Origin of the sequence: Maribacter sp. R86514, from assembly GCF_044597005.1 — a bacterium.
Lineage (GTDB): Bacteria > Bacteroidota > Bacteroidia > Flavobacteriales > Flavobacteriaceae > Maribacter.
Genome location: NZ_CP138999.1, coordinates 3,525,456 through 3,640,798, shown reverse-complemented (window position 1 = coordinate 3,640,798; position 115,343 = coordinate 3,525,456). Strand labels below are relative to the sequence as shown.

The window sequence follows — 115,343 nt, the reverse complement described above, 5'->3', positions numbered from 1 at the left end:
GTACGGAACATATTACGCCTGAGCTCATAAAAGCAACTACCAATGAATTTATTGGTGATATAGAGCAAGCGCCACCTGTATTTTCTGCACTTAAAAAAGATGGCAAGCGTTTATATGAATTGGCAAGAGAAGGAAAAACAGTAGATATACCAAAGCGTAAAGTAAATGTAAGCGCTTTTGAAATTACCGATATTGACGGATTGAATGTACACTTTAGAATTGCATGTAGCAAAGGAACTTACATAAGGTCTATGGCTCATGATTTTGGAAAAGCATTGAATTCTGGAGCGCATTTAACAGCATTGAGAAGAACCAAAATAGGTGATTTTAACGTAGATAATGCTCAAGACCCTTTGGTTTATGCCGATATCTTGTTAGGTACAGAAGAAAACAGGTAACAAACAATTGATTACCATTTGTCGATCTTCTAAAATATTTTGGTATTATTAAGGTTATATATCCATGAATCTGAACAGAAAACAATTATCATTACTTGCCACTGTCTTTAGCATGTCTATTGTAGTGCTGGTATTGTATAATATTCAGTTTGGGGGGCAAGAAGAATCTAAAGAAGATTATGTTGTTGAAATGGTTATGGATCCAGAGGTTCTAGAAGAAATTCTAAAAGAGGAAGAACCATTAGAAGAACAAGAAGAAATAGACCCTATTAAAAGTCACTTAGCCTTTAACGAAACCGCTAAACCTAGTTACGGTAATCCAGAACCACTACAAACTTTAGAGGAGTTAATGGCAGAACGTAATGAAATGAGTGATGGCGACCCAACAGAAAATATGATTTCTGACGACGGTTATTCTGCACGAGTAAAAGCCCTGGCGAAAAAACGAGAAGAAAAAAAACAACTTCTAGGAGAAAAGGAAGCTCAAAAGAAAGAATTTACAAACAACCTGGCCGCAAGAAGAACATCTGTTTCTTATTCTTTAGTAGACAGAAACAATTATAAATTACCACCACCAATATACACTTGTATAGAAGGAGGTAAAGTGGTCATCAACATTGAGGTAAATGCTTTAGGCTATGTTACCGAAGCCGATTATAATGCTAAAAGTTCAGGTACCTCTAACGGATGTCTTGTTGATAACGCCATCAAATACGCTTTAAAAGCAAGATTTAATTCTTCTACAAAAGACGCTCAGAAGGGAACTATTACTTACCTATTTCAAGGGAAGTAACTTTAGCACATCTTCTAAAATACTTTGACCCTTATCCTTATTATAAAACATTTGTAGCTCTTGTTTAAACTCTGGAGTTAACTTACCATGTTCTGTTTTATAATCAACTACCATCTTTGTAGCTTTTGCCGATCGTGGTCCCCAAGTTGCAACTACAGCACCATTACCATCTTCAACAGCTATTAATTTAGGAATGGATCTTCCACCGTTGGTTAAAAACTGATCCATGATCTCTAAATTCTCATCACGTAGGATAATGGATAAGGATATATTCGGATTGATTTCCGTAATCTTATTCATTACCGGTAATGCAGGTGAAGCATCGCCACACCAACTTTCAGATAATACCAACCATGAAATTTTCTTGTCTACAGATTTAATTCTAGCCACAGCCTCGTCACTAAATTTTAAGGTTTTGTCCCATCTACGCATACGGCTATTATTCAATTGCGTGTATTGCGTTAATGCTTCTGACTGTTCTGGACCGGTAGATATGCCTTTTTCAGCTAAATCTGCTACCAGAGCTCGGTATTCTGCATAGCTAAAACCGGTTTCCATTCCCTTTTTTATCAAATCTTCTATGAGTAATTCCATGCGTTTGCTATTTTAATTTCTGTAATGGAACCCTTTAGTAGTATTAAAAGTTCAATGCTTACAAATTCTCAGGATTTACCGCTAAACTGTTGAACAACTTGGCTTTGGCGGTAAAATATTTATTCTCGACCTTATTTTGTTTTAACACTGCATCAATCAATTTACTTTCCCTTGAATTAATCAAGAAAAGGGAGCTTTCCCCGAAACTGAATTTTCGTTCTTCGGCAGATAGCAGCGCTTCATAACTAGTAACTATATCATTTATAAGTACATTTTGATTTTGAAAAGAATCGAGCTCATTGTAAATCGCAATTATCTTATTTTGAATTTGTACTTCTGCATTATCTCTCTCAAACTCGGCGTCTTTTAATTTCAATTTTGCCAATTTTAAATCTCCTCGTTCTTTTCTAAGAAACAAAGGAAGTTCGAAATTTAAGCCTGCTTTAAAATTTTGTCTTTCAAATGAATTCAAATACTCCGGTTCATCTGTAATGAACTTATATTCCACATCTATTCTTGGCAACAACTTATTTGTCTTTAAGCGTTTATCCACTATTAGCCCATCGATTTTGTAGTTCAATGATTTTAATTTTGGATGGTTCTCTAGCACAAAACTATCGAGCGGTTTGCCTAAAATCTCTAGAGCCTGATCAATTTCGGTATCTAATGAGGTATCTGGAACCACACCGTCCTGTAACTCCATTGGTATGTTTTCGCCCATCCATAGGTAATTAGATAATTCTAATCTGGCATTACGCAAAACCACATTGGCCTGTTCTTTTTCCAATGCCCTATTCTGTACTGCAATCTTTGCTTCTACCGTATCTATGGCTGCAATTTCACCTGCTTGTGCGCTACGGTTAACACCTTTCAACCTGACTTTAGCATTCAACAAAAAATCGTTGAACAACAGACTATTTCTGTATGCTTGTAACCAATTGAAATATGCCAATGAAGCATCGAACAAAATCTGATTCACCAATAAATCTCTATCTGCCTTAGATTGCTCCCTAAAAAATTTGGCTTTCTTTACGGTAGCCATACGTTCGTTTATCCAAGAACCGCGACCTAATGAAAGTGCAACACCGGCACTATACAAGCCATCATCGGGCACATTTCTTTCGGCATTTACATATTCACCGGTATACTGCTCAAATTCACCCTTTAATTCAATACCGTACCAAGTTGGTATTTTAAAGGTAGAGTTCAATAAATCATAATACTCAGAACCTTTAAATTCTTTCGTAGAATAATCTACAGCTATCTTTGGGTCAAAACCACCACGCGCCTTCATTAAATTTGCCTGACCAACACTCATTACCATTTCTGCTTGTTTGGCCACAGGGTGGTATTTTTTTACATACCCTAAATACTCCCTAAAATTAAGCTGCACAGAATCTACGGTCTGAGCGTTCGCAAACAGCCCAAATGACAGATAGAAAAAGATAATAATTCTGTTCATTCTTATTTTTTTACAGGTTTATCTTGAGCGCCTTCCGGCTGATAATAATTAGGCGGGAAACCGTTTAGCTGACGCCAAAGTTCGTACCAGATCGGTACATCTTCTAACAAGGCTATGGTATTTGCTCCAGTACCTACACGTAAAGCGTCTGGCCATGGTTGATCTTCTTTGTCTGGCGACAAGAGTATTCTATATTTACCATTAGGGTTTATAAAAGTTTCTATGGCCACTACCTTACCGCCATATGTACCGTAAGATGCATTTGGCCAACCACTGAAAACGATTGCCGGCCAACCATCAAATTGAATTCTGACCGTTTCACCCAAATGAACCAGCGGCAAGTCTATAGGATTTATAAACGTTTCTACCGCCATATCATAGTCAGCCGGCATAATGCCTACCAAGGGCGTACCTTCTTTAAAAGTTTCACCAATACCTGCCGTAAGCACTTTATTGATATAGCCATTTTGCGGTGCCCTTACGTAACGTAATTGGTTTCGCATTTGATAATTGGTATAATCATTCTCTAATTTACTCACCTGAGCCTCAGAATCGAATTGATTAGACATCGCCGTAAACTTATCGCTTTGCGCTTTTGAAATCTTATCTGTATAAGAAGCCTGCACCCTATTGATTTCAACTTCTGCATTGATAATCTCGTTCTTGGCAGCCAATAACTTGTTCTCTTGCGAAATTAATTTTGCCTGTGTTTCTTGTAATTTCAAGCGCTTTTCTTCGACATCTGTTACCGCCTTTAAACCTTCGCTTTGTAACTGAGCCGTACGTTCATATTGGCGTTCTGCAATTTGTATGTTCGTCTTTGCCGCTTCAAAATCAATACTATCACTTTGTGCCTTTAATTTCGCTTGCATCAATTTATTCTTGGCCTGCTCTAACTTTAATCTTCTTTCATTGAACAACGCCGCTACCTGATTATCTAAGGATTTCACCTTATCCTCATAAGACGTAACAGAAGATGATTTTGATTTTAATTGCTGCCCAGTTCTTTCTACTAAATCTGGATCAAAATACTCAGACTTTACTTCAGATATAAAGAGTATTGTATCTCCCTTTTTTACATAATCACCTTCTTGTACGTACCACTCTTCAATTCTACCCGGTATTTGAGATTGAATGGTTTGCGGTCTTTGACCTGGTGTTAGTGTTGTTAAATACCCTCTTGCATTAATTGTCTGGGTCCAAGGCAAAAACAATACGATAACGCCAACTATCGCGAAAGCCAACAAAAAGCGATTAAAGTGTTTATAGTGCCTTTTATGATTTACTTTTTGAGCGGATTTAAAACGCGCTATAGATACATTTCCGTTCAATTTTTTATGAGAAATATTAAGCATCTTTTCCTGAGATTTCGTTAATAATCTGACCTTGGTCCATAGTGATAATACGAGAACATTTTTTGATCCATTTATCATTTTCACTCACCACAAGTAGTGCCCACCCATTAGATGAATCACTTAAAAAGCTTAAAATTCTATCAGCCTCTTCACTATTGAACTGATCTAAAGGATCTTTCAATATCAATAACTTTGGTTTACGAACAATACTTCTTGCCAGTACGATCTTTTTTGATATGGTATATGGAATTTGTTTTCCTTCGGGATATAGAACGGTATTTAACCCTTCTGGCTGTTTCTTTACAAATTCCGTAAGTCCTACTTTATCCAATGCCCAATAAACTTGCTCATTTGTAGTTTCCTTATCTCCAAAAGTAATGTTGTGCAGTATAGTGCCTTCAAAAGGAGATTCTTCTGGCAATGACTGACCTAGATGAGAACGGTAATAGTTTAGGTTCATACCCCTTAAAGAGACTCCGTTGATATACACCCCACCACTGTCTGGCTCAATAATACCTGCGATAATACGTAATAGTGTATTTTTACCAGACCCGCTATTACCCCTTAAAAGAATAGTACAATTCGGAGTTATGGTCAAGCTCAAATCTGAAATTACCTGTCTTTTTTGTTGTGGTACACGATAAGAAATATCATTTAATTCAACAGTAAAAGCTTGGTTTTCCATAAATGGCTTTTCGCCTTCTTGTATTTCAAGTTCTTTATCTACTACCTGACCCATTTTCTCTAGAGAAGTCAATAGATCGTAAAAAGTCTCAAGACCCAATATTAGTTTTTCTACGGAACTTATGACCAAAAGAATAATAATTTCAGCAGCGACAAATTGACCAATATTCATTTCTTGGTTCAATACCAATAAACCACCTATTAGAAGAAGACCGGCCGTTACCAACACCTTAAAACCTATCATTTGGATAAATTGTAACACAAGAACCCTAAAATGACTTTCTCTAGCATTCAAATATTCTACCACCAAAGTGTCGTTCTTATCTAAAGCGTGAGAAGTTTTACCTGACAACTTGAAACTAACTATAGACCGCGCTATCTCTTGTAACCAGTGCGCCACTTTATATTTACTCTTAGATTCGTCTAAACTAGTATCTAAACCACGCTGTGCGGTAAACTTAAAAACTACATAAATCAATAACAGCAATAGTAGGCCGTAGACTATAAAAAACGGATGATAAAAAGAAAGTAATATCAAACCAAAAACAATCTGTAACAATGCTGCAGGAAAGTCTATCAATACTTTTGATAGTGATTTTTGAATGGTCAAGGTATCAAAAAACCGATTCGCCAATTCTGGCGGATAATAATTATGAAGCTCGCTCATTTTAATCTTAGGAAATCTATAGGCGAATTCGAAAGATGCCCGCGTAAAAATCTTTTGTTGAACGTTTTCTATAATCCTTATCTGCATTAATTGTAAAATACCTACAAACGCTACACCTATGGTTACCCCAATAACCAATACGATCCATGATGTACTAATCTGTGCACCTTGCATTAAGTTTATGATCGCCTGTATACCCAAAGGCAATGAAAGGTTGACCACACCGGCAAAAATGGCATAATAAAATATCTGAAAAACGTCTTTCTTATCTAATCTTAAAAGACCTAAGAAACGTTGCCAGGCGGTTAATATGTTTTTATTCATCGATAGTATTATTTAAGGTATTAAACACTAAGTGTGTTAAATACTGAGTTGGTGTAACCTTACTATTACAATCTGTTAGTGAAGGAAAATGTTCTTTTAAGAAATGCTGATGCAAACCGTTTTCAAGAATAGTACTTGCTAAACTTGTAGGATATTTATAGTTGGGATCCACTTCTGAAATCATTTCCCCAAGTCTACTTACGAGTCTTTTGTATATAATATAATAGCCCTCTTTGTTCTCAACATCCACTTCTTTTGTCAAATAAGACTTAGAATATTCATTGATTACAATATTATTCAACAGAACCTCATTGATATGCGAAAAAGCAGAATCTTCTTTTATTGTTTTGGTCATAATAAAGATCGCCTTCATTAGTTTTTCTTGGGGGTTTCTAATACTGTTGGTAGCAAAAACCAGTTGATACTCCATCCAACCCCAATACCATGAGGTCAAATACAATAAAAGTTTGTGCTTATTTTCAAAATAACGGTATATACTACTTTCGTTAGAACCAATTTCCTTTCCTAGTTTTTTAAAAGTAAAACTTTCAAAGCCTATTTCATCTATCAATTGAATACTAAACTCAATTATTCTTTTGCCCAGACTAGAAGACTCTGGATCTTTTAGAAAGAGTTTCTCATTGATTCTTATTTGTACCCCTTGTAAGAGCCTATCCATAATATTTAAATTAAGTCGATTGCAAATATAATAGTAATACTATCATACACTAATAGTTTAACATTAATTTATAATAGTAACACCTTTTTGATAGCCCTTACATTCGTATTTTCCGAACTAAAAAATCTGATTATCCTCGTACTATTGACCTTGCAACATGAAAAAAAAATTGGGTTTTATTTTAAATAATCGAAATCAATAAAATTTATACATATGATTTTAGCACGTATAATTGTCAAAACAAAAAAACAGGCAGAAGAAATTGCGAGACTACTTTTAACTCAAAAGTTAATATATAGCGCCAACATCATAAGCAATAAAGCTTTCAATAAAAATGAAGAGAACGGAGAGATCACTTTCGAGAAGAAAACAATCATAGAAGGAAAAACAAAAGCGCTATTATTTACTACAATCAACAAGGTATTAAGGCAAAAGTACCCTGAAAACATGCCATTGATCTATGCCGTTCCCATTATTTATATGGATGATGAACAAATTCAATTACTACGAGATCAAACAGCAAAAATTTAAAAACTCAGTAAGCATCTATCCAACTAAAATTATCTTCAATTACTTGATTTTTTTCTTCCTCCAAATAGTCTAAAAATGCCAAAGCGGTAGGTGATAACTTTTTTGATTTAAGCCAAATTAAATTCCATTTGGTTTCTATAGGCAGACCCTTGATCGGTATAATTTGCACGTCTTTATTTTTGAGTTCATTCTTTAGCCCAATTATAGGCATAATCGAAAAACCCAAACCTGCTATTACCGCCTGCTTTACGGCCTCATTAGAGGTAAGTTCAATTTTTTTACGAACCTCGAATTTATTCTTAGTTATAAAATTTTCCATTGCGGCCCTTGTTGCAGAGCCAGCCTCTCTATAAATTAATGGTGATTGCTCAAATATTTTCTTTCTAGAAAGGGTTTTGCTCCCCAATCCATTTTTTCCGGCAATTAGATATAATTTATTTTGCATAAGCTCTACACGTTCCACCTTCAGTTTTTTAGGTAAAACGGACACCATGGCGAAATCTACCGTATTCAATTCTAAACTTTCTATTACTTGAGATTTATTGGTAACATCGATTACTAAATCAACACCCTTGTTCTGGTGTGAAAAATTTGAAATCATATACGGCATTACATACTTGCCGGTAGACACTACAGAAAATTTCAATTTACCCACCAACTCTCCTTTATAGGATAGAATCTTATAATTAATAGCATCTACTTCTTGGAGTATTCTTTTGGCGGCCACTGCAATTTCCTTACCAAAATCAGTTACATAAAGCTTTCGCCCTACAACTTCTGTTAAAGGAATAGAAAACTGATCTTGAAAATTTTTTAACTGAATAGACACTGCTGGCTGTGTTAGATACAACTCTTCAGAAGCCTTTGTAATACTTTCACTTTCAGCTATTTGCAAGAATATCTTTAACTGATGTAATGTATAATTCATAAAATATTTTTATGTATGACATAATAAATATAAATAAAATTAAATGAATAAAAAATATAAGATTTGCATCCGAATCTAATTCTATAAACTAAATATTATGAACGCAGAAGTTAAAGACGAAGTCAAAAAAACTATCAAAAAACAGAACATTCAACTCGTAGATGGTGAGTTTACAGTTTCTGAGGCTAATGATATCGTAAAGAACCTCATCAATGAAAAAATAAACTTTCACAAATTACAACGCCTATCTCTTTGCGAAGGTTTTTCAAAATCAAACACAGAATTTCCTGACAGTAGAATAGGTCAACTTCAAAATGACAAGAAAATCTCAAATGAGTTTTTTAGAGATCAATTTGGTAAAAACGTAACGGTTACAATTAACGGTGTACTAGAAATAACCATAAACGAATAGTCTAAATTTCTTTCTTAAAAAAAAACATTATGTTTAAAAAAGTAAGTCTACCCTTGTTAGCCACCATTCTATTTATGGGAACCCTTATCCTACTTTCCTACAAAAACAATGGGTTGTTTTTAACCCAAATCTTAGTTTCTTGTAGTATAATCACTTTAATATTATTCATTAAGACCAGGGTGAACGAAAACTGAACGCCCTGTAATAATATTCAATCTTTCTTTTATAAAGGGGAGTTATGTTATGACATTTAGATCAAGTAACTCCCTCCAACCTTTTTACAAATAAACTTTTATGGATTTACATTTACTGTTAGATAATCTGACCAACCCGGCCCTGCTCTTTTTCTTCTTAGGGGTAATTGCCGTTCAATTAAAAAGTGATTTAGAAATTCCGCCGAATTCATCAAAGTTCATTTCCCTTTATTTAATGTTTTCTATTGGCTTTAAAGGTGGTCTAGAACTTTCGCATAGCAATCTCGACATAGAAATTCTATGGTCATTGTTATTCGGTGTTTTCTTGGCTTTGTTCGTACCATTCTACACTTATTTTATTTTAAGAAGAAAATTCAGTGTTGCAAACTCTGGTGCTATAGCCGCATCATATGGTTCGGTAAGTGCTGTAACTTTTGTCACCGCTGTATCATTTTTAGAAATGGAACAGATAGATTTTGGCGGTCATATGGTCGCGGTAATGGCACTTATGGAGGCACCTTCTATTATTATCGGCGTACTGTTGATGTCTTATTTTCAAAAAAACAAAGAAAACAAAATTTGTCTACCAAACGTAGTAAGGCATTCTTTAACAAACGGTAGTGTACTTTTAATAATCGGTAGTTTAATTATCGGTTTTTTGGCCAGTGATCAACATGCCAGAGGCATAGAACCGTTTACTACAGATATTTTCAAAGGCTTTTTAGCAGTTTTCCTTTTAGATATGGGTATTACCAGCGGTAAAAAACTGGCTGATTTTATTAAAAAAGGATGGTTTGCTTTTATTTTCGCTATAGTAATACCTCTTATAAACGGTAGTATCGTCGCTATGGTCAGCGCCATTTTTACCGAAAGTGTAGGAAATAGATTCTTATTTGCCATCTTAGCGGCAAGTGCTTCTTATATAGCCGTGCCTGCAGCTATGCGTTTAGCAGCACCTAAAGCAAACCCTAGCTTATATTTACCTATGGCCTTGGCAATTACATTTCCGTTCAACATTACTTTGGGTATGCCCTTGTATCTATGTATAGTTACTTGGTTTTAGTTTGAACAGAACTCAATTAATAGTACTTTTATTTTATGGAGAAAAACAGGTGTGGCTGGTGTAAAGGCGATACACTTTACGAAGCTTATCATGATCAAGAATGGGGTGTACCTGTTAAAGACGATGCTTTATTGTTCGAGTTCTTAGTATTGGAAACCTTTCAGGCAGGTTTAAGCTGGATCACCATTTTAAAAAGGAGAGAGAACTTTAGGGTAGCTTTTGATCATTTTGATTATAAAAAAATAGCAACATACACTGAAACAAAAATCTTATCCTTATTACAAGATGAGGGTATTATTAGAAATAAATTAAAAGTTCGCGCCACAGTCACCAACGCACAAGCTTATATAAAGATTCAACAAGAGTTTGGTTCTTTTACTGCATACATTTGGGCATTTGTAAATAACACACCCGTTAAAAATGAAGTCATAAACTATAAAGATGCCCCTGCAAATACACCAACTTCAGATGCCATAAGCAAAGACCTAAAAAAAAGAGGCTTTAAATTTGTAGGCAGCACCATCATTAATGCTTTTATGCAGGCAACCGGTATGGTAAACGACCATCAAGTAGATTGCTTTAGATACAATCAAGTATAGGTAAACCAATTACGTGCAACATGAAAAATTTTCCTTTAAAATTAACTATCGCTAGTATATTATTATGTTTTCAAGTAGGGCTCTCTCAATATAAATATGAAAGAGAACATCGTATTCTTAAATCTCAATTTCCCGCTTTGGCCATTGCGAACATAACGGAAAATGTTACAGATTTTAAACGTATTAAATACTACAAAGAAACCGATAGCACCAAAATAAGTTATGAAGCTAAACTTAAAAAAGACAAGCTTTGGTACAGTATAGAATTTAATGAAGAAGGCACTTTAGAAGATATAGAAATACTCATTAAACCTACTGATATCCCAAATGACACCTATGCCAAAATTTTAGATTATTTGAACAATACTTTCACAAAATATAAAATAAAAAGGCTTCAACAACAATATCTTTCAAATAATGAAATGGTAGAAGATATTTTCAAAAACGCATTTCAAAACCTTATGCTACCCTCTAATAACTATGAAATAGTTGTGGTAGGTAAAAAAGACAAAGGGTATTTAGACTATGAAATTCTGTTTGATGCCGATGGTAATTTTAAAAACACGAGAACCTCGCTTCCTCCTAATTATGATCATGTACTGTATTAGAGTTGGGTACGGCATAGTCCTATTTTTATTTTTAGGCACTTACCTTGTACAATCACAAAATACCACAACTGCATATTGGGAACCTGAAGTTGCATTTAACTACAAGGTTACCCCATTACTTAAACAGAACATTTCTTTATCCAATAGAAATTATACATATCAAGACAACCAAACCCAACTAACCATAAGACAAATAGAAATCGCACATTTTTCATCTTTAACAATAGAGCCAGATAAAAGCATAGGTCTAGGTGTTCAATATCGATTTAGAGAAGCATTTGAAAGTGACAAGGAAAATGAACTTAGGCTTACCCAACAATTTAACATCACTAAAAAAACGAATAGTGCTCGTTTTGGTAATAGATTTAGAATAGAGCAACGTATTCAGCCCTCTAAACTAGTTCATCGTTTTAGGTATCGCTTTGCCATAGATATACCTTTAAAAGGTTTAAAGATGGATATTGGTGAACCTTATTTAGTCGCTACTACAGAATCTTTGTTGAGTATAGGCAAAGGTTTAAGCCCCATGTACGACCAACGACTGACATCACAAGTAGGTTGGTCTATTTCACAAAAACTAAAAGCACAGTTTGGAGTTCAATTTAGAATGGAAAATTATACAGAAAGTACTGCACATGTTTTCCTTTTTCTAAACAGTCTGGTCATCTCAATTTAAAAACTTCATAAACTCTTTTCTTGGTATTTCTTGCGCACCCATGCTTTCTAAATGATCTGTATGCAATTGGCAATCAATAACCTTATAATCTTTAGCTTTTAATTCTTCGGCAAGTTTTATGAATGCAAATTTTGATGCATTAGAAGTTAAGCTAAACATACTTTCACCACAGAATACATCACCTAAATCAACCCCATACAAACCACCGACCAAAGAATCGTCTTCCCAAACCTCATATGATTTTGCAATACCTTTTTCATGTAATGCTATGTACGCATTTTTCATATCATCCGTAATCCAAGTACCATCTTGACCTTCACGCGGTACAGATGAACAATACTCTAACACTTCTTTAAAGCACGTATTTTTTGTTAATCGAAACTGTTCATTACGAATAACCTTACGCATACTTTTAGAGATTTTTATTTGATTGGGATATAGGATCATTCTGGGATCGGGACTCCACCATAAAATGATAGAATCATTATCGAACCACGGGAATATGCCGCTTTGGTATGCCAATAGCAACCGTTCTGGAGAAAGATCACCGCCTACTGCCAATAGACCTTCTATATTGGCACTATCTACCGGTGGAAAAATAAGTTCATCTGTCAAAAAATACATGACTAGCCGTGACTTTTAAGTTTATTCATAAAATAAGTAAAGGTCTTAAAACAAAAAAACTTGTTTAACTTTTTAAAGCTAAACAAGTTTACTTTTATAAAGACATAACGTCTTTTATAATTTTTTACAATTTTTCAGAAAGGAAGATCATCATGATCCTCTTCATTTAAATTATCTGCAGGCTCAAAAGCTTCCATTGGTGCAACTGGCGGCATACCGGCTGCTCCTGCTTGAGGTGAACCTTCTATACGCCATCCTTGAATAGAATTAAAGTACTTGACCTGACCTTGAGGATTTGTCCATTCTCTTCCTCTAAGGTTAATGCTTACTTTTACATCTTGACCTACATTATAGCTGTTCAATAAATCACATTTATCTTGAACGAACTCTACCATTATATGCTGTGGATACTGCTCATCTGTAGTAACAACCAATTCTCTTTTTCTAAAGCCATTAGACCCAAAAGTTTGGGTTTCTCCTATCAATTTTACTTTACCTTCTATTTCCATCTTGAACTCTTTTTACAATAGAGTTCAAAAATACATAAAATGATGTTCTAATAAAACAGCGCACTTAGATAACAACACAACAATTATTCACAATTAGGGTTATCTTTAGTGTTAGATAACTATTGGATGAACTTTATTCCTAAAAACAAAATTTCCAACATTTTTCTATTGATAGGCTCCTTTGTTGTAGTGAGTCTGATCTTATGGAACACCAATAGCTTTTTTAAACAATTTAAAGAAGAAGAGCGGCTTAAAATGGAAATCTGGGCGACGGCTCAATCAGAATTTTTACAATCTTCTGAAACTGTAGATTTAGGTAGCCTACATTTAAAGGTTTTTCAAAACAACACCTCTACCCCAATGATTTTAATTAACAAGGATAAATCGATCAGGGTAAACAATTTTCCACCTAAAAAATCTAAAGACTCCGCCTTTATTCAAAGTCAGCTTAGAAAATTCAAAAATGAAAACGTACCAATTTCTATTGATCAACAAGGCGAACATTTAGCTACCCTATATTATGGAAATTCTGATGTTTTAACGAAGCTCAAGTACTATCCAATAGCATTACTGCTTATTATTTTCTTATTTGCCGCTGTTATTTATTTCTTATTCAAGACCAACAAAGCTTCTGAACAGAATAAATTATGGGCGGGTATGGCCAAAGAAACCGCGCACCAAATCGGCACACCTCTTTCTTCTCTTTTAGGATGGAATGAACTGTTGAAATCTGAAGCGATTAACCCCAGCATAACAAAAGAAATTGAAAAGGATATTGATCGACTAGAGACCATTACCGAGCGCTTTTCTAAAATTGGTTCATTACCAAAACTTGAAGAAAGCGATATTGTAAAAGAAACCCGAGATGCTTTCGATTATTTAAAGCGAAGAAGCTCTAAACTTATTCACTTTTCTTTCAGCACAAAGGTAGATTACCTACCGGTTATGTTAAACAGTTCATTATACAATTGGACCATAGAGAATTTGGTTAAAAACGGCATTGATGCCATGAGAGGCAAGGGTAGTATTGCCATTGAGATAGTTCAAGACAACAAATATGTCAACATTTTAATAGCCGATACTGGACATGGTATTTCAAAAAGCAACTATAATAGTATCTTTACACCCGGCTTTACTTCTAAAAAAAGAGGTTGGGGCCTAGGTCTCTCTTTGGTTAAGCGTATTGTTGAAGAATATCATGATGGCAAAATAAAAGTGTTATCATCTGGCAAAGAAGGTACTATAATGCAAATTTCTTTAAAAGTGGTGCACTAATTATGGCGAAGGAAAAATTAGAAATTATTAAAGAAGCCAAACTGACGAATAATTGTCCTGAGTGTTTTAATCAAGATTTAAATTTAACTTTTTATCAAAAGCATACCTACGGTAGCTTTTTTCATAAAATTACAGGAGAACTAAGTAATAAATTAGTTTGCAATACCTGCCACTCTACTATTTACCCTGTTACTTGGACAGATGATATTGAACGCATGTTCAATTACTATCAAAAAACCGCTATACCAACCAAAAAATCATCTAAGCCAACATTACTGTTCTATAGCGTCATCTTAATTCTTATAGCATTAGTGGCCGGTGCAATTTATTTATATATTTCTGGAGCTATTCAACTTTAGAACCTATTGCTTTAGCTAAAGTACTAAGTTCTTCATTACTCAATTTTACCTTATGCTGAAAGGTAGCATCTTTCATTTCATTTAAAGGAATTAAATGAACATGTACATGCGGCACTTCCAAACCAATAACAGACATACCCACACGCTTGCAATCAACTGTTTTCTCTAATGCTTTCCCTACTTTTCTAGAAAAAGACATCAGTCCTAAATAGGTTTCTTCATCTAAATCTAAAATTTTATTCACCTCTTTTTTAGGTATACACAATGTATGCCCTTTTGCATTGGGGTTAATATCTAAAAAAGCCAGGTAATTGTCATCTTCAGCTACTTTAAAGCAAGGAATTTCACCATTGATAATCTTCGTAAAAATAGTTGGCATAGTCATTTGTATTTAATGGTAATAAAAAATCCTATCCATTAACAAAGGATAGGATTAAATATAGTTATTTAAAAAAATTATGCTCTTGTAATTTCAAGAATTTCAAATTTTATGGCTCCGCTTGGCACTACGATCTCTGCAGTATCACCTACCTTTTTACCTAGTAGACCTTTACCAATTGGTGAGTTCACTGAAATTTTACCGGTTTTTAAATCCGCCTCACTTTCGGCAACCAACTTATAAGACATTTCCATGCCATTATTTTGATTTTTAAGCTTTACGGTAGAAAGCACCAAAACCTTTGAAGTATCTAATTGAGACTCGTCAATTAAACGTGCATTTGCCACTGTATTTTCCATCTTTGAAATTTTCATTTCCAAAAGACCTTGTGCTTCTTTCGCAGCATCATATTCAGCATTTTCCGACAAATCTCCTTTATCTCTTGCTTCGGCAATAGCTTGAGACGCTTTTGGGCGCTCAACATCTCGTAAATGATTTAGTTCTTCCTTGAGTTTCTTCAACCCTTCTGGAGTATAGTATGATATATTACTCATTACCTCTTTGTTTTATAAATAAACAAATCCTCTGCAATTGCCTGTTATTTCGGCTTTTTAAGCGAGGATTTAACACAAATATACATAATTTTTACGCACTTTTGCTGAAGTTTTTCAAAACTAAACTTTAAGTATAATGAAGAGATTAGGCATTGTTATTCTATTGATTATTACCGCTTGTAGCAATGACGGTACAAATAGAAATCCTTACTTACAAGAAATAGGTTTTCGTTTTGAAGCCAATTTAAACCTGCCTTCCTACAGTCCTCTTACAAACACTGGCAGTGTGGTTTATATAAATAGTGATCTTGCCGGTACTAGAGGGGTTTTCGTAATCAACTCTGGCTTTGATCAATTTAGGGCTTTTGAAGGTAGTTGCCCAAATCACGCCCCTAATGATTGCTCTACCATGTCTTTTAGAGGACAAGTTGCAACATGTTCATGTGAAGGTTATGAGTATAGTCTATTTACCGGTCAGTTATTGGACGTACCTGATGATGGCAATCGTTATTATAACATGTTAGAATATCGTACCAGTTTTAACGGGGGCAGTGTAATTATTTTTAATTAAGCACTTATAGGTAGTTCTAGATATCAAATTGAAATATTCTCAAAAAATAAAAAGGGTGCAACCTTAAAAGTCACACCCTTTTATAACACTTAAAATTATTTATAATACTTTGATCGCTCTCAAAATATTTAAAAGTTAACGGTGGCTCCCAACAAGAAGTTAGTACCAGCTTGTGGATAATACCCCTGCACTTCAAAAGAATTACCAGGTGTAGACCAACTGTCTACATAGGTATAGCCGTTAGAAACATACTTTTCATTGAAGATGTTATTTACCAGACCTGAAAATACGATAGATTTAACAATACTATTCATTTTAACTTCATAGGTTACATTGAAATCGTTCGTAAAATAAGAATCTAATTTTGAAGCTTCGGTATCTGTATTACTTAAATATTGCTCGCCAACAAATTTTGAGTACAACGAAAGACTCAGTACTTCAGAAGGCATATAACTTAGAATATTTCCTGCTACCAAACCTGGTGAATATGCAATATTGGTATCGCCTAAACCTTGTAATAATCCATCTCGATCAATAAAGAAATCTTTGTTCTTATTGTCGCTTATAGCAATATTAGGGCGCACACTAAATTTATCTCCCAATCTAATATTCGCATCAACCTCTAAACCAAATCTGTAACTATCGCCAATATTCTCTCTTAATGGTGCACCAACATCATTTAATTCACCTGTAACCACTAACTGATCTTTATAGTTCATGTAATATAGGTTGGTGTTGACCTGTACATTAGTTGATACGTATCTCCATCCTAATTCAAAATCATTCAATTTTTCTGGCTTAGGGTTACCGCTTTCGTAGTCATTTCTATTTGGTTCTCTATTAGCTACCGCATAAGACAAATAGAAATTGTTATTGGCATTTAAATCAAAAGTTACCCCAGCTTTTGGGTTGAAAAAATTAAATGTATCATCAACCAAACCGGTTTCATCTCCATTAGCCTTGTAGCCTACCGTTCTATATTGTAAATCTCCATACAACGACCATTGATCTGTTAATTGATAATTTACTTTTGTATACAGATTAAAATCAGTTTTAGTTGAACTATCATCATAGTAGCGGTCTTTATAACTACTGTTGCTAGCATATCTAGCCCAAATCACTTCGCCGAAATGATCGCCTTCATACTTGTTAAAGCCACCACCCATTATTAAGTCTAGCTTGTCTTTCTTATAGTTTGCGGAAAAAACGGTACCATAGAAATCATTATCTAACCAACGTCTTCTAATGAGGTCTGTGGTATTTACCTCAACACCATCAACTATTAATGGTTCAAAACCATAGGTAGCGAAATCGTCTGCCTCTCTATATTGCTCAAAATAGCCTCTACCCCTGGTATAGTGCAATGCGATGTTGGTACTCCAGAAATCTGAAATTTGTTCGTTCCATAAAAGCTGAGCATGATCCTGCTTATAGTTATCTACCTCATTATCATAAAATTGGGTATTTCCATCTAGATCTGTATAAATACCTGAAGGATTAAAGGTTCTATCATCCTTTAAAGTTTGACCATCTATACCGTACCAAGCCTGATACGTAATTTCATGACCACCGAACATTAACGCTTTGATCAAGGTATTGTCATCTTTATAAGCAGCTTGTAAAAAATAAGACTCTAAATCTGTTCTAGCCCTGTCTATATAACCATCAGAATTGATTTGAGATAGTCTACCCGAAATTTCAATATGGTCATTTAAAAGTCCGGTGCTGAATTTCAGGTTATTTCTTAAGGTGCTGTAACTACCAATTGAAGTTGATATTTGTCCGTATGCATCTTGCGAGAATCCGTCAGTTAACAGATTTAAACTGGCACCAAAGGCACCTGCTCCGTTTGTCGACGTACCTACACCGCGTTGTAACTGTAAACTCTCTGTTGAAGATGCAAAGTCTGGCATATTTACCCAAAAGGTACCTTGAGATTCCGCATCGTTATAAGGTATACCGTTAATGGTAACGTTTACACGTGTAGCGTCACTACCCCTTACCCTAATACCTGTATAACCTACTCCGGCACCTGCATCACTAGTGGTGACTACAGATGGTAGAAAGTTCATTAATACAGGAATATCTTGACCTAAGTTTCGAGGCTTGATATCTTCCTTTGTAAGATTTGAAAATGTAACAGGAGATTCTTTGGTCACCCTGACCGCTGAGACGAAAACCTCGTCTAACACTACTTTTTTACCTTCTAAGGTGTCAGTTTCCTGTTCTTGGGCACTTAGACCCATACTCAGCGTAAGAAACGCCGCAATTGTGAAAATAGATAGTTTCATTCGTAAAATAATCACGAATAAAAGGGGTTATTATTCTAATATTAAAATTGATTTTAGAGCAACTAAGCTCGCTTTCCAAAAGACTTCATATGAATAAAAAAACATACTACATCTTATTCTAAAAAATTGTTTTAAATTTTTTAGACTTTCCCTTGGCAGCATTACCTGCCCAGGTTCTTTGGGTATAATCTCAGCTTTGTTCTATGATTAGAACTAGGCACCCCTTTGAGATGCGGCAAATGTAATGCAGTTATTTATACTGTCATAAAGAAATTTAAAAAAATAACAACTTGTTTAATTAACACCTTTTTAGAACTTCTTCCTGCAGTTTTAACGTATTTAAAGTATCAGCACAAAACTATATGAATTCAAAAAAAAATAGATTCACCCTTAAGATAACCATTAGCTACCTTCTTTTAATTATTCTAGGGATCATCGCCTCTTATTATATCTATAATGAAGTACAAGAGTATATCGCAACTGAGCAAACAACGGAAAAAGATCATAAACTGCTAAAAACAAACTCTTTTCTCGCGCAATTATATGAAGCTGAAAGCCTTTCTAAACTTGCCTTGCAAACCAAAAGCAAAATCAATTTTACCGCTTATGAGAATAAGATAGACTCTCTCTACACCAATATTGAAGAATTAAAAACACTTACGGAAAGCAATCATCAACGCATGCTTCTAGACAGCCTTAGCTCTTTACTAACCAAAAAGGCGACCAATATCAATGCTTTACGCTCCATTAGAATTAAAGATCAAACTGACACCGCTATAAACTCTGCTCTTAAAGAATTTGACAAGCTTGAAGAATCTTTAGGTATTATTAAACCCGAAGGTTTAGCACCAAACTTAGACGAGCTTTCACCAAAAGCACAAAGTGCCATAAAAAAAGTTGCCGATTATTTAAATGCAAATGTACCTATAGACGAAGATCCACAACAAAATGTTCAAACAATGGACAGTGTCGTTCAGGTTTCTAAAAATCTTTTAAAAGACGTACAGCAAGAAAATACCACAAATAAAAATTCTTTAGCTATTAGAGAAACAACCATCAATAAAACAGATCTTGAACTATCGCAGCAATTGCGTACCATTCTTTCTTCTTTTGAGCAAGAGATCATCATGAACAGCTTAGCAAGTTCCATAAAAAAAGAAACCCTGCTTAAACGAAGTATTCGCCTAGCCGTTATCGCCGCAATTCTTGGTTTTCTAGTAGTAGGTATTTTTACTTTTATTCTTAATAGAGATTTTTGGAAAGCGAACATATACAGAGAAAAACTTGAAAAGGAAAAGGCATATTCAGAATCGCTATTAAAAAGTAGAGAGCAATTAATCGCTACCGTAAGTCATGATCTACGCACTCCATTAAACACCATAAGCGGCTATGCCGATATTATAGAAGAAAGCGATAACAGTAAGAACCACAAAGAACATATTACCCATATTAAATCTGCTACGAACTATGTCAATAACCTTGTAAATGACTTACTGGATTTCTCTCAGTTAGAAGCTGGAAAAATGGTTGCCAAGCATTCTTCTTTTAGGATTGATCAATTAATACTAGAAAGCTCTAAAAATATTGCTTCTCAATATCAAAACAAGAAAATTGAAATGGTTTTAAAATTGGATGATTCTTTAAAACATCCTATTATTTCCGATGCTTTTCGTCTACGACAAATTGTATCGAATCTTTTAGGAAATGCTTATAAATTCACAGATAAAGGTACTATCACATTGACCGGAACTATATTAAACAATAAAACGCTTAAACTACAAATAGAGGATACGGGAATAGGGATTTCTAAAGAGAAACAAGAACTGATTTTCAAAGAGTTTGCACAAGCTGAGAACGATACGGATAAGAAATATGATGGATACGGATTAGGACTCACCATTACCAAAAAACTCACTGAATTACTAGAAGGTTCCATATTGTTAGAAAGCGAAATAAATAAAGGCAGTACGTTCACGCTTGAAATACCTATTGAATTGGGAGCAGAGGTTGAAGAAGCACCTCAAAAAACCATAGTATTAGAAGATTTAAAAATTATTGTATTCGATGATGACGCATCTCTCTTAAAACTCATTAGCGAAATTCTAAAAGCCGAAGGAATTGAAGCTCGAATATTTTCAGATTTCAATGCTTTTACATCTGAAGAAGATTTCAACTTTGATGTGATTTTGACCGATATAGAAATGCCTACCGTTACGGGCTATGAAATTGTAAACCAATTAAAATCTGGCGCGTTCAAAAATTATAACAAACAACCCATCTTGGCAATGACAGGAAGACGAGACCTATCATTACAACATTTCACCGAAAAAGGATTTACTGGCTTGTTACGCAAACCCTTTTCAAAAACCGACTTATTACAAAAACTAAATACAATATTTAACAATAACACCAAAGCTCCAAGTCGTATAGTTATTTTAAATAAAGAAAGTAATGACAAGCCATTTAGCCTAACTAATATAAAAATGTTTTTAGGTGATGACCAAAATGCTATTAACGAGGTATTGCTAACTTTCACAAAGGATACAGAAGAAAACCTTTTTCAACTTCGAACCGCCGTTGCCAATAATGATTTTAAGCTGCTAAACAAAACAGCACATAAAATGCTGCCTATGTTTCGTCAATTAGAAGTGAATAATGCCATACCCGTTTTAGAAACTTTTGAAGTATTAAAGAGCGATGAAATTAGCAGTCAAAAATTAAAGAGAAAATTTCAAGAAGTGCAGCGTGAGATTGAATTTTTAATTGATGTACTTTCACAACAAACAGCTACAGATCCAAATCATAATGGTTGATTCTATTGTAAAGCGTTTTGCGAGTTACCTGAAGTAATTTAGCTGCTTTAGATTTATTATAATTAGTACGTTTTAAAGCGTTTACAATTTGTTCTTTTTCAAATTCCGCTTTTGAAAGACTTCTTAGTGCTACGGTTTCTAAAACCGGACTCATTAATTCTGACGGTAAAACCTTTGCTTCTACTTTATCTGTAGTTGATAACAATACTGCACGCTGAATTACATTCTGTAATTCGCGAATATTACCAGGCCAATGATAAGCATTGAAAATATCCCAAACCTCATCAGAAAAATCAACTATTTGTTTGTTCAACTTTTCATTGAACTTTTTTAGAAAATGAGTAGCTAATACAGGCAAATCTCCGTGTCTGTTTTTTAAAGCGGGAATTTGCAAAGAAAATTCATTTAATCTATGATACAGATCTTCACGAAAAGTACCGTTCTCAACCGCAGACTTTAAATCTTCATTGGTAGCTGATAATATTCTAACATCAACCTGTATTTCAGTATTACTACCTATTCTTTTAATTTTTCGCTCTTGTAAGGCTCTTAACAACTGAATTTGATTCTCATAGGAAAGATTACCTACCTCATCTAAAAACAATGTTCCGCCATTGGCAGCTTCAAAACTCCCTATTTTATCAGCTACTGCACCGGTAAAACTTCCTTTTAAATGTCCAAAAAACTCACTTGCCGCTAATTCTTTTGGTATTGCTCCACAATCAAGTGCTATAAATGGCTTTTTATTTCTTGTACTTTTTTGATGAATGGCTTTTGCAGTAACCTCTTTACCTGTACCACTTTCACCTATGATTAAAACTGACATATTAGTAGGTGCGACTAAGACAATATGTTCTTCTAATTTTTGAGTTGCATCACTTGTAAGAATCAATTCCTTTGAACTAGCTTCACTCTCTTTGTTAGCTACTTTAACCTTAGAGTTTTCAGGTTCTTCTTTGGAAGTCTCTTTTACAGCTGCAGGTTTTGAATTCAACGCCCCATCAATAACCGCCAACATTTGGTCAGGCGTAAATGGTTTGGAAATATAATCATATGCACCCATCTTCATAGCCTTTACAGCCGTAGACACTTCTGCATAACCGGTCATAACTATTACCGGAATCTTTCCTTTTAATTCAGACACTAATTTAATCCCGTCATAATCCGGCAAACGCAAATCTGTTATTACTAAATTAAAATTTTGTTCTTTTAGCTGTTTTTCACCATCTAACCCAGTATGACTTAATACAACATCATAACTATTTCTAGCCAAAAACTTTTGAAGCATTTGAGCAAATGAAATATCATCTTCAATAATTAGAATTTTAGTCATAGTCAGTTTGGTGTTCTTAGTATCTACGTAAAAATACCATATGCCGACTACTTGTATTTTAAAATTATCATAAAGCTTTTGTTCAAACATTTAAAAAAAGTCCTAAAAAAAGGAAAGAATAGCCTTTAGCTATCCTTTCCTGACCAAACCAACTTGAACAAACAAGTTTCTCTATAATTACATATCTATCCAATTACCTTCTTCATCTGCATACACCGTACCTTGTGTGCCATCTTCAAGAGATAATACTAGCTTATATTGTTTCTTTTCATTTGTGTATGCCTTATCTAAATTTGCCGTTGGAAAATTCTTTGATACCGCATTTGTTACTGCTTGTGGTACTTCTGCAACCGAGATTTCTTCAAAATCTTCTGTTGCTATTGAAATCTCATTTACTTGGTTGTGCTGTATTCCATTTTCTGAAACTGCTGCATCTTGTGCATTTATTGCAAAACCTCCTAATGTCATTGCTCCAAATAAAAATAAAGTTCTCATATTTTCTATATTTAAGTTAATAATACATATCAATACTATTAACAAAGAAAAAAGAGTGCCACAACAAGAATTTACATCATTACATCTGATTATCAGAAGATTATAATTTTACTATCATTCCGGTTATTGGGTAAATTTGTAACCCATGTAGACCACTGTGTAATTTTTACTCAAAAAGAAAACAAAAAATTGTTTTTAAAATTTAATTGAAGACAAAAAAAAGGAGCTGCAAATTGCAGCCCCCCTCAAACCACCTATCAAACTCTTGTTTTAAAATTTTAACCAACACCTCAATCAATTCAACAACAACTAATATTGGACAATGCTAATCCGGGGGATTATTTCAAATACAATTATTTGGTGGCACCTTCACAGTTAACGGTTAGTGTTTAAATGAAAGTGATTTTATGCTTATTTATTCCTCCCAAAACAATTTTGATATCATAGTCATTGCTAAAATCAAAACTGCACTTGTGACCGAAATAAATACTATAGTGACCATTGTTTCATAACTTGCTTCACTTATTTAGACACAACATTATTTGATAGGTCACATTTTAAATAAAAAAAAACCGCATTTAGCAGTTTTTTTTTATTTCTATCGATAAAACGGACTATCTCTTGTTGATCCAATTACCATGTTGGTCTATATATACGGTCTTTCTTGTACCGCTTTTAAGCACCATTATTAATTTGAATTCTCCTTTATTATTTTTAAAAGCTCCACCAAGTTTAGATGTTGGGTATTGCTTTAATATTTCTTCAATTACCGGTGGTGTTAATTCGCTCGATTTAATTTTTACGTATTCATCGGCTATTTTGACTACGACTTCTGTTTCAATTATATCTGAACTAGTGTTTGCTGATGCGTTAAACATGATTCCGAAAGTCAAGAATACTAGTAATGCGTAATTTTTCATGCTAATAATTTTAATCGTTAATAACTCTAAATCTTAAAATACTTACGGAGTAATCTTACATATGGATTATCCTTTAATGAAATTTTAAAATTTTAAACATAAAAAAGCTGCCTAGGCAGCTTTTTACAAACAACTAACTCAAACTTCTAATCCTTACATTTCTAACCAGTTACCTTCTGCATCTGCATAAAGCACTGAAGAAGCACCATCTTGTGAAGTAATTTCTAATTTGTATTTATTTTCATCATCAACGTATGCTTTATTCAACATTGCACCTTCATAATCTGTTGCTAAAGCATTTACAATTGGTGTTGGTAAATCAGAAGCAGCTACTTCTGTATAATCTTGTAAAAAAACATCTTCCATTATACCATCGTGAAATATAATTGGAGTTGAGGCAGTACCTATTGTTAAACTACCTATGGCTAAAGCTGTGGCAAATACTAATTTTTTCATCTTTCTTATATTTAAATTAAACATTCTTGAAAGGTATATTAGAATAATTGTGCCAACACGAAATACGACATCCTGTTTAATCATATATATTTGATTGTCAGTTATATAAACCAAATAATCGTTTAAAGACTATTGGGTAAAAATGTGCGTAAATAAAAAAAGTGTGTAGAAACTACACACTTTTTTATACGATACTCTATATTATCATTTTAAGCCTGATGCGAATCTTTTAAAAGATCTACTACGCTTTTTACAGGATTAAAGGTCACTAAGGGCACTTCTACAAAAATGGTATTCCAAAAAGCCATTGCACCATTCCATAAGCCAGGTAGCTCAAGAGCTTTTAATTCTTTACCGTCTTTAGTTTTGCCCGTTATAAAACCTTGCTTTTCATCAACAAACTTTAATAGGTCATATTTCTCACCTTTATAATTACGAACAGCACACACTAAATCTACCGGATTAAAATGTGTAGAATTTTTAAGAAGATCCGCTTGTTGTGAATCATCCATATCTATTTGGGCAGACTCTATAATTTGTAAAGAAACCTCCCCTTTACCATTAGTTACCCAGAACGGACCACCACCTGGCTCACCTTCATTCTTAACCATACCGCAAATACGAATAGGTCTGTTGATTTTATCTTTAAGTACAACTACTTTTTCACTGTTGGATTTGGTATCAAAATCATCTGAGAAACGAACGTTCAAGTTTGTAACCAAAAAGTTTCTGATTTCTTCAATCTGTGTATCATCTACATTCCCCTTATCTAGCAACGCAGCATATTCAAAAGCTTTTTCCTGCTCTTTTAAAAGTACACCTGCCAGAACCTTTTTACTATCGGCAACTGCCTTGGCATCTTTCATTACAGCAACGTTGTCTATATTTTTAATAAAGATAACATCGGCGTCTTTTTCGTTTAAGTTCTGGATTAATGCACCATGACCTCCTGGTCTAAACAACACAGAGCCATCTTCATTTCTAAATGGGTTATTGTCCATATCTACCGCCAAGGTATCTGTAGAAGATTTTTGAAATGAGTAATCTACATTATAAGTTATACCAGTGTCAGCAGAAACTTTTGGTCCAGAGGCTTCAAATTCTTCACCAAACATTTTTTCATGCTGCTCAGAAATTGTAAAATGTAAATTTGCTTTTCCGTTAGAACCTGCATATAATGCACCTTCCTTTAAATGTTCTTCAAATGGTGTAGCTGCAGTAGACTCATACTTATGAAATGGTAATAATCCCTTCGGATAAAAACCATAGTTCAATGCATTCTCGCCTAAAAGTTCAGAGATAAAACTAAAAACCTTTTCTCCTTGAGCATCAGATTTTAAATTTAATCTATCCATAACTTTGTGGTAAAACGGAAAATGCTCTAAGCCTTCAGAGAACTTCTTAATATCTTTATCATTAGTTCTTGTCAAATATGCGTCTAAAGTTTCATCAGCAGGATTATAAGCACCTAAAAAACTAAATAATGCTTTAAACATTCTTGATGCCGCACCAGAAGCCGGAACAAACTTTAATATATCTAAGTCTTTTAATTTCGAATCATAAAATGCAATGAGCTCTTGCTCTTCTGCATCAGAAAATTTAAGAATACCATTACCTATTACGGCAGCATTCTCTAATTTTACAAAAGGTATACCTTCTTTAAAAGTGTTGATGTGACTCAACATTTGCTCTTTAGAAATTCCCTTTTGCTCTAATTGTTTTAAATCTTTATCTGTAAGTTCAATCATTTATCTAATAAGGTATCTATATGGTTAATGGCTTTTTCTAAACGTTGTTTTTTGTTCCCCTTCAAGGTAATAAATTTTTTGCCGTATTTTTCTAAAGTATCTTTAAAATAATTGAACATTTGTTCTCTTTCATTTGGCTTATCCCTTAAATCATCAGCTTCCCAAGGAATATCTATATAAGTCAGCAAATAAAGATCATAAGAATTCTCAAGCGCATATTTTTCTAATACAGGATCACATTCCCCAATATAATATGCTTCTGAATATACTTTGGTTTCCAACAGATCTGTATCGCAAATGAGAATATCCGTAGCCTTTTTAGACAACTTATTTTCTAAACGCATTTGCCCTTCGGCAATAGGTAACAGATCATGAGGTTCGCAAGTTTTACGCTCATTGTTCCATTTATCTTGAAGATAATCTCTTGCATATTCTGGTACCCAAACGGTATGGTAATGCCTTGCCAACTGTTCTGACAAGGTTGTCTTACCTGTAGATTCTGGACCAAAAAGGACCACTTTTAAGACATCTGAAGGTTCTTGCTTATATTTTTCTTCCATGCATTATACCCGTAAAAGGCCAATATTGTAAAAATGAGATATTGAAAACTAGTAAACGTAAATCCTTTATAAAAGTATAATGGAATAGATATTAAATCTCCAACGATCCAATATATCCAATTTTCTACTTTCCTCTTGGCCATCAACCACATACCCACAAAAAATATAGCTGTTGTTATGGTATCAACATAAGCAATCCAACTATTCCATTTATCAAATACTTGATACACGGTAAAAACAAAGATGATGGTACTTATAAAAATGATAACCGAGGTTATATTTTCCTTTTTGGTTACTCTGGTAATTGGCGTGTAATGTTCTGCATCTACTTTTCTTGTCCAAATATACCAACCATACAAACTCATTATAAAATAGTAGGCATTGATCATCATATCGCCCAATAAACCCCATTTTAATAAGAGGTAGACAAATATTGAAGTACTTATCAGCCCTGTAGGGTACACTAAAATTTTGTTTTGTTTGGAAAACCACACCGATAACAGTCCAAAAATGACTGCTATGATTTCCAGAATAATATCTAAAGTGTTATAACCGGCATATTGGCCAAAGAGATAATCAAAAATGGGGCTCATAGTCGCTTCTATCAGATTTAACTATTTTCATGAACAAAAGTCCGCGGTCCATCAGCTCAAATGCTGTTTTAATTTCAGTATTCAATACGTTCATTACTTCATCATACGAACCAAATACTTGTGTACTTAGCGGGTTCTCCAATACAGTTAAACCGCAGTCACGTAGTTTTTTTATAAAATTTATAATGTGTTGTTCAAAATCGTCTTGCAATGGCGAAAAGGTCAATTCAACTGATATATCCATATAAAGTATGCTGTCTTTAATTTATTCTATTCTTTATCTCTAGTGGCATAAACGCATGTAAACTGCTCAAACTCTAGAAATCGTATTTTATAACTCGATAAATTTCCTTGAAAAATAATTTGCGCCGTGGTATTATTAGCATCAAATTTAAAATCTAGAACATTTATATGGTGCAAAAAACTTACCCCCCTGTGGCCATAAATTTTATAAAGAGATTCTTTGGCACCCCATACAATAGTCAATTTTCTAACTACAGCGGCAGTATTCGCAAGTGTCTTATACTCTTCAAAAGGTGTAAACTTATGTGCTATTCGCAAAATTTTATCGCGCTGCATTTCAATATCTATACCTACATGTTCGGTTTTACTTATGATAATACCCGTAAAATTATGTGAGTGCGTAATAGATATAAAATTACCGTCTTTTAAATGGGGCTTCCCACTTTCATCATAGATTAAATCGGCATCGGTATAACCATAGTTAGCAAGCAAATGCCTAATACTCAAGAAAGCCTTACGATGAAGTTCAGATTTCATTCCGTCAAATCGATTTTGACAATAGGGCGTGAGCTCAATACCCGTCCAAAGGTTTTCTTCGGTCTCTTCAACCTTCCAAATTGCTAAGTAGGTTTCTTCATTTACTGTTATAGTTTTGTAAAGCGGCATGGGATTCTTAGTGTTATTCGTACCTTTGCACGAATTAAAAATTGCTGTACACAGAAAACGAAAGTATAAAATAATAAAGATATGAGCACGAAAACTATTCCGTATGTGCCTTATAAGGTTAAGGATATTTCCCTTGCTGATTGGGGAAGAAAAGAAATCGAATTAGCAGAAGCTGAAATGCCAGGCTTAATGGCATTAAGAGAAGAGTACAAAGATGAGCAACCTTTAAAAGGTGCCCGTATTGCAGGTTGTCTACATATGACAATACAAACTGCTGTACTTATAGAAACATTGACCGCTCTTGGCGCAGATGTTACTTGGAGCTCATGTAACATATTTTCCACTCAAGATCAAGCAGCAGCAGCTATTGCGGCGGCAGGGGTACCTGTTTATGCTTGGAAAGGAATGAACGAAGAGGAGTTTGATTGGTGTATTGAACAGACTTTATTCTTTGGTGAGGACAGAAAACCATTGAACATGATTTTAGATGATGGTGGTGACCTTACCAACATGGTATTGGATAAGTACCCAGAAATGGCCGGAGAAATCAAAGGTCTTTCTGAAGAAACTACAACAGGTGTTCACCGTTTATACGAACGTGTAAAGAATGGAACTTTACCTATGCCAGCCATAAACGTTAACGATTCTGTTACCAAATCTAAATTCGATAACAAATACGGATGTCGCGAAAGTGCTGTTGATGCTATACGTAGAGCAACAGATACCATGCTTGCAGGAAAACGTGTAGTTGTTGCCGGTTACGGTGATGTTGGTAAAGGTACTGCAGCTTCTTTTAAAGGTGCTGGCTCTATTGTTACCGTTACCGAAATCGACCCAATTTGTGCATTACAGGCTTGTATGGACGGATTCGAAGTTAAAAAACTAGAAACGGTTATTGGTAACGCTGATATCGTAATTACTACAACTGGAAATAAAGATATTATTAGAGCTGAACATTTTGAAGCCCTAAAGGATAAAGCCATTGTTTGTAACATTGGTCATTTTGACAATGAAATCGACATGGCATGGTTGAACAAAAATCATGGTAATACCAAAGATGAAATCAAACCACAGGTAGATAAATATACTATCAACGGTAAAGATTTAATCATTTTGGCAGAAGGTAGATTGGTAAACTTAGGTTGTGCTACAGGTCACCCTAGTTTTGTAATGAGTAATTCTTTTACAAACCAAACATTAGCTCAAATAGAGCTTTGGAAAAACAGTGCCAACTATGAGAATGATGTATACATGCTACCTAAGCATTTAGATGAGAAGGTTGCAAAACTTCACTTATCTCGTTTAGGTGCCGAACTTACAGAATTGAAAGATTACCAAGCCGATTACATTGGTGTAACGGTAGAAGGCCCTTTCAAACCTGAATACTACAGATACTAAAACATTGGTTTTAGAAACTAAAAAAGTCCTGATTTTCATCAGGACTTTTTTTATGCTTTATATTTTCTTAAGATTAGTTATTCTCTGCCAACATACCCTCTAAATAATAACAATCTGTTTGCTCTTTAATTTGAGCCAAACCTTCTTCTTTAGAGCTTAACGGATCAATCTTAACCTCTTCTCCGTTTGGCATATAAACAATGTAAAACCCTTCTTCAAAAGATGAAAGTTTAATTATCTCACCATTAGGTCTTACTGCGTTCCAAGATTTTTCACTTGGTTTATAAACTAAATCAATTTTCTTTCCTTTTTTAGGACCGTCAACTACGGTTACTTGCATTCTGTTCTTAGTAGCGGTCATTTCAAAAGTGTTACCGTCTCTTTCTACCATTTGAGTCTCTGACTCTCCTTCTTTCATTGCAATTGGGTTAGAACCTCCCCAAAACTCGATTACGTTGAAAATCACGGCATCACCTAAAAAGAACAATCCATAAACAGGAATAATATTTAAGCCCCAGAATACCAGATTGTTCACAAACTTACTATCAGACAACCCTTGATTCCAATCTTTTAAATTATTGAAAGCACTAAAAGAACCTAAGCAACTAGAGAATAATAAGGTACTCGCCATTGCAACACAGATAATTGATTTTTTCATGATATGATTATTTAGAATTAGACCTGCAAAATACCGCTAGTTGCCCTTTCTAACTTCTCTTATAAATTTTATTATTAACCCAATTGGTGCTTTGTTCTATAAATGGCATTAAATGATTGTTAAGCAGTCCACCAGTTTATTTCAAAATTCATAGCTTTAATTCTTAAATGGAAAATTGATTTTCAACGACCGCATTTCTTTTATTAAATCAAGAAAAATATATATGATACTATTTGTTGATATGGACGAGGTTATTGCAGATACCTATGGTGCTCATATAGAAATCTACAATGCAGAATTTAAAGGTGAGCTGACTACAGAAATATGCAAAGCATCAGAGGTATGGCATATGGTGCCCGAGGCGCACCAAGATAGTGTTCGCAAACATGCCACAAGAAGAGGATTCTTTAGAAACTTAAAACCAATTGCAGGTAGCCAAGAAATATTATCCAAACTTGCTGACAAACATGAAGTCTACATCGCATCTGCCGCCATGCAATTTCCAAATTCATTAGAGGAAAAAAGTGAATGGCTAGACGAACACTTTCCTTTTTTACCTTGGCAAAACCGAATTCTATGTGGTCACAAACATATTCTAAAAGGTGATATTTTAATTGACGACCGCAGTTTTAATTTAGAGAATTTTGATGGTAGAAGTTTACAATTTACCTCACCACATAACGTAAATACCGATGGTTTTGAACGTGTTGATACTTGGTTTGAAATTGGGGAGAAATTATTGTAAACCTAATTTCCCCAAATCATAAAAGTAAAAGTTCTTTTCGTCGTTCATCGCTACGAAAAGTCCGTTTTTGAACATATCGTTCAACGGTACCGTTACCGCCTCACAACCATCTGTTTCAGTAGTTGATAGGTTTATAGCTGTAATAAACGCATTGGTCTCTCTATCAAAAATGTTAAACTCGCCCTTTTGCTGGTTAGATACTATTAAATACCCATGTCCATCAGTGTAACTTGCAATGGCTATACCTTCAATATCTTCACTAAAGTATTCACCTCCAAAACAAGATATTTCTTCACTTCCCAAACTTGGTTCAGCATAGTATTTTTTTATGCAGACACCTTCATCAGAGAAATAAACAAACCCATTTTCATCATCAATAGCAATAGCCTCAATTTCCTTTACGCCGCTAAACTTGCCGAATTTTCTAACATAATTAGAGGTTATACCTAAACTATCAGCATTTAGAGCATACTGGTACAGATAACCATCTGCCGGACCGGTTTTTCTACCTACAATAGCATATACCTTTGCATCTTTAGGAGACTTATACAAGCCAACTCCCATTGGCAATTTATTCTCTTCTAACGTTTCATCTTCAAAAACCTTAAAACCGCCACCATCTAAAGGCTTCATATCTGGTACAGAAAACATTCTAATTTGCTGTTTTTCACGTTCGGTAAAAACTAAAATGTCTGTTTTGGTAGAGTCGTTCAGCTGAAAACCATATTCAATATCTACATTATTCGGTCGTTTAATATTCCTTATAGTTTTCTCTTCTATTATTTTACCGTTTAGATCAAAAGCATAAATAGCTCCGTTGGTTTTCTTATCAGTACCAAAAACAATACTCTTTTCTACGTTTTCAGGATTAACCCAAATTGCAGGGTCATCTGTATCGTTCAAAGTAAATTCAGTAATAACATCTGGTGCAATTTTAGTCAACTTACTTTGGTTACAAGAATTAAAAACAGCAACCAAGGTTAATAAAAATGATAATTTTTTCATTTTAAGTAATTGATACAAGTGCTATATTATTTTCTAAAAAGATCATACTTTAAACCTAAAGTAAAACGCTGCCCATAGAATTCTATTTGTTGCGTACGCTCTTTAACACCTTGAAAGTAGCGTAACGGTTGATCGGTTATGTTCTTCAGATCTGCATACACACTAAGGTTTTTATTGATTTGAAATGTTGCGTTAAAATCTAAAAATAGTTGCGTATCATAATATCTATCCTCAAAATCATTACCCCCAATTTCATCAATGTAACTATCAGAAAAATTAGCGGATAGCCTAGCACTGAACTTTTTATCTGCATACCCCAATGATCCATTGAACATATTCGGTGCCGTATTGGGCAAGTCCAAATCCTCTCTTTCATCACCATCTTCATTACGTATACCATCTGCTGAAGAGGACAAATAAGTATAGTTTAAATAAAGACTAAAGTTTTTGGCAAAACCAGGAAGAAAATCTAATTGACGCTGAAATGCGAACTCTAAACCAAAAAGTGTGGCACTGTCACCATTTAAAGGCTGAAAAATATCATAACCTTCTGTACCAGCACCCAAACTATCATCTGGCGCCTCATATATAAAAGTGTAAATAAACTCATCTATATTTTTGTAAAACATACCTCCTGAAATTAAACCTACACTTTGAAAATAATGTTCGGCCATAAGGTCAAAATTCATTGAAGTAGTCGGATTTAGATCTGCATTCCCCAAGACCAACTCTTTATCTTCATTAATGACTTCTGCCCTTGGAATTAGATCTTGATAATTAGGTCTTGCCAAGGTGTTGGTCCATGCAAAACGGAGTATTGTATTCTTAGATACGTCATATTTTAAATGTACACCAGGCAAAACATTTGTATATGAATTTTCACCATTGACCTCTTCGACCAGAATTGCCTCTTCTATACCCGCATCTTCATCTTCTTCGATATAAACGACCCTATTACCCTTAGATTCCAATTTGGTATTTTCTATTCTTACCCCTACCAAAGCACTAATGTTTTCAGATAGTTTCTGATTTAGCATAACATAACCAGCCAAAACATCTTCGTTTACCTTGAAGTTACCTGGGGCAAATTCATCTACGATCAACTCCCCTTCTGCAATATTCAAATCTAAAGCACCTAACCATTCCTCACTTGCAAAAGAACCAATTTGATACTGACTTCCCGCTAGATAATCTGGATCACTATAATCTTTAACCGGTACGGTTGCCAAAGTTGGAAAAGTATCTTCTAAATCAAATTCATAAAAATTATTATCTCTTAATTTTGATTTAAAACGACCTCTAGCTCCAAATTTTATAGATCCATCTCCTTGTCCAAATATATTTGCAGGAACTTCAAAATTGACGAATACATTTACATCTTCTTCCTCGGTATACTGATTTTCTTCTGTAATCTCTCCATACTCAAAACTATCTAAATCTTCATCTGCCATGTTGGCCGCCGAAAATCTTGGATATCTAGAATTCAACACATCATTATTAATAATATATTCTGATTCAAATTCAGAATATCGTTCATTTAATCGCTCTTCTGATGCTTTTGCATAAGAGGTCATCCAATCTACTTTTAGATTACCCCAAAGATGATTACCTCCTAAACTGTAATTCTGCATACGTTGATCTTCCAAACGGCGATTTTTATTTCTATTACTGTCAATACCACCTTTAGATTGTCTTTTAACCTCAACAGGAAACCTAGTAGGCACGCCGTTGGTAATTGTAAAGTCTCCTTCTACAATATCTTCACCATCTAAAATTTCATGCTCTAAACGAAATCTATTTTCACGATCATCTCTCCAATTATACATTGTTTTTAAAAACACTGTATTGTTAACATTGAACTTATAATCTAAATTGGCCGAAAAGCTACGTCTAATACGTTGAACCAAGTATTCTCGTTGCTCATATACATTAACATAAGGATCAACATCTACTTCTTCTAATATTGCCTCACCATCACTATCTTCTAAACCTGTATTATATTCAAATTCATCTGTCCATTCTGCTTCAACGTTGTCAGAACCAAAGTCATTATCGTTACCCGAAACAGAAATCATCCATCCAAACTTGTCATTTTTGCTACGGTCACCCAACAAAACCGAGCCGTTTAATATTGGTTTATCAGTAATAAAATTTATACCTGAACCAAGTGTTGCAGAAAGTCGAAAACCTTGCGGCGATGTTCTTGTAATTAAATTTACCGACCCACCCAGTGCATCTGCATCCATATCTGGTGTAACAGCTTTACTGACCTCAATGGACTGTATCATATCTGCAGGAATCAAATCCATCTGTACATTCCTATTATCACCTTCTGCTGATGGTATTCTACTACCATTGAGTGTAACGGAATTTAATTGAGGTGAAAGACCACGAACAATTATATTTCTAGCCTCACCTTGATCTACCTGCATAGTTATACCTGGTATTCTTTTTACAGCATCACCGATATTGGCATCTGGAAATTTCCCTATTTGATCGGTAGATACAACATTGGTAATATTTAAATTAGTTTTCTGTGTATTCAATGCTTTTGATTGACCACTTAAACCATAAGCAGAAACCTCTACACTTTCTAGCTCCATCGTTTTTGGATCTACACTTAAACTTACATCTATTGTTTTATTTGCTATTACCGTAATCTCTTGAGATAAATCGGCATAACCTAAATAAGAAACTTGGATTGTGTAGGTACCTTCGGGGACATCTACAATGGTAAACCTACCGTCAAAATCTGTAATCGATCCTCTTGAGAGTGATGAGATTACAGCGCTCGCTCCAGGTAAATAAAGTCCGTTCTCATCTGTTACCGTACCTTGAACATTACCTGACTGCGCAAGTAGAATAAATGGCGCAAGAAAGAATAGATAAAAAAATACTGAGTTTTTCATTTTCTAAGTGGTTGTTATTTGGCCACAAAGAAATTAGATAGAACACAAAACAGTGTTGTCTTAATCTTAAGACTATTATAAGTTTAACCTATTTTCTTTTGCTATTTACTTTAGGTTAACACTATAGTAACAAAAAAACCTCTTCATTGCTGAAGAGGTTTTTAAAATAATTTGCTTGAAGCTTATGCTTCAAAAGGCTCAATGGAAACGTAAGACTTTCCACCAGCTTTTTTTGTAAACTTTACTAAACCATCTACACGTGCGTGTAATGTATGGTCTTTTCCTGCGTAAACATTTTCACCAGGATTGTGTCTTGTTCCACGCTGTCTAACGATAATGTTACCAGCGATAGCAGCTTGACCACCATAAATCTTAACTCCTAATCGTTTCGATTCTGATTCTCTACCGTTTTTCGAACTACCTACACCTTTCTTATGTGCCATTGTCTGAGGTTTTAAATATTATTATACTTTAATGGTTCAGCTTATTTAGCTACACCACCGTCTAATTCGTCTTGCCATTTCTGTAACTCGTCCCATTTACCTTCAGCAGCTAATTCAGCTTGCTTTGGCCATGTGTCAGTTACGTGATTTCCACGTACGTCTGCTATAATTTCAGAAATTTTAGCTGCGTCTGTTTTTGCTAATTCAGCAAAAGTAGAAATACCTGCATTATTCAAAGTTTCAGCGATTTTTGGACCGATACCTTCAATTTTTTTCAAATCATCACCTTTAGCACTAGCTTTCTTAGCTTTTGCTTTTGGTGCTACAGGAGCTGCTTTTTCCTCAACTTTTTTAGCCTTTGGTTCAGCTTTCTTAGTTTCAGCTTTCTTTGCTCCTTTAGAAATAATAGATTCGATAACAATCTCTGTAAGAGATTGACGATGTCCATTTTTCTTTTTGTAACCTTTACGTCTTTTCTTGTGAAAAACGATTACTTTGTCACCTTTTAGGTGTTTAACGACTTTAGCCTCTACTGCGGCACCGTCTATAGCCGGGGCGCCGATAGTAACGTTCGATCCATCAGCTAAAAGAAGAACATTGTCAAAAGTAACTTTCTTACCTTCTTCTGCTTGTAAACGGTGAACGTACACTTTCTGGTCTTTTGCAACTTTAAATTGCTGCCCTGCCATCTCTACAATTGCGTACATATTGTTAAATGTAATGATTAAACCTGATGGATTTTTTCCATAGGCGGGTGCAAATATAGATCTTAATCGTGAATTTACAAGTGTTTTTTACGATTTTTAAACAGTCTTTAGTATTCTAGTGTTCGAAGTCTTAAATAGTTGCATAAATGCAAGGGTCAAAACAACGCTACTGGTAAAACCCATAGTAGCTACCACTAGAAAAACAATGGCCTCAAAACTTCTATACGTGTTTGCCCATCTTGTTGATAATTCTTCTAAAAAACCCGGCTGTAATTCTGTAGAATAAAAGGCAAAAAAGATTGTAAAAATAAGTGTTGCTACACCACCGGTTATCAAACCTGCCATGAAACCACCTGCATAACTAAATTCACTACCTTTCTTTAACTTATAATATTTAATTGCCTCAAAAATGGCAAAACCGGTAATTACCGCATTAAATAGACTATAGAAAACGTTAACATGCAAGCCAAATAACGATAGTATTAAAAAATAAGCGATTAAAGAACCACTGGCGGCAACACCAAATCTAAGGGGTAAGGCATAATTTTTCATAATAATATTTTTTTGTTTAGTCTTTTAATTTAATCATTAAACAAAACATATTAAAATAATAACTGTTAAAGAATTCATATATTGAAGATTGTTCTTACAAAATTTAAAATTGAGTGTAACATTTTAATTTGAATGGACACTAATAGAACAGAACAATTAAACACGAACCTAAAATAGTTTAAATGAAAATGAAATTACTACTGGTTTCGGCACTATCCGTAATTGGATTTGCCGGACTCGCACAAGAGGTTGCTTACGAAGAGTACAACCTTGAAAACGATTTACACGTTATTTTACATCAAGATAACACCGCACCAATTATTTCCATCTCTGTATTTTACCATGTAGGATCAAAAGACGAAGACCCACAAAGAACAGGCTTTGCTCACTTTTTTGAACACTTACTTTTTGAAGGAACTGAAAATATCGAAAGAGGAGAATGGGACAAAATAGTATCTGCAAACGGCGGATCAGGTAATGCCACTACCAATGAAGATAGAACATATTACTATGAAGTTTTTCCTTCTAACAATTTAGAATTAGGTCTTTGGCTAGAATCTGAAAGAATGCTTCACCCTGTTATCAATCAAAAAGGTGTTGACACTCAAAATGAAGTGGTCAAGGAAGAAAAAAGACTTCGCGTTGATAATTCTCCTTACGGAAAATTCATTGAAAACATAAAAAAGAACCTTTTTCAAAACCATCCTTATAAAGAAACGGTTATTGGAAAAATGGCAGACTTGGATGCCGCTACTTTAGATGAATTTATAGCTTTCCAGAAAAAATTCTATGCCCCCAACAATGCCGTTTTGGTTATTGCAGGCGATTTTGAGAAAGAAAATGCTAAAAAATTGATATCAGATTATTTTAAGGATATTCCAAAGGGAGCAGAACTTAAAAGAAGTTTTCCTAAAGAAACACCGATCACATCAGAAATCAATGCAAAAGCTTACGACTCTAATATTCAAATACCGGCTACTATGATCGCCTATAGAACTCCCGGTCTTAAAAATAGAGATAGCCAAGTATTAGAAATGATTTCTACCTATTTATCTGATGGACCTTCTTCTAAACTTTATAAGAAAATGGTAGACGAAGAGAAGCAGGCCTTACAAATTGGAGCAATACCCGTAACCTTAGAAGATTACGGTATGTATATCGTTTTTGCACTTCCGGTGGGTGAAACTAGTTTAAAAACTCTAAACTCTTCTATTGAGACAGAAGTAGAGAAATTGAGAAATGAACTTATTTCTGAAAATGACTATCAAAAACTACAGAACAAATTTGAAAATCGGTTTGTAAACAGTAATGCCAGTATTGAAGGTATTGCAGAATCTCTCGCAGAATATTATGCGCTTTATGGTGATACATCTCTTATCAACAAGGAAATAGAAGTATATAGATCTATTACCAGAGAAGAGATTAAAGAGGTCGCAAACAAGTATTTAAAGCCTAACCAACGATTGGTTCTAGAATATTTACCTGAACAAAATACCGCAAACTAAAAATGACTATGAAAAATACATATATATTACTACTAACATTATTCTCCTTTATTGCTGTACAAGCACAGGTAGACCGTACGGTTATGCCCAAACCAGGACCTGCACCTGAAATTAATCTAGGAGTTCCACAATCATTCAACCTCAACAACGGATTAAAAGTACTTGTGGTAGAAAATCACAAATTACCTAGAGTTTCTATGCAATTATCTATAGATAACCCACCAATATTAGAAGGCGATAAAGCTGGTGTTGCAAGTTTAACAGGTAGTCTTTTAGGGCTAGGTTCTAAAAATATTAGCAAAGAAGCATTCAATGAAGAAATAGATTTTTTAGGAGCTAGACTTTATTTTAGCGCTCAACGAGCATATGCCCAATCACTTTCCAAATATTTTCCTAGAATGATGGAGCTTATGGCAGACGCCGCTATTTATCCAAATTTTACACAAGAGGAATTTGACAAGGAAAAGGATAAACTTATCACAGGGTTAAAATCTGAAGAGAAAGTGGTTTCGTCCATCTCAAGTAGGGTTCAAAGAGCATTAGCTTATGGTAAAAATCATCCTTATGGTGAATTCACTACAGAAGAAACCGTAAACAATGTAACTCTTAGTGATGTTGAAGAGTTTTATAGAGATTACTTTGTACCCGCAAATGCCTACTTGATCGTAATTGGCGATGTTAACCTTGAAGAAGTGAAAACATTGACCGAGACTTACTTTACCTCTTGGACAAAGGCCGTACCACCAAGTTTCTCTTATTCTCAACCTAAGAATGTACCTAATACGCAAATTAATTTTGTCGATATGCCAAATGCCGTACAATCAGAAATTACGGTTCAAAATATCGTAAACCTTAAAATGAAGGACGATGATTATATCGCTGCTCTTTTAGCTAATGAGATTTTGGGCGGTGGAGCTGACAGCAGATTGTATTCAAACCTTAGAGAAGAAAAGGGTTATACTTACGGTGCCTATTCTTCTATTGGCAACGATAAATATGGTCCATCTAGATTTAGTGCATCTGCAGAAGTTAGAAATATGGTCACCGATAGTTCTGTAGTTGAAATGTTAAAAGAGCTTAATGCTATCGTCACTAAACCTGTTACCGATGAGGAACTAAGAAATACCAAAGCCGTATATGCCGGTAGTTTCATTATGGCGCTAGAAAATCCAGAAACCATTGCTCGATATGCCTTGAATATCGAAAAAGAAAATTTACCTAAAGACTTTTATAAAACCTTTCTTGAAAAGCTTGACAAGGTTAACAAAGCAGATGTAGAAGCTGCCGCAAAAAAGTATTTCAATGTCGATAACGCCAGAGTAATCGTAGTTGGCAAAGGAAGTGATATACTTTCAAATCTTCAGAATGTAGAATTTAAAGGTAAAAAACTTCCGGTGCTTGCGTATTCCAAAACTGCCGACAGAGTTGAAACTCCAGATTACAATGCCGCCGTACCAACCGATGTATCAGTAAAATCCATACTAGAAAAGTATATTACGGCTATTGGCGGAAAAGATAAACTTGAGAGCGTAAATACTTTGGCCATGATGGCCGCAGCAGAAATGCAAGGAATGAAATTAGACTTAAACCTTAAAAAAACATCTAGCAATCAACTTATGCAAGATGTACAAATGATGGGTAACTCCGTAAGCAAACAGGTTGTAAACGGTGATAAAGGCTATATGGTCATGCAAGGTCAGCGTAAAGATCTTGAAGAAAAGGAATTGCAAGCCATTAAAAAGGAATCTGCCCCTTTCATCGAACTTCAATTAATTAACGATGCATCTGTAGTTATAGAAGGTATGGAAATGGTAGGCGATAAAAATGCTTACAAACTAAAGGTTGGAGAAGATAAATCTGCTTTCTATGATGCCGAAACCGGACTTAAACTACAAGAGGTTACCATAACCGAAATGCAGGGACAACAAATTGCCAGCACTTCTAACTTTGAAGATTACAAAGAAGTTTCTGGTATATTATTTCCTTTTAAAATACTACAAACCGTAGGTCCTCAATCTTTTGAGTTTGTAGTTTCTGAAATCAAAGTAAATGATGGTGTATCACCTACCGATTTTGAATAACTAAAATTTTATCTAAAAAGAAAAACCCGCTCATGAGCGGGTTTTTTGTTTTCTAATTTATAGTTTAAGCTTATCCTATTTTCCTTATTCTTGCTTCGCCAAAAATCAATCCTTTATCCACTTCTGGGCTACCCATATAATTCACATTTGTTTCTCCATAGCACGTTACCTTTAACCTATCTTTTACATGAACCCTAAAATTACTTTCGCCATAGGCGGTAATTTTAGTCTCACCTGCCATCATACCTACTGTATTTACTTCGCTCTCTCCGTACGCCCTAAATACTTGTCTAGTTACAGTACCTTCACCTATTTCCAAATAACTGCTGCCATAGATAGCTACTGTTAATTCATCTATAGAAACCGAATCAAAGTACACTTTTGCCTCGCCATACAAAGACATTTTAAAATCATCGGCATTAAAAAGATTTTTACAACGCACTACTTCTTCCCCTCTTATCGATAAATTTTCCAACTTTCTATAGGTAACGGTTGCAGTTGCCATTGTACCATTATATAGCGACTTACTACCACGCCATTGATCAGTTGAAATGCGTTCAGATTTGGTCACCACTTTGGCACCGTCTAAATATAAACGCAGCGTTCTGCCCTCTACCTCAACATTTATTTTATCTAAAGAAACTTTTGCATTTTCAATAACCACACTTTCCTCTTCCCCTTCAACTAGATTAACCGCTATATGCGGGCTAACAATTAATTTATCAAAAGATTTTACTTTGAATAATTTTTCCTGAGCCTGAATTGTGCCAACAGTCATTGTTACCGCTAATAGTGCTACTAATATTTTTTTCATGATTTCCGTTTTTTTGATTAGTTCTATACAAAGACAAGTCAAAAATCATTTTGTTACAGTAGATATTACTATTTCTACCTAGCTACTGTCTTTTTGCGATTTACCAGCCATACCCCAAATAGTATAATTAGACCGCCTAACAACTGAAGAAAGCTAATATTTTCACCATCTAAAAAGCCCCATAACACTGCCACAAGAGGTATCAAATAGGAAACAGAAGCCGCAAATACGGGACTGGATAATTTTATCAGTTTATTGAACAGAATATTTGCCAATGCAGTACCTAAAAAAGCCAACGCCATTATATACCACACTGCCTCTTGTATGGCACTATTTCCTACAAATTGCTGAAATACCCCAGAATACACTAATATAATTACCGCAGGAAGAAAGGCAACCCCAAAACTAGCAGTTGTTACAGCCAAGGGGGTTAAATGAGATAAATACTTCTTAATGATATTAATATTAAAAGCATAACCCAATGCAGCAAAAATTATGAAAAAAGAATACCAATAATTTTGGTCTACATTATTCTCCATCCCCGCTGCAATTAACACAACTGTACCAAGAAGACCTATAAGAACGCCCAACACTTGTTTTCCTTTAAGCGAAAGACCAAAAAGCGCAATACCAACCAAGGTAGTAAACAAAGGTGCTACAGAATTTAAAATAGACGTAACTCCACTACTTATTTCCATTTGTGCCAATGCAAAGAAAAATGGTGGAAAAAAAGAACTACATAGCCCTGCGATAGTTATCCATTTCCAATCGGTTTTTGAAAGTGTTTTTAAAGACTTAAACCCCAATATAAATAACAAGACAGATGCGAATAGAATTCTTAATCCGCCCACCTGCAGAGGCGTATACCCTAGCAAAGATCTTTTAATCAATATAAATGAAGAACCCCATATAAATGATAGCACTACTAGGTAAATCCATTTTTGGTCTAAATTCTTCAATATTGATAATTTTAAAACAAAAGTGAGCTTTTTTTCATACAAGTAAGCATGACGTTTAATATTTTTTTTGCCATACCTTGGTTAAAAATTTTTACATAATTGGTATATTTACACTGTAACCTATTATGCTTTTTTCAAGTATATGCTAAATATAAACTCATGAACTTCAAAACATTAATTCTTTTCGTATCAATATTTACATTATCAATACAGTCGTCTTTGGCTCAAGAAGGCGAAACTTTACCCACTGAAATCAATGTAAGCGATAGTAGCACACTTTTACTTACTATTGAAGGTATGGCTTGCCAAGAAGGTTGTGCCGATAAAATCTCATCTAACTTAATGGAGCGTAACGGAGTTGTTTCTGCAGATATCAGTTATAAAAACAAAAGCGGAGTAATAACTTTTGACCCTAAAGTCATTACCGAAGAGGAAGTAAAAAATATAATTACCGGTACTAAAGTCAAAAATTACACGTATACTGTTTCCTCAGCAAAAACTATTACCGCTATTACCCCACAAAGTAATTAAAATGAAAAAAGCTTTATACATATTTACTGTAGTTACATTCTTAGTATTTACCGCTTGTAAGGAATCGAAAACAACACAGGAACCTTCTAAAATGGAACATGTAATGAGCATTCATGACGAAGTAATGCCAAAAATGGGAACATTAGGGAAATTAGTTGGACAATTAAAACCAATGGCCGACTCTCTTGGAGCCGAATCAGTTGAAGCAAAGGCAATGAAAGATCTTCAAGAAGCAAATAAATCTATGATGGATTGGATGCAAGGTTTTGGAGACCGTTTTGACGCTGATGAAATTATGAACGGCAAAGAACTTTCTGATGAAAAGAAAGCATGGCTAAATGAAGAAGAAGAGAAAGTACAACAAGTAAAAGAGAAGATCAATTCTAGTATTGACCGTGCTGAAGAGATTCTTGCCAAGCAATAGCAAACTTTTACTGAAAGGGTAATTTAGAAAGATCTACATTACCCCCTGAAATGATAATGCCTATTTTTTTATTCTGAAAAACTTCTGGCTGTTTTTTTGATTGTTTCAAAACTGCAGCCACAGTTACAGCACTAGAGGGTTCTATAATAATTTTCATACGTTCCCAAACCAATTTCATAGCAGTTACGATCTCATCTTCGGTAATTCTAACGATACCACTAACGAGCTCTTTTATAATCGGGAAATTTTTATCGCCTAGCATTGTTTTTAATCCGTCTGCCATGGTATTCGTGGTATCATTACTTTCTATTTTACCACTTTGTAAGGAACGATATGCATCATCTGCCTCAAAAGGCTCGGCACCATAAACTTTACAATCATCACCAAGATATTTTACCGCCAAAGCAGAACCGGCAATAAGACCGCCACCACCAACTGGGCAAAATATAAATTCTAAGTCTGGTTGCTTTTCCAATAATTCCAATGCAGCCGTACCTTGACCTAAAATAACATTATTGTCATTTGAAGGATGAATAAAAGTTGCTCCCGTTTTCCGTCCTATTTCATCGGCTAATGATTGCCTTGCTTCTACTGTTGGCTCACACTCATAAATTTTCCCCAGATACTCTCTAACCCCTACTTTTTTGACTTCCGGAGCTGTATTTGGCATTACAATATGCGCCGTAACACCTACACTCTGAGCGGCTAATGATAAAGCTTGTGCAAAATTACCTGACGAATGTGTGACTACGCCACTTTTCTTTTGTTCATCGGATAATTGCAGGATCGCATTGGTAGCGCCTCGCATTTTATAGGCTCCTGCTCTTTGAAAATTTTCGCATTTGAAGAATACCTTTGCATTGACTTCTTTGTCAATTAATCTTGATGTTAGAACTGACGTATTATGAACAAATGGAGTTATTCGTTCGTGACAATCTAAAAGGTCTTGCTTAGTCATCATGCGTAATTATTTTTTCCACCTTAAGGTTTCAATAATTCCTCTTATATCATTTTGAAGATATGATGCTGCAGGTAAGATAGAGTCGTAATTAGGTTTCGTATAAAAATAAACGGAACCTGTTAGAAAATGCTCTGTACTATCGGTTACAAAAAATTGCGATTGAGATGCAGCGTTGCCTTGTACCTCAAACAAGGCGCCATAGATTTTCTCATCTGGATTTACATATGGTTGCTCTACGATGTTATCCGCCTTTACCGCATGCTCATAACTAAGTCTTTTAGAATCATTGATCAACTGAGACAAATTACCATTAATCTTTTTATAGCTTAAAAAAATAGCGCCTTTCATCTCTGGATAAGAGATAGTATAGGCTTGATCTCCATTTGGCTCTGCATTTGCCAGTTGATTGTATTTAAATCTAAAGTTCTCGGTTTCTAAATCCGCTAATTTTCCCTGCGGATACTCTAATCGCATTTTAGCTTTTGGTTTGGGTAGTACTTGCTCATCTTTACAGCTGATGATCAAAAGAAATACTACTAAAAACGTAACGAACGACTTACTCTTCATGTGGTAAGGTAACTTTTATTTGTTTCAATCTTTTTTTGTCCATCGCTTCAACCACAAAGGTATAGGACTCGAACATTATTTTTTCTCCACGTCTTGGAAAACTACCTGCTTTTTCCAAGACAAAGCCTGCCAAGGTTTCAGATTCCCCTTTATTCTCTTCAAAGAAATCATTATCCTCTAACTTAATAACTCTATAAAAATCTTTTAGAGGTGTTTTACCTTCAAAGACATAATTAAAATCATCCAACTTAGAGAATATTAAATCTTCATCATCAAATTCATCACTAATATCACCAACGATTTCTTCAATAATATCTTCTAATGAAACTAACCCAGAAGTACCACCGTATTCATCTACAACTATAGCCAGGTGGTTTTTCTTCTCTTGAAATTCACCTAATAAATCATCTAGTTTTTTATTTTCGGGAACAAAATAAGGCTCTCTTATTAAGGTCATCCAATTAAAGGTCTTTCGGTCCAAATAAGGCAATAAATCCTTTACATACAGAACTCCTTTTACGGTATCTATATTCTCACCAAAAACCGGAATTCTTGAATATCCATGTTTTTTGATTTCCCCAAGTACTTCAGGAAATTTCATCTGTTCATTAAGCGCAAAAATATCTATACGAGGTCTCATTACCTGTTTGGTATCAGTATTACCAAAGGTTACAATACCCTCTAGAATCTTTTTCTCCTCTTTTGTAGTATCGCCTTGAGATGTCAGGTCCAATGCCTGAGACAATTGATCTACACTTAAACTAGATTTCTGCTTACCAAGCTTATTATACAAAAACAGAGTGCCTGATCGCATGGGCAAACTCAATGGAGCAAAAATAAAATCTAACACTCTCAATGGGTATGCCATAAAATGCGCAAAGCTCATTCTATTTCTATTGGCATAAACCTTGGGTAATATTTCACCGAACATTAAAATCAGAAAAGTAGCAACAACAACTTCTAATAAAAAGCGTACGGAAACTATACCAAATAATACCTGGTTGACATTTTCAAAAAGGGTATCCCCGATAATGCTAAACAGCAATACTACTCCAATATTAATAGCATTATTTGCGATTAATATGGTTGCCAGCAACTTTTTAGGTCGTTCAAGAAGTTTTATTAAAATGGAACCCTTAGCAGATTTTTCATCTTGTAGTTCTTTTATTTCGGTCGTAGATAAGCCGAACATGGCTACTTCAGCACCAGAAATAAGTGCAGAGCAAATAAGCAGTACACATAGTACAACTATATTCATTGCAAAAACACCGTTTACAACCAATGTTGTCATTAATAACGGTAAGGGGTCTGGGTCCAATAGTTGTTATTTAAATTATATTTAGAACGGTAAATCATCATCCTCTTCTGGACTTGCGGGTGCAGGAGCAGATGCTTTAGACGGTGCTTTAGTTTCTGTACTTGCCGGTTTCTGAGCAGCAGGAGCTGAACCACCATTATTCTGCATACCTTCTTTCTTGGTAGTCAAAAAAGTAAATTCTTGCACATGTACCTCAGTTGAATATCTGGTATTACCATCCTCACCCTGCCATTGACGATTTTTCAATCTGCCCTCTACATAAACCTTATCGCCTTTACTTAAATATTTTTCACAAATTTCAGCAGCTTTATTTCTAACCACCACATTGTGCCAATCTGTATTTGTAACACGTTCACCAGTAGATTTATTGGTATATGTCTCATTAGTAGCTATTGGAAACCTACCAATACTGCCGCCGCCTTCAAAATAATGCATTTTAACTTCATCACCTAAATGCCCAATCAACATTACCTTATTCAATGTACCGCTCATAACTTAAAGATATAAAATTCAAAAGTACTAAAATTTAAATGCTTTGATAAAATCTGCAATTAAAACCGGTACCGGAAAATCGGTTATTTTTTCAACCGGAATCACGTCATCGAAATTGTCATTCGTATAGACCAACCAAAACTTTGTATGTAAATGTTGATGCGATAACTTATGTACTACAGCATTCTCATTGAAACTTAGAATTTCATTAGCATCTATATCATTTAACGCTTCTTTATACCTTATAGTAATATCATCTATTTTCAATACATCTTTTGATTCTAATAAAGGAAACTGCCATAAGTTTTGCCAGATGCCTTTGCCCGTTCTTTGATTTAGTCTTGTAAATTGATTCCCATCCGCATCCTTATATATAGGTATAAGATAATTGAAGTACCTATTTCGCACTTTGGTTGTCTTCAACTTGACCGGCAAGGCATCTACCAAGCCTTTTTCTAAGGCAACACAACTATCATTTAAAGGACAAAGTAAACATAAAGGCTTTTTAGGAGAGCATTGTATTGCCCCAAACTCCATAATACCTTGATTATAATCTCGAATATTAGCAGGATCCATTACTTTTTGGGCCAAACTTTTAAAATATTTGACACCACTAGTACTATTAATAGGTGTATCTATACCGTAATATCTAGCAAGCACTCTATATACATTTCCATCAACTACAGCTTGTGGTTCATTAAAACAAATAGATGAAATGGCGCTTGCGGTATAGTCGCCCACCCCTGTTAGTGTTAAAAGTTTCTTATAGTTATCAGGAAACTTACCTTCATACTCCTCTACTACCATTTTTGCAGCGGCATGAAGGTTTCTAGCTCTTGAATAATACCCTAGTCCTTGCCAAAGTTTTAAAACTTGTTCTTCATTTGCCTTGGCAAGATCATGAACAGTAGGAAAATTTTCTACAAAACTCAAGTAATACGGGGTTCCCTGAGCCACACGTGTTTGTTGCAATATAATTTCCGATAGCCATATTTTGTACGGATCAGAGGTCTCGCGCCATGGTAAACTGCGCTTATTTTGATGATACCAATCTAAAATTTTACCCGAAAATGACATGCTCTTTCATACTAAGTTATAAAAGTAGCAGTTTATACACTTAAAATTAACCCATTAGAAAGAAAGATTGAATTTAATTTATATATTTGCAACCCGAAAAAACATACAGAAAATCTAATATTGAAAGATGACGAAAGCGGAAATTGTATCGAAGATCTCAGATAAGCTGGGAATTGAAAAAGGAGATGTACAGGCAACTGTTGAATCTTTTATGGAAGAGGTAAAAACATCATTAGAAAGTGGCGATAATGTTTACCTAAGAGGTTTTGGTAGTTTTATCATTAAAACTAGAGCCGAAAAAACCGGTAGAAACATTTCCAAAAACACAACTATTAAAATACCCGCTCACAACATTCCAGCATTTAAACCTGCAAAGGTTTTTGTAGAAGGAGTTAAGAGCAACGTACACGTAAAATAATTAACTTAAAAAAAGAACTTTATGCCAAGCGGTAAAAAAAGAAAGAGACATAAGGTAGCTACACACAAGCGCAAGAAGCGTAGAAGAGCTAACCGACACAAGAAAAAGTAGTTTTATAACTACTTTTTCTTTTTAAAATACGTTCATTGACATAGAGATCCAAAATTTGGATTTCGGCAGATACATTTGTATTTGTCTATGGTATTGTTTAATCAGTTCGTTGCCTATATTTTAGGTGAACGACAAAAAAATATTCAGGTGAATAGAGAATTAATCGTAAGATCTAGTTCCCAATCTGTTGACTTTGCCTTGCTAAAGGACGGAAAACTCACTGAACTACATAAAGAGGAAAACAGTAACGACTTTTCTGTTGGCGATATATTTCTTGCCAAAATCAGAAAACCGGTTACCGGTCTAAATGCGGCGTTTGTAAACGTTGGTTATGAAAAAGATGCATTCTTGCATTACCATGACCTTGGTCCGCAATTATCTTCAATGCTTAAGTTCATTAAACAAGTGAGTACAGGAAAACTAAAGGATTACACTTTAGAAAATTTCCCGTTCGAGACCGATATTGACAAAAACGGTGTTATTACCGATGTTATAAAAGCGAACCAATCATTATTGGTTCAAATTGTAAAAGAACCTATATCTACTAAAGGACCAAGAATTAGTTCTGAGCTATCAATAGCCGGGCGTTACTTGGTAATGGTTCCTTTTTCCGATCGTGTTTCCGTATCTCAAAAGATAGGTAGCAAAGAAGAGAAAGACAGGTTAAAAAGACTCGTTAGAAGCATTAAACCTAAAGGTTTTGGTGTTATCATTAGAACAGTCGCAGAGGGACAAAAAGTCGCAGAACTTGACAAAGATCTAGAAAACTTGCTGAACAAATGGACAGCAATGTGTAAAAAATTACATCGTGCTCAAACACCATCAAAAGTATTTGTAGAACTTAATAGAGCATCTTCTATATTAAGAGATGTATTCAATGATAGTTTTACCGGAATACATGTGGATGACACCACCTTATTTAATGAAATTAAGGATTATGTGGCAGAGATCGCTCCAGAAAAAGAGAGCATCGTAAAGCACTATAACACCAACGTACCTATTTTTGAAAAGTTTGGTATTGAAAGACAAATTAAAACGTCTTTTGGCCGTACTGCAGCTATGAGCAAAGGAGCCTATTTAATTATAGAGCATACTGAAGCACTTCATGTTATAGACGTTAATAGTGGTAACAGATCAAACAAAGCTAAAAATCAAGAAGATACTGCCCTAGAGGTAAATCTTTTATCCGCTTCTGAAATTGCAAGACAACTACGTCTTCGTGATATGGGCGGAATTATAGTGGTAGATTTTATCGATATGGTAAAACCACAACATAGAAAAAGGCTTTTTGAACATCTTAGAGATGAGATGAAAGATGATCGTGCCAAACACAAAATACTACCTCCTAGTAAATTTGGTTTAATTCAGATCACCCGACAAAGGGTACGACCTGAAATGAATATTAAAACAACTGAAGAGGACCCTAATAATGCAGGGAAACAGGTGGAAGCACCTATTGTTTTAATAGATAAAATTACAGCGGACCTTGAAAAACTTCTTAAAGGCCCTAAAAAGGACAGCAGTATAACTTTAAATATACACCCCTTTATAGCAGCCTATATTACAAAAGGTTTTCCATCGATGAGAACAAAATGGTTCTTAGAGTATAAAAAATGGATTAAAATTCAACCGCGCGATGCGTATACGTATCTAGAATATCGTTTTAAAAATAAAGACGGTAAAACAATATATTAACAAAAAAGCGACTCCCAAAAGAGTCGCTTTTTTTGTGCCTATAATTAAATATCCAATGCTTTCATTGTGCTCTTTAAACGATGAACAAAAGTTTTAGCCTCTTCTCTATTATAGGCTGCAAAACCAATACGAATAGCATTATGGTTAGTTTTTGCCATATCATATCTTTGTAGCTCGAAAAATATTAGGTTTTCTTTTTTCGCGATTTCCGCAACACTTTCCCAAGAAAATCGCTTATCCAATGTCACCCAAATAGCCATGCCTCCTTTTGGTATTTCAAATGAAAAATAATCTCCTAACTCTTCTCTTAACAAGGCACAAAACTCATCTCTTCGTGTTTTATAGATTTTAAGTGTTTTTTTAATGTGCCTATCCAAACTTCCATCTTTTATGAATTCCGCAAACGTTAATTCTAACAATGCATCACCTTGACGATCAATAAACCTTCTCAGTTTTGCACATTCATCTACAAAGGTTTTAGAAGCAATTAAATATCCCACACGATATACCGGGGCAACAGTTTTACATACAGAACCTACGTAAATAACATTATTATGTATATCATGACTAGCCAAGGGCAATATAGGCGAATGATTATAATGAAAATCATAGTCGTAGTCATCTTCTATAATGGCAAAGCGATATGTCTTTGCCAAATTCAACAATTGTATCCTCCGCTCTGCAGAAAGAGTTACTGTGGTAGGATGATGGTGATGTGGCGTCGTGTATACTGCCTTTACCTTGTATTTCTCACAAAGTTTTTTGATTTCAATAGTTTGTAGACCTTCGCCATCAATTTTAACCCGTAACAATTTAGCACCACCATATTCAAAAGTAGTATCAGAAGAACTATAATTGGTCTCTCCTATAATAACATACTCATCTTTATCAAAAAGTAATTGACCTGCCAAAAACATACTCATTTGACTACCCCTTGTAATCATAATATTATCTATACTTATACGAAGCCCTCTTGTTTCGTTTAGATAACTTACCAACGTTTTTCTAAGTTCTAAATTCCCATACGTTGTGCCATAGTCCATATATAAAGGTGTACTCTTCTTTGCGCTAATACTACGATACAATGTGGCAATGGCATTTCTGGGCGCTAATCTAACATCTCCGATCCCATCATTTACATAGAGATTTTCTTTATTGAAGCTTTGCGGAAAACTTCTATCTAAATAAGATTGTTTTTTAAATGAAAATCCCGCTTCATCTTTACCTTTTAAATCTATACGATCAGCTCCTAACTTTTGCTGTTTCAACATAGGAATCTTCGAATGAACGTAGGTTCCTTTTTGCGGTATACTTTCTATCCAACCTTGCAAGATAAGTTCTTCATAACAAGTAATGACAGTTTTTCTATGCACATTAATCAATAAAGCAAGCTCTCGACTACTTGGTAATTTAGCTCCTTTGACCAGTATTCCTTTTTTAATCAAAGTGATAAACTGATTGGTAAGTTGCAGATAAACGGCTTGTTTAGAAGTTCTGTCTATACGAATACTTGTTTTATATGGAATCATAAACTGGACTATTTAAAAATATATTTCTGGATGATTTACACCATCCACAAAACTATTAATTTTGAACTGTCTTAAAAATGTTTTACATGAAAGATTACGCCATCAACGAAATTAACAAGGTAAAAAGAGGAGCTAATAGAGCTACGTACGATGTAGAAAAAATCAATACTATTCTTGATGCAGGCTTCGTTGGCTATGTAAGTTATATTTATGAAAATAAAGCAATATGCCTGCCCATGGCCTACGGTAGAGATGGTAATAAAATTTACCTGCATGGCTCTCATAAAAACAGAATGTTACTGGCTTTATTGGAAAATAAAGAAATAAGTATGACCGTAATGCATTTAGATGCACTGGTCTTGGCACGCTCTGGATTACATCACTCTGTAAATTATAGATCGACAACATTGTTCGGAACCGTACAAAAAACAACGAATCTTGTTTCGAAAGAAAAAGCCTTAAAATGTGTTGTTGATCATATGATGCCCGGTAGATGGGATGGAATAAGACCTATACACAAAAAAGAGCTCGATGGCACGCTAGTGGTCGAAATGACCATAACCACTGCCTCTGCAAAAATAAGGGATGTAGGGGTTAAAGACGAAAATGCAGATTTAAAGCTACCTATTTGGGCCGGTTTGCTCCCTTTAAAACAAGTTGCAGAATTTCCTATTAGTGACGATTTATTACCAAAGGATATTGCTGTTCCAGAACACGTACTGACCTATTATGAAAATCTCAAACAATAACCCCGTGCTTTTGACCTTTAAAAAGTACATCATATAAAATAGAACTATGATTCCTATTGACGATTTATTATTATTCGGATTAGCGGCTTTGATAATGGTGCTTTCACCAGGACCAAATATGATTTATTTAATCTCTAGGTCATTGTCGCAAGGAAAAAGAGCTGGAATCATATCCCTTTTGGGCGTAATGAGCGGATTTTTATTTCACATACTTATGGTATCTTTTGGTCTAACCGCTATATTTTTTGCAATACCATTTGCTTTCGTAATCGTTAAAATTCTTGGGGTCGGGTACTTATTATACTTAGCATATAATTCTATAAAATCTAAAAATAAATTTTTTGATGTTGATCAAAATTTGATATCTGACACGTCGCTTAAGCTATTTCGAACCGGACTTTTGACCAATATTTTAAATCCGAAAATGGCAGTATTTTATCTTTCCTTTTTTCCACAATTCATAAAACCGGAATATGGTTCTATATTAGATCAGAGTTTTCAACTTGGAATCATACAAATATTCATCAGTTTTTTAATTAATTTTTTAATTGTGATTTCTGCTGTTAAGATGGCAAGTTGGTTCTCTAACCAGCCCATTTGGCAAAGAATACAGAAATGGTTTATGGCTTCAGTATTAACTGGTCTTGCATTGAAAATGGCATTGACAAAAGCAAAATAAGAAAATGTTAGAAATAAGATTGAACTGTGAAAACTGCGATACCGAATTACAGAATGACAGCGATAAAGCAATGATCTGTTCTTTCGAATGTACTTTTTGTGAAGGTTGTGTTACTGAAGTTTTAATGAACGTATGCCCCAATTGTGGTGGCGGTTTTGAAAAAGGCCTACCAGACCAACAGAACAGTTAAAAAAGCATCCTGCAAGAAAGAATAAAATATTTAACCCAGTCATTGACAATACTTACCTAAAAAAATATTGCACTATTCATCCGAGAAAAAGATAGGCTATATTCTTTGAGAATAATAACTTTGGCATTGATGAACCATGCAAAGTCATACACTGTTCAAGAAGCTACTAAAAAAATAGAAAGCTACTGCGCCTATCAAGACCGCTGCCATAAAGAAGTAGTTTCAAAATTGAAAGACATGGGCATGATCCCATTAGCTATTGATACCATTATTGCTCAACTTATTGAAGACCGGTTCTTAAATGAAGAGCGTTTTGCAAAGAGCTTTGCTCGTGGCAAATTCAACATTAAAAAATGGGGAAAAAATAGAATTGTTAGAGAATTGAAATTCAGAAATATTTCTAAATACAATATTACTACTGCCTTAAAAGAAATTGAACCTGAAGCATACCTAACTACTTTAGATGATTTAGCCCATAAAAGATTACAGCAGATTACCGAAACCAACATTCAAAAGCGTAGAAAAAAACTAGCCGATTATTTATTATACAGAGGCTGGGAAAGTCACCTGGTTTATGAGAAATTAAAAGAACTGATTCCTTAAGCTTTTAACGTACTATTCGTTCTAGAAATAGCCTTTTCATTTTTCCAATCAATCCAATCCTGTCCTTTTAGCTTTCGCATAAGCACATCATAATAACGCATTATAAGAATATTATACGATGCTTTCGCCAAGTTTTTGGGATTACGCGCCAATCCCCTTAAACTCATTGAGAACCCCGGAGTGTTATATTTCATATAGTGCCAATAACCTTCTGGCATATATAAAACTTCTCCATGAGAGAGGGTTGTTTTAAATCCGTTTGCATTTTTCAATGCCGGCCACTTGTCATAATCAGGATTTGAGAAATCTATGCTCTCATGGGTAATTAACGAATGTGGTACCTTATATAGATTTTTCGTTTCTGACTGCGGAAACAGCACTACCTCTTTTTCACCATCGAAATGAAAGTGAAATATGTTCGCCAAATCTATATCGTAATGCATGAAAGTGTAGGAGTCACGTCCCCCAAAAAACATCATAGGCACCCCTTTTAAAAGCCTTAATCCGAAATCAGGAAACTTATAATCCTTTTGCAGTGCTGGTACTTCCTTCAAAATATTCCAAAGAAATATTCTATACTTGGTAGGCTCTTTCTTCAATAAATCCACATATGCCGACATTTTCATTTTGGCATGTGGCTCATTGAAACCATCTTTATGCTGTACAGGTCTATCATCATATAAAGGCACCGTGATATCACCAGCTATTTCCTTAACATAATCTAGATTCCACTTTTTAAAAGCAGGCCAATCTTCAATAGCCTGTTCCAATACAACAGGCTTTTGAGGTTTAAAGTAATCTTTAATAAAGTTCTCCTTGGTAATATGTTTTACCCTTGGAATATCTGTTAACTTCAATTACACTTGGTTTTTTTAGGGAAAACAAAGGTAATTAACGTTAAGAAAATAATTTCTTAAAAATGTAATAATGTAGTATTACTCAACAATTTTAGCCTTCTGCTTTGCATTTTCATTACGCTCAATTGAATGACCAGGTCTAGACCATTTTGGTTTTTCACCCAAAGATTCAATCTGAGAATCTTCTGCTTCTACAGTTTTAGGCTGTGATACCTTTGTAAACGGCTTTTGCGGATTTAGACCTAACATCTTGAACATCGCCATATCCTCATTTACATCAGGATTTGGAGTGGTCAATAATTTATCGCCTGCAAAAATAGAATTGGCACCGGCAAAGAAACACATTGCCTGCCCTTCCCTACTCATTTCCGTACGACCTGCAGATAAACGTACCTGCGTCTCTGGCATTACTATTCTTGTAGTAGCGACCATACGAATCATATCCCATATAGAAACTGGCGCTATATCTTCCATAGGCGTACCTTCTACGGCAACCAATGCATTAATTGGCACTGATTCCGGTTGAGGATTCAATGATGTCAAAGCAACTAACATACCTGCTCTATCTTCCAATGCTTCACCCATACCAATAATACCACCACTACAAACGGTTACATTACTTTTACGAACATTTTCAATAGTATCTAAACGATCTTCAAAGGCACGTGTAGAAATAACATCTTTATAATAATCTTCTGAAGTATCTAAATTGTGGTTGTAAGCGTATAAACCTGCCTCTGCTAAACGTTTTGCTTGATTCTCTGTAATCATACCTAACGTACAACAAACCTCCATATCAAGCTTGTTAATGGTACGTACCATTTCTAATACTTGATCAAATTCAGGTCCGTCTTTTACGTTTCTCCAAGCAGCACCCATACATACACGAGAACTACCTGACGCTTTTGCCCTTAAGGCCTGAGCTTTTACCTGAGAAACGGCCATAAGATCGTTACCTTCAATATCCGTATGGTAACGTGCTGCTTGCGGGCAATAGCCACAATCTTCTGGACAACCGCCTGTTTTAATAGAAAGCAATGTAGAAACTTGTACCGTATTGGGATCATGATTTTTCCTGTGTACGGTCGCTGCTTCATAAAGTAGCTCCATTAAAGGCTTGTTGTATATTTCTAGGATTTCTTCTTTTGACCAATTATGTCTTGCTTCGCTCATATAATCTTAGGTTGTTACCAGAGTTCAAAAATAACGGAATTTATATTGAAAAAATAATTGGATGTTTTTAAAATAATGACTTACCCCGTTATCTAAAGTTGATTATTCATTTTTACTTATCAAAATACTTACTGCATTGCCACCAAAACCTACAGCATTTATCAGTATTTTTTTAAGATTTCTATTCTTTGATTCCGATGCTACAAAAGGTACTGAAATCATCTTATTATGCTGCAACATTAAAATCGCCAGTTCTAGATTTAGCATTCCTGATGTTGCGAACGTATGCCCTATTTTCCACTTATTAGTGGTTAATTGGGGCATATGCTCACCAAACACTTCCTTAATGGCATTAAATTCTGATGAATCTCCTTTTATAGTACCTGGCGCATGCATTACAATAGCATCTACCTCGGCAACATCTAAATTACCCAAAGCCATCTTCATGGATTTTTGAAAGCAAACGGCGTTCGCGGAAATGGAAGTATTATGTTTTAAAATTTCGGTAGCAAACCCTACGCCTTCAATAACTGCTAGTGCATTTTCTACCACACCCGTTTCTAAACAAGCCACCGAAGCTGCTTCGCCCAAAATCATGGTATTATATTGTTTTTGCATGTTCAATGCTTGGCACGGATAACTTCGGCTACGCTCAGTTACCGCTAAGTTATCGACTACCGAAGCAGAACTAGAAGCAGGTGCTTTGGCATAAATCTTTAATGCCTTCATTTGGGCAATAGTAAAATTGGTCAACGGAGCTTCACTGGCACCTACCAAAAACTTATTTGCCATTCCGCTATTTAGCCACGCTACCCCATTCAATACCGAATGTAAGCCTGTGGAACAGGTAATGGAATGTGATATTTCTGGTCCGGTTGCTCCTAAATCATGAGATACCCATGATGATATATTACCAAGCGTAGTAGTAGGTGAACTTAATGTTGATGAAATACCGGTTTCTAAAAATTCAGCATGATATTCTTCAAACAACTTTGTAGCCCCTCTAGAAGAGCCCATGTTAATACCAAAATCGGAGGTGTTTTCCCAACCAGATTGCTTCACTGCCATTCTTGAAGCTACCATTGCGAATAGCACACTGTCATCTAATTTTTTGTATTTACTATCAGATCCCCTTAGTTCTTCTACTAGTAATCTCGCAGATGTAGATAAGGGTGCCGCCCAAGTTTCAGAACCATTTATTTCTGATAAAGAAAAGTAATGCTCTTTGTTCTTATATGATTGCCAAGCTTCTTTTAACGTACTACCTAAAGGTGACATTGAGGCTATAGCTGTTATGGATATTTTTTCTTTCAAAATTTAATCTAAAATGTATTTAAAGCTTCGGTGATAGAGTCGTAAATTTTCTGAAGTTGAATATCTGTAATTACGTAGGGAGGCAAGGTATAAATAGTATTGCCCAAAGGTCTTAACAACACCCCTCTTTCTAAAAAGAAGTTATAAAGTTCGTCTCGCAAGCTACCATAACGTTCCATTTCTATTTCAAGGTCTATAGCAAGAATAGCACCCATTACCCTAACCTCTTTTACTCTCTCATGATTCTGAATTTTGCCCGCGTATAAGTTATGCGCATTTTCGATATATGTTCTTCTTTCTATAATTTCCGGTGAATTTAAAAGTTCAATTCCTACCAAAGCAGCTGCACAACCTAAAGGATGCGCGCTAAAAGTATGCGCATGAAAAAAACCTTTATGCACCTCATCACTAAGAAAACGGTCATAAATTTTCTGTGAACAACTGGTAATACTCAAAGGAAACATACCTGCCGTTAACGCCTTACTTAGACAAATAACATCGGGCTTGTTCGATAAATGATCCGAAGCAAAGTTCTTTCCTGTTTTACCAAAACCGGTCATTATTTCATCGGCAATACATAACACCTCTTGTTCTTGGCATAGACTTATTAAAGCATCCAATCCTTCTGCGGAATGAAATTTCATACCAGCAGCTCCTTGTACTAAAGGTTCAAAAACAAATGCAGCACAATCATTTTCATTTAAAATTTTAGAAAGCGTGGTTTTTACTTCTTCAATATTATCTTCTTGCGGAACAGGTATTCGAACCACTTTTAAAAGGAAATCTTCAAAGGGACCATTGTAAGACGACAGACCTGATGCGCTCATTGCCCCAAATGTATCGCCATGAAAACCATCTTCAAAAGCAATCAACGTATCTCTTTTCTCCCCATTATTATGAAAATATTGAAGCGACATTTTTATCGCAGCTTCAATAGCGGTAGAACCATTATCGTTGAAAAATAGCTTTGCTTGATTATCGGGCAAAATAGTCATTAATTTTTCAGATAATTCTATGGCCGGTTCGTGAGTTAAACCACTAAACATTACAAAATCCAACTTCTGCATTTGCTGGCTCATTGCTGAGATTATATGATCATTTGCATGACCATACATTACGGTATACCAAGATGCTATACCATCAATATATTCATTCCCTTCATCATCAAACAATAAAGCACCCTTTGCCCTTGTTATTGGTAACTGTGGTTTACCCAACTTATGCTGGGTCAATGGATGCCATAAATATTTTTTATCTCGACTAGATAGATTTTCCACTTTCATAGAATTTATAATTCTTCATTTTATCTATCTTGCAAAGATCGGGAAATAAACCGCAATAAATAGATGCCTCTAGAAAGAAACAAAAATGCCTTTTTAAATTTTTCCCAAATGAAAAATACTACTGTATTTCTCATACTTTCTTTAATCACTTTTTTCATACGTTTCCCCTTCTTCTTTAGAGATTACATTGATCGCGATGAAAGTACGTTTATACTATTAGGGCAATCTTGGGCAAATGGTTTTCTACCCTACACACAATTATGGGATTTAAAGCCACCACTGACCTTTGCATTCTTTGCCGCTATTATTACTGTATTTGGTAAAAGCTTTGTCGCCATTAGGTTTGCCGGTGTGTTATTGGTTGCCATAACCGCTTTTTACAACTATAAAATCGCTTCTACCATAATCCCAAAAAAGGGTTCTATTATTGTTGGTGTATTTTGTATTGTTCTTTTAAGCCTTTTTGGCAGCCTGCAAGGTGTAATGTCAGAACATATTTGTATTGCGCTTTTTGTGCCCGCCATTTATCTTTTGCAAACTAAAAAGTCTCTCGGTTATATTTTCTTTGCCGGACTATTAATGGGCGCAACGGTTATGGTAAAATTGAACATGGCTTTCCCTATTCTATTCATTGGTATATTCTTGACATATGAGGCTATTTTTAAGAAAACCAACATATCCTTTCTTCATGTTTTACTTTTTGCAACAGGGGTAATTACCGTAATTGTAGGGACTATTTTACCATACTATATAACCAATCAAACTTATATCTGGTGGGAGTCTGTAGTATTGGCACCATTAGAATATACCGGAGCAAGAAGATATTCTATTTTTAAACTTGCACCTATTTTCGTCATTACAGGAATTTTTCTTGTCTATGCCTTTAAAAGCAAAAAACTTGATTTTAAAAATAGAACCATACAACTGCTATTAGTTGCCCTTATCGGGGTATTATTCTCTTTTGCAAAAGGAGGAAGAATCAACGGTCATTACCTTATTCAATTGCACCCCATGTTGCTTATTCTGGTTGCGATAGTTAGTTACAACTTAATAATACAGTACAAACCTAAATTACCGGTTTATGCCGCTTTTATTGCATTATTAATACCCGCCGAAAGTTATCTGGAATATGCGAACGTCTTGAAAAATAAATTTGAAAAGGGCACATTTTTCAATGGAGAAGGCTTTGCTGCACCACAGTATATTTTAGAACATAATTTAGATACCGAAAACATTATATTCTTTGAGTACCACATTGGCTATTGGAATTTAGACACTTTACCACCTACAACCGCCTCTACACACCCAAGTAATATATGTAGAAATGAACTATTTACTTTTTACGGTAACCCCAGAAAAAATTCTGTTGAAGAAATTAATTATATCATGCATGAATTACGCCCCCAAACAGTGGTTATACGTAAGGGCAAGCGAATTTTCGACAAAAAAGAAATTGAAGAAAATGAATATATAGACGCATATTTAGCTAAACATTATAAGGTAATTGCCACGGTAGAAAATGCCGAAATTTTACAACGATTATAATGTTCTTAAAACACCTTCAAATTTATCAGCGTATTTTTTGATTACCTCTTTGGTAAATTCCTTTTCTTCATCTATCCTACCTATTAAAGATACTCCTGTTTTATGTAGAATTATATTTTCTGTATGTGGGTTGGCCTCACCACTAAATAGTACGGAAACCTCATAGCCTTTTTGTAACAACCAATTTATGGTCAATAGAGAATGATTAATACTACCCAAATAATTTCTAGAAACCACCACTACCTTGTAATCTGGCATAATGATATCGAACATCGTATCTTCTTCATTTAAAGGAACTAAAAGACCACCTGAACCTTCTATAACCAAATCATTAGTTGTTTCTGGCTCATTAATATGAAATCTATCAATTCTAACACCCTCTATCTCTGCCGCTGCATGCGGACTCATTGGTAATTTTAAGTTATAACTGCTTTCGTGAAATTTAGTCTGATCATTAGATATTAGTCTTTTCACCTTATCGGAATCGGTATTATCCAAATCACCGGCTTGTACCGGTTTCCAATAATCCGCCTTTAAAGCTTCGGTAAAAATTGCAGATGCAATAGTTTTTCCTACTTCTGTTGAAATTCCTGATACAAATATCTTTTGCATATTATTCATTATTTGAATTAGTGATCATACCACAATTTAGGCACTTATATTTTCTTTTTTCAAAAAAAGGAAAAAGTTTATAAAATAGACCTGTACTGTTATAATAAGGTTCAGATTTTTGAGCCTTACAATTCGGACAAATAATCGGTTTTCCATTATTATCAACGGCATAAGCCCTTATTTCATCATATATCTTAATTGCCCTCTCTTTGTCTTTTGAATAGACCTGTAGCTTTACACCACCAATGGCATTACTGATAAGTGGGTCAGAATTTAATGTATTTTCATCTCTAAGAAATACCGGTATACCCTCAGACTCTAACTTGCCTTTTACAATCTGTACATCAGCAACATATTCAAAAGTTGCCAGTTGATAAAATTTATCTTCCATATATGTTTAAATAAAACTAGATAGTAATTTTACCAACAATCCTATTTCTTCTTTAGAATTGAAACTATGCAAACATATTCTTAATCGCTCTTGACCTTCTGGTACCGTTGGTGAAAGAATTGCTTTGATATTAAAGCCCTTATCAATTAATTTTTTAGCCACTAACTTTGCTTGTTTTGAACCCGAAATTATACAACCTTGTATTGCAGTTTCGCTAGGTATAAATAGCTGTTCTATTTTATGGGCCTTTAATTGCTTTTTGAAAAAATCTATATGCTCTTTTAGTAATTTATTCGGTTCTTTTCCTAAATCACCCATTTGTTCATGAGCCGTAATTATAGTAGCTAAGGTATGCGGCGTTAATGCTGTGGTATAAATAAATGATTTCGCAAAGTTTACTAAATAATCTCTTAAATCTATAGAACCCAGAACTGCTGCCCCATGACTACCATAGGCTTTACCAAAAGTAACTGTTCTTGCGAAAACATCTTTTTCTAGCTTTAATTCAGGTATTAATCCTTCTCCGTTTTTTCCTAATACACCAACAGCATGTGCTTCATCGACTATTAAATTATAATCGTTGGACTTTGCATATTTTGCAAAGGCTTTTAAATCGGGCGTATCTCCATCCATAGAGAAAACACTTTCTGTAACAATATAAACAGCACTATCTTTTTGTTCGTTTCTGGCCGTATTTAAATCTACTTTGTCTTTTAAGCTTGATAAATCATTATGCAGAAAACTATAAGCTTTTGCATGGCTCATTCGTATACCTTCTCGTATACTGGCGTGAACATATTCATCATAAAACACTAAATCCCCTCTTTGGGGCAAAGCACTAAACAGCCCCATATTAGCATCATAACCAGAATTGAATACCAATGCCGCCTCAGATTTATAAAAATTAGCCAACAAGGGCTCTAATTTGTTGTACAATTTATGATTGCCAGAAAGCAACCTAGATCCTCCTGATCCATTTGATGCTACACTTTCTGTAAGTAATAATTGAAATGTCTTAGAAAACAAGGCTTCGTTTGATGCAAATCCTAAGTAGTCGTTAGAAACAAAGTCAATTAAACCTTCTTTAGACTCAAGTGAACGAAAGATTTCCTCTTTTTTACGCGCCGCTATAACGCGTTGTAATTTTTTGGGCAGTTGGATCATATCACAAAAATAGCCTTTCTTTGAAATGAACGCGGGATAATTAACAATTTCCTAAAATTTTAGCTAAACCACTGAAGATATTTCTGATGTTCAGACAATTATCTACCCAAAATACTAAAATATCGAATATAAACCTGATTACCAATTAGTTACACCATAATAAAAATGATCAAAAAACATAAAAAGAATATACTATTTGTAAATAATTTATAAAGTTATTTGTTATTTTTGACTCTTTTTTTTGGAGAAATTTCCTACTTTGATATTAAAGTATTAGATTAAGTATATCTTTTGGTCAATATAAAATGAAAGGCGGTAATATTATAGATACAAATAGGTTGGAAACTTTGATGTCATTTGATGTCATGGATACCGACCCTGAAGCCATATATGATGAAATTACATCGTTAGCGGCTTCTATTTGCGATACACCTACTAGCCTTATTTCTTTAATTGATGATAAAAAACAGTTTTTTAAATCTCACCACGGAATAGATTATAACGAAACACCTTTAAGTGAGTCTTTCTGTAAATATATTATTGAAGATGATCTAGACTTGTTTATAGTTGAAAACGCTCAAAACGATAACCGTTTTGCACATTTTTCAGTAGTAAAAAATGATCCCGGTATAAAGTTTTATGCCGGTGCTTCATTGACCTCTCCCAATGGTAACCGTTTGGGTTCGCTATGTGTGCTTGACAATAAAGTTAGGGAACTAGACGACACACAAATAAAAGGTCTAAAAACCTTGGCTAAACAAGTGGTTCATTTATTTGAATTACGAAAAGCCAAAAAATTAGAATTAGAGCAAAAAATAGATTTAGAGAGAAAAGGCAAACTACTAGATAATATTGTTTCTGCAACGGGTATTGGAATATGGGAACGCGACCTTGCAAATGATAGCCTTATCCTCAATGAACAAGGTCTTGAAATTTTTAGTTTAGATAAAGATTCTTTAAAAGATTTTAAAACTGACCACTGGTTTAGTCGTATTCACAAAGATGATCTGCCGTTAGTCAAGAAAAAAATGCATGATTGTTTAACTTACCCATCTGTAAGTTGTAATGTGCAATATAGATTTCTACAGAAAGACGGTAGTTATAAATGGATTTACGAAGAAGGCAAAGTGCTTAAATGGAGCCCTAAAAAAGAACCTTTGTTAATGTATGGTACCATACAAGATGTTACCGAAAAGAAAAGTTTTTCTACCGAACTTCAAAGAATCAAAAACAATCAAGATGCAATGATCAACAGCACCAGAGATCTTATGTGGTCTATTGATCTAGATTTCAACTTGATTACCGCTAACACCGCCTTTCACGATTTAGTTGAAAAAATTCAAGGAACCCCTTTCAAAGAAGGTGATCCCGTTTTTTCTGACGAAGTACCCTTACAAGTAACAAAAAAATGGAAATCTTACTATCAAAGAGCTCTGGACAACGGTAGGTTTTCAGTAAAGCAAAAAATTCAAAACCCAAAAAAGTTTTGGACCACCTATGGCCTAACCTCTTTTGACCTTATGTATAATAAAGAAGGGGAAACCATTGGCATTACCTGTTTTCTAAAAGATATCACTTCTGAAGTTTTATCCCAACAAGTATTGATCAACGCTAAAGAAGAGATGCAAAAAATAATGGATACTTCTTTAGATATAATTTGCACCATCGATGAAGACGGGTACTTTCTAACTGTAAACCAAGCCAGTAAAGAAATATGGGGCTATAGCCCTAAAGAAATTATAGGCACCAACTATATGGATCTGGTGTATGAAGAGGATAAGATAGTAACCGAAAAATCTGCCTCCTCTGTATCATCTGGAGAAAAAATAGTCAATTTCGAAAACAGGTATATACATAAAGACGGACATGTGGTACCAATGCTCTGGTCATCTAATTGGGACGAAAAAGAAGGGGTTTTTTATTGTATTGCCAGAGATAATACCGAAAAGAAAAAATCTGATCTCAAATTAGAAAACAGTGAACGCAGATTTAAAACATTGGTTCAAGAGAGTAGCGATATTATTTCCATTTTAGACATAGAGGGTAATTTTAAATATGTAAGTCCTAGTTCAACAAAGGTCATTCATATGAGCCCAGAAGAGTTTATGGGCAAGAATGCCTTTGATTTCATACACCCCGATGACCTAGACCGAGTAAAAGCTAAATTTGATTTGATAGCCAGTCATGTTTCGGTTATTATAGAATCTTTTAGATTTAGGAACAAGTTTGGCGAATGGCGATGGTTTATAGCCAATGTATCAAACCAATTAGAAGAACCTTCAATTCAAGGTGTCGTTATTACGTCTAGAGACATTCACGAAACCAGAAACGCAAAAGAGCAATTGATACAAAGTGAGCGTCGTTATAAAACGCTAGTTCAAGAAGGCAGTGATATGATCTGTATTGTAGACGAAAAAGCGAATTTTTCTTATGCTAGCCCAACTACGTCTAAGATTCTGAATATTACTCCAGAAGAGTTCGTTGGCACCAATGCCTTTGTACACGTACACAAAGATGATTATGATATGGTATACGAAGAGTTCATAAAAGTTCTCAAAATACCACAGGTAAACATAAAACCATTTCGTTTTAGACATGGATCAGGCCACTGGATATGGTTAGAAACCATTATTACGAATAAATTAGAAGAACCCACTATTAACGGTATAGTAGTAAATGCCAAAGACGTTACTATTAAGGTTCAGCATTTAAAAGCAATTGAAGAACAGAATGCGCAATTGAGAAAAATTGCTTGGACCCAATCGCACATCGTCAGAGCCCCTGTTGCAAGACTAATGGGATTGGTAGATTTGCTAAGAGATGATAATGAAAAATTAAAAGCTGAAGAAAGAGAACAAATTCTTAACTTTATAGTAAATTCTGCAGATGAAATTGACCATGTAATAAAAGATATAGTTGAAAATACCATTAATGCCATTGATATAGACGATATTATATGAACTACGAAATATTGCTGATTGAAGATGATCCCATTTTTACTTTTTTATTAGAAAAAGGTATTAAGCACGCAGATTTAAAAGGGGATACTATAAGTTTTCTTAACGGAAAGCTTGCTATAGAATATTTGAACAAAGAATATTCAGACCAAAAAAACTATATTATATTTCTTGACCTTAACATGCCGGTCATGAACGGTTGGGAATTTATGGATGAGCTTGAATCGTTGGCCTCTACAGATAATTGTATGGTATTTGTACTCACCTCATCTGCATATAGGGATGATATTGAAAAACTAAAGAAAAAACCCTTAGTAGCAGATTTTGTTACCAAACCTATTACCGAATATTTATTGAAGGGTATCAAAGAAAATATAGAAGGTAATTTTGAACAAAACCAAACGACATAGCCAACATTGTACCAAATAAAATATTGAAGGCACATACCTAAATTAGCTTCATTATCTTAGCTAAAAATCTAAGTATGCGCTATCTCTTTATTCTTTTATTCTGCGGATTACAATCTGTTCAACTATTCGCCCAGACTAATTCTTACACTATTTCTTTTGAGAATGCCCAACATCATGAGGCAAATATCTCAGCTACATTCATAAAAGTATCATCAGATACTTTATCCCTGAGAATGAGCAGAACATCGCCTGGCAGGTATGCACTACATGAATTTGCTAAAAACGTTTATAACTTTAAAGCTATAGACAGTAAAGGTAACAACCTGAAGGTCACAAGAACCAACCCGTACGAATGGAACGTTTTTGGACATGACGGTACCGTTAAAATCTCTTATACCCTTTTTGCCAATAGAGGTGATGGCACCTATTCGCAAATAGACGAAACCCATGCACATTTAAATATACCGGCTACATTTATGTACGCCCCTTCTCTAAAAGACAGAAAAATAGAAGTAGATTTTAAAACCAGAGATGACCTTAAGTGGAAGGTGGCCACGCAATTACCTCAAGTAAAAGACAATACCTACAGCGCTCCAAATCTATATTATTTTATGGATAGCCCAACAGAACTGAGCAACCACAAGGTTCGCGAATTCACTGTAGACGATCAAATCATAAAATTAGCTTTGCATGACCCTGGTACCGAAGAAGAGGCTGATAAATATTTTGAGAAAGTAAAAAAAGTTGTTCTGGCTGAAAAAGAGGTTTTTGGTGAACTACCTACATTCGATTACGGGTCATATACCTTTTTAGCCTGCTATATACCAAATGCTTCTGGTGATGGTATGGAGCATAGAAATTCTACCATTTTAACTAGCACTAGAACTTTGGCAAATGGCGACATGGATGGTAATATTGGCACCGTTTCTCATGAGTTTTTTCATAGTTGGAACGTTGAACGTATACGACCAAAATCTTTAGAACCCTTTAATTTTGAAGAAGCTAACATGAGCGGTGAGCTTTGGTTTGCAGAAGGTTTTACCAGCTACTACACCAATCTGATACTTTGCAGAGCAGGATTAATTACACCTAAAAAATATGTAGAGGGATTAACAGGTACTTTCAATTATGTCTGGAATTCACCCGCAAGGCAGTTTTTCAACCCAATTGAAATGAGCTACCAGGCTCCATTTGTAGATGCCGCAACCTCTGTAGACCCGGTAAATAGAGAGAACACATTTATTTCTTATTATTCTTATGGTAGTGTTCTAGGTTTAGCCCTAGACCTTTCTTTAAGAGAGAAAGGTTTGAATCTAGATGATTTTATGAAACTGGTGTGGACTACCTACGGGAGATCTGAAAATTCATATACCATTGAAAACTTGAATAAAACTTTAAACACCTACGCTGGCGAAGATTTTGGTAATAACTTCTTTAATAGCTTCATCTACAAAAGCGAAATGCCAAGCTATACCGAACTATTTAAAACTGTTGGGGTAAGTTTATCTCAAAACAAAGAGGCTGCTTATTTTGGCGCTGCTGTATCTATAACAGACGATTTAAACGGTAAAATTAGAAGCAATACCAAAACTGGGAGTCCCGCTTATATTGCCGGACTAAATAAAGGCGATATCATTACCGCTATTAATGGAGATAAATTCCCCAACGGCATTCAGTTCAACAAGTTCATAGAAAATGAATTTAAGCCAAATGACAATCTTTCAATAAGCTTTTTACGGGATGGATCCGAAAGGAAAACCGAAGTCACCTTGACCGCTGACCCTAACTACACTATTAGCTTGATTGAGAAAAATGAGGAAGCTCCTTCAAAAAAAGTATTAAAAGCCCGCAAAGCTTGGTTAAAAATTGAGTAAATGAATTTGATATATACCACCGCCACAACAAATGAAGAATTGATACAGATTCTTTCTTTACAGCAGATGAATTTAAAATCAGCTGTTTCTAGCGATGAAATGGAAAAAGAAGGTTTTGTTACCGTACACCACACTTTAGATGTACTTACTAGAATGAATAATGCTTGTCCGCATATTATTGCGAAAGATGGAGATAACGTAGTCGGTTACGCCCTTTCAATGACCGATGACTTTAAAGATGAAATCTCTGTTTTAAGACCTATGTTTACCGAATTAGATAACGTAAATATTCAAAATTTTATTACTATGGGGCAAATCTGTGTTGCTAAGACCCATAGAAAAATGGGGATTTTCCGCGGACTTTATAATGCTATGAAAATTGCTTCTTACCCAAAATACGATGCAATTATCACTGAAGTTGACGCAACTAACTCCCGTTCTCTTGGGGCACATTACGCCGTAGGATTTGAGAAAATTTGTACTTACAGTTCTTTAGGGCAAGATTGGGAATTGATTTCTTTGAAGACTGGTTGATTAAAACAAATTAAGTCTATGACTTATGATGTATGATGTATGATGTAAATTAATAACTTAAGGCATTGTTAGATCAATCTGTAAAAGGTTATACCAATTAAAATGATTGTTTGGAGTACATACATTTAAATGGCTTATCTCTACAAGAAAAATCACAAATGTTAATTAATGTAGTAAACAGCATATTACAGAATTACTAAAAATGAAATATTATCAAATAGAAAGGGGATCAGTTTATTGGCAACTGTACTGTAGCCAAGAAGAAACTGCACGTTTACAATTAGATGTCCATTTATTAAGAAATAGAGAAAGATGGGAAAACCCTAAACCTATTCAATTGTATGTAGACACTAATGTTCCTGACCATGAACAGTTAGACTTTAATGATCCCATATTACGTAATACCATGTTATGGTCTAGCGGTGGCGGAAGTCGAAAATGGCATAAAGCTGCTTTTACACCATTCATTACAGGAATGTGTATTAGTGATGAATTATATAAAATATTTAAAAATTTCAATTTAACTAACGAACAGTTTTTAGAATTAGAGATTAAGAACTACCAAAAACAAACAACACATAAATATTGGTTATTCTATCCAATAGTTAATTACAGATTTATAGAAATTAAAAAATCTGAATTTAAAAAAATTGGAATCAAAGACAAATCAGATGTAGAAATTGTAGCGTATAATGATTTGGAAGAATATTTTGATAAATCAGAGCCATATATGATGACTCATGAATTCAAACCGCATATTTGGTGCGTAAATGAACCTTTTGATTTTTTATTTGACCGTTATAATTACAATGTATCCGAACGATTAAGAAACGCCATAGAAGAAGCTGGCATGTCAGATGTTTTCTTTTATGATTTGGATTATGAGGTTATCGTTAAAAAAGAAAATTGAAGTTTAAAACCCCTGCCTGCACAAATAGAAAAATATAGGCATAACAATCCTGAACACATTACGCCTTAGGATTTCAGAAAATTTACACTTACAATTCTTTATGTAAAGACTGGGAATTGATTGCGTTAAAAACCATACAGCTCTTAATTTTTTTAATAAAATAAAAAAGCTATATCCCTTAATAGATAATACTTCCTGATTTTAAATATTTATAAGCAATCGACTTGTATCGTTACAATGTTTAATAAACAATCTAACCATACATCAATACAACTTATCTACTTGTTTAGTATTAATAAACTTACAAAATAATGAAGTACACAACTACTTTTAACGTTTTTACAACTATGTAAGTCATACTTTTCAACTTAAAACTACATTAGCCCTAAATACAACCAAATATTTATAATTATGAAAAAAGTATGCTTACTAGTTACAATTGCCTTATTCAGTTTTGTCGTTCAAGCACAAGAGAACGTAGTTAAAGTTAATCCATTAGGTTTACTATTCGGTTCTGCACAGTTTGGTTACGAAAAAGCCCTTAACGATAAATCTGCCATTGAAGTATCTTTAGCTTATTCAAGTATTTCAGCTACCATAGGTTCTGATAGTGATGCAAAAGCTAATGGGTTTGGAGCAGAAGGTAAATACAAATTTTACTTCTCTTCAACCAAAGATGCAGTTCGGGGCTGGTATGGAGCTCCAGTAGCAACCTACTCGAGTACAAAAGCATCCTCAGGATCAAGTGACGGGAAACTTAGTTACCTAGGAGTTGGAGGAGTTGCTGGTTACCAATGGGTTTTTGGCGGCGGAGATTCAGGCTTTGCCTTAGACCTAAATTTAGGTGCACAGTATATTTCTGCAAGCACGAGCGGAGATATCACCGGTACTTCTATTGAAGGTATTCTACCAAGGTTAGGTTTAGCACTAGGATATGCTTGGTAAACAATTAATAAAATTTTATTTAATGCGGAAACACAGCTTGCTGTTTCCGCATTTTTTTTAAAAATTTATATTAACACTCTTTACTTTACGAAGCGTATTAATATATTCTTTGATTATAAATGAATTCATTCCAGTAAATTGCGAAACAAATATATCTTATCAGCCGCTAGCATTTTTTTTCATCTTATATACTTACACTTAAATTAACAAAAAATAAGCTTACCCCCTCATCTTTAAGTTTTCAAATGGTACATGATTTCATAATTTAGCTTCTAACTATATTACAGTAGAACGATTAAGAAACGCCATAGAAGAAGCCGGCATGACAGATGTTACCTTTTATGATTTGGATTATGAGGTTATCTTTAAAAAAGAAAATTGAAATTTAAAACTCTTGCCTACTATAGCAGAAAAAAAACATTAACTTAATAATCCGGTTTATTAAAGACATTATCGTTAGCGAAAACAAACTAAGCCCCGGCACCCGTTTTACCCCGCACAAACGATCAAGTTTAAACAGGTAAAAGAAGCCTCTAGCAGTGCGGTGGAGTTTAAAGTGAAGTTTGATAAAGTGATTAATGGTATTCCAATTTTTAGTAATACTGATTCATTTCAAGTGTCTCCTAACAAAGCACTTAAATTCAGTGATCATGGAACCAATGAGGTTGGTAGAATTGGGCTTGATGAATTGCAGTTTATAAAAAATTTAAATTTTTTATAATGACTCCACTATCTAGAAGAAAAAATGAGCTATATAAAGTAACTAACCCTATTTTAAAAAATTTAGGATTTCGTTTTTTTCCTAAAAGGGCATCACGATATTTATTAGATACGGAAAATTATAGCGTGACTATTTTCTTTAACTATTCAATAAAATCAAACAACCATGGTAATACTGTTTTCTTGATTGAACATAAAAATGTTGAAAAACATATATTAGAAATAGGTGTTCCTAACAAGGATTTTTCATCAATTAGTAATGAAAATAGATTATTTACAATCTTCGACAGCGATTTTTCAAAAAAACATCAGAGCTTAACACATGGATTAGACCTTTCCACAATCGAGGGTTTCCGCCAATGGGGTCATTTAATTGTGGATTACGCCGAAGGTCCTGGTAAGGCTTTTATAGATACTTACTCCTACCTGCCCAACGTACTAAAAGAAATGGACCGCTTAGAGGCAGAAGGAAAATATTGGAAGGAGATTTTGGTAGGTGGGATAGATCACTTGTTTAGAGGATTAATCATTTCTAAATTATGCGATGATCCTAATTTTAATGTAAAATTGGAAAAATGGGATAGCGTTATATATCAATCCAAATATAAAATCTGGCATTCTTATTATAATACGTTAAAGGATCGCCTTAAAACAATAGAGCCTCTTTACCCGTATTACAAAAGTGTGTAAAATATAAGATTTTGTTGTTAACCGATAGCGCAAGCGTCATGCTTGTGCCAGTAACAGTAATAAACAAAATGAGTAGAAAAAAATCATAAAATTAAAAAAACAGTAACGGCACAAGCTAGAACCTTGCGTTATCAGATGTGGAATTTATAAAAGATTCAAATAAGTTATAGATTATGGAAATAAAACTAACGGAAGGGAAAAAGGAATTATTTGCTGTAACACATCCATTTTTTAAAGGGGAAGGATATAGGTTTCAGTCCAAAAGACCTGTTTTATATAGAAAAGAATTTGAAAATATTTATGTACAATTGTACCTACAGTTCGCAATTAAATTCTGGAATCACCAATCGGGACCTTTCCGTATTTCTTTTAAGGAGGTCGAAAAAATAATTCTTGAAATAGGTATTCCCACAAATTCATTTGAACATATAAAGAATGGGGATAATATTCTTTTAACAATTCATGATATACATGCTAAAGATTATATGGATGCTATAACGAAACTGAATTTCAAGAAGTTAGAATCATTCCGCCAATGGGGCCATTTAATTGTTGATTATGCCCAAGGTCCTGGTAAGGCTTTTATAGATACCTACTCCTACCTGCCCAACGTACTAAAGGAAATGGACCGCTTAGAAGCAGAAGGAAAAAACACGAATGAAATTTTAGTAGGGTTAGCAGATCGAAGATTTAGAGGTTTGATTATTTCCAAACTTTGTTCTGACCCAAATTTTGAAGAAAAGGTAGCTTCTCGCGATGAGGTTTTTTATAACGTGTCTCAACTAAAAGATTGGATACCATATTACAATAAGCTAAAAGAGCGCCTTAAAACAGTAGAGCCTCTTTACCCATATTATGAAAACTTGTAAAATAAGATTTTGTTGCCAACCGATAGCGCAAGCGTCATGCTCTTACATCTATAACAGTAAGAATTTGAATACGTAATTAAGATTCAAATTTAATCTATACCTCTCTGTAGTTTTACTGATAAGGAAAGATAACAGAAATCATTTTTTTATTTTTATTATTGTTTTTCAATAATTTTTATATATTTGTTATCGTTAAACAATAATTAAATTATGAAAAACTATACTAAAGCATTTAAGTTCTTTGTTAACTTGTTAATATTTACAGTAATTATTTCAATTTTAGAAAAGGGTGGGTCATTACTAAAATATTTAAACTCTTCGTCAACTATAATATCATCTAATTCTGACCTAATTCTTGTAATATTCAATCTGATATTATTAAGTTATGCACTTTGGCTTCTAATAAAATTCAGAAAAACCATTTATACCTTACATACAGATTCTGTTTTTTCCGCAAAAAACGGCTTCAGCTTTACATCTATCGGTAGAGGTTTAATATTTTACTCAGCCGGTATATTTATTATTAGAGTATTTGAGAATATTCTGAACAAACCTGCAATTAAAGGCGAATCTGTTGCTTATAATTTAGGAAGAGATTTTGGTGCTGCCCTAAGTGATAGAATACCACTTTTAGTAATTGCATTTTTTCTTTTGATTGTTGCCCAATTAATTAAAGAGGGTTATGATTTAAAACAAGAAAACGACTTAACTATATAAAAAGAATACCATGAAAATATTCGGTCCAAAATCACTTTCAGCATTCTTCTATTATATATTTAGAAGTATTTCAATTGTACTCTTGGCTTTTCTAACCTATACGGAATTTGCTTTTATTACCGATAGATTTACGGTTGAAGACGGTAGATTCGACATGAAAATTCCCCTTATTGGAAGCTCTATACAAGGTGATTATCAGTTTAGCGATATCCTAACGATTACCCTAATTTTAATTTTCGGAATTCTACTGCTCTATTTACTTTCTAACATTTTTAAAGCGCTTAAAAAAACGGTCATTTTTAATAAGGGCATCATCAAAAATTTGAAACTATTAACTATCCTAAATTTAATTATTGGTCCGGTTTTATACTTTCTTATTCATTATCCAATAATGCACAAGACTGAATTTAGAAATATTCACAATCTTATTCTACTGATTATATTTGGAATGATTTCTTTGTTTCTAACATACGTATTTCAAAAGGGCTTTAGCGTACAGTCTGAAAACGACCTAACCATATAACTATGAGTATCGTCGTAAACTTAAACACCGTATTAGCAGAGCGCAATTTGAAAAGCAAAGAGCTAGCCGAAATGATCGGTATAACCGAAGCTAACCTTTCTATTCTAAAATCAGGTAAAGCTAAAGCCATTCGTTTCTCTACTCTAGAGGCAATCTGCAAAGCTTTAGATTGTCAGCCTGCAGATATTCTAGCATATGAAGAGGAATAAAAAAAGGCTACACTTTTCAGTGTAGCCTTTAAAACTTATTACGAATTCTACTTACTAATCTGCAAGTACAATTACTTTATTATTCTTAAGCTCAACAGTACCGCTTGAAATTTGTAATACTGTACTACCGCTTGCATCTTTAGTAAACTTAGAGGCATATTCTTCATCTAAAGAAATATTACCTGAAATCTTAACCTTACCTTCTTGTAACAATGATACAATTGGGGCGTGATCTTTTAACATTTGAAACTCACCATTTATACCTGGTACCGTAACCGAAGTTACTTCGCCTGCAAATAATGTTGCTTCTGGTGATACAATTTCTAAATACATATCTCTTTTAGTTATGAGTTATGAGTTATGAGTTATGAGTTTCAATGCTGAACTCTGAACCCTGAACTCTGAACTTAATTACGCTTCGGTCAACATTTTTTCACCAGCTTCAATAGCCTCTTCGATTGTACCTTTAAGGTTAAAAGCAGATTCTGGCAAGTGATCTAATTCACCATCCATAATCATGTTAAATCCTTTGATAGTCTCTTTAATATCAACTAACACACCTTTAAGACCTGTAAATTGTTCTGCTACGTGGAAAGGTTGAGATAAGAAACGTTGTACACGTCTTGCTCTACCTACGGCAGATTTATCTTCTTCAGATAATTCTTCCATACCTAAGATGGCAATAATATCTTGAAGTTCTTTATATCGTTGTAAAAGCTCTTTTACTCTTTGTGCACAAGCATAATGCTCATCTCCTAAAATTTCAGCTGTTAAAATTCTTGATGTAGAATCTAATGGATCTACCGCTGGGTAAATACCTAACTCGGCAATTTTACGAGATAATACCGTTGTTGCATCTAAGTGAGCAAACGTTGTTGCCGGTGCTGGATCCGTTAAATCATCCGCAGGTACGTAAACCGCCTGTACAGATGTAATAGAACCTCTTTTTGTTGATGTAATACGCTCTTGCATAGCACCCATCTCTGTTGCCAAAGTTGGTTGGTAACCTACCGCAGATGGCATACGACCCAATAGTGCCGATACCTCTGAACCTGCTTGTGTAAAACGGAAAATGTTATCTACGAAGAAAAGTACATCTTTACCTTGACCTTCACCTGCTCCATCACGGAAATACTCAGCAATCGTCAAACCTGAAAGTGCAACTCTAGCACGTGCTCCTGGTGGCTCGTTCATTTGTCCGAAAACGAAAGTCGCTTTTGAACCTTTCATTGCTTCTTTATCAACTTTGGCAAGATCCCATCCGCCTTCTTCCATAGAATGCATGAAATCATCACCGTATTTTATAATACCAGATTCTAACATCTCACGAAGTAAATCATTTCCTTCACGAGTTCTTTCACCAACACCTGCGAATACAGAAAGACCACCATGACCTTTTGCAATGTTGTTAATCAATTCTTGAATCAATACCGTTTTACCTACACCGGCACCACCAAATAATCCAATTTTACCACCTTTTGCATAAGGCTCGATCAAATCGATTACTTTAATACCTGTAAATAAAACTTCTGTAGAAGTTGAAAGATCTTCGAATTTCGGCGCTTCTCTATGTATTGGAAGACCATCTTTACCTGCTTTAGGCAAATCACCTAAACCATCAATAGCATCACCGATAACATTGAATAAACGACCATATACGTCATCACCTACCGGCATTTGTATCGCACTACCTGTAGCAACTACTTCTACACCTCTGCTTAAACCATCAGTAGAATCCATAGAGATGGTTCTTACCGTATTTTCCCCAACATGAGATTGTACTTCTAAAACCAATTTTGACTTATCCTTGTTTACTATTTCTAAGGAATCATAGATTTTAGGAAGATCAGCACCTGACTGAAATTCTACATCAACCACGGGTCCAATGATTTGCGAAACTTTACCTGTAACTTTTGACATTACTTATATGTTTATTTAATACGTTTAATATAACCTGAAAAATGCTCTCATTTTCAGGCTGCAAAGATATAGTTTTCAATTTTAATGAAAAATAGTTTTTTTCCTTTTTTACAAAAGTAAAAAGGTGCCCTTAAAGCACCTTTTAAATCTTACTATTTTACATACCTCTATTGTAGTGTAGCCGGGTAGTTTGTAGGGTAATCTCCTACATTCAACAAATTACCCGATTCGGCAAAATTAGAGCCATATGTAGCATCAATTGCCATCATAAACTCATTTGCCAGCAATGCATAACCTCTAGCAGTAGGGTGAATACCGTCTAAAGAAAAGGCACCACCTGTAACTAAATTTGATTGTAAAGTGAAATCTCCGCTAGTAATACCACCATTTGCCAATTGGTTCAAGAGGGTGTTAGCATCTACCAAAGCCAAACCTGCTTGGCTAGCTGTTGCTGCGATAATTTGATTAAATGCTTCTGTAGCTACAGCAATTTCTTCTTGTTCAGCAGGTATTAAAACCCACTTGTCTGCTAACGGAAGTGTTATTCCCTCTACCGAAAACTGACCAGCTAAAGTTTGTGGTAAACCTGCTGCCATTAATGCACCAACAGATTCTACATTTACCGTTCCTATAACCGAGGCACTTGGTAAAACGAATAGATCATCTGCAGTTGCTTCTCTTGTTTGACCATAAGTATTACCTAGCAAACCGGCAACCAACGGTGCAGCTTGTACGGGCAGCCCAAATGATTCGACAAATGCAGGGAAAGTTGGACTAGCACCTAAAACTGCGGCAATCTGCGCAGATAAATCTACCAATTCCTCATCCTTTATAATTACTTCACTTGCTTGGGTTTCTGAAAATTTAATGGCCCTTTCTGGAACTCCTAAAAAATCATACACCTGATTTAATTGACCAAATATTCCATTCAATGTAGCGATCTGAGCACCAAATGATTCATCGGTAGGGTCTAAAGGATTATGTGGTACCGTAGTAAAATGAGGTACATCTGTTACATTAGGAATATTGGCAACTACACCCTGCGCTCCACTTGCGGTTAACGTTGCAATCAATGCTCCATAACTACCGTCAAAACCTTGCCCAGGTGCTCCTGAAACAGGTGTAATAGGATTTGTACCGTCGCCACCCGTAGTAGCATAGCCCAATACATCATTGTTACCGATCCAAAGAGAGAAAAAACTTGGAGACTGCTCTACCGCCAAATCTAAAATAGACGCACTGGTATTTCCCGTAATTCTAATTGCATAAGGATTTGCAGCTGTCGGAAAATTATCTAAACTACCATAACCAGGGGCTAGTAAGTGAAAACTTTTAGCGCCAGGTACACCTAAATTGTTAAAAGGTCCTGTTGGGTTGTTCAGCGCAATATCAGTTGTAACCGTTACATCACCAACCAAATCTTCTAAAGATACCGGACCTGCTCCACCAAAGACCAATCTTGGACTTTGAATTCTTGTACCAGCAAGTGCAAGCCCACCAATATTATCATTGGTTAATGGTTGCGTAAAAGTACTACCACCCGCTAAACTGAATTTTTGGGAAAGCAGATTAGGCAAGGATAATGTTTGACCTGCTTGAAACAATGCGCCATCAGTAAAACCTGCCGTTAACGAATTTCCTAAAGAGACATAATTAGAGAAATCTGCGGATCCAGCAGTTAAAGCCGGTAACTCTTCTGCCATAACTTCTGGCTCAAGATCTACATCTTCAGGGTCATTACAAGCCGTAAAAGCCATGACACCTAAAGAAATATATAAATATTTTAAGTTTTTCATTTCAACTTTTGATTTTAATTAGTTGTTAATTGTCCAAGATAAATAGTACATAGAACCTATGAAGCCAGTACCGAATGCCGTGTAATATTCTTTATTGGTAAGGTTTGTACCCCCTAATTTGAAAGAAGATTTAATACTTGGTACATCGTAGTTAATTTGAGCATCTACTACATGAAATTCAGGAATTACCCCATTACCAAAAGTAGCTTCCCAGAAATAATCATCACTAAATCTGTATGATACATTAAATCCGAAATTTTCAAATAATTCTTTGTTACCAAAAGAAGCCTTGAATTTGTGTTCAGGTGTGTTGAAATTCAACATTACATCTGGATTTGCCTCGCGGTCAAAATCTAACTTTGTAAACGTATAACTACCACCTAAATCAAAATTACCAAACACTTTCATATCCAAACCTAAAGATGCACCATAAGAATTTACATTAGCATCGGTATTTGTATATGCGCTATATGCCTGAAAGTCTCCATTAGCTATTGCCGCTACCGATAGCCCACCGTCACCAGCTTGCCCATAAAATGGAGAAATAACCACTTCTTGAGATATGAAATCTTGATAGCTGTTATAATAAGTACTAAAATCTATAACAAGTTTATCCACCTTACCTCTATATCCAATTTCGAAAGAGGTTACTTTTTCTGGCTTGATCAAATCTGGATTAGCAACCTCAAGAACACTTGGATCACCCGTAGCACCTAAAGCTGTAACCGAAGCCGCAGAGTAAGAATTGTTGTATGCAGCACCACCTGTTTGTGTAACTTCTGAAGGTTGACCTAAAAGCTGACCACTAGCACTTACCTCATAATCTCTAGTATAACGATCTAAATTATCTTCTGCAGACCCTACCAAAATAGCCCTTCCTGCATTTAAACCGATAAATAAATCCTGAGTAGTAGGATTTCTAAAGCCTGTTTGCGCAGAAGCTCTAATATTATGATTTCTATTTAACGTATAACCAGCAGACAATCTAGGAGAGAAAAAACCATCGAATAATTCCGATTTGTCATATCTAATAGACCCTGTAAGCTTTAAGCTTTTATCACCTTCAAAAGGTAATGTTTTTTGAACTTGAGAATAAATACCAAATTCAGAATATCTAATTGGACCGTCAAAATCTGTATAAATAGTACCAGAAGAATTTAAATCATATTCTCTAAACGATCCACCTACTTGAATTTCTGCCCAATCTATAAGATGACTAAAGTTATAGTTAGCATCTGCATGGTAGTATTTTGAAGCATCTTGAAATTTTGAACCAGTAGATAGATCCGGATCACTTACACTTCTGTTAAAAGCCGCTTGAAATTCTGGTGAACCTGGCAAAAATCTACCAGATTCTGCTTGAGCCCTTGCCGCAGCATGTGCTTGCTCATCAGTAGCGCCAGATAAGGTAGCCTGTACATATGCACCTGTATATTCGCCAAACCATGTATTATCATCTTTCCACGCTCTATTGATATTAATACCCGTAAATACCATATCATAAGAATCACCTGACTTATCGCCTACCATGTAACCTCTTACAAAAAAGTTATCGTTCTTGATTTCAAGTTTATGTTGCTCTTGAAAGAAGCCCTTTATATTATATCTATTCGTACCTTGATAAATGGTATTACCCGTACCCACCTTACCAACATAAGAAAGCTCTAAACTATTATCTTCAATAGGTCTATAATATAGCCCCCAATCTGCCTTAATACTTTCTGCATTATAATTGGTAAGATCACTTTCATTATAGCCCGTTCTACTTACAATTTCAGATGGCACTAAAGCATTAGCACCTGAAGGTAAGATTCCTAAACCCTCTAGAGTTAAAGCAACTTCTTTAATATTTGTAGACACTTCATCTCCATAAACATTTACTCCGTCATAATTTAAATTATCCCTTGTTCCACCTGGTGTAATCTTATCATCCGTATTATTTGCCGCCCAATCCGTTCCTTTTAAATAACCGAAATTGACCTTGGCCGCTAATTTATCGCTGAACTTATGCGCAGCTCTAATACCAAAATCAGTATAAGAGTTATCACCAGCAGCTTTTTGGGATGTTATACCTTGTTTTATCGAAACACTTATCCCTTCATAATCAAAAGGACTTTTACTACGCATAAATAAAATACCGTTGAAAGCATTTGCACCATAAAGCGCAGAAGATGCTCCTGGCAATAATTCTACACTTAGCACATCTGTTTCTACCATACCAACCAAGTTACCAATAGGGAAATTTAACGCTGGCGTAGAATTATCCATACCATCTACAAGTTGCATGAAACGTGTATTTGCAAAAGAAGCGAAACCTCTAGTGTTTACAGATTTGAAAGTTAAACTGTTCGTATTTACATCAACCCCTTTTAAATTTTCCAGTCCGCCATAAAAATCAGCAGCCGTAGTATTCTTAATTTCTGAAACACCTATTCTTTCTACAGTAACAGGAGATTCGAAAATACGCTCTGGAGTTCTAGAAGCCGAAATAACGACTTCGTCTAGAAAGGTTTGCGATTCATTTAAAGTGATTGTAATTTTTTGGTTTGCACTTGTAATACTTTCAGTAGTACTTGTATATCCGATACTGGACACCTCTATCTTAAAAGGTGGAACTTCGGACGTAGCCAAATTAAAATTACCATCGAAATCTGTTACTGTACCAATGGTTTTGCCAACGATAACAATATTGGCCCCAGGAATGGGCTGATTGTTTTGGTCAACAACATTACCATTGATATTTGTTTGAGAGTACCCAAAAGTACCCACAACCATCAATGCTAAAAGAAGTATTGCTCTCATTCTTAATCAAAGTTTAAAATTAGTTGAGGGTTAAGATACAGATAATTTCACACCGATTATAGTAATTTGAAAAAAATTATGCATGCATAGTATTATTTTAATAATTAAATGATTCATTTATTGGGATATACGCAATTAACTTTTAAATAACGTATTGCAGAAAATACATTCAAAATTCATGAATCTTTTAAGAAAAGCAGATTTTATCTGCATATTATTTTAATTTTACCCGCTAAAAAAGGGACATGAAATGAATCACGCCCCTTATACAAATTAATTATTATTATTCTTATTCTACCGTAACCGATTTGGCAAGGTTTCTAGGCTGATCAACATTACAACCTCTCATAACCGCAATATGATATGAAATTAATTGTAAAGGTATTGTCGTCAACAACGGAGTTAAGCTTTCTAAAGTTTCAGGAACTTCAATAACGTGATCCGCTAAATCTTTTACTTGTTCATCACCTTCTGTAACTATTGCAATTATTTTACCTTTTCTAGATTTAATCTCTTGAATGTTACTTACCACCTTTTCATAATGCCCCTTCTTGGTCGCAATTACAAAAACCGGCATTTGCTCATCAATCAATGCAATAGGACCATGCTTCATTTCAGCTGCTGGATACCCTTCTGCATGAATATAACTTATCTCTTTTAATTTAAGCGCACCTTCTAATGCTACCGGAAAATTGTATCCCCTACCTAAATAAAGACAGTTAGTTGAATCTTTATAAACATCGGCTATAATTTCTATTAACGTGTTAGATTCCAAAGATTTTTCTACTTTACTAGGAATAGTCTCTAGTTCAGATAAATATTCGCGATATTTCGTTTCTGAAAAAACACCTTTTGTTTTCGCTAATTTTAACGCCATTAAGGTTAGAACAGTAATTTGAGTTGTAAAGGCTTTTGTAGAAGCCACTCCTATTTCTGGTCCTGCATGTGTATAAGCTCCAGCATCTGTTTCCCTAGCAATAGAAGAACCTACTACATTACAAACACCGAATACAAATGCTCCTTTTTCTTTCGCTAACTTAATCGCTGCCAAAGTATCTGCAGTTTCACCAGATTGTGAAATTGCTATTAAAACATCTTTATCGGTTATTACAGGATTTCTATACCTAAACTCTGACGCATACTCTACTTCTACAGGAATTCTTGCCAAATCTTCAAAAATATACTCGGCAACCAAACCAGCATGCCACGATGTACCACATGCTACAATAATAATTCTATTAGCGTTTAAGAATTTTTCCATGTTAAGGTCAATCCCCGCCATTCTAATTAAACCTTGTTCCGCCAATAAACGACCTCTATAAGTATCTTTTATAGCCCTTGGCTGTTCATAAATCTCCTTTAACATAAAGTGATCATAACCACCTTTTTCTATTTCTTCAAGATTCATTTGAAGCTCTAAAATTCTTGGGTATGCCACGGCATCATCCTTAATTTTTCTAAGCTTTATTTCCTTACCCAATCTTATAATTGCCATTTCCTCATCTTCAAGATAAACAGCATTATTGGTGAATTCTATAAATGGTGAAGCATCTGAAGCTATAAAAAATTCTTCCTCGCCAATACCGATAGCCAACGGACTACCTAATTTGGCAACCACAATTTCGTCTGGTTTTTCTTTATCGAATACGGCAATAGCATAAGCACCTACCACTTGATTAAGTGCAATCTGCACAGCTTTACCAAGCTTAACATCTTCGGTTTTCTTAACTTCTTCAATAAGATTGATCAATACTTCGGTATCTGTATCTGATTGAAACGTATAGCCTCGCTTAGTTAACTCTTGCTTTATGGATTCATAATTTTCAATAATTCCATTATGTATAATAACAAGATTTCCAGAATTGGAGTAATGAGGGTGAGAATTGACATCATTTGGCACACCGTGAGTCGCCCAACGAGTATGTCCTATACCAATACTACCCGCCTGAGATATTTCTTTTGCTTTATTTTTTAAGTCCTCAACTTTACCTTTTGTCTTAGATAAATTGATTTGGTTACCATCGAATAATGCAATACCTGCACTATCATAACCACGATATTCTAATCTCTGAAGTCCTTTTATAACTATAGGAAAAGCTTCCCTATGACCTATGTAACCAACAATTCCGCACATATTACTGTATCTATTTGAAAAATTTAATTTAAAATCTAGTCGTTCAATAAATAAACTTCAAGATTTATGCCATTTAGGTTATACAACGTTAATAATGTAGAAGTGGTATGTCAATAACTGAATAAATAACAAAAACTACAATTTAATCGTTTACTGTGCTTTGGTATAAGATATTTCTAATTTCAACCTTTTGTCATAATCAGGGTCGGCCACATCTAAATTACCACCAAATAAAATAGTACTAAGAGGGGTAACTATTGAAGTTATCGGTAGCTCTTCTTCACCATCTACAGCATTTGTATCTGAAACTTTTGCATCGGCAATATTCCAATTTTGGATATTAGTAGATAACGTCAACCCTAATGTTGCATTTGCAGAATCCCTTAAAACCAAATTATTTATGTGATCCGTAATTTTCACCGAGTACTTAACTCCTTTATCATTTGATTTTTGAATGACACCATCGTAATTAGGATAAAAACCAAATAAATCAGGAATACCTGTTTGAGGTGATGCCGGGTCAGTGCTAATATCTATTAATGCAGATTTGTTTTCAGTATTATAAAGGTAAAGTCGTGGAGGCTCTAGAGTACTCCCCACAGCATCTAGTTGATCTCTATCAACATAAAAGACTAGATTAGCCTCGTTGATCACCCAATTTTCACTTTTAATTTGCTCTAAGATATTTTCGCCCCCATCTTCTTCAAAAAGATTTAGTTCAGCATAAGTTCCAGGACCTCCTTTTAGGTATATCCTTGATGAATTCTCATCATTATCCAACACCTCTGAAACCTGAGGACCGTAGTTTTCTGTTATTATAGTATTAACAGCATTACCTGAGATAACACCTGAAGTACTTCTTGTTAAAAGAGAAAACACAAAATCTTTTTCTAAGATATTATTTGGGTTATCATCAGTAAGATCATCCGTAGTACCGTTTGTATCATAATTAGTATACTCGTAGGTCATCGTAATATTAGCAGCAGCTAAATCCAACATTAAAAAAACCTCATCATTACCAGTATCTTGAATAGAAAAATGAAGACTTCTAATAAATTCCGTAAAATTAGCTTGACTAATTAACTCAGAACTTCCTTCCTTATCCAAAATATTAGTCTGAAAAAACTCATTACTCAGTGGTACCCGAATACCTGGCTGTAATTTTGTGTTTGTCTCGGCTTCGTTCACATCTTCGGTAGATTCATCATCTTCATTCGGAATTAATTTTTCCTCATCAATAATTTCTACATCACCTTGAAACAGTGGAGTACCCTCAACGAAATCTGGAGCAAAAACCTGAGCAGAATAATATTGCTGTGCTTCTTGAAAACTAGCAGTTGGATCAAGATCTCTAAGAAAAAATGTTGAACGCTCTACCTTAAAATCAAATTTCGGTAACGGAGATTTAGCAACCTCGTCATAATTTACACCGTTTATATAAATGCTATCCAGCTCTACCTTTTCCGCAAAATTATTGGCAAAAATAGTTGCACCATCACCATCATTTAATCCATCACGGTTTTCGTCGACACTCCCTTCATCTAATGGATCGGTATTACTAGCTACCTCAACAGAATTCAATACCCCATCCCCATCATTATCATTATCACTATCGGGCACTTTATCAAACTCATCAATTACACCATCACCATCACTATCTACAGATCCACTACTTGTTAAATATGGAATAAACAAAAAGACCTCTTTTACCTTTTCGTTTTCTTCAATGGTAGTTATAGCCTCGTCGGAAGTACCCGCAAGATTTTCTTTTGACTGTGAAAAACTACCAAAAGAAGGATTTGCGGTACTTAAATATACTTGAGTTGTTATCGACGCCTCTGTCTTGCCATATATTGGATCACTATACGTACCTAATTGATAAATATTCAATTTATTTGTTTGGACCGCTTCAATATTCTTGTTAAACGCAAAAACATCATAAACTTCAGTACCAGTAGTAAATGGCTCATTACCAACAACCCCTGACCCAACTGTAGTTAAATCTTGCTCGCAAGAAACCAAAAAACCCAATATCAATATCAACCCTAAAAACTTAGGGATAGCAGACTTAGCAATAAAATTCATTCAGATTATTTTAAAACTTCGGTGTTATAAAAATTAGCATACGCCTCTTCGAACTCTTGAACAGGTACGTATGGTAACACTGGTTTTTCTTGGTCGGAAATATGACTTTCCAATTCTTCTGGAATATCTTCCGAAGCTAAAATAACCGCATCTGAATAATCAACAGCTACCTTTAACAAATTATTATAAGTAGGATCACCCAAAGATGCAATTTCTTCTTCTGGTATACCATCAAAAGAAATTCTTTTGACCATATCTTTATCTAAAGATCCGTCGAAAGTTTTACCATAAACAGATAGCACAATTTTACTATCTGCAAAAAGCGGTTCATCTGAGTAATACTTCTTTAAATACAATGGCAGTAAACTTGCCATCCAGCCATGAACGTGAATTATATCTGGAGACCAATTTAATTTCTTTACCGTCTCCATAACCCCTTTAGCAAAGAAAATTGCACGTTGATCATTATCAGGAAAAAGGTTTCCTTGTTTATCGGTAAACGTTGCCTTGCGTTTAAAGTATTCCTCGTTATCTATAAAATAAACTTGAATTCTTTCTTTTGGAATAGATGCCACCTTAATGATCAATGGCATATCCATATCATTAATGACCAAGTTCATCCCCGATAATCTAATTACTTCATGTAATTGATGTCTTCTTTCGTTTATGTTCCCGTATCTTGGCATGAAAATCCTGATCTGACCACCATTGCTGTTGACCATTCTAGGTGTTTCATAAGACATTAGGGAAACTTCGTTTTCGGGTAAATAAGGAACTAATTCAGAAGATACAAATAATATCTTTTTACCATTCATATAGGTTATATTTTATTTTTCACTGTAACGCAACTGCAAAATTACAAAAAATATAGAGATTAGCGGTAATTATAGTAAGTTTGCTCGCTAACGAACTTTTCAATGCAGGTAATAAAGACCAAAACCAAGCTCAAAGAAGAACTTAATAAGTTAGGCGACCAACTAAGCCTAGGACTTGTTCCTACAATGGGAGCGCTACATGACGGGCATGCATCCCTAATTAAAAAAGCGGTTTCTGAAAATGAAAATGTTATAGTAAGTATTTTTGTGAATCCGACCCAGTTTAACAATCAGGAAGATTTAGACAAATACCCTAAAACCATAGATAACGATATAGAATTGATATCTGACATCTCAGACAGAATAATATTATTTACGCCAGAGGTTTCTGAAATATACCCTAAGACCGTCACGCCAAAAACCTACGATTTTGAAGGATTGGACAAGGTTATGGAAGGCGAATTTAGAGATGATCATTTTAATGGTGTTGGCACCATAGTAGAAGAACTATTTAAAATCGTACAACCAAATAAAGCTTATTTTGGCGAAAAAGATTTTCAACAATTACGTATTATTCAAAAACTTACTGAAATAAAAGATATACCTGTCGAGATTATAGGCTGTGATATTATACGAGAAGAGCACGGGCTAGCAATGAGTTCTAGAAATGAAAGGTTAAGCACAAAAATGCGACAAAAAGCAGCTTTTATTTATGACACCCTAAAAACTGCCAAAATTAAATTTGGCATGGAAAATGCATTGAACGTCAAGGATTGGGTAATCGATGAATTTAAAAATCATGACGATTTTGAATTAGAATATTTTGACATTACCGATGTTGAGACTTTGACCCCAATGCAGAATAAAATAAATAATGTAAAATACAGAGCGTTTATTGCCGTTTATGTTGAAGACGTGAGGCTAATAGACAATATAGCCCTAAATTAAAAGTAAGTTATGCAAATAGAAGTAGTTAAATCAAAAATACATCGAGTAAAAGTTACAGGTGCCGACCTCAACTATGTTGGTAGTATCACTATTGATGAAGATTTAATGGATGCCGCAAATTTTATTCGTGGAGAAAAAGTTCAGATTGTCAATAACAACAATGGGGAAAGACTAGAAACTTACATAATCCCCGGTCCAAGAAAAAGTGGGGAAATCACTTTAAATGGAGCTGCAGCAAGAAAAGTGTCTGTTGGTGATATTTTAATTTTAATTTCTTATACTTGGATGGATATTGAAGATGCAAAGAAATTTAACCCTTCTTTAGTTTTTCCTAACGAAGAAAATAATCTATTAACATAAAGGTTGACGAATACCCTAAAAAAAAATCTTAAGATCATACTCCCAATAGCATTGGGAGTTTTTTTAGTTTGGTATTCCTACACTTCAACAACACCAGAAAATAGAAAAGAAATAATTTTTTACATTAAAGAAGCAAATCCGCTTTATGTATTACTTTCTATTCTACTAGGCATTCTAGGCCATATTTCTAGAGCAATACGCTGGAACTATCTTTTAGAACCTTTAGGGTACAAGCCAAAACTAGTAAACAATATCCTCATAATCTTGACCTCTTATTTTGCTAACTTAGGTATACCAAGAACAGGAGAAATTTTAAGGGCCACTGCGTTGACCACCTATGAAAACGTACCTTTTGAAAAAGGCTTTGGCACTATTGTAACAGAACGGGTCATCGATGTAATCATGCTGCTTTTAGTGGTTACCATTGCATTTTTATTACAAACCGATGTTATCATGGGTATTTTACAAGAACGTGGCTTTAATGCCACAGGACTCATTTTTCTTGCCTTGGGCGGAATTACGTTGTTTTCTATTTTTGTCTTTATCATAAAAAAATCTAAGAGTGCAATAGCCCTAAAAATCAGAACTTTTGTAAAAGGACTTCTTGACGGAGTGTTCAGTATATTTAAAATGAAAAATAAATGGTTGTTTATTTTTCATACATTTTTCATTTGGGGGTGCTACATAGGCATGCTTTATATTATAAAATTTACTGTTCCAGAAACTATCTCATTAACACTAAGCCAACTCTTGGTTGCCTTTGTAGCAGGAGCTTTTGCCATGGCAACTACCAATGGCGGAATAGGCCTTTACCCCATCGCCGTAAGTAGCGCATTGGCCATTTTTGGCATCAGTGCAATTTCTGGTGATGCCTTTGGGTGGATTATATGGATTGCACAGACGCTAATGATAGTTGTTTTTGGTGCAATATCTTTTCTTTTATTACCGTTATTAAACCGTAGTAAATAGTTTATTTCAACTAACAATTACCTTTTATGCGTTATATCACTTTAATATTCGCACTTTTATTTGGGATGACATCCTATGCACAAGTGACACAAGAAATCTTCGAATCATTTAAACTTCAAGAACGAAGAGATGTAAATTACTACTTTCCGGAAGATATGGACGATACCAAGAAGTATCCATTAATCATTGTACTTGACGGTGAATATCTTTTTGAACAAGTAGTCGCAAATTCAAAATATTACAGTCGTTTTCATGGCATGCCACAAAGTATTATCGTCGGCATCAACCAAACCGAAAATGATTTAAGATATGAAGATTGTGCCTTTGAGCAAGATAGCGGACTACCATCTGAAAAAGGAAAGAGCTTTTATGAATTTGTTGGCATGGAACTAATACCCTATCTAGACCTTAACTATAGTACGGCACCGTTTAAAATGATCGTTGGCTATGACATTACGGCTAATTTTATGAACTATTGGCTATTTAAAGACAATTCTATATTTGATGGCTATGTAAGCATCTCACCTACTCTTGCTCCAGAGATGGAAAATAGAGTACCTATGCGATTGGGCACTTTTGAAAATCAAATCTTCTATCAACTTATCGTAGAAGGTGAACCAAGTAACGACAAACAACGAATTTTAGAAATGGATAAGGACCTTAAAGCCATAAAAAAAGAATCCTTGCATTATTTCTTTGATGAATATTCCAACGCCGATCATATTTCTGTTGCTACCTATGGCATAGGAAAAGCGTTTGACAATATTTTCGGAATGTTCAAACCTATTAGCCCTAAAGAATATAAATCTCAAATCTTAACCAGTGAAGAACCGGTTTATGATTACTTAGAAAATAAATATCAAGGCATTGTAGATATGTTCGGTTTCAGTAAGCCAGTCGAGTTAAATGACATAATGGCAATATATGCGGCATCTCGAAAGAAAGAAGATTTCGAATCTTTAAAACCGCTATCCGACTTATGCAAGAAAGAATACCCAGAAACCATGTTGGGCTTTTATTTTGAAGCTGAGTATTACGAACAACTTGGTGAACCTAAAAAAGCATTAAGAACATTTGAAAAGTCATTTCAAATGAAAGAAATAGATTTTTTAACTAAAGAAATGGCCCTTGAAAAAATGGATGCACTAAAAGCCGATTTCGGCTTTTAAAGATTATAATATTAAATAAACGGCTAGTCCCAAATTAGCCCAACCTACTTAATTATGATTAAAATTGACGCAATGTACTTCGTGTTTTCCGGAGTGCTCTTTACTTACTTTGGATTAAAAGGAGAATTCATTTTAACCTATAACGGCATTGCCCTATTTATGGCATGGGCTTCATTTTTTCTAGCCTTTAGCGCTTTTAAAAAAGAAAGGTCTGGCGAAAATTAAACTTTAATTTCCATAGCAAAATCCAATCATTTCAAACTTCTTGCTACCTTTAGCTTTTGATAAAAACTAAAGATGGCCAAAACTAAAACTGCATTTTTTTGTCAAAATTGTGGTACCCAATATGCCAAATGGGTTGGACAATGCTCTGCCTGCAAACAATGGAACACCGTTGTTGAAGAGGTAGTACAAAAAGAAGAGAAGACTAGTTGGAAAACCCCTTCTCAAACCACCAAAAGAATTTCTAAACCTCTGTTGGTGAATGAAATCAGTATTGAGAAAGAAGTTCGCCTAAATACTTTTGACCTAGAATTCAATAGAGTTCTTGGTGGCGGCTTAGTTCCTGGCGCATTGGTACTTCTAGGCGGTGAACCCGGTGTTGGAAAAAGCACCCTACTTCTGCAAATAGCATTAAAATTACCTTATAAAACGTTATATGTTTCTGGTGAAGAAAGCCAAAAACAAATTAAAATGCGTGCCGATAGAATTCACCCAAATAGCCAAACTTGCTTTATTCTAACGGAAACTAAAACCCAAAACATTTTTAAACAAATAGAAGCAACAGAACCAGATATTGTTGTTATCGATTCTATACAAACACTTCACTCAGATTATATTGAATCTGCTGCGGGTAGTATTTCTCAAATTCGAGAATGTACAGCAGAACTTATAAAATTCGCGAAAGAAACCAATACCCCTGTTATATTAATTGGACACATTACCAAAGATGGATCTATTGCAGGGCCAAAAATTTTAGAACATATGGTAGATACCGTTCTTCAATTTGAAGGTGATCGCAATTATGTATATCGTATTTTGAGGTCGCTAAAAAATAGATTTGGATCAACTGCAGAACTTGGTATTTACGAAATGCAAGGCAGTGGATTACGCGAAGTCAACAATCCATCTGAAGTATTGATTTCTAAAAATGACGACGGATTAAGTGGTACTGCAATTGCTTCTACCGTAGAAGGTATGCGCCCACTACTTATAGAAATTCAAGCACTAGTCAGTACAGCTGTTTATGGAACACCTCAACGTTCTACAACGGGCTATAACGCCAAAAGATTAAATATGCTATTGGCAGTGTTAGAAAAACGTGCAGGATTTAAACTGGGCGCTAAAGATGTTTTCTTGAATATAACCGGAGGCATATCTGTAGATGACCCGGCTATTGATCTGGCCGTCATTGCTGCCATTTTATCCAGTAATGAGGATATACCTATTGATAAAGGAATTTGCTTCGCTGCCGAAGTTGGACTTGCCGGAGAAATTAGACCTGTACAGCGCGTGGAGCAACGCATATTAGAAGCCGAAAAACTAGGTTATGACACCATCATAATTTCAAAAAGCAATAAAATAGGCCTGAAATCGACAAAAATCAAAATATTATTAGCGTCCAAAATCGAAGAGGTTACAAATAATTTATTTAGCTAGCGCTTATCTCGCATTATTCTAGCCAAAACCATAATGATCACAATCACTACTAAGATTAAAACTATTTGTCCAAAACCGACTTTCAAAAAAATTAGGCTATCCATTCTAAGGCGCAGGATTAGGAATTGAATTATGGATGGCTTCTATTTCTTTTAAAATATCTTCAGACAAATCAATATCAATACTACCAATATTTTCTTCTAATTGTTTGATGCTTGTAGCACCAATAATAGTACTGGTAACAAAAGGCCTCGTATTTACAAACGCCAAAGCCATTTGTGCAAGCGTAATGCCATTGGCTTGCGCCAGATCATAATATTTTTTAGTCGCCTCTACAGCTGTATCGCCGATATATCTATTATAATTAGGAAATAAACTTAATCGAGAACCTTCTGGCATTCGATCACCTAAATACTTACCACTTAACGCACCAAAACCCATTGGAGAGTATGCCAATAGACCTACTTGTTCTCTCATTGAAATTTCGGCCATGCCCACCTCAAACAATCTATTTAACAAACTATACGGATTTTGAACAGTTATTGTTCTTGGCAATGTTCCATGAACTTTACTTTCCTCTAAAAAACGCATGGTTCCCCATGGTGTTTCATTAGAAATACCTACGTGCTTTATTTTACCTTCTCGTATTAAATCACGGAAGGTTTCTAAAACTTGATGAATATTATCTTCCCAATGATCAGATATATCATGCTTATACCCTCTTTGACCAAAATAATTGGTACCCCTATCTGGCCAATGTAATTGATACAAATCAATATAATCTGTTTGCAAACGCTGTAAACTTCCCTCTACAGCTTCAATAATAGACTCTCTAGTAAAACCGCTAGTACGAATAAACTTCGTCATTTCAGCTTTTCCCGCAATTTTAGAAGCTAGTACGATATCTTCTCTATTACCATTTTTTTTAAACCAATTACCAATAACCTTCTCTGTAGCGGCATATCTATCTTTATGTGCAGGAACAGGATACAACTCTGCCGTATCTAAAAAATTAACGCCCTTATCAAGAGCATAATTGATTTGTTCATGACCTTCCTCTTCGGTATTTTGATTACCCCAGGTCATAGTACCCAAACATATTTTACTTACTTCAATATCTGTATGTGGTAAATTGGTATAGATCATTTAGCTTAATTTTTTTAATCCTCAAAACGCAAAACTACTAAATATATTCAGGGCGATTGTATCTATTTCGTTAACTCTCTAACTCAATTAAAATAGGGCAGTGATCACTGTGCTTCGCTTCTGATAAAATTACAGATCTAGACAATCTATCTTTTAGTGTAGAAGCTACCATAGCATAATCTAAACGCCAGCCCTTATTATTATTTCTGGCATTGGCTCTATAACTCCACCACGTATAATTATCCGGTTCAGAATTGAACTCCCTAAAACTATCTATAAATCCGCTTTTCATGAAATCTCCTATCCATTCCCGTTCTACAGGTAAAAATCCCGATACGTTTTTTAATCCCACAGGATTATGAATATCTATGGCTTCATGACAAATATTATAATCTCCCAATACTATTAAATTCGGATTCGTTTTTTTAAGATCATTGACATATTCTTGAAAATCTGCCATATATGTAAGCTTAAAATCTAATCGCTGCATATTTGTACCTGAGGGCAAATACATACTCATTATAGAAATATCTCCAAAATCTGCACGAATATTTCTTCCCTCAAAATCCATATAATCGATACCTGTACCAAAAGCTACATTATCTGGCTGGGTCTTAGAAAGTATGGCTACGCCGCTATACCCTTTCTTTTGGGCACTATACCAATAGTTATACCTGTAACCCGCTTCTTCAAATAAAGAAAGATCGAGTTGATCTTCGTTAGCCTTAATTTCTTGTAGACATACTACATCTGGCGATACGGTTCGCAACCAATCTAAAAAACCCTTTCTTATCGCTGCCCTAATTCCATTTACATTATAAGATATGATCTTCATCTCTATTCCTTTTGCCTTAAAAATAAAAAAGAGTTAAAGATTAAAGGTGCATACTTTCCATTAAAATCATAATTTCACAGCTTTAAAAATATTTTTGCATTTTAAAACGCATCTCATGAACAAGTTTATTTTTTCGGCTCTTTTAATATTCATTACTACTTCTTCTTTTTCTCAAGCTTATTATAATGATGAAAATAGCCATGAGGTGAAATTGAACATTGGTCAATTTTTGGTTACCACTACGGTTGAATTAGGATATGAATATTATATAAATGAAGATACCAGTATTGGAGGAACATTATATTTTGATGGGAAGTCGACCGATTACAATGGAAATTTTGGAATAGGACCTAACCTAAGAGCTTATTTTGGTTACGGACCAAAAAGCGGTCTTTTTGCTGAAGTGTTCGGTATTTATTATACAGGCGAAAACGATGATGAGGACACTGCAAACCTAGGCAATAGAAATTATGATTACTCTACTATAGCCCTTGGTCTTGGCGGAGGTTATAAATGGGCAACCAGAAGTCAAAAATTCACTATTGAATTAAATGGAGGACTGGGAAGAAACATTAATCCAGAAGATTTTCAAGATGACTTTATGTTCAGAGCCGGTTTATCTTTAGGTTATCGCTTTTAATGAGCACTTCTGAATTTTAACTACCTATGAAAAAAATATATCCCTTATTACTATTTTTATCATTTACCTCAAGTTTTTTTGCACAAAACACTATCAAAAACGACAGCGTAACCCAATTAAACGAGGTTGTTGTAATAGATACCTTGACCGCTAAAAATGCTATTGGTATTATACCCTCACAAACAATTGGCGCTACTACATTTGCCAATTATAGCCCTGTAGACTTCATTGGCTCCATTAATCAAATTTCCGGTCTATATGCTTTGTCAGGAGCTTTAAACACGAATAGAATTACAATCAGAGGTGTTGGCGCAAGAACGCCTTTTGGAACAGACAAACTTAGACTTTACTATAACAATATACCTATTACTAACGGAACAGGCTCGTCTACGATAGAAGCTTTCGATTTAGAAAATCTTACGTCAATTGAAGTAATTAAAGGGCCTAAGGGAACAGGATTTGGCACTAATCTGGGTGGAGCAATTATCTTAAACACTAAACAAACAAGCAACCAACCTACCAAGTTTACCAATAATACTACGGTAGGTTCTTACGGATTATTCAAAAACAGTTTAGGATTTACTCATTCAGAAAAAGATTTTTATATGACCTTTCAGTATGGTCATATGGAAATAGATGGATACCGTGAAAATAATAGATTCGAACGTGACGGATTTCTTCTTAACACCATTTTCAAACTTTCAGAAAAAAGTGAAATTGGGCTTTTGGTAAATCATATAGATTACTCGGCTCAAATAGCCAGCTCCATAAGTCAAGAAGATTTTGATGAAGATCCTACTCAAGCCGCCTTTACTTGGAATGCAGCAAAAGGGTTTGAAGATAACAACTATAGCCTAATAGGACTTTCTCATACCTATTATGCAAACCCTAATTTCAAAAACACCACTAGCCTATTCTATACCTATTTAGACCATTATGAACCTGCACCGTTTATTATTTTAGATGAATACACCAATGGTTATGGTTTTAGAACCTTGTTCTCTGGCAACGTTGCTATTTCAGATAATACACTGGCATACACTTTTGGCGGCGAACTTTATAAAGATGAATATTCTTGGGCAACATTTGAAAATCTCTATCGAGAAAACAATGGTAATGGAAGCTTGCAAGGAGAAAGACGTTCTCAAAATAAAGAATTTAGAAACCAACTGAATGGTTTTGCTACGGCATTCTATTCTTTTACAGATAAACTTACAGCTCAATTAGGGTTAAATATCAATAAAACTCAATATGACTTTAGAGATATTTTCAACACAGATGAAAGCAACACTAGTGCCAATAGAGATTTTAACACTCTATTCTTACCAAGTTTAGATGTTAATTATGCCATTACACCAACAAACCAACTGTATGCAAATATTAGCCGTGGATTTTCAAATCCTAGTTTAGAAGAAACACTAACCCCTGACGGAATCATAAATCCTGACATTCTTCAAGAGACAGGCACGAACTATGAATTAGGCATCGTACATAAAAGTAAAGACGAAAAACTAAAGTTGGAAGTCGCTGCTTATATTATGCCAATTAAAAATCTTTTGGTAGCCAAACGTGTAGGAGACAACCAATATATAGGGCGCAATGCAGGCAAGACCAAACACCAAGGTGTTGATTTAGATTGGAGCTACCGCATCAGCCTAACCGATAAAATTTTGTTTTCTCCATTTATAAGTTACACGTATAGTAACCATAAATTTGTTGATTTCACAGATGAGGAAGCCGATGAAGATTATTCTGAAAATGCTTTAACAGGTGTACCTAAAAACAAATTGAATTCAGGAATTCAAACTAATTTTGGAAATGGTTTTTTTTTAAATATTACCCATCAATTTATAGATGAAATTCCTTTAACAGATGCAAATTCCCTTTACAGCGATTCCTTCAACTTATTACATATTAAAGCAGGTTATAAAAAACAAATTACAGATAAATTACGTGTAGGTTTAGATTTTGGAATCAACAACCTCACGAATAAAAAGTATGCACAGTCTGTATTAATAAATGCTAGGGGATTTGGCGGAAATGCCCCAAGGTATTTCTACCCTGGGAACAATATTAACTATTATGGTGGTGTTAAATTAAATTACACCCTTTAATCTATTCCATTTTCTTTAACCACGTTTTCATATCTACGGCATTATGAATGATACCATTTAATGCTGAGATAGCAACACGTTCCTGCTCCATAGAATCTCTATGTCTAATAGTAACAGTTTGATCTTCTAAAGTTTGGTGATCAACGGTAATACAGAAAGGAGTACCATTGGCATCTTGTCTTCTGTAACGTCTACCTACAGCATCTTTTTCATCATAAACCACGTTAAAATCCCATTTAAGATCATCTATAATTTGGTGTGCAATTTCAGGTAAACCATCCTTTTTAAGTAAAGGTAAAATAGCAGCTTTTACAGGCGCTAAAACAGCCGGTAGCTTAAGTACCGTTCTGGTAGTGTTATTCTCCAATTCTTCCTCTTGAAGCGAGTTAGAGAATACCGCTAAAAACATTCTATCCAAACCAATTGAAGTTTCTAAGACATAAGGCACATAGTTCTTATTTACTTCATGGTCAAAATACTGTAATTTTTTACCAGAAAATTTCTCATGACTGCTTAAATCAAAATCTGTACGAGAATGAATTCCTTCTAACTCTTTAAATCCGAATGGAAAACGAAATTCTATATCTGATGCTGCATCTGCGTAGTGCGCCAGTTTCTCGTGATCATGAAAACGGTAATTGTCTTGACCCAAACCAAGAGACAAGTGCCACTTCATTCTTTTTTCTTTCCAAACCTCATACCATTCTTTCTGTGTACCTGGTTGAATAAAGAATTGCATTTCCATCTGTTCAAACTCACGCATTCTAAATATGAACTGTCTTGCTACAATTTCATTTCTAAAAGCCTTACCGGTCTGGGCAATTCCGAAAGGAAGCTTCATACGACCAGATTTCTGAACATTTAAGAAGTTTACAAAAATACCCTGTGCAGTTTCAGGTCTTAGATATAAATCCATCGCGCTATCTGCATTAGCACCTAATTTGGTGCCGAACATTAAATTGAACTGTTTAACATCTGTCCAGTTCTTAGAACCAGACATGGGGCATGCGATATCCAATTCTTCAATTAAAGCTTTTACATCGGCTAAATCTTCATTCTGTAAAGATTTACCCAATCTGCTCAAAATCGTTTTTCCTTGCTCTTGATAATCGACAACACGCTGATTGGTCTGCAAAAACTGCTCTTTATCAAAAGCGTCACCAAAACGTTTTGCCGCTTTTTTAACCTCCTTCTCAATTTTAGCATCAATTTTAGCGACATAGTCTTCAACTAAAACATCTGCTCTATATCTTTTTTTAGAATCTTTATTATCTATTAACGGATCATTGAAAGCATCTATATGCCCAGAAGCCTTCCACGTTAATGGGTGCATAAAAATTGCAGCATCTAACCCAACAATATTATCATTGAGCTGCACCATTGCTTTCCACCAATAGTCCCTTATATTTTTTTTAAGTTCAACACCATTCTGACCGTAGTCATAAATAGCACTTAACCCATCATAAATTTCACTAGATTGAAATACATATCCGTATTCCTTAGCGTGAGAAATTACACGCTTAAAATCGTCTTCTTGCTTTGCCATGTGGCAAAAATAGAATAATAGCTTAAAATATTAATAATTATTTTAATTCAAATTCTGAAGAAGTAATTAAACGCTCATCTTCAAAAACATTTAATGTGTAGTTGCCCTCTATTAATGAACCTTCAGGAACGGTGATGGCCTCACAAATTTGTTGTTCTAACCCTGTAAAAACAAATTCGACCCTTTTACTATATACATTACCGTTTACGGTAATGGTATTGGCGTTATCTTCAACTATTTGTTTGTTCGAATCTAAGAATTGCAGATAAATTACTTTTTGCTTATTAGCTTCACTTTCGTCTGCCATTATAGTAACACAACCTCTTAACTTTTCTATAGTTGATGCTTTGTTCGTTTTTGTTGGTTTGGTACCACGAATCAATCTGAAACCACTACCCTCGGCATTGGCCAATTTCAAATAACTTTTGGTTTTTAATTTCTGGTTTAGTTCCAATATTTTTCTTCTTTGCAAAGCTTCTGCTTCAGCTAAAGAATTACTATTTGCCCTTAGGTTTTCAATTTGTTTACGAGACTCGTCATACTTATCAGTAAGTAACATGTTATTGTAACGTAAAAAATTGTTCTTTAGAAGTAAACTATCGTTTTTAGATTCCAACCTACGCAATTCGGTCTTGAATTCCCTTAACTTTTGAACCGTAAAATTCAATCTACCTACAGAATCTAAAAGCTCTTGTACCTTAAACTTAGAATCTTGTAATTCAATTTCGTTCATTTCACTTTTAGCAGATAAACGATCTACATCAGCCTTCATAATAGTAAGATCTCTTACCAGTATTTCTTTTTCTTGCTCTAAAAAGTCAATTTGAGCATTTGACTGGGCATAACTATAGTAGAACGCTATTAATAACGCTAAAAGAACCGCAACAAATGCTGCCAGTATTATTTTATAATTGAATTTATTATCTTGACTGTCCATTTAAAAAGCGGGCTGTAGGTTGTTTAATCTGTAAAATTTGATGAAAAACAGAATTTCAAATATACTAAAGGATGTTACCAACATACTGCTACCCATATCATGTTTTGGATGTAATGCACGATTATATAGAGGAGAGGTGCTTCTCTGTACATCTTGCCGACATCAATTACCACTTACCGAGTATACTTTTAACGATGAAAATGCGGTTGACCGTATTTTTTATGGTCGAATTAACATAAAAAAAGCAAATTCATTCTTATTCTTTACCGAAATTGGAATCGTAAAAAACCTCATACATTTTTTAAAATATAAGAATCAAGAAGGTATAGGGCAATTTTTAGGTGATTGGCACGGTCAAATATTAAAGGAGCAAGGTCATTTGCCAAAAATCGACTTTGTAATTCCCGTTCCTTTGCATCGAAAAAAACTTAAAAAAAGAGGTTATAACCAAGTAGCACTTTTTGCAAAGCAAATTGCTTTTCATATCAATGCCAAATACAATGATGATATTTTGGTAAAAACCGCTAACACAAAAACACAAACCAAAAAAAATAGACTCAGCAGATGGTATGACAATAGATCTTTATATGAAATTAAAAATGGAGAAGCGCTAGCCAACAAAACGTTACTTTTGGTTGACGATGTAATTACTACCGGTGCTACCATGGAAATTTGCGCTAATACCTTCAAAGATATTGACGGTGTTCAAATTTATATCTCTAGTATGGCAGTTGTTCCAAAGAATTAGATTTCTATAAAATATATTGTTTCTTTGCGGTCGATAAACACACTAATGGGCAGAAAAATTCTAGGTTTTATTTTTATTTTTGTCATTGTACTGGTATCATACCAATGTGCACAGCGGGGCACACCTACCGGTGGACCTAAAGACATTACCCCACCAGAATTAACTCGTGCAGAGCCACCTAATTTAACCACCAACTTTACCGGACAAAAAATTAGATTGTATTTTGATGAGTTAGTGAAACTAAAGGACATTCAGAAACAACTGATCATATCTCCTCCTCTAAAAAACACACCAGTGCTATCACCGATGGGTAGCGCTAACAAATACGTTGAAATTATCATAAAAGATACACTCGAACCTAATACCACGTACACTTTTAACTTTGGTCAAGGTATTGTAGATAATAACGAAGAAAATCCGAAGTCGTTTTTTACCTACGTTTTCTCTACCGGAGATTATATAGACTCACTTGAACTTGCAGGTGTTGTAAAAGATGCTTTTAATAAAAAAGCAGATGATTTTATCAGCGTAATGCTATACAAAATCGATAGTAGTTACAACGATTCTACTGTTTACAAGAGACCGCCTAACTATATTACCAATACATTAGATAGTGCCGTAATATTTAAGCTTAAAAATTTAAAGGAAGGTAAATATGCTCTATTTGGTATCAAAGATGCTTCTGGCAATAACATATTTGATCAAAAAACAGATAAAATCGGCTTTGTCGAAGATACTATTAGTTTACCCACGGATTCTATATATCTTTTAAATCTTTTTAAAGAGATTCAAGATTACAGTGTAGCTGTACCCAGCATGGAAGCTAGTAATAGAATAAGTTTTGGGTATTATGGTAAAGGAGACGACATCAAAATCGAATCTTTAAGCGAAATACCAGATACAGTTAAGACTTATGTTTTAAAGGATAGGGAAAAAGACACATTGAACTTTTGGTTTACACCTTATGAGATGGACTCCTTACTCTTTACTATTACCAATGAAAATTTAAAAATTCAAGACACATTTAAGGTAAAGAACAGAAAAATTGAGTTCGACTCCCTTAAAATCTCTATGAGTCAGAATGGAAATATAGAAATGGACAAGCCCATTAATCTACTCAGCAATACGCCATTAGTAAGCTATGACAGTACCAAAATAAAATTAATGGATAAAGATTCTGTAGAAGTAACTTATAATTTGAAGCTTGACACTTTAAAAAATCTTTTAAATTTTGATTTTAAAATCGAACCTGACCAAAATTATAGAATGGAATTAATACCGGGAGCGGTAACAGATTTTTTTGAAACTAGTAATGATTCTGTAGCCTTTTCCTTTAGAACCAAAGGTCTTGCTGATTATGGTAATTTAACTTTAAATGTAAATGGCAATAATATTGTTTATCCAATAATTGTGCAATTAACCAATGAAAAAGGCGATTTGCAGCGTGAAATTTATTCAACAGAATCGCAAGCCTATATATTCGACAACCTTAATCCTGGCAAATATCAAGCACGCGTTATTTTTGATATGAACGGAAATGGTAAATGGGATACCGGTAGCTTTTTAGACAAGAAACAACCAGAAAAAATAAGTTATTATCCTACTTTGATAGAGTTACGTGCCAACTGGGAAAAAATTGAGACATTTAATTTAATAAATTAACAAAATTAAACTATAACAATATTATGAGATACTTTGTTTTATTTATTTACTTACTAACTACAAATTTAATACTAGGTCAAATTAATCATATAAATGATGAAACCGGTACCTTTCAAACTGGAAATATAGACTCCCCTTTTTTAAGAGTTTCAGAAAAATCTGGAAACAAAATTGAGGGAAGTATTTATTTGAACGATAGTTGGCAACAAGCAGTTGTTACAAATAACTCATCTCAGAATAGCACTATTTTGGCCCGATTTAATGCCTACCACAGTGAAATTGAAACACTCAACAACGGTACCGTAAATGCGTTGTTACCAACACCGGGAATATTTGTTACTTTAAATAGTAAAATGTTCACATCAGTTCTACTAGATAAAAAAACAAAACCCATTTTTGCTGAAATCTTAGTAAATAAAAAGAATAAACTTTTTAAAGCTTATAGCATTAAAATAAATAAAGCCCCATCAGATGCTAAATTATTAAATATAGAAAGCATTGACAAGGTAGTTATTAAATCAACATTGTACTATCAAAAAAACGAACGCATACTAAAATTTCCATCTTCAAAGAAAGAAATAAAAGAAAAATTACCCGCTGAAATGATTAGAACAGCAAAAAGAGAAAATTTATCGTTGAAAAAGGAGGAAGATATTTTAAAGCTTTTTCAATTATTAGATTAATTATTTCAAAATAAACTCATCTCTATCATCTAAAAAACGAAGTTTATCTCTAACAAGATCGACTTTATTTTTAGAAATTTCAACTATTGAAATCCCTTCATTTTCAGAAAGTAAAACTAATTCTCCAAGAGGGTCATAAACACTTGAGTGTCCTGGATATTTATGCCCCACCTCATCTTCACCAATACGATTTACTCCTATACAATACACCATATTTTCAATAGCCCTAGCTTTTAAAAGAGTATCCCAAGCATTGATTCTTGGTGTTGGCCAATTTGCGGTATATAGCAATACATCAAAATTTTCTGTATTTCTACTCCACACTGGAAAACGGAGATCATAACATACTAAAGGGCAAATAGAAAAACCTTTATAGTTCACTATCAACCTTTGTGTACCAGCTGTATACTGTTTATCCTCGCCTGCTAAAGTAAATGTATGACGCTTGTCGTAACTTTCGTAATCACCACTGGGTTTTACAAAAAATAGTCTATTATAATATTGGTCATCTTCTTTAAAAACCATGCTACCTACAATAGCGCTATTTTGATTGGCAGCCATTTTTTTCATCCACTGTAATGTAATTGCCCCTTCATCTTCACGTATATTATTTGGTGCCATGGTAAAACCGGTAGTAAACATTTCTGGCAGAATTATAATATCAACGAAATCAACCATCTTTACAATTTTGTTACCGAACATCTCCCTATTGGCAACAGGGTTCTCCCAATGTAAAGCAGATTGAATTAAGGCAATTTTTAGACTATTACTTTGATTCTCTTTCATACTTATTCCAACATATCGATAAAAGCACTTAAGCCTTGGATTTTAGCATGATCTAACGCGCTGTTACCTCTATTATCTTTTATTGTTTTATCCGCACCATTGGCTATTAATAATTTTGCAATCTCTAAACGATTAAATTGTGCTGCATAAATTAAGCATGTTGCGCCCATTGCATTACGCATATTCAATTGAGCCTTTTTAGCTATCAACATTTTTGCAATATCGGTAAAACCCTTAAAACACACTCCCATTAATGCAGTATTGCCAGAGGCATCTACAGCATCGATTTTTGCACCTTTATCTAAAAGTAATGATGCAATCTCCGTTTCGTCGTAATAAGTGGCCAAAATCAATGGTGTGGAACCTCGTGCATCTTTGCTGTTTACGAGTAGAGGGTTTTTCTCTAGCATCATTTTAACCTCGTTTAAACTACCTTCTCTTATTGCTTTAAAAAAATTCTCGTTCATAGTTTTGTATTATATGATATATCAATCTTCAGGAAAAACTTAAAGAAACTCAATTTAGACGATTTTTCTTACTGTAAATTTATTTTTCTTACTTTTAATAAATTATATATCTTTAATTTTAATTGTAAGAATTTTTGAAAACACTAGCCGTTGACTTTCTTTTAAAAGAGTCCCCCAATGCAATTGCTATCGTAGATACTAAGTTAAACTATATTAGTTACTCTAACGAGTGGTTAGAAAAATTTAGTTTAGGCGGTTCTGATTGTGTCAACAAATATGTATTCGACAATATAATCGAAACACCAGATCTTTTTAAAAATGCCGTTGAAAATGGCGTAAATGGAAAAGAACATGTCAATAACGGGCAAAAATTTATCTTACCTGACGGAAGCCCACAATGGTTAAAATGGAAAATTACACCCTCTAAATTACAAAATCAGGGCTTTGACGGTGCTATTGTTTTTCTAGAAGATATAACGGCCCAACAAAAAGAAATAGAATTACTGCATAAAGCTGAAAAAGTTGCTAGAATAGGTTGTTGGGAACTTGATCTAATTAACAATACGGTTCATTGGACAAAAACCACGAAAGAAATCCACCAGGTAAGTCAAGATTTCGTTCCGAATTTAGAGGGAGGAATAAATTTCTATAAAGAAGGCGTTCATAGAGAAAAAATCTCTTATTTAGTAAGTTGTGCCATAGCAGAAAAAAAACCTTTTGACACCGAACTCATCATTATAACCGCAAAAGGGAATGAAGTTTGGGTACGCGCAAAAGGCGAAGTTGAAGTATTGAACGGAAAAGCGGTTAGACTTGTTGGTACATTCCAAGATATAGACGAACGTAAAAGAATAGAATTAGCTCATCAAGAAATCTCAGAGCGATTAAAAATTACTACACAAACTGCACAAATTGGAACTTGGAACTATGATCTTTTAGATAATAATCTAGAGTGGGACGATGAGATGTATCGAATTTTCAATGTTGATGAAAGTCAGTTTTCAGGTTCTTTTACATCTTGGTCTTCAACAATACATAAAGATGATCTAGATAGGGTTTTAAAGGCAACCAACGACGCAATTAACGGTGTTAAAGATTTTGACGAAGAGTACAGGATTACAAATTTAGATGGTACAATAAAGCATATTAAAGGAATCTCTAAAACGATAAAAGATCGCGACGGCAAATCATTTAAAATGACCGGTGCAAACTGGGATATTACAGAACTAAGAAGTACCAAACTTGAATTAGCTAAAAATACTAAGCTATTTTCTAAAACCTTTGAACATTCTGCTATTGGTATGGCACTGGTAAATCCAGATCTTAAATGGTTAAAAGTAAATAAAAGTTTAACCGATAGCCTGGGGTATTCAGAGGAAGAGCTAATGCAAATGAACTCCTTAGACATTACTCACCCAGATGATATAGCTGCCAGCAATATTTATAAAAACGAAATTACCAGTAAAAACAATGAACGTTCACAATTTCAAAAGAGATTCTTTCATAAAAACGGTAACGTAGTTCATGCCATTATTGGAGCGACACCAGTAAAAGACCAAGGCGGAAATATTAGTCATTTCATCATCCAATTTTTAGATATTACAGAAAGAATAGAGTCACAGAAAAAATTAGAAGCACTGGTAGACGTTACTAAAAGCCAAAATGAAAGTCTTACAAATTTCGCCCATATCGTTTCACACAACCTTCGCTCACACTCTACTAACATGGGCATGCTCACAAAGTTTTTAAATGAGGAAAATGTTGACGGTGAACTTAAGAACATACATGAAATGATTATAAGTGCATCTCAAAGCCTATCAGAGACCATAGCTCATCTAAATGATGTCGTACAGGTAAAAACCGGAGCTCTTGAAAAGCTACAAAGCGTTAGCGTTCTCACGACAATGGAACAAATTACCAAAAGTATCAATGGATTATTGGAAGAACAAAACGCCCAACTTCATATTGATATTCCCAAATCTCATTTTGTTAATGCAGTGCCGGCCTATCTTGAAAGTATCTTCTTAAATATTCTAACAAATGCACTAAAATATAGTTCTAAAAAACGTACACCGATTATAAAAATAAAGTCTAATATTGAAAAAAGCCATATCGTAATATCATTTAGCGATAACGGGCAAGGAATAAATATGAAAAGACATGGCGACAAAATTTTTGGCATGTACAAAACTTTTCACAAACATAAAGATGCCAAGGGTATAGGTCTTTTTATAACCAAAAACCAAATAGAATCAATGAGCGGTAAAATAAGTGTTAAAAGTGAGGTTGACAAAGGCACCACTATGTTCATCAAACTCAAACAAGGTTAATTAACTACTATGAAGAAAATTGAAATCTGCTGCATTATTGATGATGACCCCATATTTGTATATGGTACCAAGAGGATTATAAAAGAGGTAGATTTTGCAAAATCTATTATTGTTTATAATAACGGTCAAGAAGCTCTTGACGGACTCATGAATACCTGTATAGCAAAAGAACCGCTACCAGATGTCATATTTTTGGATCTGAATATGCCTATTTTAAACGGATGGGAATTTCTAGATGAATTTAAAAATTGTAAAAGTCCAAGATCAAAAAAGATTGTCATCTATATCATAAGTTCGTCGGTAGACCCTAGAGATTTAGAACAAGTTAAAAATTATGAACAAGTAGACACTTATATATTAAAACCAGTTACACCAGATGATCTAGGTAAAATATTAACCGCGTAAAGTTAAAGCTGTACTACACAAAAAAATATAGATATTGATAAAATGAGCATAACTTACTTTTTACAAGTTAACTTTAATCAATTATTTATATAACTTAGTCAATTATAATTGATTGAAGGACCAATATTTAATCAAGATATTTTTGAAATAAACAAAATGAGTACATTTTCTAGTTGTTGTATTATTGATGACGACGAATTCTTTTCGGTTAGCAGTAAGAGTATTTTAAAGCATCATAACTTCAGTGATAATATTTTATATTACTCGGGTGGCCAAGAAGCTCTTGACGGTTTAATTGGTTTATTAGTTGAAAACATAAAACTACCAGACGTTATATTTTTAGACCTAAATATGCCAAATAGAGATGGCTGGTCTTTTTTAGAGGAATTTGAAGAGCTACCCGAAAACAAAATAGGGCACATTAAAATTTATATTACAAGTTCTTTCATTAGCCCTAAATACATGGAGAAAGCCAAAGATTACAAATTAGTTAAAGATTATATCGTAAAACCTTTGACCGAAAGCACCGTTCAAAAAATTATCGATTCAAAAGACATAACATAATTTCATCTAACACCCGGACTAAAATCTAACGGAGCATTTTGCGGCTCATTAATCGTACCATCTGCACCAGTATCATTGTAAATCAACCATTCCGCTGAATTAAAAATAGCATTGTTGGTATTTACTTCTATTTTTCTAACAGCCCTTCCATCCTCAAATTCGTGGTTGGTATTGCTACCATCTTCACCAATTATTCCAAAAATATCCACAACAGAACCAAAGGGATCTACTAAAACAAGATTATCATCTCCATTAGAATCTGCAGGTGAATTTGTGCCTACTGCAACATCAGCATCAAAGCCATATACATTTTTAAACTCTTCTGAATTAGGAGAAATTATTAAGAAACCTCTGCCAGATATTTCATATTCAGACAAGTCTATGCTTGAACTAATGGCAGTGTTATCATTAGTGTAACGTTCCAAACTCCAACCATTTAAAGATAAGCTTTCTTCTGATGCGTTATAAAGCTCTACAAACCTTGCCCCAGCGTTATTATCTGGGTCGGCAATCTCAGATATAAAAATTGACGGTGAAGTAAATTCATCTATAAAATCTTCACACCGTTCTTGTTCAAATTCGAGGTCATTTACGCCACGGATGATTAGCTGATATTGATTATTATCTTTAGTCAACAACCCTGTAGCGGTTCCCATTTTGTCTGGTAAACTTTCTGATTGAAAATCTGCATAACCACTGTTTAGCATAACCAATTCATTATCCATACAATCTACAAGGGTACGTAGTGTTTCCTCTTCTTTAACAGCAAAAGTCTTCTCTAGTTCTTCTTGCTTAATTTCCACGCTGTTTATTACTACTAGAGTATTTAACATAGCATCGTTTAATCCTGAAATAACAATTAAAGTAGGCTCTATGCCATTATTTGGTTCACAAGAAACCAAAACATGGTCAAAAACAACATTTTTAGGCAACCTACCGACACTACGATTCCCGAAAGAGGTAAACACACCGCCAATTTTATATGTATCATTAGATTTACCTAAATACAATCCCTTTAGTTTTATGAGAATTTGCTGACCTACGTCAAAGAACAAATGAGAATCCCTTAATTCTAACTCTATTTGCATTCCACCCGATGGGTTACTAGACTCATCTTGAAAATATATCGTATTAAAAAAGTTACCTTCTTTGTCTGAAGATATTACGTAGCCTTTTATAACCAAGTCTTCCTGAATTTGAAAAGTATCACCATTATACATATTCTTTAATTCTGATATAGCTATAAAGGTAAAATCTGAATCTGAACATACTAGTTCTGGTACATCAAACTCCCTATTCTTCACACATGAGAAAAGCATGACAACAATAATAATCAGAAAGTATTTGTTACTCTTAAAATTCATATAGATTACTTCATTTTTAAAAACTAAAGGCAAAATTTAAAAAATAGGTTCTACCGAAACCATACCAATACTTAGGCGCAAAAGACGGATTACCACTAAAATTATCTTGCTTTAGCTGACCATAATTTCCATTTCTACTCTGCTCGTAACCACCCGTTCTAAAAGTGGTATCAAAAAGATTATTAACGCTTGCAAAAACACTTATGTACTTCCCTTTCTTAAGCCACGACTTACCGCCCACCATATTCAATAAATAAAAATTATCCAGTGGTTTTTGCTTTAGTAGTTTTTGGACATTTTCATCTGTTGCATCAGGGAACCTTAGTTTGGTTTCTGGATCAATTAAAAAACTCTGGGTTCTGGTTATCGTAGAAATATTGGCATAATTATTACCCAAGTAATTTGCCGAAGCACTTACCCACCAATATTTTGGATCTCTATATTCTATACCTACCGCAATTGCTTTCTGCGGACCTTGTGCTAACTTATACCCTTTAACTGCAGATTGCCCTAAAAACTTAGAACCGGAAATGTCAATTAAATCTTCGGCTGCACCTGCTGTATCAAAATTAATTGTCACAAATGGGTTACTTGCATATTCATGTTTTGCAACAGAGCCAACTAATGATAATTTAACAGCACTAGATACTTGGTATTCTAAACCAAGTTCAACACCCATATGTAATTTATCTAAATCAGTGAGTACTTCTTGTACGAAATCTGACCCAACACCCGAATCAACGAAAAAGAAATTGACATCGGTGGTATTTTGAAACCGAGTATAAAACCCTGTAAATCTGCCCGTTAATTTTGGCATTCTAAGAAAGTAGTTAGCATCTACACTAGTAATGGTTTCGCTTTGTAAATTGGGGACTACAGTATTGTTCTCCCTAGGGTTTATAAATACATTTTGTAACACAGGCGCTTTATTTATAATCGCGGCATTGACAGAAACCCAATGCCTACCTGTTATTGTATAAGATGCGCCTGATTTTAATGACCAATTTGAAAATTTGACCTGTTCGCTCTTACCTATTGAGTTGCCTATAAATCGTTCATTTTTGAATAAACCTTCTCTTTGATAATCAACTAAAGTATACTTACCGGCAACAAATGCCTTAACTTTATTATAGTGGGCATTTAACTGAGTAAAGACATCGCTATTACTTCCGTTTAAATCATAATTATAATTAAAGATTTCTCCGTCTAGTTTATTCGCTTCAGTTGAAACATCATTTAAAGTTTCTGAAAAAGTATCTATATCACGATGAAACTCCGCCCCTAACAAATCGTTAATTTGAGCATAGTTTTTAGAATTTAACTGCCTGTGAGTTACACCCATATCCAGTCTTAAATGACTATCAATATTTATATTTGCAGTAGCCCTTGCAGTAATCTGATTATCTTTTGTGGTATCATCGTACAGTACGTAAGCCGCTTCTCCGTTTTGACTTATACTAGTATTTGCCTTGTATATATTTTCCCAATCTAATTGAGGGTTTTCTATAAAGCCTTCTTCCGCTTGAATAGCACTTTCAAAATTGGCTCCTATAGGCGAATTCAAATAAAAACTCGGCAAATAACGGTAGTATGTAGGATCAGGATTTGGAGCATTATAATACCCTAAACGACTTCTCTTATACACACCGGTTTGATAGCCCAAACCCGCATTAATTTGTAGATTTTTAGATTCATGATGATAATTTAAAAGAAATAGCGGTTCACGAATATGTCGCTCTCTAGAATTTCTGATTTTTCCGTTCTGTATACCGGCATATGGGTTATATCTATTTCCTTGAATTTCTTGTACTTCTTCTGTAATGGCAGATGACCGACCTCTTCTATTAGAGGCTACAATTGCCGTGGCAGAAATTGTATTCTTTTCATTTAAAAGATACTCCAATGAACAATATATAGAATACGAATCATACAAAGTACCATTCATATACCCCTCTTTTGCCCAGCGTCTAGATGCCGAAACAATATAGGCGTATTTCTCATTCTTCACTCCGGAATTGTATGTAGCCATCAGTCTGCCACTATATGTTCTGTTTGATAAAGATGAAGATAATCGAGTGCCTGGTCTTAACCCAGAGGGTCGCAAATCTATATTTGTGTTTCCTAAAATTCCTCCAAAAGTAAAATCTGATGCTTCTAAACCATTGGCATATTGTTGATTTCTAATTACATCATTTAGCCCTCCCCAATTATTCCACTGTGGTCTGCCATCATACATTTTATTCATTGGCAATCCGTTCAAGTGTACTTCGCCATACTGCGAATCATATCCTCTTACCCGAAAAAATGCCTGACCAAAATCAAAAGCTGCCCTGTTCAAGAAAATATCTCTGGTTGACTGTAATAAAGCGAGCGCGTTAGAATTTATTTCATCATCTAATAACTCGTCATCGGTAATATTAATGAGATTAATAGACTTTTCTACAGTCATATCTCTTCCCAAAAAAATGACGCCTAGGTCAATAGTATGATCATCAAGAAATACGGGTATTCTTTTAATATTAAAATCAGGAGTAGAAATTTGAAGTATAAATTCTCCTTTATTGGAAGTAATTAATTTAAATTCTCCAAATTCATTAGTAGTTATCGGTGTAAAATCTCCTTCTAAGATTACTTCTGCATTTGCAATTACTTCACCTTTAACCCTTTCTTTTATTACCCCCGAAATTGTCGTGGTACTTTGAGCATGTAAAAAACATATTTTAACAAATAGTAATAAAAACAGGGTATGCTTAATCATTTTATAACTTAAAGACCTACTAATGAGCTATTAAGATAACACTTGAGAAATAATTAACGTGAATTTTCCGTATACTCGCTTATAATTAAGGTAAAATACTCTCAACAATGCGATTTCTACTTCTTATCTGCTTTCTTTCGTCATTACTTACATGTGCCCAAGATGCTGATGTATATCAAATTAGAACCATTGCTTTCTATAATCTAGAGAATCTATTTGATACTAAAAATGATACTTTGATTTTTGATGATGATAGAACTCCTGAAGGAAAAGATAAGTGGACAGAAGAGCGCTATCTTAACAAACTAGAAAACATGTCGCAGGTGATTTCTGAAATCGGCTCTAATGATAATAAAACAGCACCAGATATTGTAGGGGTTTGCGAGGTAGAAAATTTAGGTGTTCTTGAAGATTTAGTACACCATAAGAATTTAGCAAAGTTCAATTACGGTATTGTACATTTTGAATCTCCTGATGAACGCGGTATAGACGTGGCACTTCTCTATAAAAAAAGTGCATTCGTCCCTGTTAATTTCAATAGCCATAGATTGCTACTTTTTAACCTAGAAGGAAAAAGAGATTACACAAGAGACCAACTTATTGTAGAAGGATTATTAGATAATGAAAAGATATACTTTATGGTAAACCATTGGCCTTCTAGAAGTGGTGGAGAGGCTAGAAGCAGACCTTTTAGATTAGCAGCAGCCAAACTAAATAAACGTATTATAGATTCCGTTCAAAGACAAAATGTAAATGCCAAGATCATAAGCATGGGAGATTTTAACGATGACCCAATAGACCCTAGTTTTAAAAAAATACTACAAGTTGAAAAAAACATTAAGAACTTGGACTCATTAAGTCTTTACGGACCAATGGAAAAGCTTTATAAAAAAGGAAGAGGTTCTTTAGCCTATCGTGATAAATGGAATTTGTTCGACCAACTTTACATGACCTCAAGCCTTGTAGATAATCAAAGAGAAAGTTACAGTTACTGGCAGGTTGGCATATTCTCTCCAGAATATTTAATGGACCCAAAAGGGAAATACAAAGGTTATCCATTACGGACCTATGCCGGCGGAAGTTATATTGGCGGGTATAGCGACCATTTTCCCGTATACCTGCATCTAATTAAAAAGGTTAACGAATAAAAAAAGACCCTATTATATTAATATTAGGGTCTTTGTAATACTTTTAAATATTTCAATCTTAGTTAAACCACTGTCCCCAAGGAATTCTACTTAAAATAAGAAGTAAACCAATACTGTAGAAAATGGCAATGCTCTTAAATTTTTTAGCACCTTCAACAAATTTCTTATGTCTAGACCAGCCAATAGTAATTGATACAATTGCCAATATATTAATAAAAGGATGTTCAACTGCCAATAAACGTGCAGCAGAAGTTAAACCACCCATACCAAATTCTTGTATTGCACTTAATCCACTAGGTGAAACAAAATACAATATTAGCCCTACCAATAATTGAATATGACATAAAATAAGAGCAAATAGACTTAGTCTAAGGTCTTTTCCCATATTAAAGATTCGCTTACCTACAAGCCCTGAAATAGCATTAATAACGGCTAATATCAATACTGCCAATGCTATATAGGCCAAGTATGAATGTAGCATGTGAATAGTTTCGTACATAGTTGTGATTTTAGGTTTTAAAAGTAATAAATTTTAAGCATAAAAAAACCCTGACCGTGTGTGGTCAGGGTTTAATTTTAATTGTAAAGACTTTTTAGAAGTTTAATCTAGCACTTACATTCCAAGTTGTTCCAAAACCAAAGAATACACGGTTGCTTGTACTAATACCGTCATAAGTATCATCACCTGGTTGTGCAAAAATATTAGTATCAGATTCTGCTATGTAAGTTGTATCAAAAAGGTTATTAACATTAACTCTGAAACTCAATTTTTTATCATCAAAAGGTATGTTATAAGTTGCGCCTGCATCAGCAAGACCGAATGAAGGCAACTTTAAGGCACCATCAGGACCAACATCAGTGGCATCAAACTGAGCGTATAAATTACCCGCAAATCTGTATCCAAAATCAATACTTAAATTATTGACAACATTATAATCTGCGCCTAAGAAAGCAGTAAACTGCGCTGCATCACCAACTTTAACACCATCTAAAGCTAATGTTTCAACTTGTTCTACTCCATCGATAATAATAGGTGCCTGATCATTATCAAAATAAGTAGCGGTTACATCATCTTTATATTCCCAGTTACCAATAGACATCATACCTGTTAATCCAAATTTATCATTTGCTTGAAATCTACCATCGAACTCGATACCTGTATGAACCTGAGTTATACCTAATATATTAGCTGTACCACGAATCTCATCTGGCTCACCAAAATTAAAAGTTGCTCCTGTTGACTCAAATCTATCCTTCCAACTAGTATAGTAAAGGTTTACATTTGCTCTAAATTTTGAGCTTCTATAACCATATCCCAATTCAAACCCAGTTATTTTTTCATTCGTTAAATTAGGATTCAAATTATTTCCAAAATTGATATAAACAGCATCAAACAGTGGTTGTTTTGAATAGTAACCTGCATTAGCAAAGAAATTATTATTAGCATCCACATTCCAGTTTACTCCACCTTTTACATTACCCCCAAGAATATTTTCAAAATCAGTTTTTTCCACTGGTACTTCGTTAAAGAATTCTTCCCTAGCGAAACCTTGGTTAGATAATGCACCTTGAATAAACCCAGTTATATCTTCAGTAAAATTGTATTCAACTTGACCAAAAACACCTACCCAGTTTACGAAACCTTTATTATAGTAATCGATTTTTTCCTCATCATCAATGTTCCCAAATACCCACCAAGGTTGATTTGCATTGTAGGTTTCAGAAAATAATAGATTAGGATCATTTCTATTATCTGTTTCTTGATAAACGTCTCCACCTAAACGGTCATTTACCCTTCTATAATGGTAACCAGTGTATTTTCTAAGATCAACACCAAAATCGATTGTCAAATCATCTGAAATTCGATTATTAAAATTAGCTAAGACTCCGTACCAGTTGTGAGAGTTCACAGAAGCTCTTCTAGAAATACCATTAGTATTATTTTCATTATCATTTTGATCACTATTGTTGACATATTGACCATTGATCTGTTCTCTTGGAGTAGCACTAAAATCTGACACCAATTGACCACTGTTATAAGCTACAATATCATCTACTCTAATTAAACCATCAGCAGTTCTAGGTAACGCAAATTGTCTACTTCCATTTATTTCACCAATCTCTCCAGTTCCACCACCGCGACCAAAAGAGGCGTAAGTTGATGTTTGTAAAGTAGTTTTCTCACTTAAATTCCAATCCCAATTTAAACTGATAACAGGTTTTTGATAAAAATTACGACGAAAACTATATTCTTCACCATTTTTATATCCCCAATCTTCATTGTACCTTCTATTTGGTTCACCATCACCTTCACCGTATAAAATCTGATTTTCTATAGATGTAGCCCTGCTTCTTTGATGGTGCCATTGAGGGGCGCCAGTAACCATAAATTCAAAACTATGATCGCCTTTTGTATAGCCCAATCCCATAAAGTAGTTATAACCTTCGAATTTAGTACCATCAGCATACATATTACCACCAGTTCTGCTTATTAACATAGATGCAGAAAAGCCATTGTCCAATAGACCAGATGAGTATGATGCCAACGTTTTAACGTAACCATCGTTACCAACAGTTGCTCCTATAGCACCTCCTTGTGCATTTAATGAAGTTTTTGTTACAACATTAATTGTACCCCCTACAGATGACACTGCTAATTTTGAAGAACCTAAACCTCTTTGAACCTGAATCGCAGAAGTTACATCACTTAAACCTGCCCAGTTACTCCAATAAACCTGACCGTTCTCCATATCGTTAACCGGTACACCGTTTATCATAACTGCAGAGTTGTTAGTATCAAAACCACGAATATTAACACGAGCATCACCAAAACCACCACCAGACTTAGTAGCATAAATTGATGGCGTAGTATTTAATAATTCCGGAAATTCTTGAGAACCCAATTTTAATTGAATTTCTTCCGCCTTAATCGTAGAAACCGCAACCGGAGTCTTACGATCTTTTGCGATATCTTGAACACCAACTACAACAACACCTTCTAATTCTTCAGCATTTGGCTCCAATACAATAGAACCTACACTACCAGTTGAAGTAAAAGCAACTTGTTTAGAATTAAAACCGATGTAAGAAACTACTAAAGTTCCAGATTCAGCATTTGTGTTAATCGTAAAATTTCCATCAAAATCAGTTGATGTTCCATTTGTTGTTCCTTTTACCATTACTGTAGCACCTGGCAACGGAGTGTTTGAGTCGCCATCTAATACTGTACCAGTAATTGATCCTTGCGAAAAAGCAGTAACGGTCATTAGAAATGCCGCTAATGCAAAATACATTTTTTTCATTTTCTTCGAGTATTTGTTAGTTTTTAACATGCTGCAAAAGTCCTTTATTTTTAGACCTCCAACGTTAAGAGAACGTTAAATAACGCACTATAAAATTACCCAAAAACTTTCAATAATTTACTTGAAAATGAAATAGTTATCCCTTTTACATAATCTTTACCGAATCTAAAGTTAATTCTTAAAATATTGCAAAAGTCGTAATGTAGAACTATCGTGATCAGAAATATCTGAATTTTTGATATCGTCAAGAATAGTGCCTGCCAACTGTTTACCAAGTTCTACACCCCATTGATCATAACTAAAGATGTTCCAAACTATACCTTGTACGAATATTTTGTGCTCGTACAATGCAATCAAAGAGCCAAGGCTTTTTGGCGTTAGCTTATCAATTAAAATTGTGTTTGTAGGCTTATTTCCTGCAAAAACCTTAAATGGAGCAAGCTTATTAATTTCAGCTTCAGATAAATCTTTTTCTTTTAATTCTTTAACAACTTCTTCTTTGGTTTTACCATTCATTAAAGCCTCGGTCTGGGCAAAAAAATTTGCCATCAACTTATCATGATGATTTTTATCGCCATGCAAGGAATGTTTAAAACCAATAAAATCGGTAGGTATTAACTTAGTACCTTGATGTATCAATTGAAAAAAGGCGTGTTGAGAATTGGTACCCGGCTCTCCCCAAATAATTGTACCTGTTTCATAACCAACTGTATTGCCAGACCTATCTACGCTTTTACCATTACTCTCCATTATACCTTGCTGTAAATAAGCAGAGAATCTACTTAAATACTGTGCATAAGGGATAATGGCTTCTGTTTCTGCACCATAAAAATTATTGTACCAAACACTAACCAAAGCCATTATTACAGGTATGTTCTCTGAAAAATCAGTTTCTTTAAAGTGTACGTCGGTTTCATTGGCTCCTTCCAACAAAGCATCGAAATTTTCATAACCAACAGCCAAGGCAATAGTTAAACCTACCGCGCTCCATAATGAGAATCTACCACCTACCCAATCCCACATTGGGAATACGTTTGCAGCATCAATACCGAACTCGGCTATTTTTTCGCTGTTAGTTGATACTGCGGCAAAGTGTTTTGCAATGTCTTCTTGTGTTCCATGTTTTAGAAACCACTTCTTAATAGTAGTGGCATTACTCAATGTTTCTTGAGTTGTAAAGGTTTTAGAAACTACCACGAATAGCGTTGTCTCAGGATCTAATGTCTTTAATACTTCATGAACATGATCACCATCTACATTACTAACAAAATGAATAGATAAATGATTTTTATAAAATTTTAAAGCTTCGGTAACCATTGCCGGACCTAAATCTGAACCCCCAATACCTATATTTACTACATCTGTAAAGGCTTTACCCGTATATCCTTTTAAATCTCCGTTAATTACTGAATCCGTAAATTCTTTTATATGCTCTTTTACTTCATAGATTTCTGGCATTACGTTTTCGCCATCAACCAAAACTACATCATCTTTCTTAGCTCGTAGTGCAGTATGCAGTACTGCTCTACCTTCTGTTTCGTTAATTAAATCTCCACCAAAATAATCTTTGATAGCGCCTTTTAAATTCACCTCATCCGCTAACTTGAACAACATTTGCATGGTCTCTTCAGAAATTCTGTTCTTTGAATAATCAAATAAGAAATCATTCCACTGTAGCGTAAACTTTTCAGCCCTTTTTGCATCCGAAGAAAACAAGCTTCTTAAATGCTCGCCCTTAGTTTCTTCATAATGTGCCGTTAACTTATTCCAAATATCGGTTTGCTGTGGGTTTATTTTATTTAGTGCCATTTTATTAATTAAGTGTTATTAAATCCTCGTCTTCTTCATCAATTAAGACTTTTGGATAAATCATACAATCTAACTGTTCTTTATATGTTGAAATATATACGAAATATTCTTCTTTTAGCGAATCATGCAACGGTTCTGCTTGTGGTAATTCTTCTTTTAAGGGGTCCACTTGTCTTCCATTTTTCCAGAAACGGTAACATACATGTGGTCCTCCAGTATTTCCCGTCATACCAATCCAACCTATAACATCTCCTTGACGTACAAATTCT

111 protein-coding genes (2 of these 111 cut by a window edge) are annotated in these 115,343 nt (G+C 34.5%); 51 read left to right on the top strand and 60 right to left on the bottom strand.

Annotated features, from left to right (window positions below):
• Positions 1 to 398, top strand: partial view of a tRNA pseudouridine(55) synthase TruB gene (gene truB / locus SJY30_RS15995; protein WP_396633128.1) — the 3' portion only. Its footprint begins 316 nt before the window's first position; 398 of the gene's 714 nt are visible here — the last part of the coding sequence; its start codon lies beyond the left edge, outside the window; it ends in the stop codon at positions 396 to 398.
• 64 nt (positions 399 to 462) lie between these two features.
• Positions 463 to 1,191 carry a hypothetical protein gene (locus SJY30_RS15990; RefSeq protein ID WP_396633127.1) on the top strand — a complete coding sequence of 243 codons (729 nt, stop codon included), beginning with the start codon at positions 463 to 465 and terminating at the stop codon, positions 1,189 to 1,191.
• Here SJY30_RS15990 and SJY30_RS15985 read toward each other — a convergent pair.
• The 5 genes from SJY30_RS15985 to SJY30_RS15965 are packed head-to-tail and all read right to left on the bottom strand — an operon-like array spanning position 1,174 to position 6,956.
• Positions 1,174 to 1,785, bottom strand: a complete 612-nt coding sequence (locus SJY30_RS15985; protein WP_396633126.1) for a thioredoxin family protein — start codon at positions 1,783 to 1,785, stop codon at positions 1,174 to 1,176. The two genes, SJY30_RS15990 and SJY30_RS15985, sit on opposite strands and share 18 nt — an antisense overlap.
• A gap of 58 nt (positions 1,786 to 1,843) precedes the next feature.
• The gene (locus SJY30_RS15980; protein ID WP_396633125.1) at positions 1,844 to 3,247 is read right to left on the bottom strand and encodes a TolC family protein; all 1,404 of its coding nucleotides are present in this window, start codon (positions 3,245 to 3,247) and stop codon (positions 1,844 to 1,846) included.
• Positions 3,248 to 3,249: 2 nt separating this feature from the next.
• A complete protein-coding gene (locus SJY30_RS15975) occupies positions 3,250 to 4,602 on the bottom strand; it encodes an HlyD family secretion protein (RefSeq protein WP_396633124.1) in 1,353 nt (450 codons plus the stop codon).
• Positions 4,595 to 6,277, bottom strand: a complete 1,683-nt coding sequence (locus SJY30_RS15970) for a peptidase domain-containing ABC transporter (protein ID WP_396633123.1) — start codon at positions 6,275 to 6,277, stop codon at positions 4,595 to 4,597. Before SJY30_RS15970 ends, SJY30_RS15975 begins: the two co-directional genes overlap by 8 nt.
• Positions 6,270 to 6,956 (bottom strand): TetR/AcrR family transcriptional regulator, encoded by a 687-nt coding sequence (locus tag SJY30_RS15965; protein ID WP_396633122.1) that lies wholly within the window; start codon positions 6,954 to 6,956, stop codon positions 6,270 to 6,272. The genes SJY30_RS15970 and SJY30_RS15965 overlap by 8 nt, the downstream gene beginning before the upstream one ends.
• A gap of 213 nt (positions 6,957 to 7,169) precedes the next feature.
• Between SJY30_RS15965 and cutA the strand changes: the two genes are divergently transcribed.
• Positions 7,170 to 7,487, top strand: a complete 318-nt coding sequence (cutA, locus tag SJY30_RS15960; protein ID WP_396633121.1) for a divalent cation tolerance protein CutA — start codon at positions 7,170 to 7,172, stop codon at positions 7,485 to 7,487.
• A gap of 4 nt (positions 7,488 to 7,491) precedes the next feature.
• Here the strand turns inward: cutA and SJY30_RS15955 are convergent, their stop codons facing one another.
• A complete protein-coding gene (locus SJY30_RS15955; protein WP_396633120.1) occupies positions 7,492 to 8,415 on the bottom strand; it encodes a LysR family transcriptional regulator in 924 nt (307 codons plus the stop codon).
• Positions 8,416 to 8,512: 97 nt separating this feature from the next.
• On the opposite strand from SJY30_RS15955, the gene SJY30_RS15950 reads away from it, so the two are divergent.
• The 5 genes from SJY30_RS15950 (at position 8,513) to SJY30_RS15930 (ending at position 11,967) form a co-directional block, all read left to right on the top strand.
• On the top strand, positions 8,513 to 8,827 hold the full coding sequence (locus SJY30_RS15950; RefSeq protein WP_276493496.1) for a hypothetical protein: 315 nt from the start codon (positions 8,513 to 8,515) through the stop codon (positions 8,825 to 8,827).
• Between the two features lie 294 nt (positions 8,828 to 9,121).
• Complete coding sequence (locus SJY30_RS15945) at positions 9,122 to 10,084, top strand: sodium-dependent bicarbonate transport family permease (RefSeq protein ID WP_396633119.1); 963 nt, start codon at positions 9,122 to 9,124, stop codon at positions 10,082 to 10,084.
• A gap of 35 nt (positions 10,085 to 10,119) precedes the next feature.
• Positions 10,120 to 10,683 carry a DNA-3-methyladenine glycosylase I gene (locus SJY30_RS15940; protein ID WP_396633118.1) on the top strand — a complete coding sequence of 188 codons (564 nt, stop codon included), beginning with the start codon at positions 10,120 to 10,122 and terminating at the stop codon, positions 10,681 to 10,683.
• Between the two features lie 20 nt (positions 10,684 to 10,703).
• On the top strand, positions 10,704 to 11,291 hold the full coding sequence (locus SJY30_RS15935) for a hypothetical protein (RefSeq protein ID WP_396633117.1): 588 nt from the start codon (positions 10,704 to 10,706) through the stop codon (positions 11,289 to 11,291).
• Positions 11,278 to 11,967: a DUF2490 domain-containing protein gene (locus tag SJY30_RS15930; protein WP_396633116.1), complete on the top strand. Its 690-nt coding sequence runs from the start codon at positions 11,278 to 11,280 to the stop codon at positions 11,965 to 11,967. Before SJY30_RS15935 ends, SJY30_RS15930 begins: the two co-directional genes overlap by 14 nt.
• Here the strand turns inward: SJY30_RS15930 and aat are convergent.
• Both aat and SJY30_RS15920 read right to left on the bottom strand, forming a co-directional pair.
• Complete coding sequence (gene aat / locus SJY30_RS15925; protein ID WP_396633115.1) at positions 11,959 to 12,591, bottom strand: leucyl/phenylalanyl-tRNA--protein transferase; 633 nt, start codon at positions 12,589 to 12,591, stop codon at positions 11,959 to 11,961. The two genes, SJY30_RS15930 and aat, sit on opposite strands and share 9 nt — an antisense overlap.
• 134 nt (positions 12,592 to 12,725) lie before the next feature.
• A complete protein-coding gene (locus SJY30_RS15920) occupies positions 12,726 to 13,100 on the bottom strand; it encodes a DUF3127 domain-containing protein (protein WP_396633114.1) in 375 nt (124 codons plus the stop codon).
• Positions 13,101 to 13,226: 126 nt separating this feature from the next.
• Between SJY30_RS15920 and SJY30_RS15915 the strand changes: the two genes are divergently transcribed.
• Both SJY30_RS15915 and SJY30_RS15910 read left to right on the top strand, forming a co-directional pair.
• Positions 13,227 to 14,375 (top strand): sensor histidine kinase, encoded by a 1,149-nt coding sequence (locus SJY30_RS15915; RefSeq protein WP_396633113.1) that lies wholly within the window; start codon positions 13,227 to 13,229, stop codon positions 14,373 to 14,375.
• 2 nt (positions 14,376 to 14,377) lie between these two features.
• A complete protein-coding gene (locus tag SJY30_RS15910) occupies positions 14,378 to 14,734 on the top strand; it encodes a hypothetical protein (RefSeq protein WP_396633112.1) in 357 nt (118 codons plus the stop codon).
• On the opposite strand, the gene SJY30_RS15905 is transcribed toward SJY30_RS15910, so the two are convergent.
• The gene (locus SJY30_RS15905; protein WP_396633111.1) at positions 14,721 to 15,113 is read right to left on the bottom strand and encodes an HIT family protein; all 393 of its coding nucleotides are present in this window, start codon (positions 15,111 to 15,113) and stop codon (positions 14,721 to 14,723) included. The genes SJY30_RS15910 and SJY30_RS15905 overlap by 14 nt on opposite strands.
• 77 nt (positions 15,114 to 15,190) lie before the next feature.
• On the bottom strand, positions 15,191 to 15,667 hold the full coding sequence (gene greA / locus SJY30_RS15900) for a transcription elongation factor GreA (RefSeq protein WP_396633110.1): 477 nt from the start codon (positions 15,665 to 15,667) through the stop codon (positions 15,191 to 15,193).
• Positions 15,668 to 15,803: 136 nt separating this feature from the next.
• Here greA and SJY30_RS15895 point away from each other — a divergent pair, with 136 nt between their 5' ends.
• Positions 15,804 to 16,238, top strand: coding sequence for a Rieske (2Fe-2S) protein (locus SJY30_RS15895; protein ID WP_396633109.1), 435 nt, complete (start codon positions 15,804 to 15,806; stop codon positions 16,236 to 16,238).
• Positions 16,239 to 16,366: 128 nt separating this feature from the next.
• On the opposite strand, the gene SJY30_RS15890 is transcribed toward SJY30_RS15895, so the two are convergent.
• Complete coding sequence (locus SJY30_RS15890) at positions 16,367 to 18,529, bottom strand: TonB-dependent receptor (protein WP_396633108.1); 2,163 nt, start codon at positions 18,527 to 18,529, stop codon at positions 16,367 to 16,369.
• Positions 18,530 to 18,891: 362 nt separating this feature from the next.
• Here SJY30_RS15890 and SJY30_RS15885 point away from each other — a divergent pair, with 362 nt between their 5' ends.
• Positions 18,892 to 21,342 carry an ATP-binding protein gene (locus SJY30_RS15885; RefSeq protein ID WP_396633107.1) on the top strand — a complete coding sequence of 817 codons (2,451 nt, stop codon included), beginning with the start codon at positions 18,892 to 18,894 and terminating at the stop codon, positions 21,340 to 21,342.
• On the opposite strand, the gene SJY30_RS15880 is transcribed toward SJY30_RS15885, so the two are convergent.
• The 9 genes from SJY30_RS15880 to SJY30_RS15840 form a co-directional block, all read right to left on the bottom strand.
• On the bottom strand, positions 21,317 to 22,765 hold the full coding sequence (locus tag SJY30_RS15880; protein WP_396633106.1) for a sigma-54-dependent transcriptional regulator: 1,449 nt from the start codon (positions 22,763 to 22,765) through the stop codon (positions 21,317 to 21,319). The genes SJY30_RS15885 and SJY30_RS15880 overlap by 26 nt on opposite strands.
• A gap of 87 nt (positions 22,766 to 22,852) precedes the next feature.
• Positions 22,853 to 23,170, bottom strand: a complete 318-nt coding sequence (locus tag SJY30_RS15875; RefSeq protein ID WP_396633105.1) for a hypothetical protein — start codon at positions 23,168 to 23,170, stop codon at positions 22,853 to 22,855.
• 614 nt (positions 23,171 to 23,784) lie between these two features.
• The gene (locus tag SJY30_RS15870) at positions 23,785 to 24,090 is read right to left on the bottom strand and encodes a hypothetical protein (protein ID WP_396633104.1); all 306 of its coding nucleotides are present in this window, start codon (positions 24,088 to 24,090) and stop codon (positions 23,785 to 23,787) included.
• Positions 24,091 to 24,243: 153 nt separating this feature from the next.
• Positions 24,244 to 24,546, bottom strand: coding sequence for a hypothetical protein (locus SJY30_RS15865; protein WP_396633103.1), 303 nt, complete (start codon positions 24,544 to 24,546; stop codon positions 24,244 to 24,246).
• 209 nt (positions 24,547 to 24,755) lie between these two features.
• Positions 24,756 to 26,294, bottom strand: a complete 1,539-nt coding sequence (locus SJY30_RS15860; RefSeq protein ID WP_396633102.1) for a DUF4301 family protein — start codon at positions 26,292 to 26,294, stop codon at positions 24,756 to 24,758.
• A complete protein-coding gene (locus tag SJY30_RS15855; protein WP_036157124.1) occupies positions 26,291 to 26,854 on the bottom strand; it encodes an AAA family ATPase in 564 nt (187 codons plus the stop codon). Before SJY30_RS15855 ends, SJY30_RS15860 begins: the two co-directional genes overlap by 4 nt.
• Positions 26,815 to 27,447 carry a nicotinamide riboside transporter PnuC gene (pnuC, locus tag SJY30_RS15850; protein ID WP_396633101.1) on the bottom strand — a complete coding sequence of 211 codons (633 nt, stop codon included), beginning with the start codon at positions 27,445 to 27,447 and terminating at the stop codon, positions 26,815 to 26,817. The genes SJY30_RS15855 and pnuC overlap by 40 nt, the downstream gene beginning before the upstream one ends.
• Complete coding sequence (locus tag SJY30_RS15845; RefSeq protein ID WP_036157129.1) at positions 27,431 to 27,691, bottom strand: hypothetical protein; 261 nt, start codon at positions 27,689 to 27,691, stop codon at positions 27,431 to 27,433. The genes pnuC and SJY30_RS15845 overlap by 17 nt, the downstream gene beginning before the upstream one ends.
• Positions 27,692 to 27,717: 26 nt before the next feature.
• Entirely contained in the window at positions 27,718 to 28,356 is a 639-nt protein-coding gene (locus tag SJY30_RS15840) for a 4'-phosphopantetheinyl transferase family protein (RefSeq protein ID WP_396633100.1), read from the bottom strand.
• Between the two features lie 81 nt (positions 28,357 to 28,437).
• Between SJY30_RS15840 and ahcY the strand changes: the two genes are divergently transcribed.
• Entirely contained in the window at positions 28,438 to 29,754 is a 1,317-nt protein-coding gene (gene ahcY / locus SJY30_RS15835; RefSeq protein ID WP_396633099.1) for an adenosylhomocysteinase, read from the top strand.
• 73 nt (positions 29,755 to 29,827) lie between these two features.
• Here ahcY and SJY30_RS15830 read toward each other — a convergent pair whose 3' ends face one another.
• Entirely contained in the window at positions 29,828 to 30,412 is a 585-nt protein-coding gene (locus SJY30_RS15830; protein WP_396633098.1) for a DUF3332 domain-containing protein, read from the bottom strand.
• A gap of 223 nt (positions 30,413 to 30,635) precedes the next feature.
• Here SJY30_RS15830 and SJY30_RS15825 point away from each other — a divergent pair, with 223 nt between their 5' ends.
• The gene (locus tag SJY30_RS15825) at positions 30,636 to 31,157 is read left to right on the top strand and encodes a 5'(3')-deoxyribonucleotidase (protein ID WP_396633097.1); all 522 of its coding nucleotides are present in this window, start codon (positions 30,636 to 30,638) and stop codon (positions 31,155 to 31,157) included.
• On the opposite strand, the gene SJY30_RS15820 is transcribed toward SJY30_RS15825, so the two are convergent.
• The 5 genes from SJY30_RS15820 to SJY30_RS15800 all read right to left on the bottom strand — a co-directional run bounded on the left by SJY30_RS15820 (position 31,149) and on the right by SJY30_RS15800 (position 36,773).
• Positions 31,149 to 32,162, bottom strand: a complete 1,014-nt coding sequence (locus SJY30_RS15820) for a phytase (protein WP_396633096.1) — start codon at positions 32,160 to 32,162, stop codon at positions 31,149 to 31,151. The two genes, SJY30_RS15825 and SJY30_RS15820, sit on opposite strands and share 9 nt — an antisense overlap.
• A gap of 26 nt (positions 32,163 to 32,188) precedes the next feature.
• Positions 32,189 to 35,071, bottom strand: coding sequence for a TonB-dependent receptor (locus SJY30_RS15815; protein WP_396633095.1), 2,883 nt, complete (start codon positions 35,069 to 35,071; stop codon positions 32,189 to 32,191).
• Between the two features lie 182 nt (positions 35,072 to 35,253).
• Positions 35,254 to 35,514, bottom strand: coding sequence for a 50S ribosomal protein L27 (gene rpmA, locus SJY30_RS15810; protein ID WP_036157145.1), 261 nt, complete (start codon positions 35,512 to 35,514; stop codon positions 35,254 to 35,256).
• Between the two features lie 41 nt (positions 35,515 to 35,555).
• Complete coding sequence (rplU, locus tag SJY30_RS15805) at positions 35,556 to 36,221, bottom strand: 50S ribosomal protein L21 (protein ID WP_396633094.1); 666 nt, start codon at positions 36,219 to 36,221, stop codon at positions 35,556 to 35,558.
• 96 nt (positions 36,222 to 36,317) lie between these two features.
• Positions 36,318 to 36,773, bottom strand: coding sequence for a DUF4199 domain-containing protein (locus SJY30_RS15800; RefSeq protein WP_396633093.1), 456 nt, complete (start codon positions 36,771 to 36,773; stop codon positions 36,318 to 36,320).
• A 182-nt stretch (positions 36,774 to 36,955) separates the two neighbouring features.
• Between SJY30_RS15800 and SJY30_RS15795 the strand changes: the two genes are divergently transcribed.
• Both SJY30_RS15795 and SJY30_RS15790 read left to right on the top strand, forming a co-directional pair.
• Positions 36,956 to 38,278 carry a M16 family metallopeptidase gene (locus SJY30_RS15795; protein ID WP_396633092.1) on the top strand — a complete coding sequence of 441 codons (1,323 nt, stop codon included), beginning with the start codon at positions 36,956 to 36,958 and terminating at the stop codon, positions 38,276 to 38,278.
• 8 nt (positions 38,279 to 38,286) lie between these two features.
• Entirely contained in the window at positions 38,287 to 40,359 is a 2,073-nt protein-coding gene (locus tag SJY30_RS15790) for a M16 family metallopeptidase (protein ID WP_396633091.1), read from the top strand.
• Positions 40,360 to 40,429: 70 nt separating this feature from the next.
• Here SJY30_RS15790 and SJY30_RS15785 read toward each other — a convergent pair whose 3' ends face one another.
• Together SJY30_RS15785 and SJY30_RS15780 are read right to left on the bottom strand one after the other, a co-directional pair.
• Positions 40,430 to 41,173 carry a head GIN domain-containing protein gene (locus tag SJY30_RS15785; RefSeq protein WP_396633090.1) on the bottom strand — a complete coding sequence of 248 codons (744 nt, stop codon included), beginning with the start codon at positions 41,171 to 41,173 and terminating at the stop codon, positions 40,430 to 40,432.
• Between the two features lie 74 nt (positions 41,174 to 41,247).
• Complete coding sequence (locus SJY30_RS15780; RefSeq protein ID WP_396633089.1) at positions 41,248 to 42,132, bottom strand: DMT family transporter; 885 nt, start codon at positions 42,130 to 42,132, stop codon at positions 41,248 to 41,250.
• A gap of 159 nt (positions 42,133 to 42,291) precedes the next feature.
• On the opposite strand from SJY30_RS15780, the gene SJY30_RS15775 reads away from it, so the two are divergent.
• The gene (locus SJY30_RS15775; protein WP_396633088.1) at positions 42,292 to 42,663 is read left to right on the top strand and encodes a heavy-metal-associated domain-containing protein; all 372 of its coding nucleotides are present in this window, start codon (positions 42,292 to 42,294) and stop codon (positions 42,661 to 42,663) included.
• A gap of 1 nt (position 42,664) precedes the next feature.
• A complete protein-coding gene (locus SJY30_RS15770; RefSeq protein WP_396633087.1) occupies positions 42,665 to 43,087 on the top strand; it encodes a hypothetical protein in 423 nt (140 codons plus the stop codon).
• Positions 43,088 to 43,094: 7 nt separating this feature from the next.
• Here the strand turns inward: SJY30_RS15770 and SJY30_RS15765 are convergent, their stop codons facing one another.
• From SJY30_RS15765 to mutY, 5 genes are read right to left on the bottom strand one after another with little or no spacing between them, the layout of a single operon-like run.
• On the bottom strand, positions 43,095 to 44,045 hold the full coding sequence (locus SJY30_RS15765; protein WP_396635338.1) for a pyridoxal-phosphate dependent enzyme: 951 nt from the start codon (positions 44,043 to 44,045) through the stop codon (positions 43,095 to 43,097).
• Positions 44,046 to 44,054: 9 nt separating this feature from the next.
• Complete coding sequence (gldD, locus tag SJY30_RS15760; protein WP_396633086.1) at positions 44,055 to 44,615, bottom strand: gliding motility lipoprotein GldD; 561 nt, start codon at positions 44,613 to 44,615, stop codon at positions 44,055 to 44,057.
• Positions 44,605 to 45,933, bottom strand: a complete 1,329-nt coding sequence (locus tag SJY30_RS15755) for a gliding motility-associated protein GldE (RefSeq protein ID WP_396633085.1) — start codon at positions 45,931 to 45,933, stop codon at positions 44,605 to 44,607. Before SJY30_RS15755 ends, gldD begins: the two co-directional genes overlap by 11 nt.
• A gap of 21 nt (positions 45,934 to 45,954) precedes the next feature.
• Entirely contained in the window at positions 45,955 to 46,425 is a 471-nt protein-coding gene (locus SJY30_RS15750) for a single-stranded DNA-binding protein (protein WP_396633084.1), read from the bottom strand.
• Between the two features lie 27 nt (positions 46,426 to 46,452).
• Entirely contained in the window at positions 46,453 to 47,502 is a 1,050-nt protein-coding gene (gene mutY, locus SJY30_RS15745; RefSeq protein ID WP_396633083.1) for an A/G-specific adenine glycosylase, read from the bottom strand.
• A gap of 127 nt (positions 47,503 to 47,629) precedes the next feature.
• Between mutY and SJY30_RS15740 the strand changes: the two genes are divergently transcribed.
• Both SJY30_RS15740 and SJY30_RS15735 read left to right on the top strand, forming a co-directional pair.
• Positions 47,630 to 47,920 (top strand): HU family DNA-binding protein, encoded by a 291-nt coding sequence (locus SJY30_RS15740; RefSeq protein ID WP_027065813.1) that lies wholly within the window; start codon positions 47,630 to 47,632, stop codon positions 47,918 to 47,920.
• A gap of 258 nt (positions 47,921 to 48,178) precedes the next feature.
• Positions 48,179 to 49,726 carry an Rne/Rng family ribonuclease gene (locus tag SJY30_RS15735; RefSeq protein ID WP_396633082.1) on the top strand — a complete coding sequence of 516 codons (1,548 nt, stop codon included), beginning with the start codon at positions 48,179 to 48,181 and terminating at the stop codon, positions 49,724 to 49,726.
• A 44-nt stretch (positions 49,727 to 49,770) separates the two neighbouring features.
• Here the strand turns inward: SJY30_RS15735 and SJY30_RS15730 are convergent, their stop codons facing one another.
• Positions 49,771 to 51,255 carry a PLP-dependent aminotransferase family protein gene (locus SJY30_RS15730; RefSeq protein WP_396633081.1) on the bottom strand — a complete coding sequence of 495 codons (1,485 nt, stop codon included), beginning with the start codon at positions 51,253 to 51,255 and terminating at the stop codon, positions 49,771 to 49,773.
• A gap of 86 nt (positions 51,256 to 51,341) precedes the next feature.
• Between SJY30_RS15730 and SJY30_RS15725 the strand changes: the two genes are divergently transcribed.
• The 4 genes from SJY30_RS15725 to SJY30_RS15710 all read left to right on the top strand — a co-directional run bounded on the left by SJY30_RS15725 (position 51,342) and on the right by SJY30_RS15710 (position 53,476).
• On the top strand, positions 51,342 to 52,004 hold the full coding sequence (locus SJY30_RS15725) for a pyridoxamine 5'-phosphate oxidase family protein (RefSeq protein ID WP_396633080.1): 663 nt from the start codon (positions 51,342 to 51,344) through the stop codon (positions 52,002 to 52,004).
• Between the two features lie 46 nt (positions 52,005 to 52,050).
• Entirely contained in the window at positions 52,051 to 52,683 is a 633-nt protein-coding gene (locus SJY30_RS15720; RefSeq protein ID WP_396633079.1) for a LysE family translocator, read from the top strand.
• Positions 52,684 to 52,687: 4 nt separating this feature from the next.
• The gene (locus SJY30_RS15715) at positions 52,688 to 52,873 is read left to right on the top strand and encodes a DUF1272 domain-containing protein (protein ID WP_396633078.1); all 186 of its coding nucleotides are present in this window, start codon (positions 52,688 to 52,690) and stop codon (positions 52,871 to 52,873) included.
• 129 nt (positions 52,874 to 53,002) lie between these two features.
• Positions 53,003 to 53,476, top strand: a complete 474-nt coding sequence (locus tag SJY30_RS15710) for a regulatory protein RecX (protein WP_396633077.1) — start codon at positions 53,003 to 53,005, stop codon at positions 53,474 to 53,476.
• Here the strand turns inward: SJY30_RS15710 and SJY30_RS15705 are convergent.
• The 4 genes from SJY30_RS15705 to bioA form a co-directional block, all read right to left on the bottom strand.
• The gene (locus tag SJY30_RS15705) at positions 53,473 to 54,333 is read right to left on the bottom strand and encodes a cupin-like domain-containing protein (RefSeq protein ID WP_396633076.1); all 861 of its coding nucleotides are present in this window, start codon (positions 54,331 to 54,333) and stop codon (positions 53,473 to 53,475) included. The two genes, SJY30_RS15710 and SJY30_RS15705, sit on opposite strands and share 4 nt — an antisense overlap.
• Positions 54,334 to 54,411: 78 nt before the next feature.
• The gene (gene bioB / locus SJY30_RS15700; protein ID WP_396633075.1) at positions 54,412 to 55,506 is read right to left on the bottom strand and encodes a biotin synthase BioB; all 1,095 of its coding nucleotides are present in this window, start codon (positions 55,504 to 55,506) and stop codon (positions 54,412 to 54,414) included.
• Positions 55,507 to 55,608: 102 nt separating this feature from the next.
• Positions 55,609 to 56,820, bottom strand: coding sequence for a beta-ketoacyl synthase N-terminal-like domain-containing protein (locus tag SJY30_RS15695; protein ID WP_396633074.1), 1,212 nt, complete (start codon positions 56,818 to 56,820; stop codon positions 55,609 to 55,611).
• A gap of 8 nt (positions 56,821 to 56,828) precedes the next feature.
• On the bottom strand, positions 56,829 to 58,103 hold the full coding sequence (gene bioA, locus SJY30_RS15690) for an adenosylmethionine--8-amino-7-oxononanoate transaminase (RefSeq protein ID WP_396633073.1): 1,275 nt from the start codon (positions 58,101 to 58,103) through the stop codon (positions 56,829 to 56,831).
• A 108-nt stretch (positions 58,104 to 58,211) separates the two neighbouring features.
• Between bioA and SJY30_RS15685 the strand changes: the two genes are divergently transcribed.
• On the top strand, positions 58,212 to 59,648 hold the full coding sequence (locus tag SJY30_RS15685) for an ArnT family glycosyltransferase (RefSeq protein ID WP_396633072.1): 1,437 nt from the start codon (positions 58,212 to 58,214) through the stop codon (positions 59,646 to 59,648).
• On the opposite strand, the gene bioD is transcribed toward SJY30_RS15685, so the two are convergent.
• From bioD to SJY30_RS15670, 3 genes are read right to left on the bottom strand one after another with little or no spacing between them, the layout of a single operon-like run.
• Positions 59,643 to 60,260 (bottom strand): dethiobiotin synthase, encoded by a 618-nt coding sequence (gene bioD / locus SJY30_RS15680; protein ID WP_396633071.1) that lies wholly within the window; start codon positions 60,258 to 60,260, stop codon positions 59,643 to 59,645. The genes SJY30_RS15685 and bioD overlap by 6 nt on opposite strands.
• 1 nt (position 60,261) lies before the next feature.
• Positions 60,262 to 60,651 (bottom strand): DUF2007 domain-containing protein, encoded by a 390-nt coding sequence (locus tag SJY30_RS15675; protein ID WP_396633070.1) that lies wholly within the window; start codon positions 60,649 to 60,651, stop codon positions 60,262 to 60,264.
• Positions 60,652 to 60,657: 6 nt separating this feature from the next.
• Positions 60,658 to 61,815 (bottom strand): aminotransferase class I/II-fold pyridoxal phosphate-dependent enzyme, encoded by a 1,158-nt coding sequence (locus SJY30_RS15670; protein WP_396633069.1) that lies wholly within the window; start codon positions 61,813 to 61,815, stop codon positions 60,658 to 60,660.
• A 305-nt stretch (positions 61,816 to 62,120) separates the two neighbouring features.
• Here SJY30_RS15670 and SJY30_RS15665 point away from each other — a divergent pair, with 305 nt between their 5' ends.
• The 11 genes from SJY30_RS15665 to SJY30_RS15615 all read left to right on the top strand — a co-directional run bounded on the left by SJY30_RS15665 (position 62,121) and on the right by SJY30_RS15615 (position 73,173).
• Positions 62,121 to 64,775: a PAS domain S-box protein gene (locus SJY30_RS15665; protein WP_396633068.1), complete on the top strand. Its 2,655-nt coding sequence runs from the start codon at positions 62,121 to 62,123 to the stop codon at positions 64,773 to 64,775.
• A complete protein-coding gene (locus SJY30_RS15660) occupies positions 64,772 to 65,182 on the top strand; it encodes a two-component system response regulator (RefSeq protein WP_396633067.1) in 411 nt (136 codons plus the stop codon). Before SJY30_RS15665 ends, SJY30_RS15660 begins: the two co-directional genes overlap by 4 nt.
• A 74-nt stretch (positions 65,183 to 65,256) precedes the next feature.
• The gene (locus SJY30_RS15655; RefSeq protein ID WP_396633066.1) at positions 65,257 to 67,056 is read left to right on the top strand and encodes a M61 family metallopeptidase; all 1,800 of its coding nucleotides are present in this window, start codon (positions 65,257 to 65,259) and stop codon (positions 67,054 to 67,056) included.
• The gene (locus SJY30_RS15650; RefSeq protein WP_396633065.1) at positions 67,057 to 67,590 is read left to right on the top strand and encodes a GNAT family N-acetyltransferase; all 534 of its coding nucleotides are present in this window, start codon (positions 67,057 to 67,059) and stop codon (positions 67,588 to 67,590) included. It abuts the gene before it with no gap.
• 202 nt (positions 67,591 to 67,792) lie between these two features.
• On the top strand, positions 67,793 to 68,500 hold the full coding sequence (locus SJY30_RS15645) for a hypothetical protein (RefSeq protein WP_396633064.1): 708 nt from the start codon (positions 67,793 to 67,795) through the stop codon (positions 68,498 to 68,500).
• Positions 68,501 to 68,911: 411 nt separating this feature from the next.
• Positions 68,912 to 69,445 carry a DUF3575 domain-containing protein gene (locus tag SJY30_RS15640; protein ID WP_396633063.1) on the top strand — a complete coding sequence of 178 codons (534 nt, stop codon included), beginning with the start codon at positions 68,912 to 68,914 and terminating at the stop codon, positions 69,443 to 69,445.
• A gap of 720 nt (positions 69,446 to 70,165) precedes the next feature.
• Positions 70,166 to 70,855 (top strand): hypothetical protein, encoded by a 690-nt coding sequence (locus SJY30_RS15635; RefSeq protein WP_396633062.1) that lies wholly within the window; start codon positions 70,166 to 70,168, stop codon positions 70,853 to 70,855.
• Positions 70,856 to 71,028: 173 nt separating this feature from the next.
• Complete coding sequence (locus SJY30_RS15630) at positions 71,029 to 71,724, top strand: hypothetical protein (protein ID WP_396633061.1); 696 nt, start codon at positions 71,029 to 71,031, stop codon at positions 71,722 to 71,724.
• Between the two features lie 210 nt (positions 71,725 to 71,934).
• Positions 71,935 to 72,441, top strand: a complete 507-nt coding sequence (locus SJY30_RS15625; RefSeq protein WP_396633060.1) for a DUF2975 domain-containing protein — start codon at positions 71,935 to 71,937, stop codon at positions 72,439 to 72,441.
• A 10-nt stretch (positions 72,442 to 72,451) separates the two neighbouring features.
• Positions 72,452 to 72,964, top strand: a complete 513-nt coding sequence (locus tag SJY30_RS15620) for a DUF2975 domain-containing protein (RefSeq protein ID WP_396633059.1) — start codon at positions 72,452 to 72,454, stop codon at positions 72,962 to 72,964.
• A 2-nt stretch (positions 72,965 to 72,966) separates the two neighbouring features.
• Positions 72,967 to 73,173 carry a helix-turn-helix domain-containing protein gene (locus SJY30_RS15615; protein WP_396633058.1) on the top strand — a complete coding sequence of 69 codons (207 nt, stop codon included), beginning with the start codon at positions 72,967 to 72,969 and terminating at the stop codon, positions 73,171 to 73,173.
• A 54-nt stretch (positions 73,174 to 73,227) separates the two neighbouring features.
• Here the strand turns inward: SJY30_RS15615 and SJY30_RS15610 are convergent, their stop codons facing one another.
• The 7 genes from SJY30_RS15610 to SJY30_RS15580 all read right to left on the bottom strand — a co-directional run bounded on the left by SJY30_RS15610 (position 73,228) and on the right by SJY30_RS15580 (position 84,725).
• Positions 73,228 to 73,506 (bottom strand): F0F1 ATP synthase subunit epsilon, encoded by a 279-nt coding sequence (locus SJY30_RS15610; protein ID WP_396633057.1) that lies wholly within the window; start codon positions 73,504 to 73,506, stop codon positions 73,228 to 73,230.
• Positions 73,507 to 73,584: 78 nt separating this feature from the next.
• On the bottom strand, positions 73,585 to 75,093 hold the full coding sequence (gene atpD / locus SJY30_RS15605; RefSeq protein ID WP_396633056.1) for a F0F1 ATP synthase subunit beta: 1,509 nt from the start codon (positions 75,091 to 75,093) through the stop codon (positions 73,585 to 73,587).
• Between the two features lie 167 nt (positions 75,094 to 75,260).
• Positions 75,261 to 76,889 carry a G-D-S-L family lipolytic protein gene (locus tag SJY30_RS15600; RefSeq protein ID WP_396633055.1) on the bottom strand — a complete coding sequence of 543 codons (1,629 nt, stop codon included), beginning with the start codon at positions 76,887 to 76,889 and terminating at the stop codon, positions 75,261 to 75,263.
• A gap of 18 nt (positions 76,890 to 76,907) precedes the next feature.
• Entirely contained in the window at positions 76,908 to 79,691 is a 2,784-nt protein-coding gene (locus SJY30_RS15595; RefSeq protein ID WP_396633054.1) for a TonB-dependent receptor, read from the bottom strand.
• Between the two features lie 289 nt (positions 79,692 to 79,980).
• On the bottom strand, positions 79,981 to 81,825 hold the full coding sequence (gene glmS / locus SJY30_RS15590; protein ID WP_396633053.1) for a glutamine--fructose-6-phosphate transaminase (isomerizing): 1,845 nt from the start codon (positions 81,823 to 81,825) through the stop codon (positions 79,981 to 79,983).
• Positions 81,826 to 81,975: 150 nt separating this feature from the next.
• Positions 81,976 to 83,910, bottom strand: coding sequence for a DUF4270 domain-containing protein (locus SJY30_RS15585; protein ID WP_396633052.1), 1,935 nt, complete (start codon positions 83,908 to 83,910; stop codon positions 81,976 to 81,978).
• Between the two features lie 5 nt (positions 83,911 to 83,915).
• On the bottom strand, positions 83,916 to 84,725 hold the full coding sequence (locus tag SJY30_RS15580; RefSeq protein ID WP_396633051.1) for a glycogen/starch synthase: 810 nt from the start codon (positions 84,723 to 84,725) through the stop codon (positions 83,916 to 83,918).
• Between the two features lie 102 nt (positions 84,726 to 84,827).
• Here SJY30_RS15580 and panC point away from each other — a divergent pair, with 102 nt between their 5' ends.
• The 6 genes from panC to radA all read left to right on the top strand — a co-directional run bounded on the left by panC (position 84,828) and on the right by radA (position 89,830).
• Positions 84,828 to 85,673, top strand: coding sequence for a pantoate--beta-alanine ligase (panC, locus tag SJY30_RS15575; protein ID WP_396633050.1), 846 nt, complete (start codon positions 84,828 to 84,830; stop codon positions 85,671 to 85,673).
• A gap of 9 nt (positions 85,674 to 85,682) precedes the next feature.
• Positions 85,683 to 86,033 (top strand): aspartate 1-decarboxylase, encoded by a 351-nt coding sequence (gene panD, locus SJY30_RS15570; protein ID WP_396633049.1) that lies wholly within the window; start codon positions 85,683 to 85,685, stop codon positions 86,031 to 86,033.
• Between the two features lie 3 nt (positions 86,034 to 86,036).
• Positions 86,037 to 87,002 carry a lysylphosphatidylglycerol synthase transmembrane domain-containing protein gene (locus tag SJY30_RS15565; RefSeq protein ID WP_396633048.1) on the top strand — a complete coding sequence of 322 codons (966 nt, stop codon included), beginning with the start codon at positions 86,037 to 86,039 and terminating at the stop codon, positions 87,000 to 87,002.
• 26 nt (positions 87,003 to 87,028) lie between these two features.
• Complete coding sequence (locus tag SJY30_RS15560) at positions 87,029 to 88,171, top strand: alpha/beta hydrolase (RefSeq protein ID WP_396633047.1); 1,143 nt, start codon at positions 87,029 to 87,031, stop codon at positions 88,169 to 88,171.
• A gap of 54 nt (positions 88,172 to 88,225) precedes the next feature.
• Positions 88,226 to 88,396, top strand: coding sequence for a hypothetical protein (locus SJY30_RS15555; RefSeq protein ID WP_157486616.1), 171 nt, complete (start codon positions 88,226 to 88,228; stop codon positions 88,394 to 88,396).
• Between the two features lie 72 nt (positions 88,397 to 88,468).
• Positions 88,469 to 89,830 (top strand): DNA repair protein RadA, encoded by a 1,362-nt coding sequence (radA, locus tag SJY30_RS15550; RefSeq protein ID WP_396633046.1) that lies wholly within the window; start codon positions 88,469 to 88,471, stop codon positions 89,828 to 89,830.
• Between the two features lie 105 nt (positions 89,831 to 89,935).
• On the opposite strand, the gene SJY30_RS15545 is transcribed toward radA, so the two are convergent.
• Entirely contained in the window at positions 89,936 to 90,976 is a 1,041-nt protein-coding gene (locus SJY30_RS15545; RefSeq protein WP_396633045.1) for an aldo/keto reductase, read from the bottom strand.
• Positions 90,977 to 91,046: 70 nt separating this feature from the next.
• Positions 91,047 to 91,811 carry an exodeoxyribonuclease III gene (locus SJY30_RS15540; RefSeq protein ID WP_396633044.1) on the bottom strand — a complete coding sequence of 255 codons (765 nt, stop codon included), beginning with the start codon at positions 91,809 to 91,811 and terminating at the stop codon, positions 91,047 to 91,049.
• 115 nt (positions 91,812 to 91,926) lie between these two features.
• On the opposite strand from SJY30_RS15540, the gene SJY30_RS15535 reads away from it, so the two are divergent.
• Both SJY30_RS15535 and SJY30_RS15530 read left to right on the top strand, forming a co-directional pair.
• Positions 91,927 to 92,451 carry a DUF3575 domain-containing protein gene (locus tag SJY30_RS15535; protein ID WP_396633043.1) on the top strand — a complete coding sequence of 175 codons (525 nt, stop codon included), beginning with the start codon at positions 91,927 to 91,929 and terminating at the stop codon, positions 92,449 to 92,451.
• Between the two features lie 26 nt (positions 92,452 to 92,477).
• Positions 92,478 to 94,565, top strand: coding sequence for a TonB-dependent receptor family protein (locus SJY30_RS15530; protein WP_396633042.1), 2,088 nt, complete (start codon positions 92,478 to 92,480; stop codon positions 94,563 to 94,565).
• Between the two features lies 1 nt (position 94,566).
• Here SJY30_RS15530 and SJY30_RS15525 read toward each other — a convergent pair whose 3' ends face one another.
• Positions 94,567 to 96,111, bottom strand: a complete 1,545-nt coding sequence (locus SJY30_RS15525) for a glycine--tRNA ligase (protein WP_396633041.1) — start codon at positions 96,109 to 96,111, stop codon at positions 94,567 to 94,569.
• Between the two features lie 37 nt (positions 96,112 to 96,148).
• Complete coding sequence (locus SJY30_RS15520) at positions 96,149 to 97,048, bottom strand: hypothetical protein (protein WP_396633040.1); 900 nt, start codon at positions 97,046 to 97,048, stop codon at positions 96,149 to 96,151.
• A gap of 40 nt (positions 97,049 to 97,088) precedes the next feature.
• Between SJY30_RS15520 and SJY30_RS15515 the strand changes: the two genes are divergently transcribed.
• The 3 genes from SJY30_RS15515 to SJY30_RS15505 are packed head-to-tail and all read left to right on the top strand — an operon-like array spanning position 97,089 to position 100,141.
• Positions 97,089 to 97,796 (top strand): ComF family protein, encoded by a 708-nt coding sequence (locus SJY30_RS15515; RefSeq protein ID WP_396633039.1) that lies wholly within the window; start codon positions 97,089 to 97,091, stop codon positions 97,794 to 97,796.
• 45 nt (positions 97,797 to 97,841) lie between these two features.
• Positions 97,842 to 99,458, top strand: a complete 1,617-nt coding sequence (locus SJY30_RS15510; protein WP_396633038.1) for an Ig-like domain-containing protein — start codon at positions 97,842 to 97,844, stop codon at positions 99,456 to 99,458.
• 23 nt (positions 99,459 to 99,481) lie between these two features.
• On the top strand, positions 99,482 to 100,141 hold the full coding sequence (locus SJY30_RS15505; protein ID WP_396633037.1) for a hypothetical protein: 660 nt from the start codon (positions 99,482 to 99,484) through the stop codon (positions 100,139 to 100,141).
• On the opposite strand, the gene SJY30_RS15500 is transcribed toward SJY30_RS15505, so the two are convergent.
• Together SJY30_RS15500 and SJY30_RS15495 are read right to left on the bottom strand one after the other, a co-directional pair.
• On the bottom strand, positions 100,142 to 100,927 hold the full coding sequence (locus tag SJY30_RS15500) for a nitrilase family protein (protein ID WP_396633036.1): 786 nt from the start codon (positions 100,925 to 100,927) through the stop codon (positions 100,142 to 100,144).
• 2 nt (positions 100,928 to 100,929) lie between these two features.
• Positions 100,930 to 101,394, bottom strand: a complete 465-nt coding sequence (locus SJY30_RS15495) for an ankyrin repeat domain-containing protein (protein ID WP_396633035.1) — start codon at positions 101,392 to 101,394, stop codon at positions 100,930 to 100,932.
• A gap of 134 nt (positions 101,395 to 101,528) precedes the next feature.
• On the opposite strand from SJY30_RS15495, the gene SJY30_RS15490 reads away from it, so the two are divergent.
• From SJY30_RS15490 to SJY30_RS15480, 3 genes are all read left to right on the top strand, one after another.
• Complete coding sequence (locus SJY30_RS15490; RefSeq protein WP_396633034.1) at positions 101,529 to 103,724, top strand: PAS domain-containing protein; 2,196 nt, start codon at positions 101,529 to 101,531, stop codon at positions 103,722 to 103,724.
• Between the two features lie 9 nt (positions 103,725 to 103,733).
• A complete protein-coding gene (locus SJY30_RS15485; protein ID WP_396633033.1) occupies positions 103,734 to 104,129 on the top strand; it encodes a response regulator in 396 nt (131 codons plus the stop codon).
• A 156-nt stretch (positions 104,130 to 104,285) separates the two neighbouring features.
• Entirely contained in the window at positions 104,286 to 104,693 is a 408-nt protein-coding gene (locus tag SJY30_RS15480; protein WP_396633032.1) for a response regulator, read from the top strand.
• A gap of 2 nt (positions 104,694 to 104,695) precedes the next feature.
• Here the strand turns inward: SJY30_RS15480 and SJY30_RS15475 are convergent, their stop codons facing one another.
• Positions 104,696 to 106,057 carry a DUF5689 domain-containing protein gene (locus SJY30_RS15475; protein ID WP_396633031.1) on the bottom strand — a complete coding sequence of 454 codons (1,362 nt, stop codon included), beginning with the start codon at positions 106,055 to 106,057 and terminating at the stop codon, positions 104,696 to 104,698.
• 16 nt (positions 106,058 to 106,073) lie between these two features.
• A complete protein-coding gene (locus SJY30_RS15470) occupies positions 106,074 to 108,815 on the bottom strand; it encodes a TonB-dependent receptor (protein WP_396633030.1) in 2,742 nt (913 codons plus the stop codon).
• Positions 108,816 to 108,922: 107 nt separating this feature from the next.
• Here SJY30_RS15470 and SJY30_RS15465 point away from each other — a divergent pair, with 107 nt between their 5' ends.
• Positions 108,923 to 109,963, top strand: a complete 1,041-nt coding sequence (locus tag SJY30_RS15465; RefSeq protein WP_396633029.1) for an endonuclease/exonuclease/phosphatase family protein — start codon at positions 108,923 to 108,925, stop codon at positions 109,961 to 109,963.
• A gap of 58 nt (positions 109,964 to 110,021) precedes the next feature.
• Here SJY30_RS15465 and SJY30_RS15460 read toward each other — a convergent pair whose 3' ends face one another.
• The 4 genes from SJY30_RS15460 to SJY30_RS15445 form a co-directional block, all read right to left on the bottom strand.
• Positions 110,022 to 110,462 (bottom strand): hypothetical protein, encoded by a 441-nt coding sequence (locus SJY30_RS15460; protein WP_396633028.1) that lies wholly within the window; start codon positions 110,460 to 110,462, stop codon positions 110,022 to 110,024.
• 94 nt (positions 110,463 to 110,556) lie between these two features.
• Complete coding sequence (locus tag SJY30_RS15455; protein WP_396633027.1) at positions 110,557 to 113,265, bottom strand: TonB-dependent receptor domain-containing protein; 2,709 nt, start codon at positions 113,263 to 113,265, stop codon at positions 110,557 to 110,559.
• 171 nt (positions 113,266 to 113,436) lie between these two features.
• Positions 113,437 to 115,074, bottom strand: coding sequence for a glucose-6-phosphate isomerase (gene pgi, locus SJY30_RS15450; protein WP_396633026.1), 1,638 nt, complete (start codon positions 115,072 to 115,074; stop codon positions 113,437 to 113,439).
• Positions 115,075 to 115,078: 4 nt separating this feature from the next.
• Positions 115,079 to 115,343 carry the end of a peptidoglycan DD-metalloendopeptidase family protein gene (locus tag SJY30_RS15445; RefSeq protein ID WP_396633025.1) on the bottom strand. It continues 1,016 nt past the right edge of the window, so 265 of the gene's 1,281 nt are visible here — the last part of the coding sequence; its start codon lies beyond the right edge, outside the window; its stop codon occupies positions 115,079 to 115,081.

What these genes read in the sequence shown, in the direction of transcription:
- SJY30_RS15865 (WP_396633103.1), bottom strand. Translation starts at nt 24,546, where the DNA reads ATGAAAAAATTAGTATTTGCCACAGCTTTAGCCATAGGTAGTTTAACA.
- SJY30_RS15535 (WP_396633043.1), top strand. Translation starts at nt 91,927, where the DNA reads ATGAACAAGTTTATTTTTTCGGCTCTTTTAATATTCATTACTACTTCT.
- SJY30_RS15675 (WP_396633070.1), bottom strand. Translation starts at nt 60,651, where the DNA reads ATGGAAGATAAATTTTATCAACTGGCAACTTTTGAATATGTTGCTGAT.
- SJY30_RS15930 (WP_396633116.1), top strand. Translation starts at nt 11,278, where the DNA reads ATGTACTGTATTAGAGTTGGGTACGGCATAGTCCTATTTTTATTTTTA.
- atpD (WP_396633056.1), bottom strand. Translation starts at nt 75,093, where the DNA reads ATGTCAAAAGTTACAGGTAAAGTTTCGCAAATCATTGGACCCGTGGTT.
- SJY30_RS15885 (WP_396633107.1), top strand. Translation starts at nt 18,892, where the DNA reads ATGAATTCAAAAAAAAATAGATTCACCCTTAAGATAACCATTAGCTAC.
- bioD (WP_396633071.1), bottom strand. Translation starts at nt 60,260, where the DNA reads ATGCAAAAGATATTTGTATCAGGAATTTCAACAGAAGTAGGAAAAACT.
- panD (WP_396633049.1), top strand. Translation starts at nt 85,683, where the DNA reads ATGCAAATAGAAGTAGTTAAATCAAAAATACATCGAGTAAAAGTTACA.
- aat (WP_396633115.1), bottom strand. Translation starts at nt 12,591, where the DNA reads ATGTATTTTTTGACAGATGAACTTATTTTTCCACCGGTAGATAGTGCC.
- SJY30_RS15875 (WP_396633105.1), bottom strand. Translation starts at nt 23,170, where the DNA reads ATGAGAACTTTATTTTTATTTGGAGCAATGACATTAGGAGGTTTTGCA.
- SJY30_RS15795 (WP_396633092.1), top strand. Translation starts at nt 36,956, where the DNA reads ATGAAAATGAAATTACTACTGGTTTCGGCACTATCCGTAATTGGATTT.
- SJY30_RS15765 (WP_396635338.1), bottom strand. Translation starts at nt 44,045, where the DNA reads ATGACTAAGCAAGACCTTTTAGATTGTCACGAACGAATAACTCCATTT.
- radA (WP_396633046.1), top strand. Translation starts at nt 88,469, where the DNA reads ATGGCCAAAACTAAAACTGCATTTTTTTGTCAAAATTGTGGTACCCAA.
- SJY30_RS15775 (WP_396633088.1), top strand. Translation starts at nt 42,292, where the DNA reads ATGAACTTCAAAACATTAATTCTTTTCGTATCAATATTTACATTATCA.
- SJY30_RS15670 (WP_396633069.1), bottom strand. Translation starts at nt 61,815, where the DNA reads ATGATCCAACTGCCCAAAAAATTACAACGCGTTATAGCGGCGCGTAAA.
- SJY30_RS15740 (WP_027065813.1), top strand. Translation starts at nt 47,630, where the DNA reads ATGACGAAAGCGGAAATTGTATCGAAGATCTCAGATAAGCTGGGAATT.
- SJY30_RS15530 (WP_396633042.1), top strand. Translation starts at nt 92,478, where the DNA reads ATGAAAAAAATATATCCCTTATTACTATTTTTATCATTTACCTCAAGT.
- SJY30_RS15515 (WP_396633039.1), top strand. Translation starts at nt 97,089, where the DNA reads ATGAAAAACAGAATTTCAAATATACTAAAGGATGTTACCAACATACTG.
- SJY30_RS15635 (WP_396633062.1), top strand. Translation starts at nt 70,166, where the DNA reads ATGACTCCACTATCTAGAAGAAAAAATGAGCTATATAAAGTAACTAAC.
- SJY30_RS15660 (WP_396633067.1), top strand. Translation starts at nt 64,772, where the DNA reads ATGAACTACGAAATATTGCTGATTGAAGATGATCCCATTTTTACTTTT.
- bioB (WP_396633075.1), bottom strand. Translation starts at nt 55,506, where the DNA reads ATGAGCGAAGCAAGACATAATTGGTCAAAAGAAGAAATCCTAGAAATA.
- SJY30_RS15985 (WP_396633126.1), bottom strand. Translation starts at nt 1,785, where the DNA reads ATGGAATTACTCATAGAAGATTTGATAAAAAAGGGAATGGAAACCGGT.
- SJY30_RS15910 (WP_396633112.1), top strand. Translation starts at nt 14,378, where the DNA reads ATGGCGAAGGAAAAATTAGAAATTATTAAAGAAGCCAAACTGACGAAT.
- SJY30_RS15950 (WP_276493496.1), top strand. Translation starts at nt 8,513, where the DNA reads ATGAACGCAGAAGTTAAAGACGAAGTCAAAAAAACTATCAAAAAACAG.
- SJY30_RS15725 (WP_396633080.1), top strand. Translation starts at nt 51,342, where the DNA reads ATGAAAGATTACGCCATCAACGAAATTAACAAGGTAAAAAGAGGAGCT.
- SJY30_RS15455 (WP_396633027.1), bottom strand. Translation starts at nt 113,265, where the DNA reads ATGAAAAAAATGTATTTTGCATTAGCGGCATTTCTAATGACCGTTACT.
- SJY30_RS15770 (WP_396633087.1), top strand. Translation starts at nt 42,665, where the DNA reads ATGAAAAAAGCTTTATACATATTTACTGTAGTTACATTCTTAGTATTT.
- SJY30_RS15945 (WP_396633119.1), top strand. Translation starts at nt 9,122, where the DNA reads ATGGATTTACATTTACTGTTAGATAATCTGACCAACCCGGCCCTGCTC.
- SJY30_RS15585 (WP_396633052.1), bottom strand. Translation starts at nt 83,910, where the DNA reads ATGAATTTTATTGCTAAGTCTGCTATCCCTAAGTTTTTAGGGTTGATA.
- SJY30_RS15915 (WP_396633113.1), top strand. Translation starts at nt 13,227, where the DNA reads ATGAACTTTATTCCTAAAAACAAAATTTCCAACATTTTTCTATTGATA.
- SJY30_RS15485 (WP_396633033.1), top strand. Translation starts at nt 103,734, where the DNA reads ATGAAGAAAATTGAAATCTGCTGCATTATTGATGATGACCCCATATTT.
- SJY30_RS15580 (WP_396633051.1), bottom strand. Translation starts at nt 84,725, where the DNA reads ATGAATGGTAAAAAGATATTATTTGTATCTTCTGAATTAGTTCCTTAT.
- SJY30_RS15825 (WP_396633097.1), top strand. Translation starts at nt 30,636, where the DNA reads ATGATACTATTTGTTGATATGGACGAGGTTATTGCAGATACCTATGGT.
- bioA (WP_396633073.1), bottom strand. Translation starts at nt 58,103, where the DNA reads ATGAAAGTGGAAAATCTATCTAGTCGAGATAAAAAATATTTATGGCAT.
- SJY30_RS15615 (WP_396633058.1), top strand. Translation starts at nt 72,967, where the DNA reads ATGAGTATCGTCGTAAACTTAAACACCGTATTAGCAGAGCGCAATTTG.
- SJY30_RS15940 (WP_396633118.1), top strand. Translation starts at nt 10,120, where the DNA reads ATGGAGAAAAACAGGTGTGGCTGGTGTAAAGGCGATACACTTTACGAA.
- SJY30_RS15520 (WP_396633040.1), bottom strand. Translation starts at nt 97,048, where the DNA reads ATGGACAGTCAAGATAATAAATTCAATTATAAAATAATACTGGCAGCA.
- greA (WP_396633110.1), bottom strand. Translation starts at nt 15,667, where the DNA reads ATGAGTAATATATCATACTATACTCCAGAAGGGTTGAAGAAACTCAAG.
- SJY30_RS15500 (WP_396633036.1), bottom strand. Translation starts at nt 100,927, where the DNA reads ATGAAAGAGAATCAAAGTAATAGTCTAAAAATTGCCTTAATTCAATCT.
- SJY30_RS15540 (WP_396633044.1), bottom strand. Translation starts at nt 91,811, where the DNA reads ATGAAGATCATATCTTATAATGTAAATGGAATTAGGGCAGCGATAAGA.
- SJY30_RS15650 (WP_396633065.1), top strand. Translation starts at nt 67,057, where the DNA reads ATGAATTTGATATATACCACCGCCACAACAAATGAAGAATTGATACAG.
- pnuC (WP_396633101.1), bottom strand. Translation starts at nt 27,447, where the DNA reads ATGAGCCCCATTTTTGATTATCTCTTTGGCCAATATGCCGGTTATAAC.
- rplU (WP_396633094.1), bottom strand. Translation starts at nt 36,221, where the DNA reads ATGTACGCAATTGTAGAGATGGCAGGGCAGCAATTTAAAGTTGCAAAA.
- SJY30_RS15820 (WP_396633096.1), bottom strand. Translation starts at nt 32,162, where the DNA reads ATGAAAAAATTATCATTTTTATTAACCTTGGTTGCTGTTTTTAATTCT.
- SJY30_RS15790 (WP_396633091.1), top strand. Translation starts at nt 38,287, where the DNA reads ATGAAAAATACATATATATTACTACTAACATTATTCTCCTTTATTGCT.
- SJY30_RS15545 (WP_396633045.1), bottom strand. Translation starts at nt 90,976, where the DNA reads ATGATCTATACCAATTTACCACATACAGATATTGAAGTAAGTAAAATA.
- SJY30_RS15470 (WP_396633030.1), bottom strand. Translation starts at nt 108,815, where the DNA reads ATGATTAAGCATACCCTGTTTTTATTACTATTTGTTAAAATATGTTTT.
- SJY30_RS15860 (WP_396633102.1), bottom strand. Translation starts at nt 26,294, where the DNA reads ATGATTGAACTTACAGATAAAGATTTAAAACAATTAGAGCAAAAGGGA.
- SJY30_RS15720 (WP_396633079.1), top strand. Translation starts at nt 52,051, where the DNA reads ATGATTCCTATTGACGATTTATTATTATTCGGATTAGCGGCTTTGATA.
- SJY30_RS15610 (WP_396633057.1), bottom strand. Translation starts at nt 73,506, where the DNA reads ATGTATTTAGAAATTGTATCACCAGAAGCAACATTATTTGCAGGCGAA.
- SJY30_RS15730 (WP_396633081.1), bottom strand. Translation starts at nt 51,255, where the DNA reads ATGATTCCATATAAAACAAGTATTCGTATAGACAGAACTTCTAAACAA.
- ahcY (WP_396633099.1), top strand. Translation starts at nt 28,438, where the DNA reads ATGAGCACGAAAACTATTCCGTATGTGCCTTATAAGGTTAAGGATATT.
- SJY30_RS15495 (WP_396633035.1), bottom strand. Translation starts at nt 101,394, where the DNA reads ATGAACGAGAATTTTTTTAAAGCAATAAGAGAAGGTAGTTTAAACGAG.
- SJY30_RS15645 (WP_396633064.1), top strand. Translation starts at nt 67,793, where the DNA reads ATGAAATATTATCAAATAGAAAGGGGATCAGTTTATTGGCAACTGTAC.
- SJY30_RS15655 (WP_396633066.1), top strand. Translation starts at nt 65,257, where the DNA reads ATGCGCTATCTCTTTATTCTTTTATTCTGCGGATTACAATCTGTTCAA.
- SJY30_RS15715 (WP_396633078.1), top strand. Translation starts at nt 52,688, where the DNA reads ATGTTAGAAATAAGATTGAACTGTGAAAACTGCGATACCGAATTACAG.
- SJY30_RS15525 (WP_396633041.1), bottom strand. Translation starts at nt 96,111, where the DNA reads ATGGCAAAGCAAGAAGACGATTTTAAGCGTGTAATTTCTCACGCTAAG.
- SJY30_RS15620 (WP_396633059.1), top strand. Translation starts at nt 72,452, where the DNA reads ATGAAAATATTCGGTCCAAAATCACTTTCAGCATTCTTCTATTATATA.
- SJY30_RS15990 (WP_396633127.1), top strand. Translation starts at nt 463, where the DNA reads ATGAATCTGAACAGAAAACAATTATCATTACTTGCCACTGTCTTTAGC.
- SJY30_RS15460 (WP_396633028.1), bottom strand. Translation starts at nt 110,462, where the DNA reads ATGTACGAAACTATTCACATGCTACATTCATACTTGGCCTATATAGCA.
- SJY30_RS15935 (WP_396633117.1), top strand. Translation starts at nt 10,704, where the DNA reads ATGAAAAATTTTCCTTTAAAATTAACTATCGCTAGTATATTATTATGT.
- SJY30_RS15710 (WP_396633077.1), top strand. Translation starts at nt 53,003, where the DNA reads ATGAACCATGCAAAGTCATACACTGTTCAAGAAGCTACTAAAAAAATA.
- SJY30_RS15465 (WP_396633029.1), top strand. Translation starts at nt 108,923, where the DNA reads ATGCGATTTCTACTTCTTATCTGCTTTCTTTCGTCATTACTTACATGT.
- SJY30_RS15815 (WP_396633095.1), bottom strand. Translation starts at nt 35,071, where the DNA reads ATGAAAAACTCAGTATTTTTTTATCTATTCTTTCTTGCGCCATTTATT.
- SJY30_RS15630 (WP_396633061.1), top strand. Translation starts at nt 71,029, where the DNA reads ATGGAAATAAAACTAACGGAAGGGAAAAAGGAATTATTTGCTGTAACA.
- mutY (WP_396633083.1), bottom strand. Translation starts at nt 47,502, where the DNA reads ATGTCATTTTCGGGTAAAATTTTAGATTGGTATCATCAAAATAAGCGC.
- SJY30_RS15890 (WP_396633108.1), bottom strand. Translation starts at nt 18,529, where the DNA reads ATGAAACTATCTATTTTCACAATTGCGGCGTTTCTTACGCTGAGTATG.
- SJY30_RS15975 (WP_396633124.1), bottom strand. Translation starts at nt 4,602, where the DNA reads ATGCTTAATATTTCTCATAAAAAATTGAACGGAAATGTATCTATAGCG.
- SJY30_RS15560 (WP_396633047.1), top strand. Translation starts at nt 87,029, where the DNA reads ATGCGTTATATCACTTTAATATTCGCACTTTTATTTGGGATGACATCC.
- SJY30_RS15870 (WP_396633104.1), bottom strand. Translation starts at nt 24,090, where the DNA reads ATGAAAAATTACGCATTACTAGTATTCTTGACTTTCGGAATCATGTTT.
- SJY30_RS15980 (WP_396633125.1), bottom strand. Translation starts at nt 3,247, where the DNA reads ATGAACAGAATTATTATCTTTTTCTATCTGTCATTTGGGCTGTTTGCG.
- glmS (WP_396633053.1), bottom strand. Translation starts at nt 81,825, where the DNA reads ATGTGCGGAATTGTTGGTTACATAGGTCATAGGGAAGCTTTTCCTATA.
- SJY30_RS15665 (WP_396633068.1), top strand. Translation starts at nt 62,121, where the DNA reads ATGAAAGGCGGTAATATTATAGATACAAATAGGTTGGAAACTTTGATG.
- SJY30_RS15510 (WP_396633038.1), top strand. Translation starts at nt 97,842, where the DNA reads ATGGGCAGAAAAATTCTAGGTTTTATTTTTATTTTTGTCATTGTACTG.
- SJY30_RS15505 (WP_396633037.1), top strand. Translation starts at nt 99,482, where the DNA reads ATGAGATACTTTGTTTTATTTATTTACTTACTAACTACAAATTTAATA.
- SJY30_RS15785 (WP_396633090.1), bottom strand. Translation starts at nt 41,173, where the DNA reads ATGAAAAAAATATTAGTAGCACTATTAGCGGTAACAATGACTGTTGGC.
- panC (WP_396633050.1), top strand. Translation starts at nt 84,828, where the DNA reads ATGCAGGTAATAAAGACCAAAACCAAGCTCAAAGAAGAACTTAATAAG.
- SJY30_RS15855 (WP_036157124.1), bottom strand. Translation starts at nt 26,854, where the DNA reads ATGGAAGAAAAATATAAGCAAGAACCTTCAGATGTCTTAAAAGTGGTC.
- SJY30_RS15880 (WP_396633106.1), bottom strand. Translation starts at nt 22,765, where the DNA reads ATGTTTGAACAAAAGCTTTATGATAATTTTAAAATACAAGTAGTCGGC.
- SJY30_RS15750 (WP_396633084.1), bottom strand. Translation starts at nt 46,425, where the DNA reads ATGAGCGGTACATTGAATAAGGTAATGTTGATTGGGCATTTAGGTGAT.
- cutA (WP_396633121.1), top strand. Translation starts at nt 7,170, where the DNA reads ATGATTTTAGCACGTATAATTGTCAAAACAAAAAAACAGGCAGAAGAA.
- SJY30_RS15905 (WP_396633111.1), bottom strand. Translation starts at nt 15,113, where the DNA reads ATGCCAACTATTTTTACGAAGATTATCAATGGTGAAATTCCTTGCTTT.
- SJY30_RS15845 (WP_036157129.1), bottom strand. Translation starts at nt 27,691, where the DNA reads ATGGATATATCAGTTGAATTGACCTTTTCGCCATTGCAAGACGATTTT.
- rpmA (WP_036157145.1), bottom strand. Translation starts at nt 35,514, where the DNA reads ATGGCACATAAGAAAGGTGTAGGTAGTTCGAAAAACGGTAGAGAATCA.
- SJY30_RS15895 (WP_396633109.1), top strand. Translation starts at nt 15,804, where the DNA reads ATGAAGAGATTAGGCATTGTTATTCTATTGATTATTACCGCTTGTAGC.
- gldD (WP_396633086.1), bottom strand. Translation starts at nt 44,615, where the DNA reads ATGAAGAGTAAGTCGTTCGTTACGTTTTTAGTAGTATTTCTTTTGATC.
- pgi (WP_396633026.1), bottom strand. Translation starts at nt 115,074, where the DNA reads ATGGCACTAAATAAAATAAACCCACAGCAAACCGATATTTGGAATAAG.
- SJY30_RS15480 (WP_396633032.1), top strand. Translation starts at nt 104,286, where the DNA reads ATGAGTACATTTTCTAGTTGTTGTATTATTGATGACGACGAATTCTTT.
- SJY30_RS15475 (WP_396633031.1), bottom strand. Translation starts at nt 106,057, where the DNA reads ATGAATTTTAAGAGTAACAAATACTTTCTGATTATTATTGTTGTCATG.
- SJY30_RS15685 (WP_396633072.1), top strand. Translation starts at nt 58,212, where the DNA reads ATGAAAAATACTACTGTATTTCTCATACTTTCTTTAATCACTTTTTTC.
- SJY30_RS15595 (WP_396633054.1), bottom strand. Translation starts at nt 79,691, where the DNA reads ATGAGAGCAATACTTCTTTTAGCATTGATGGTTGTGGGTACTTTTGGG.
- SJY30_RS15830 (WP_396633098.1), bottom strand. Translation starts at nt 30,412, where the DNA reads ATGAAAAAATCAATTATCTGTGTTGCAATGGCGAGTACCTTATTATTC.
- SJY30_RS15800 (WP_396633093.1), bottom strand. Translation starts at nt 36,773, where the DNA reads ATGAAAAATTATGCCTTACCCCTTAGATTTGGTGTTGCCGCCAGTGGT.
- SJY30_RS15920 (WP_396633114.1), bottom strand. Translation starts at nt 13,100, where the DNA reads ATGGAAATAGAAGGTAAAGTAAAATTGATAGGAGAAACCCAAACTTTT.
- SJY30_RS15965 (WP_396633122.1), bottom strand. Translation starts at nt 6,956, where the DNA reads ATGGATAGGCTCTTACAAGGGGTACAAATAAGAATCAATGAGAAACTC.
- SJY30_RS15640 (WP_396633063.1), top strand. Translation starts at nt 68,912, where the DNA reads ATGAAAAAAGTATGCTTACTAGTTACAATTGCCTTATTCAGTTTTGTC.
- SJY30_RS15955 (WP_396633120.1), bottom strand. Translation starts at nt 8,415, where the DNA reads ATGAATTATACATTACATCAGTTAAAGATATTCTTGCAAATAGCTGAA.
- SJY30_RS15970 (WP_396633123.1), bottom strand. Translation starts at nt 6,277, where the DNA reads ATGAATAAAAACATATTAACCGCCTGGCAACGTTTCTTAGGTCTTTTA.
- SJY30_RS15625 (WP_396633060.1), top strand. Translation starts at nt 71,935, where the DNA reads ATGAAAAACTATACTAAAGCATTTAAGTTCTTTGTTAACTTGTTAATA.
- SJY30_RS15600 (WP_396633055.1), bottom strand. Translation starts at nt 76,889, where the DNA reads ATGAAAAACTTAAAATATTTATATATTTCTTTAGGTGTCATGGCTTTT.
- SJY30_RS15555 (WP_157486616.1), top strand. Translation starts at nt 88,226, where the DNA reads ATGATTAAAATTGACGCAATGTACTTCGTGTTTTCCGGAGTGCTCTTT.
- SJY30_RS15840 (WP_396633100.1), bottom strand. Translation starts at nt 28,356, where the DNA reads ATGCCGCTTTACAAAACTATAACAGTAAATGAAGAAACCTACTTAGCA.